This is a genomic window from Kosakonia sp. YIM B13571 (assembly GCF_042788095.1).
Taxonomy (GTDB): Bacteria; Pseudomonadota; Gammaproteobacteria; order Enterobacterales; family Enterobacteriaceae; genus Kosakonia; species Kosakonia quasisacchari.
On sequence record NZ_JBHZPL010000008.1, the window covers coordinates 57672 to 173014 of the forward strand.

The window sequence follows — 115343 nt, forward strand, 5'->3', positions numbered from 1 at the left end:
CGACCGCGCAGAAAGAAACTGGCGAGAAAGACGCGCTGGTGGTGATGAAAGGTACGCTGCACGGCATGCCGGTTGTGGCAGCGGCGTTTGAGTTTGCCTTTATGGGCGGCTCAATGGGTTCGGTTGTCGGCGCGCGTTTTGTGCGTGCGGTCGAGCAGGCGCTGGAAGACAACTGCCCGCTTATCTGCTTCTCCGCTTCCGGCGGCGCGCGTATGCAGGAAGCGCTGATGTCGCTGATGCAGATGGCGAAAACCTCTGCCGCGCTGGCGAAAATGCAGGAGCGCGGTCTGCCGTATATCTCCGTGCTGACCGACCCGACCATGGGCGGCGTCTCCGCAAGCTTCGCGATGCTGGGCGATCTGAACATCGCTGAACCGAAGGCGTTGATTGGTTTTGCCGGTCCGCGCGTTATCGAGCAGACCGTGCGTGAGAAACTTCCGGCAGGTTTCCAGCGCAGCGAATTCCTGATTGAAAAAGGTGCGATCGATATGATTATCCGCCGCCCGGAACTGCGCCTTAAACTGGCGCGTATTCTGGCGAAGCTGATGAATCTGCCGTCGCCGGAACCGGAAGATACGCTGACGGGCACGGTGATGCCGTCACCGACCGATCAGGAAGGCGAAGCCTGATAATACCGAAGGGCAGAGCCGACAGGCTCTGCCCTTTTGCTTTTCAAACCGTACATTATCAACGGGCACCATGGACACAAAACGCATTCCGCAAGCCACGTCGCCCCTGGCCGCGTGGCTTTCTTATCTGGAAAATCTGCACAGTAAAACCATCGATTTGGGCCTTGAGCGCGTAAGCCAGGTGGCGGCGCGTCTCGATGTGCTCCGTCCCGCGCCGTTTGTCTTTACCGTTGCCGGAACCAATGGCAAAGGTACGACCTGCCGCACACTGGAATCCATCTTGCTGGCTGCGGGTTACCGTGTCGGCGTTTACAGTTCGCCGCATCTGGTGCGTTACACCGAACGCGTACGTGTGCAGGGTGATGAGCTGGCCGAGAGCGCACATACCCACTCTTTTGCCGAAATCGAAGCTGTGCGTGGCGATATTTCGCTGAGTTACTTTGAATACGGCACTCTGTCGGCACTGTGGCTGTTTAAACAGGCGCAGCTCGATGTGGTGATTCTGGAAGTCGGCCTTGGTGGTCGCCTGGATGCGACCAATCTGGTTGATGCCGATGTCGCCGTTGTCACCAGCATTGCACTTGATCATACCGACTGGCTGGGGCCGGACCGTGAAAGTATTGGCCGCGAAAAAGCGGGCATCTTCCGCAGCGGTAAACCGGCGGTGGTTGGCGAACCAGACATGCCGCACACCATTGCCGACGTGGCGCATGAAAAAGATGCGCAACTGCTGCGCCGTGACGTGGACTGGCAGTATGAAGTGAGCGCAGATAGCTGGCGTTTTCGCGATGCGCAGGGCGAGCTGAACGGATTGCCGCTACCGCAGGTGCCGCAGCCAAATGCCGCCACCGCGTTGGCCGCGCTGCGCGCCAGCAAACTGGCGGTGAGCGAGCAGGCTATCCGCGATGGCATCGCCAGCGCGATTTTGCCCGGACGCTTCCAGATTGTGAGCGAGTCGCCGCGTCTTATCCTCGATGTCGCGCATAATCCTCATGCGGCAGGCTATCTTGCCGGGCGCCTTTCCGCGCTACCGAAAACCGGGCGCGTGCTGGCGGTGATTGGCATGTTGCATGATAAAGACATCGCCGGAACGCTTGCCTGTCTGGAGCCGGTGGTCGATAGCTGGTATTGTGCCCCTCTGGAAGGGCCGCGCGGTGCAACAGCGGAACAATTGCTGGCGCATCTGCAAAACAGCCGTGCATGGCCGGATGTCGCGCAGGCCTGGCAGGCGGCAATGGCGGACGCCGACGCCTGTGATACCGTGCTAGTGTGTGGCTCGTTCCACACGGTGGCACATGTCATGGAAGCGATGGAAAAAGCGGGGAGAACCGGTGGCAAGTAAGTTTCAGAACCGTTTGATGGGAACCATTGTGCTGGTCGCGCTCGGGGTGATTATTCTCCCTGGGCTACTCGACGGGCAGAAAAAGCATTATCAGGATGAGTTCGCGGCGATCCCGCTGGTGCCGAAACCCGGCGATCGCGATGAGCCCGATATGATGCCTGCGGCAACGCAAGCGTTACCGGCGCAGCCGCCGGAAGGTGCAGCGGAAGAGGTGCGCGCCGGGAACGCGGCAGCGCCATCGCTGGATTCGTCGCGCCTGGCGGGGAACGGCAGCCCGGATCCGGAAGTCACCAGTACGCCGGTAGAACAGCCAAAGCCAAAACCTGTCGAGAAGCCGCAGCCAAAACCGCAACCGCAGCAGCAGGCGCAACCGCCTGCCGCACGTGAGCAGCAGACGGCGACCAACGACGCGCCGGCAAAAGCGCAGGAGGATAAATCCGCGCCGACCGGTAAAGCGTATGTCGTGCAACTGGGCGCGCTGAAAAACGCCGATAAAGTGAATGAAGTGGTGGGCAAATTACGTGGCGCGGGGTATCGCGTTTACACGTCGCCGACGACGCCGGTTCAGGGTAAAATTACCCGCATTCTGGTGGGACCGGATGCATCACGGGACAAGCTAAAAGATTCACTCGGCGAGCTTAAACAGATCTCAGGTTTAAGCGGCGTTGTCATGAACTATAGCGCGAATTAATGGCTGATCCTTGCCTCGCTTTGCGACATAAGAGGGCGAGGGAAGCCAATAATTAACACGCCCGAAGAGGCCAAAGTTCCGATGGCGTTGAATATTTTTTCAGCGCCATTTTTATTTCCGCGCGGGAAGGAAATCCCTACGCAAACGTTTTCTTTTTCTGTTAGAATGCGCCCCGAACTGGACGACAGGGCGTAAAATCGTGGGACACATATGGTCTGGATTGATTACGCCATCATTGCGGTGATTGGTTTTTCTTGTCTGGTAAGCCTGATCCGCGGCTTTGTTCGTGAAGCGTTATCGCTGGTGACATGGGGCTGTGCTTTCTTTGTCGCCAGTCATTACTACACTTACCTGTCTGTCTGGTTCACGGGCTTTGAAGACGAACTGGTGCGCAATGGCATCGCCATTGCAGTCCTGTTTATCGCGACGCTGATTGTTGGCGCTATCGTTAACTATGTGATCGGTGCGTTGGTGGAGAAAACCGGCCTGTCGGGTACTGACAGGGTGTTGGGGATCTGTTTTGGCGCGCTACGCGGCGTGCTGATCGTCGCCGCCATTCTGTTCTTTCTGGATACCTTTACAGGCCTGTCGAAGAGTGAAGACTGGCAGAAGTCGCAGCTTATCCCGCAATTCAGCTTCATCATCAGATGGTTCTTTGACTATCTGCAAAGCTCGTCGAGTTTCTTGCCCAGGGCATAAACCCTGAGATGTGGCTTAGAGTTTGGTGTATTAGGCTATTTTACTCGCCATTTTGAACCTGGGCAGTGCTCACAATCCTCGCGTACTACGTGTACGCTCCGGTTGTTGCGCGCTGTCCGTGTTCAAACTGTCTTCGACAATTACGCCTACTAAACCAAACTCTTAACGAGGAAAAGACGTATGTGCGGTATTGTCGGTATCGCCGGTTTTATGCCGGTAAACCAGTCGATTTATGACGCGTTGACGGTGCTTCAGCACCGTGGGCAGGATGCTGCGGGCATCATCACGATTGATGCCAATAACTGTTTCCGTCTGCGTAAAGCGAACGGCATGGTGAGTGATGTATTTGAAGCCCGCCATATGCAGCGTATGCAGGGCAATATGGGTATTGGTCACGTACGTTATCCCACTGCGGGCAGCTCCAGTGCTTCAGAAGCGCAGCCTTTTTACGTTAACTCCCCGTACGGCATTACGCTTGCGCACAACGGCAATCTGACCAATGCGCACGAGCTGCGTAAAAAGCTGTTCGAAGAGAAGCGTCGCCACATTAACACCACCTCTGATTCTGAAATCCTGCTCAATATCTTTGCCAGTGAGCTGGATAACTTCCGCCATTATCCGCTGGAAGCCGACAACATTTTTGCCGCCATTGCCGCCACCAACCACCAGATCCGCGGTGCATACGCTTGTGTGGCAATGATTATCGGCCACGGTATGGTTGCGTTCCGCGATCCGAACGGTATTCGCCCGCTGGTGCTGGGCAAACGTGAGCTCGGCGATGGCCGCACCGAGTATATGGTCGCTTCTGAAAGCGTGGCGCTTGATACGCTGGGCTTTGACTTCCTGCGCGATGTCGCGCCGGGCGAAGCGGTGTATATCACTGAAAAAGGCCAGTTGTTCAGCCGCCAGTGCGCGGACAACCCGGTCAGCAACCCGTGCCTGTTTGAGTACGTTTACTTTGCGCGCCCGGACTCTTTTATCGACAAAATTTCCGTCTACAGCGCGCGTGTGAACATGGGCACTAAACTCGGCGAAAAGATTGCCCGCGAATGGGAAGATCTGGATATCGACGTGGTTATTCCGATTCCGGAAACCTCCTGCGATATCGCACTGGAAATCGCCCGTATTCTCGGTAAGCCGTACCGCCAGGGTTTTGTGAAAAACCGCTATGTCGGCCGTACCTTCATCATGCCGGGCCAACAGTTGCGCCGTAAATCTGTGCGCCGCAAACTGAACGCCAACCGCGCTGAGTTCCGCGATAAAAACGTGCTGCTGGTGGATGATTCCATCGTACGCGGCACCACTTCAGAGCAGATTATCGAGATGGCGCGCGAAGCTGGCGCGAAGAAAGTCTATCTCGCTTCTGCCGCCCCGGAAATTCGTTTCCCGAACGTCTACGGTATCGATATGCCAACGGCAAATGAGCTGATTGCGCACGGTCGTGAAGTGGATGAAATCCGCCAGATCATCGGCGCTGACGGGCTGATTTTCCAGGATCTTAACGATTTGATTGACGCGGTGCGCGCCGAGAACCCGGATATTCAGCAGTTTGAATGTTCGGTATTTAACGGTATCTACGTCACCAAAGATGTTGATCAGCAATACCTGGATTATCTCGACTCCTTGCGTAATGACGATGCCAAAGCGGTGCAACTTCAGAACGAAGTGGAAAGTTTAGAGATGCATAACGAAGGTTGATCCTCCTGCGCCCCCGCTCTGAGGGGCGCAAGCTGTTGCAACGCCCTCTATAATCAGGCAAAGTTCGTGCGTGTAAAAAGGGGCAACAATCATGAAACGACTCATAGTGGGTATCTCAGGTGCCAGCGGTGCGCTCTACGGCGTGCGTCTGTTGCAGGTGCTGCGTGACGTGGCGGAAGTCGAAACCCATCTGGTCATGAGTCAGGCCGCTCGCCAGACCCTCGCTCTGGAAACCGACTACTCGCTGCGTGATGTACAATCGCTGGCGAACGTGGTGCATGACGCGCGCGATATTGCTGCCAGTATCTCTTCTGGCTCGTTTAAAACCGCAGGCATGGTGATTTTGCCGTGCTCGATCAAAACCCTTTCCGGCATTGTTCACAGTTATACCGACAGCCTGCTGACCCGTGCGGCGGACGTGGTGCTCAAAGAGCGTAGACCGCTGGTGCTGTGCGTGCGTGAAACGCCGTTGCATCTCGGACACCTGCGATTGATGACACAAGCGGCGGAACTGGGCGCGGTGATTATGCCGCCGGTTCCGGCGTTTTATCATCGCCCGCAGAGTTTGCAAGAGGTGGTTGATCAGACGGTAAACCGCGTGCTGGATCAGTTCGATATTGAATTACCGCAAGACCTTTTTACTCGCTGGCAAGGGAGCGATGTCGCAAAATAGTGCGCGTCATACCGGCATGCGCTTTTTTGGGGCAATTCTGCAAGCGCGATCATATCCTCAACATTTAATCCTCTTTTCGCTGTGTTAGCACTGCGGTTCGTTCAGCAGAGCTGCTATCTTTCATCATTAAGTAAGTTTGCAACGTTTTATTAACAAATTTAACGCAGTGTTTTTTAACGCGCGGGAAAGTGGCATAAGACGTGCAAGGTAACTACCAGCAACACACAACACAACGTAATACAAAATAAAAACAGAACACTTGAGGGTAATGTATGAAGAAGACGGTTCTTGCTCTGTCTTTACTGCTGGGTCTGTCGGCGACAGCCAGCGTTTATGCAGCGCTTCCCCAGACGGTACGCATCGGTACGGATGCAACTTACGCACCGTTCTCATCGAAAGATGCGAAAGGGGACTTCGTGGGTTTTGATATCGATCTTGGCAATGAAATGTGCAAACGCATTCACGTGAAATGCACTTGGGTGGGTAGCGATTTCGACGCGCTGATCCCGTCGCTGAAAGCGAAGAAAATCGATGCCATCATCTCTTCTCTGTCGATTACCGAGAAACGTCAGCAAGAGATCGCCTTCTCTGACAAACTTTACGCCGCAGATTCCCGCCTGATCGCCGCTAAAGGCTCGCCGATTCAACCGACGCTGGAGTCGCTGAAAGGTAAGCATGTTGGCGTGTTGCAAGGCTCGACGCAGGAAGGCTACGCCAATGACAACTGGCGCAGTAAAGGCATCGATGTGGTGGCTTATCAGAACCAGGATTTGATCTATTCTGACCTCGCCGCAGGTCGTCTGGACGCCGCGTTCCAGGATGAAGTTGCCGCCAGCGAAGGCTTCCTGAAACAGCCTGCCGGGAAAGATTTTGCATTTGCTGGTCCGTCAGTAAAAGACAAAAAATACTTCGGTGATGGCACCGGTATCGGCTTGCGTAAAGATGATACCGAGCTGAAAGCCGCCTTCGACAAAGCGTTTGCCGAACTGCGCAAAGACGGCACCTACGACAAACTCGCCAAGAAATACTTCGACTTTAACGTCTACGGCGATTAAGACTGGCCGACCCGCTATGCCGGGTCAAAAGGGAAAACTGTGCCATGCCGGGAAATCGGCATGGTGCAGAGATACGGTGGATGTTCCAAAACGGTGCATTGAATGCTTCGTATTGGTGCATTGGTGCATAGTTAAGCATTCAGAATGCAAATAACAGCCATTATGCAGCCATAATTTTTTGCCTTAACGGGGCATAAAGTGGCACGATAGCGGCACCGTATTGTGATGAGAATTCCCTTAGGGAAGACAGTCTGTTGAGGATAATGATGAAAAAACTGGTGTTATCTCTTTCTCTGGTGCTCGCTTTCTCCAGTGTTTCCAACGTGTTCGCCGCCATTCCGCAAAAATTACGTATCGGTACCGATCCCACCTATGCGCCCTTCGAATCGAAGAATGCGCAGGGGGAATTAGTGGGTTTTGATATCGATCTGGCAAAAGAACTCTGTAAACGCATTAATACGCAATGTGTGTTTATCGAAAACCCACTCGACGCGCTGATCCCGTCTCTGAAAGCGAAAAAAATCGACGCCATTATGTCGTCGCTCTCCATTACGGAAAAACGCCAGCAGGAAATTGATTTTACCGACAAGCTCTACGCGGCGGATTCCCGCCTGGTGGTGGCGAAAGATTCTGATGTTCAGCCGGAGCTGGACAAACTGAAAGGCAAACGCATTGGTGTGTTGCAAGGCACCACGCAGGAAACTTACGGCAACGTGCATTGGGCACCGAAAGGGGTGGAAATTGTCTCCTATCAAGGGCAGGACAATATTTACTCCGACCTGACAGCAGGTCGTATCGACGCCGCGTTTCAGGATGAAGTGGCCGCCAGCGAAGGTTTCCTGAAAACCCCGCAAGGCAAAGCCTACAAATTTGGTGGCCCTTCCATTAAAGACGAAAAACTGTTTGGCGTCGGTACCGGTATGGGCGTGCGCAAAGGCGATACTGAACTGCGCGACGCGCTCAATAAAGCCTTTGCAGAGATGCGCGCTGACGGGACTTACGAAAAGCTGGCGAAGAAATACTTTGATTTCGATGTTTACGGTGGTTAATACCACGCGTGATTAACGTGCGGCCCCTCCCGCTGCGGGAGGGGAAGAGACACGGCGACACCACACACGACAGGACTGGCTGCATGTTGTACGGGTTTTCTCAAGTAATTTTACAAGGCACGCTGGTCACGCTGGAACTGGCACTCAGTTCCGTGGTGCTGGCGGTACTGATTGGCCTGGCGGGTGCGGGCGCGAAGCTCTCGAAAAACCGGCTACTCGCGCTGATCTTTGAAGGCTACACCACGCTTATCCGCGGTGTGCCGGATCTGGTGCTGATGCTGCTTATTTTTTACGGCCTGCAAATTGCGCTCAATGGCATTACCGATGCGCTGGGCATGGACCAATTGGATATTGACCCGATGGTGGCGGGTATTATCACCCTCGGCTTTATCTACGGCGCCTATTTCACTGAAACCTTCCGTGGCGCCTTTATGGCGGTGCCGAAGGGGCACATTGAAGCTGCAACTGCTTTCGGTTTTACTGGTCGCCAGATTTTCCGCCGCATTCTGTTTCCGGCGATGATGCGTTACGCGCTGCCGGGCATTGGCAATAACTGGCAGGTGATCCTCAAAGCTACCGCGCTGGTCTCGCTGCTGGGGCTGGAAGATGTGGTCAAAGCCACGCAGCTCGCCGGGAAAAGCACCTGGGAGCCCTTCTATTTCGCGATTGTCTGCGGTGTCATTTATCTCATTTTTACAACGGCTTCCAATGGCGTACTGCTTCTGCTCGAACGTCGCTACTCGGTGGGTGTGAAGAGGGCTGACCTGTGATCGAGATTATTCAGGAGTACTGGAAATCCCTTCTGTGGAGCGACGGCTATCGCCTGACTGGCGTGGCTATCACGCTGTGGTTGCTGATCTCCTCGGTGGTGATGGGCGGCGTGATGGCGGTATTTCTGGCTATCGGGCGCGTTTCCAGCAATAAATTTATCCGCTTCCCGATTTGGTTATTCACCTATGTGTTTCGCGGCACGCCGCTGTATGTGCAACTGCTGGTGTTCTACTCCGGCATGTACACGCTGGAAGTGGTGAAGGGCACCGAGCTGCTGAACGCCTTTTTCCGCAGTGGCCTTAACTGTACGGTGTTGGCGCTTACGCTCAACACCTGCGCCTACACGACAGAAATTTTCGCCGGTGCGATCCGCTCTGTGCCGCACGGTGAAATTGAAGCGGCGCGCGCATATGGTTTCTCCTCATTCAAAATGTATCGCAGCATTATCCTGCCGTCGGCGCTGCGCATCGCGCTGCCTGCCTACAGCAACGAGGTCATTTTGATGCTGCACTCCACGGCGCTGGCTTTTACTGCCACGGTGCCGGATCTGCTGAAAATTGCTCGCGATATTAACTCTGCGACCTACCAGCCGTTTACCGCGTTTGGTATTGCCGCAGTGCTGTATCTGATTATCTCTTATGTGCTGATCAGCCTTTTTCGCAAAGCGGAAAAGCGCTGGCTTCAGCATATGAAACCTTCTTCGACGCACTGAGAACACGATGTCTGAGAATAAATTAAACGTTATCGATCTACACAAGCGCTACGGCGAGCATGAAGTGTTGAAAGGGGTCTCGTTGCAGGCGAACGCAGGTGATGTGATTAGCATCATCGGTTCTTCCGGCTCCGGTAAAAGTACGTTTCTGCGCTGCATTAACTTTCTCGAAAAACCGAGCGAAGGCTCGATCGTGGTTAACGGGCAGAATATCAATCTGGTGCGCGACAAAGACGGCCAGTTAAAAGTCGCCGACAAAAATCAGCTGCGTCTGCTGCGTACGCGCCTGACGATGGTGTTTCAGCATTTCAATCTGTGGAGCCATATGACGGTATTAGAAAATGTCATGGAAGCGCCCATCCAGGTGCTGGGCTTGAGCAAGCAGGAAGCTCGCGAACGTGCGGTGAAATACCTGGCGAAAGTCGGCATCGATGCGATGCAGCAGCAGAAATACCCGGTGCATTTATCCGGTGGTCAGCAGCAGCGTGTTTCTATCGCGCGTGCGCTGGCGATGGAGCCGGAAGTGCTGCTGTTCGATGAACCCACCTCGGCGCTGGATCCGGAACTGGTGGGGGAAGTGCTGCGCATCATGCAAAAGCTAGCGGAAGAGGGGAAAACGATGGTGGTGGTGACCCACGAAATGGGGTTTGCGCGCCATGTTTCCACTCACGTTATCTTCCTGCATCAAGGCAAGATTGAAGAGGAAGGCACACCGGATGAGTTATTCGGCAATCCGAAAAGCCCGCGTTTGCAGCAGTTCCTAAAAGGTTCGCTTAAATAAAGCTCCTTAAAGGGAAGGTGGCGAGACAGGCCACCATCCCTGCGGGATGCCGTTCGCTGAGATAAAACGATAGTGGGTAAACACGGCACCTCTGGCGCTGACGCGTTTTTCCAGCTGTACTTTCTGTGCGCCAGGCACAACGATGGCATCGCGCGTGCATAGCTCAATCGGGCGCTGAAGCCACTCGTCATAGAAACGTAACCCGGCTTCGCAGTGCTTACTCTTACTGATTGGTGGGCCAGGGTGACCAATCGAGAAAGCCACTTCGCTGTGTACTCTCTCGTCTGCGCTGTAGCGTACCCAGGCTTCCGGTACATTCCACAACATCAACTCTGCGAACAAAAAAACGCCCATAAACGTCAGCAGCCGGGTTTTGTTGCGGGTGACTTTTTTCCTGCTGCACCAGGTTGCTAATAACGCCCCCAGCACGGCAATCGCCAGCATCACCAGCGTGTCTGGCGCGCCCGCTTGCAGGTAGACTTTATGGCTGAGCCTGCTGGCAAACAGTATCCAGATAATCCATATCGTGAACAGCACCAGATAAAGCCAAAACCGCGTTTTGCCGGATTTCATCCCTTCTGTTTTCCTCTCTTTTAACGTGCATGTCAGCGCAGTGTGTAAGCCTTATTTTTCCCGCCGGTAAATCCAGTCGTCATAATACTCACCGTGGAGCAGATACACTTTTTCCAGCACCTGCACGCGGGTAAAGCAGCTCTTTTCCAGCACCCGTATCGATCCTTGATTGTCTGCCAGTACCCACGCATTGAGAGCTTTCACTTTGCTCTGCGAAAAGGCGTGCTCGCAGAGCGCTTGCAGAGCTTCCGAGGCGACGCCACGCCCCTGGGCTGCTGGTGCAACCGAATAGCCGACATCGGCCTCCTGCGGGTTATGCTGGCTGATGCGCAGGCCGATATCGCCAACCGCGCTGTGTTGGTCGCGAATAATAAAGGCATTGCTGTCCCGCAGGCGATCGTCAAACAGGGTTCGGATTTGTGCTCTGGAGGCGATTTCGGCCATATAGCGCATCACGCTGTCACATGAGCGCAGGTGCAGAAAAAACGGCCAGTCGGATTCCTGAAATGAAGAGAGGGCAAAGCGGGGTGTGTGCAACGTCATGAAATCGCCTTTGCGGTGATAAGGCGCTTTAGCTTACCACCGCAAGCAAAGTTCGGATGCCACGAAAATTAGGAGGAAACCACATCTCCCATCGCTTCTTCAAGATCGTACCAGCGGAAGGCAAACCCGGCGGCTTCGAGGCGTTTTGGCAGCGCGCGTTGGCCGCCAAGCACCAGCACGGAGGATTCACCCATCATCAGGCGCACCGCAAATGCAGGCGCGCGCATAATGGCCGGACGGTGCAGCACATGGCCGAGCGTATGCGAGAACTGCTCATTACGAACCGGGTAGGGTGAAACCATATTGAACGGCCCGCGCAGGTCGTTATCCAGCAGCCAGAGAATGCCGTTGACCATATCATCAATATGGATCCACGCCAGATATTGGCGACCATCGCCAATGGGGCCACCAAGGCCAAGACGGAACAGCGGCAGCAGCTTACCGAGAATGCCGCCTTTCGGTGCGAGCACCACGCCGGTGCGCAGCAGACAAACCCGGGTGCGATCGCTTTGCGCTTCACAGGCGATTTGCTCCCAGCGGGCGCAAAGCTTATGCGTAAATTCGTTATGTGGCGGTTCTTCCTCAGTAACCACGACTTCACCGAGATCGCCGTAGTAACCGGCGGCTGAACCGGAGATCAGCACCTGTGGCGGCGTGTCGCTGGCATTGATCAAATCGGCAATCCGCTGGGTTATTTGCCAGCGGCTGTTGCACAAGCGCTGTTTTTGTTCCTCGCTCCAGCGTTTATCGGCAATGGGTTCACCAGCCAGATTGATCACCGCATCGACATCATTCAGGTTGGTCAGCTCGTTCAGCCCTTTTAACAGGCTTACGCGCGCATCAAGCAACTGCTGTGCTTTCGCGGGGTTGCGCGTTACCACGGTTATACTGTGTTTTAGCTCCAGCAGGCGGGGGATCAGATGACGACCAATCAGGCCAGTTCCGCCGGTAATCAGTATCTTCATGTTTCCCTCCAGGATGTGTGTGCCTTTCCTCAGCATATGTGACTCAGTAAAACCCGCATGCGATGGCGGGCACATTTTGCATCAAATTTTTCAGCAATGTGAAGAGGTTACCCGTAATGCTTATACTTGTTGAGCCTTCAGTAGCGCCCGTTCGGTCGCTGGACGTGTACGAATACGCTCAAACCAGTTAAATACCGCCGGGTAATCCTCCAGATCGACGCGCTGGCGCGAGTGGGCATTGATCCACGGCCAGGCGGCAATATCGGCAATGCTGTAATGCTCGCCTGCCAGCCACGGTACCCGCTCAAGGCGCTTATTCATCACCTGATATAAACGCTGGGTTTCAACCTGGTAGCGCTCAATGGCGTAGGGTACCGGTTGCGGCGCAAAGTGGTTAAAGTGGTGGTTCTGTCCGAGCATCGGCCCCAGCCCGCCAACCTGCCAGAACAACCATTGCAGCGTAAGATAGCGTTCGCGTAGTTCGCCGCTAAGTAATTTCCCCGTTTTCTCCGCCAGATAAAGCAGGATTGCTCCGGATTCGAATATGCTAAGCGGCGCACCGCCGTCGGCGGGGAGATTGTCGACAATGGCCGGAATTTTGTTGTTAGGGGAGATGCTCAAAAAGTCGGGGCGAAACTGATCGCCTTTGCTGATATCCACGCGAATCAGGCGATATTCCAGCTCCGCTTCTTCCAGGAAAAGCGTTATTTTATGACCGTTTGGTGTGGGCGCAAAATAGAGATCTATCATCAAAGCTCCCGTTATACGGAAAAAGAAACGTCTGAGTTTGAGTATAGGTGTTACCTCTGATGCGTGAACTTTCATCAAGTGACAGGGCGCACAGGACGTTATATTTTGAAGAAAAATCCCAACTATGGAACGAGGATGTTATGAGCGAACCGGCTATCACCTTATGGTCTGACGCAGAGTATTTTTCCCCGTATGTGCTGTCGGCGTATGTTGCGCTACATGAAAAAGGGCTGCCCTTTACCCTGAAAACCGTCGATCTCGAGAGCCACGAGCAACTCGCGCCAGGCTGGCCGGGTTTCACGCTGACGCAACGAGTGCCGGTGCTGGAGATTGAAGGTTTTGAACTCTGTGAATCCACAGCGATTGACGAATATCTGGAGGAGCGTTTCGCCCCGCCGGAGTGGGAGCGTATTTATCCCCACGATCTGCAAAAACGCGCACGCGCCCGGCAAATTCAGGCCTGGCTGCGTAGCGATTTAATGCCTATCCGCGAAGAGCGTTCTACAACAGTCGTGTTTGCCGGAGCCAAAAAAGCGCCGCTCAGCGCTGCCGGGCAGGCGAGCGCCGCGAAGCTGTTCGCTATTGCCGGTGAGTTGCTGGCGCATGATAAACCGAACCTGTTTGGCGAATGGTGTATCGCCGATGTTGACCTGGCATTGATGCTGAACCGGCTCGTGTTGAACGGTGACAAAGTACCGGAGCGGCTGGTGGATTACGCCACCTTCCAGTGGCAACGCTCATCGGTCCAGCGCTTTGTTGCACTTTCCGCTAAGCGCGCAGGCTGATAAGCCTGGCGACTTCCGTTATTATGGGGCGCTTTCTTCCACATGAGGTGCAGTGATGAAACTGATGTTTGCATCGGATATTCATGGGTCGTTGCCCGCGACGGAACGCGTGCTGGAATTGTTCGCGCAAAGCGGTGCCCGCTGGCTGGTGATCCTTGGCGATGTGCTGAATCACGGCCCGCGCAACGCGTTACCTGAAGGCTATGCGCCAGCGCAGGTTGCGGACCGTTTGAACGAACAGGCCGGTCGGATTATTGCCGTACGCGGCAACTGCGACAGCGAAGTGGATCAGATGCTGCTGAAATTCCCGATGACAGCGCCCTGGCAGCAGGTTTTACTGCCTGAACGTCGCCTGTTTTTGACACATGGTCACCTCTTTGGCCCGGATGACGAGCCGCTACTGGCACCGGGCGATGTGCTGGTCTATGGTCATACCCATATTCCCGTTGCCGAGAAACGTGGCGATATTTTCCACTTCAACCCCGGTTCGGTCAGTATCCCAAAAGGTGGGTTTGCGGCCAGCTACGGCATGCTGGAAGAGGACGTATTGCGCGTTATCACACTTAATGATCAGCGGGTTATTGCACAGGTCACGATTAATCCGTAAGTTACCTTTCAACCGAAACGCGCCAACAGAGCGCCCTAAAGAGAAGATTTCCCGATGGTGGAACAGAGTCATTTTGCAGGCATGGAGTGGGTGGATATTGTCAATGAAGACAATGAGGTGATAGCGCAGGCCAGCCGGCAGCAAATGCGGGCTCAATGTCTGCGTCACCGCGCAACCTACATTGTGGTGCATGATGGGATGGGCAAAGTGCTGGTGCAGCGTCGCACAGAGATCAAAGATTTTATGCCCGGTATGCTGGATGCCACCGCTGGTGGAGTGGTGCAGGCAGGGGAAAACCTGCTGGATTCCGCGCGCCGCGAAGCGGAAGAAGAGTTAGGCATTGCGGGAGTGCCGTTTGCTGAACATGGCCAGTTTTACTTTGAAGATGAACACTGTCGGGTCTGGGGCGGATTGTTTAGCTGCGTTTCCCACGGGCCGTTTGCATTGCAGGAAGAAGAAGTTAGCGAAGTATGCTGGATGACGCCGGAAGAGATCACCGCGCGCTGCGACGAGTTCACCAATGATTCATTAAAAGCGCTGGCGCTGTGGATGACGCGCAATGCCAGCAACGATGTGGAAACGATGCAGGAAGCGGAGTAACTCATTTCTCTATGACAGGCAAAACGCCGGCGTTAATGGCGTTTTGTTTTCTTCTCGCAGGCACTCTGCTGCGATACACGAAGCAAAAATGCACCTTCAAAGCATGCGGTATTGATTGCACCAGGAAGGGCGTACCGGCGTACTTAACAAGAAGCCTCTGCCAGTTCCGTGAGATTTGAATCCAAAGACAATCAGGCAGAGCCAGGCGAGTTGATGATAGTGCCCGCAGGACGTGGTTTTCTGTTTGTAGAATAAAAAAGGCGACCTGATGGTCGCCTTTTTGTTGCTGGTTAAAGCAGATTACTGCTGTGAAGCCTGGATCGCGGTCAGTGCGATGGTGTAGACGATGTCGTCTACCAGCGCGCCACGGGACAGGTCGTTAACCGGTTTGCGCATGCCTTGCAGCATCGGCCCGATGGAGATCAGGTCGGCAGAACGCTGTACCGCTTTGTAGGTGGTGTTACCGGTGTTCAGATCCGGGAAGATGAACACGGTAGCGCGACCTGCAACCGGAGAGTTCGGCGCTTTAGATTTCGCAACGTCAGCCATTACCGCAGCGTCATACTGCAGCGGACCGTCGATCACCAGGTCAGGACGTTTTTCCTGCGCCAGACGCGTTGCTTCACGCACTTTCTCTACATCGCTACCTGCGCCGGAGTTACCAGTGGAGTAGGAGAGCATTGCCACGCGTGGTTCGATACCGAACGCGATGGCGGAATCCGCAGACTGAATGGCGATTTCTGCCAGCTGTTCAGCGGTCGGATCCGGGTTGATTGCGCAGTCACCGTACACATAAACCTGTTCCGGCAGCAGCATAAAGAACACGGAGGAAACCAGTGAGCTGCCCGGTGCGGTTTTGATCAACTGCAACGGCGGACGGATGGTGTTCGCGGTGGTGTGCACAGCACCGGAAACCAGACCATCAACTTCGTCCTGTTCCAGCATCAGCGTGCCGAGAACCACGTTGTCTTCCAGCTGTTCGCGGGCGACGGCTTCGGTCATACCCTTGCTCTTACGCAGCTCAACCAGGCGAGCAACGTAACTTTCACGTACCACTTCTGGATCGACGATTTCAATTCCGGTGCCCAGCTCAACGCCTTGCGCAGCGGCAACACGGTTGATCTCGTCCGGGTTACCCAGCAGGATACAGGTCGCGATACCACGTTCAGCGCAGATAGCAGCAGCTTTCACGGTACGCGGTTCGTCGCCTTCCGGCAGAACAACACGTTTGCCCGCTTTGCGCGCCAGCTCAGTCAGCTGGTAACGGAAGGCCGGCGGAGAGAGACGACGGCTGCGTTCAGAGGTCGCGGTCAGAGAATCAATCCACTGGGTGTTGATATAGCTAGCCACGTATTCCTGAACGTTTTCGATACGCTCGTTATCGTCAACCGGAACTTCCAGGTTGAAGCTCTGCAGGCTCAGAGAGGTCTGCCAGGTGTTGGTGTTGACCATAAATACCGGCAGGCCGGTGGCGAATGCACGTTCACACAGTTTGCGAACGCTGGCGTCCATTTCGTAGCCGCCAGTCAGCAGCAGCGCACCGATTTCCACGCCGTTCATCGCTGCGAGGCAAGCGGCAACCAGCACGTCTGGACGGTCTGCGGAAGTCACCAGCAGTGAGCCTGGGCGGAAGTGTTCCAGCATGTGCGGAATGCTGCGTGCACAGAAGGTAACGGATTTCACGCGGCGGGTTTTGATATCGCCTTCGTTAACGATGGTTGCATTCAGGTGATGCGCCATGTCGATTGCGCGAGTAGCAATCAGATCAAAACTCCACGGCACAGCGCCCAGCACTGGCAGTGAGCTGGTTTCTTGCAGTTTCGCCGGATCGATATGAACCACTTTTGCTTTGGACGAGTCATCGAAAATTTCTGACAGGTCAGGGCGGGTACGACCTTGCTCATCAACCGGGGCGTTCAGTTTGTTAACAATCACGCCGGTGATGTTGGTATTTTTCGTGCCGCCAAAGCTGTTGCGGGTCAGTTCGATACGCTCTTTAAGCTGTTCTTGCGTGTCGGTGCCCTGAGACATGACAAACACGATTTCTGCGTTCAGCGTTTTCGCGATTTCAAAGTTCAGCGATTGTGCGAACTGATGTTTACGCGTCGGAACCAGGCCTTCAACCAGCACCACTTCAGCGTCTTTGCTGCTTTCGTGATAACGGGCGATGATTTCTTCCATCAGCACGTCTTTCTGGTTGCTGGAGAGCAGCGACTCAACGTGGCTCATTTTCAGCGGTTCTGCTGCGGTCAGGCCAGAGTTAGCACGCACAATAGTGGTGGTCTGGTCTGGCGCATCGCCACCGGCGCGCGGCTGGGCGATCGGTTTAAAGACGCTCAGACGAACGCCTTTGCGTTCCATAGCACGGATAACGCCAAGGCTGACGCTGGTCAGGCCGACGCTGGTTCCGGTAGGGATCAGCATAATAATACGGGACACGGTTAATCCTCTTTCGTTACCGTCTGGCAAGACGGGTTACAAAACAGCACCGCCAGCGTGGGCTGGCGGTGTGGAATCAGGCAGTCAGGCGGCTCGCGTCTTGCGCGATGACCAGCTCTTCGTTTGTCGGGATAACGACAGCCGGGCGGGTGCCTTCTTTGTTGATAAAGCCAGACTTACCAAAACGGGCAGCCAGGTTACGTTCGTGATCAACTTCAAAGCCGAGAACGCCCAGTTTGCCCAGAGACAGCTCACGCACCATGGCTGCGTTTTCACCGATACCGCCAGTGAAGACAACCGCATCCAGACGACCTTCCATCAGCGCAGTGTAAGAACCGATGTATTTCGCCAGACGGTGGCAGTAAACGTCCATTGCGCGTTTCGCGTCTTCTTTATCTTTGTAGTTGTCTTCTACATAACGGCAGTCGCTGGTGACTTCGGTCAGGCCCAGCAGGCCGGACTCTTTGGTCAGCATTTTGTTGATAGCTTCAACGCTCATGCCCAGGGTGTCATGCAGATGGAAAATGATTGCCGGATCGATATCACCAGAACGGGTACCCATTACCAGGCCTTCCAGCGGGGTCAGGCCCATGGAAGTGTCAACGCATTTGCCGTTACGGATAGCGGAAACAGAACCACCGTTGCCCAGGTGGCAGGTGATGATGTTCAGCTCTTCAACCGGTTTGTTCAGGACTTTGGCAGCTTCCTGAGTCACATAGAAATGGCTGGTGCCGTGTGCGCCGTAGCGACGAACGCCGTGCTCTTTGTACAGTTTGTACGGCAGCGCATACAGGTAGGACTCTTCCGGCATAGTGGTGTGGAACGCGGTGTCGAACACAGCCACGTTTTTGTCTTTCAGGTTCGGGAAGGATTTCAGCGCTTCGGCGATACCAATCAGATGAGCCGGGTTGTGCAACGGTGCGAAAGAGGCTGCATCTTTGATGCCCTGAATAACGGATTCATCAATAATTACAGAGCTGGTGTATTTTTCGCCACCGTGCACGATGCGGTGACCGATTGCGGTCAGCTGTGCAGACAGTTCTGGTTTTTGTGCCAGAATAGTGTTAACGATAAAGTTCAGCGCTTCGCTGTGAGCGGCACCCGCACCTAAAGCCGCTTCTTGTTTACCGCCATCAATTTTCCACTTGATGCGTGCTTCAGGAAGGTGGAAACATTCGGCTAAACCAGAAAGGTACTCGTCACCATTAACTGCATCGATGATTGCGAATTTCAGTGAGGAGCTACCGCAGTTCAGAACCAGTACTAACTTACTCGACATGGAAGTACCTATTTATGATACGTGGCTAAAAAAGGTCAGTGAGTCGCACAGCGTAGCGCAGGTGGAGACTGACATTTATGATTAACATCATGCCGGGTTTACTTTCTGGCATGATGGAAAGAATACATAAAATTTTAAGCTATTTTGCGCAAATTTCAGGCAGTGGCATAATGAGCTTAAATTTGACGATTTAAAGATATTCGTCTAATGAACCGGTCAAGGCCGCCACAGGATACCCGATACCAGGTGGGATTGACAAAAAATTTTAACGTTGTCATTCACAGTTGTTGTTTTGCACAAATTTTTTAATTTTTATATGTGAAGTTGAGGTAAACCATGTCCACTTCAGAGAAACGACCCGTCACTTTTTTTAGTTTGTTTCGTCGGGGTCAGCACTACGCGAAGACCTGGCCTATGGAAAAACGCCTCGCTCCGATGTTCGTTGAAAACCGGGTGATCCGTGCAATGCGCTATGCCACGCGCTTTATGCCGCCAGTGGCAGTGTTTACTCTCTGCTGGCAAATTGCGCTGGGTGGCCAGCTTGGGCCAGCGGTTGCTACTGCGCTGTTTGCGCTGAGCATGCCGATGCAAGGGCTGTGGTGGTTGGGTAAGCGCTCCGTGACGCCGCTACCGCCGTCGATTCTGCACTGGTTTTATGAAGTGCGCGGCAAGCTGCAAGAGGCCGGACAGGCGCTGGCGCCTGTTGAAGGCAAACCGGATTACCAGGCGCTGGCCGACACGCTTAAGCGTGCTTTTAAACAGCTCGATAAAACCTTTCTTGATGATTTGTGAGTTTGAGCAAGTTTCGCAATCTCTATAAAAGAAGGCATTTTTGCGATGTCTTCTTTTTTATTTTTCATTCTGTTCTACCCAAAACCCTCGGCAAATCAAAAAAGCCGTCTTTTTCAGCAGGTAAACTCAAGGCATCTTTTTTAATGCGCCGATGTGCCATAGGAGTCGAAAGATGGAAATGACCAATGCCCAACGTCTGATCTTATCCAACCAGTACAAAATGATGACCATGATGGATCCGGCTAATGCGGAGCGTTATCGCCGTTTGCAAACCATTATTGAGCGCGGATATGGTCTGCAAATGCGCGAATTGGATCGTGAATTCGGCGAACTGAAAGAAGAAACCTGTCGCACAGTTATCGATATCATGGAGATGTATCACGCACTGCATGTCTCCTGGGCCAACCTGAAAGACACCAGCGCCATTGATGAACGCCGCGTAACTTTCCTCGGTTTTGATGCCGCAACAGAAGCGCGTTATCTCGGCTATGTACGTTTTATGGTGAACATCGAAGGACGCTATACCCATTTCGATGCGGGTACCCACGGCTTTAACGCGCAAACCCCAATGTGGGAAAAATATCAGCGCATGCTGAGCGTGTGGCACTCCTGCCCGCGTCAGTACCACCTGAGCAGCAACGAAATTAATCAGATTATTAACGCCTGAGGAGGTGAGTGTGCAGTGTAAAGGATTTCTGTTTGACCTGGATGGCACCCTGGTGAATTCGCTGCCCGCCGTGGAGCGAGCATGGTGTAACTGGGCTGACCGATTCGGTATCGCGCATGATGAAGTACTGAATTTTATCCATGGCAAACAGGCGATTACCTCGCTGCGGCATTTCTTACCGGGCAAGTCTGAAGCGGAGATTGCGGCTGAATTTACCTGGCTCGAACAGGTTGAAGCGGCGGATACCGATGGCATTACCGCGCTGCCTGGTGCGATTGCGCTACTTGAGCATTTAGATGCGTCAGCCATTCCGTGGGCGATTGTCACTTCCGGGTCTGTGCCTGTCGCTCACGCGCGCCATCGTGCAACCGGGCTGCCGACGCCAAAAGTGTTCATTACCGCTGAGCAAGTAACTCGCGGCAAGCCTGAACCTGATGCTTATTTACTCGGCGCAAATTTGCTGGGGCTAGCGCCGCAAGAGTGCGTGGTGGTGGAAGATGCGCCGGCGGGTGTCCTTTCCGGCCTTGCCGCTGGTTGCCATGTGATTGCGGTAAATGTCCCTGCGGATGCGCCCCGGCTCGATGAAGTGGATTTCAGGCTTAGTACGCTTGAAGCGCTTGATGTCGCAAAACGGCCAGACGGCCTGGTGAATGTCACGCTAAAGGCCTGATCCCATGATTTAACCCCACTTTTGTGGGGTTTTTTTATGGCACTATTTCTCCACTATCAACTGACAAGGATACGTTGTGAACGGTGAACTTACCTGGGTACTGTGTCTGCTGGGCATCGCGGTGGTGCTTTTTGCAACGGGCAAAGTGCGTATGGATGCTGTTGCGCTGTTTGTCATTGTTGCCTTTGTTCTCAGTGGAACGCTGACGCTTTCCGAAGCGTTTTCTGGCTTTAGCGACCCGAACGTTGTGTTAATTGCCGCCCTTTTTATCATCGGTGATGGCCTGGTCCGCACCGGAGTAGCGACGAATATGGGGACGTGGCTGGTCAACATGGCCGGCAGTAGCGAAATCAAAATGCTGGTGCTGTTGATGGTTACCGTTGCTGGGCTGGGCGCATTTATGAGTTCGACCGGCGTGGTGGCGATCTTTATCCCGGTAGTGCTCAGTGTCTCAATGCGCATGCAGATTTCGCCGTCACGGCTGATGATGCCGCTCAGCTTCGCTGGCCTTATTAGCGGCATGATGACGCTGGTAGCGACGCCGCCGAATCTTGTCGTTAACAGCGAGTTGCTACGCGAAGGCTTTGACGGGTTCAGCTTTTTTAGCGTGACCCCTCTTGGGCTGGTGATCTTGCTGCTTGGTATTATTTATATGCTGTTAATGCGTTTCACGTTGAAAGGGGAGAGTGATGATACCGCGCGTGAGAGCTGGAAACGCCGCAGTTTTCGCGATCTTATTAAGGAATATCGTCTTGCCGGTCGGGCGCGTCGTCTGGCGATTCGCCCCGGTTCGCCAATGATTGGGCAACGGCTGGATGATTTACAACTGCGTGAACGCTATGGCGCAAATATCATCGGTGTTGAGCGCTGGCGGCGTTTTCGGCGCGTCATTGTTAACGTTAACGGGGTATCCGAATTTCGCGCCCGCGATGTGTTGCTGATTGATATGTCTGCCGCCGAAGTCGATCTGCGTGAGTTTTGCGCTGAACAACTGCTTGAGCCGATGATCCTGCGCGGCGAGTACTTCTCAGACCAGGCGCTTGATGTTGGGATGGCGGAAGTGTCGTTGATCCCGGATTCCGAACTGATAGGCAAGACCGTGCGCGAAATCGGTTTTCGCACCCGCTACGGCCTTAACGTTGTGGGGTTAAAACGCAATGGTGAGGTGCTCGAAGGTTCGGTGGCGAATGAAGCATTGCAACTGGGTGATGTTTTTCTGGTGGTCGGAAACTGGAAACTCATCAGCCAGCTTGGCTCGCATGGTCGCGACTTTGTGGTGCTTAACTTGCCGGTGGAAGAGAGCGCAGCATCCCCGGCGCACAGCCAGGCGCCACACGCTCTTTTCTGCCTGGTATTGATGGTTGCATTGATGCTAACCGATGAAATTCCCAATCCAGTCGCAGCGATCATAGCGTGCATGTTGATGGGCAAGTTTCGCTGTATCGATGCTGAAAGCGCTTATAAAGCGATTCACTGGCCGAGCATCATTTTGATTGTCGGCATGATGCCGTTTGCGCTGGCTTTGCAAAAAACTGGCGGTGTGGATCTGGTGGTAAAAGGGTTGATGGATTTGGGCGGTGGCTATGGCCCTCACCTGATGCTGATATGCCTGTTCGTGATGTGCGCCGTGATTGGTTTATTTATCTCTAACACCGCAACCGCGGTATTGATGGCTCCGATCGCGCTGGCGGCGGCGAAATCGATGGGCGTTTCGCCTTATCCGTTCGCAATGGTCGTGGCGATGGCGGCTTCGGCAGCGTTTATGACGCCTGTTTCCTCACCGGTGAATACCCTGGTTTTAGGGCCAGGTAACTACCAGTTCAGTGATTTCGTCAAAATCGGTGCGCCGTTCACGCTGCTGGTGATGGTGGTGTGTGCACTGCTGATCCCGGTGCTGTTCCCGTTTTGACATGGCCGGGCTTTTAACCCGGCATATTGCGTTACAGCGGCGAATCCTGGCTGATTTCATCCAACGACAGATGAAAGCTCGGCACAAACACCTGCATGAAGTAATCCATTTCCGGGCTGCGGCGCGCATCGAGCGTTTTTTCCAGTCGTGATTTGGCTAACAAGAATTCGTTGTTGCCGGCGGAGAGCTCTTCCAGACATTTCAGATAAGCGCATAGGGCATCAGCCTGTTTCACGATCGATTTTTCTTCCGCGGTGTAGTGATGTTCATCGATCAGCGGCGCAAAAATATCACGCAGTTCTTCCGGCACCATCTCGACCAACTTCTGCTGGGCGATCTTCTCGATAGCTTTATATTCCTGGGCTATTTGCGAGTTGAAATATTTCACCGGCGTTGGCAAATCACCCGTCAGCACTTCTGATGCATCGTGGTACATCGCCAGGAGAGCGATACGCTCAGCATTGATCTGGCCTGCGAATTTACGGTTTTTAATTGCCGCCAGCGCGTGGGCGACCATTGCGACTTGCAGGCTATGTTCGGAGACATTCTCCGTGCGTACATTACGCATCAGTGGCCAGCGATTGATGAGTTTAAGGCGGGAAAGGTGGGCGAAAAAGTGGCTCTGACTCATGGTTAACCTTGTCTGTGACTGCGACCTGAGCCATTGTGCGCAGAGAGTGGGGGAAGATGCAAATCCTCCCCCACATCCTTTACTGGTGGTAACCTGAGAGGAATCGACCAAAACGGGTAATCGCCATTTCCAGATCGTCTTCACGCGGCAGCGTCACAATACGTACGTGATCCGGCCATGGCCAGTTAAACGCAGAGCCTTGTACCAGCAGTACTTTTTCCTGCAACAGGAAGTCGAGTACCATTTTCTGGTCGTCGTGAATATTGAAGCGTTTGGCATCGATTTTCGGGAACATATACAGCGCACCGCTTGGTTTCACACAGGAAACGCCAGGGATCTCATTGATCAACTCCCATGCGCGATTACGCTGCTCATACAGACGCCCGCCAGGAACAATAAATTCGCTGATGCTCTGGTAGCCGCCGAGTGCAGTCTGGATCGCGTGTTGTGCCGGGACGTTGGCACACAGGCGCATCGATGCCAGCATCTCCAGCCCTTCAATATAGCCTTTCGCGTGTTTTTTCGGCCCGCTCAACACCATCCAGCCCTGACGGAAACCCGCGACCCGGTAGGTTTTCGACAGCCCATTAAAGGTGATAGTGAACAGATCCGGCGCGAGTGCGGCAATCGAGTGATGCTGCGCTTCGTCGTAAAGAATTTTGTCGTAGATTTCATCCGCAAAGATGATGAGGTTGTGCTGACGTGCGAGCTCAACGATTTCCAGCAGCAGCGCTTTTGAGTAAACCGCGCCGGTTGGGTTGTTTGGGTTGATAATGACAATCCCGCGCGTACGCGGCGTAATTTTGGCGCGAATATCGTCGAGATCGGGGAACCAGCCTGCCGACTCATCACATAAATAGTGCACCGCTTTTCCGCCGGAGAGCGAGACTGCAGCGGTCCACAGCGGGTAATCCGGTGCGGGCACCAGCATTTCGTCGCCGCTGTTAAGCAACGCCTGCATCGACTGCACGATCAACTCGGAAACACCGTTGCCAATATAGATGTCTTCCACAGTGATTTCGCGCATACCGCGTGCCTGGTAATGCTGCATGATAGCTTTACGCGCGGAGTAGAGCCCTTTGGAGTCGCAGTAACCTTGCGCACTGGGTAGGTTGCGGATCACATCCACCAGGATTTCATCCGGGGCCTCGAAGCCGAAAGGGGCTGGGTTGCCGATGTTGAGTTTGAGGACCTTGTTGCCTTCTTCTTCAAGACGTTTTGCTTCTTTCAGAACCGGGCCACGGATGTCGTAACAGACGTTATCTAATTTGCTGGATTTTTCGATGGAGGACATGAACCTTTGACCTTTTAGCTAGAATAGCCACTGCCTGCCGTGGAAGTGAGCACGGAACAATGTACTCCCCCGTCCGTCTATTTTGAAGGGTTAGCAGGAGAAGATTTTGTCTTAATGCTGCTGATGGTTAACGCTTTTTTAACTATTTATTGGCCTTTTTGTTTTTTATTTTTTCTGTGTTTGTTTTCTATTTTGGTTTTTAATGCTGTCTTTGTGTTTTCTGCTGATATTTTTTACCGTCTAAAAGCGTTCGTTTCGTCTCGGTTTGAGGCGGTTGTGCTATGGTAGAATTCGTTTTCTGTTTCAAGCCGCGCGATGGATTACCGCCTCATTCAGCCAGGTGAAGAGGTGAGTTGGCTGTAAAAGCAATGTTAAGCATTATTAATAGTTAGTTCTTCACTTAATTAATAGCTATTTAATATTGAGAATGGGAACGATGACTATCACTAATATTAATAAGATGGTGGGGAGGTAGAAGCCATTTGTTTGCTTAAGATTATTCGCAATAATGCTTATAAATATAAAGGTTTTAGGTTAAACTCGTGGGGCAAGAAATGGAACTGACACCAAAAGCCTTGCTTTAGTTAAGGTTTATTTCTTAATTTTAGTTGATTGTTATTACTCGCTTTTAATTCTGACCAGTTATATAGGCTGGTTCTATATGGCGCAGTGCTATGTATAGCCTATGAACGTTGCACAAACATGTTTTTCTTAAAAGGAATAACTCGCTTTGGCATCTTTTATATATCTAAAAGGAATGGCAGAAGGCGAAATAAAGCCATTGAGTTCAGCTTGCGTTAGACAGCGAACTATAAACACCTGAACGACTGCCAGCTTTACCTGGTCTGCTGGATGCACTTTTTAAATGGAATTACTTAATCTTACGAGCACAGCATAAACCCGGGTCACTCCGCGCGAACGACCCGTAAGTGAAAAATTATGATAAATGCAAATCGTCCGATATTGAATCTCGACCTCGATCTGCTGAGAACTTTCGTTGCGGTCGCCGATCTAAACACATTTGCTGCGGCCGCTGCTGCGGTTTGTCGCACTCAGTCCGCCGTAAGTCAGCAAATGCAGCGGCTAGAACAATTAGTGGGAAAAGAATTATTTGCTCGTCATGGCCGCAATAAACTCTTAACTGAACATGGTATTCAGTTACTGGGATATGCGCGAAAGATCTTACGTTTCAATGACGAAGCATGCACGTCGTTAATGTTTAGTAATCTTCAGGGCGTCTTAACTATTGGCGCTTCTGATGAGTCCGCAGACACGATTTTACCGTTTTTGCTTAATCGTATTAGCTCGGTATACCCGAAGCTGGCTCTCGATGTACGAGTGAAACGCAACCCGTTTTCTGACGAACGCGAACAAGCGCATGATGTTGATCTCGTGGTGACGACTCACCGTTCCGCGCAATTTGATTGCCTGACGTTGCGCACATCGCCAACGCACTGGTACTGCTCGGCTGAATACGTGTTACAGAAGAGTGAGGCGATACCACTGGTTTTATTGGATGAACCCAGCCCCTTTCGCGATATGGTCATCAATTCGCTGAATGATGCGGATATTCCCTGGCGTATGGCTTATGTCGCTTCTACGCTTTCGGCGGTGAAAGCAGCAGTAAAAGCAGGATTGGGTGTGACCGCGCGGCCAGTGGAAATGATGAGCCCCGATTTGCGCGTGCTGGGTAGAGCGGAAGGGCTACCGTTGTTGCCTGATACGGAGTATTTGCTTTGCTATAACCCGCAAAGCCGCAATGAGTTGGCACAGGTGATTTTCCAGGCCATGGAACATTATCAAAATCCCTGGCATTACGGCAGCGCTACTCCTGAGGGAGGAGGCGATCCGCTGATTATCGAAGGGGATTTTAGCTAACATCCTCTGCCAAATCTGGTAACAAAATGTAAGTGTAAAAATGAACCGCTGGCGGCAAAAAAGCGGTTATCGGTTCATTTTGCGCACAAATTATGAACCATAAAAACGCTCTTCCTGAAAATTATTCTTTCTTTCAATAATTTAATATCACTCACAGCACGATCTCCTTTTTTCAACTATAGTCTTTCATGCCTGCTGGTCATGTTAAAAATCAAGGCGGATTGTTGCTGTTTCACTGTATGAATTAACAAAAGCGTGTCGCAGATCAAGAAAATACTCCCGTTGAGGGGGAGGAATCCTGACAAAATCCTGTCAAAATAAGCGGGTAATAAGTATAAAACCTTGCTACGGACACGATTCAACACCTGGATATTTCTTGTGAATGTTTGAAGTCGTTCAAGAAAACGGCACTAAATGTTAATGAATTGCTGCCGATGTAAACTAATGTGAGGAAACCTTTGTTAAAGTTGACAAAAGGTTATAGAAAGGAGTAAAAACCCACATCGTTTAGCTGTTTTCGCCTTTTACACAGTTAATGTGTGGTTTTTCATTCCTCCCCGTGAATCGATGTGGCGTCATCTGCCAGCAAGAGCAGAGGTAATAACGCTACCTTTTGAGTTAAGCAATGCGTATGTCAACATCCACTGAAATCATCGCTCATCACTGGGCATTCGCTATCTTTCTTATTGTCGCCATTGGCCTGTGTTGCCTGATGCTGATCGGCGGTCGGTTTTTGGGCGGTCGCGCACGCGCGAGGCACAAAAACGTTCCTTTCGAATCGGGTATCGACTCCGTCGGTTCCGCTCGCTTACGTCTATCCGCCAAGTTTTACCTGGTGGCCATGTTCTTCGTCATCTTCGATGTGGAAGCGCTCTATTTATACGCATGGTCAACCTCCATTCGCGAGAGTGGTTGGGTCGGGTTTGTCGAAGCCGCTATTTTTATATTAGTGCTGCTGGCTGGTCTGGTTTATCTGGTGCGTATTGGCGCGCTGGATTGGACGCCCGTGCGTTCGCGCCGTGAGCAAATCAACCCAGAGACTAACAGCTACACTGACAGTCAACGCTAACCGCGAGGCAATAAGATGGATTATACGCTCACCCGCATAGATCCTAACGGTGAGAACGACCGTTACCCCCTGCAGAAACAGGAGATCGTAACCGACCCCCTGGAACAAGAAATTAACCGTAGCGTTTATATGGGCAAGCTCGAAAATGCCCTGCACGATATGGTGAACTGGGGACGTAAAAACTCAATTTGGCCATATAACTTTGGCCTGTCGTGCTGTTATGTAGAGATGGTGACATCCTTTACGGCAGTGCACGACGTTGCGCGTTTTGGTGCGGAAGTGTTGCGTGCTTCTCCTCGTCAGGCAGACCTGATGGTGGTCGCGGGCACGTGCTTTACCAAAATGGCGCCGGTCATTCAGCGCCTTTACGACCAGATGCTGGAACCTAAGTGGGTTATCTCCATGGGTGCCTGTGCGAACTCTGGCGGTATGTACGATATCTATTCTGTCGTACAAGGCGTCGATAAATTTATCCCGGTGGATGTTTACATCCCTGGCTGTCCGCCGCGTCCTGAAGCCTATATGCAGGCGCTGATGCTGCTGCAGGAGTCGATTGGCAAGGAGCGTCGTCCGCTCTCATGGGTGGTTGGCGATCAGGGCGTTTATCGCGCCAATATGCAGTCGGAACGCGACCGTAAACGTGGCGAGCGTATCGCCGTGACCAATCTGCGTACGCCGGACGAGATTTAATTTGCGCCTGTGGGTAATGGAAGAAACTTCGCATTTCAATAATCCAATAACGCGAAGCCATACCCAACAGTCACCACGGACCCTTTGCAATGGTGAACAATATGACCGATTTAACTGCGCAAGAAGCCGCATGGCAGACCCGAGATCATTTGGATGATCCGGTCATTGGCGAATTGCGCAACCGTTTTGGGCCGGATGCCTTTACCGTTCAGGCGACCCGCACCGGGGTACCCGTCGTTTGGGTTAAGCGTGAGCAGTTGCTGGAAGTGGTCGATTTCTTAAAGAAATTACCGAAACCATACGTCATGCTGTTTGATTTGCACGGCATGGACGAACGTCTTCGCACACACCGCGCCGGTTTGCCCGCCGCGGATTTTTCCGTTTTCTACCACTTCATTTCCATCGATCGCAACCGCGACATCATGTTGAAAGTGGCCCTTGCTGAAAACGATCTGAATGTGCCGACAATTACCAAACTTTTCCCGAACGCCAACTGGTATGAGCGTGAAACCTGGGAAATGTTTGGCGTTACGTTTAATGGTCACCCGCACCTGACGCGCATCATGATGCCGCAAACCTGGACGGGTCACCCGCTGCGTAAAGATTACCCGGCGCGCGCAACTGAATTCGATCCGTTTGAGCTGACCAAAGCCAAGCAGGATCTGGAAATGGAAGCGTTGACCTTCAAGCCGGAAGACTGGGGCATGAAACGCGGCACCGAAAACGAGGACTTTATGTTTCTCAACCTCGGCCCGAACCACCCCTCTGCGCACGGTGCGTTCCGTATCATCCTGCAGCTGGACGGCGAAGAGATCGTCGACTGCGTGCCGGATATCGGTTACCACCATCGTGGCGCGGAGAAAATGGGTGAGCGCCAGTCCTGGCACAGCTACATTCCTTACACCGACCGTATCGAGTATCTCGGCGGTTGCGTAAACGAAATGCCTTACGTGCTGGCGGTGGAAAAACTGGCCGGTATCACCGTGCCGGATCGCGTCAACGTGATCCGCGTGATGCTGTCTGAACTGTTCCGCATTAACAGCCACCTGCTTTATATCTCAACCTTTATTCAGGACGTAGGCGCAATGACGCCGGTGTTCTTCGCCTTTACTGATCGTCAGAAAATCTACGATCTGGTGGAAGCGATCACCGGTTTCCGTATGCACCCGGCCTGGTTCCGCATTGGCGGCGTGGCGCACGATCTGCCGCGTGGCTGGGATCGTCTGCTGCGCGAGTTCCTCGACTGGATGCCAAAACGCTTGGCCTCTTACGAGAAAGCGGCGCTGCGTAACACCATCCTGAAAGGCCGCTCTCAGGGCGTTGCCGCTTACAACGCAAAAGAAGCGCTGGAGTGGGGCACGACCGGTGCAGGCCTGCGTGCGACCGGCATCAATTTCGACGTGCGTAAAGCGCGTCCGTACTCCGGTTACGAGAACTTCGACTTTGAGATCCCGGTTGGCGGTGGCGTGAGTGACTGCTACACCCGCGTCATGCTGAAAGTTGAAGAGCTGCGCCAGAGCCTGCGCATTCTTGAGCAGTGCCTCAACAACATGCCGGAAGGCCCGTTCAAAGCGGATCACCCGCTGACAACGCCGCCGCCGAAAGAGCGCACGCTGCAACATATCGAAACCCTGATTACTCACTTCCTGCAAGTGTCGTGGGGCCCGGTAATGCCGGCCAACGAATCCTTCCAGATGATTGAAGCAACCAAGGGTATTAACAGTTACTACCTGACCAGCGACGGCAGCACCATGAGCTACCGTACCCGCGTTCGTACCCCGAGTTTTGCGCACCTGCAGCAAATCCCGTCGGCCATCCGCGGTAGCCTGGTATCAGACTTGATTGTCTATCTGGGTAGTATCGATTTTGTTATGTCAGATGTGGATCGCTAATTATGCACGAGAATCAACAACCACAAACCGAGGCTTTTGAGCTGAGTGCGGCAGAGCGTGAGGCAATTGAGCACGAGAAGCACCACTACGAAGACCCGCGTGCGGCGTCCATTGAAGCGCTGAAGATAGTTCAGAAACAGCGTGGTTGGGTGCCGGACGGCGCAATTTACGCCATCGCTGACGTGCTGGGCATTCCGGCGAGCGATGTCGAAGGCGTGGCAACATTCTACAGCCAGATCTTCCGCCAGCCGGTTGGTCGCCATGTTATTCGCTATTGCGACAGCGTGGTTTGCCATATCACTGGCTATCAGGGCATTCAATCGGCGATTGAAAGCCATCTGAAGATCAAACCGGGCCAGACAACGTTTGACGGTCGCTTTACGCTGCTGCCGACTTGCTGTCTGGGTAACTGCGATAAAGGCCCGAACATGATGATTGATGAGGACACTCACAGCCATCTGACGCCGGACGCGATCCCTGATTTGCTGGAGCGGTATAAATGAAAACAGTTATCCGTACTCCTGAAACGCACCCGCTGACCTGGCGTCTGCGCGATGACAAACAGCCGGTCTGGCTCGAAGAGTACCAGAGCAAAAACGGTTATGCCGGTGCGCGCAAAGCGCTGACCGGCATGGCACCGGATGAGATTGTCAATGCGGTGAAAGATTCGGGTCTGAAAGGTCGCGGCGGCGCGGGCTTCTCCACGGGTCTGAAGTGGAGCCTGATGCCGAAAGACGAATCCATGAACATCCGTTACCTGCTGTGTAACGCCGATGAAATGGAACCGGGCACCTACAAAGACCGCTTGCTGATGGAGCAACTGCCGCACCTGCTGGTAGAAGGGATGCTGATTTCGGCCTTCGCGCTGAAAGCCTACCGTGGCTACATCTTCCTGCGCGGCGAATATATTGAGGCGGCGGTGCATCTGCGCCGCGCGATTGCTGAAGCAACCGAAGCCGGTTTGATTGGCAAGAATATTCTTGGCAGCGGCTTCGACTTCGAACTGTTTGTGCATACCGGCGCGGGTCGTTATATCTGCGGCGAAGAAACGGCGCTGATTAACTCGCTGGAAGGCCGTCGTGCTAACCCGCGTTCCAAACCGCCATTCCCGGCAAGCTCCGGTGCATGGGGTAAACCGACGTGTGTCAACAACGTCGAAACCCTGTGTAACGTCCCGGCGATCCTGGCGAACGGTGTTGAGTGGTATCAGAACATTTCGACCAGCAAAGATGCGGGCACCAAACTGATGGGCTTCTCCGGACGCGTGAAGAATCCGGGTCTGTGGGAGCTGCCGTTTGGTACCACCGCGCGTGAAATCCTTGAGGATTACGCGGGTGGTATGCGCGATGGACTGAAATTTAAAGCCTGGCAGCCGGGCGGGGCAGGGACCGATTTCCTGACCGAAGCGCACCTCGATTTGCCGATGGAGTTTGAAAGCATCGGTAAAGCAGGTAGCCGTCTCGGTACGGCGCTGGCGATGGCCGTTGACCATGAAATTGGCATGGTGCCGCTGGTGCGCAACCTGGAAGAGTTCTTCGCCCGCGAGTCCTGCGGTTGGTGTACGCCATGTCGTGATGGTTTGCCGTGGAGCGTGAAAATCCTGCGTGCGCTGGAGCGTGGTGAAGGCCAGCCTGGAGATATCGAGACACTTGAGCAACTGTGTCGACAACTCGGGCCGGGTAAAACCTTCTGCGCGCATGCGCCAGGTGCGGTTGAACCGTTACAGAGCGCGATTAAATACTTCCGCGAAGAGTTCGAAGCGGGCATTAAACAGCAATTTAGCAATACCCATGCAATTGGCGGTATCCAGCCAAACTTGCTGAAAGCGCGCTGGTAATGGTTCTTCCTTCATCGCGCTGATGAGGGGATGCGAACAGAATTTTGATTAACTCTTAGTCGCTGACTGAGACAACTGGAAGCATGCTAATGGCTACTATTCATGTAGACGGCAAAGAATACGAGGTAAACGGAGCAGACAACCTTCTTGAGGCATGTCTCTCTTTAGGCCTTGATATTCCTTATTTTTGCTGGCATCCGGCGCTGGGGAGCGTGGGTGCGTGCCGCCAGTGTGCGGTGAAGCAATATCAAAACGCGGAAGACACGCGTGGCCGCCTGGTAATGTCCTGTATGACACCGGCATCCGACGGTACTTTTATCTCTATTGATGATGACGAAGCGAAGCAGTTCCGTGAAAGCGTGGTCGAGTGGCTGATGACCAACCACCCGCACGACTGCCCGGTCTGCGAAGAAGGGGGCAACTGCCACCTGCAGGATATGACCGTGATGACCGGTCACAGCTTCCGTCGCTATCGTTTCACCAAACGTACGCACCGTAATCAGGATCTCGGTCCGTTCATTTCCCACGAAATGAACCGCTGTATCGCGTGTTACCGTTGCGTGCGTTACTACAAAGACTACGCGGACGGCACGGATCTTGGCGTGTACGGCGCCCATGACAACGTCTACTTTGGTCGCCCGGAAGACGGCGTGCTTGAGAGCGAGTTCTCCGGCAACCTGGTAGAAATCTGCCCGACCGGCGTGTTCACCGATAAAACCCACTCCGAGCGTTATAACCGTAAGTGGGATATGCAGTTCGCGCCGAGCATCTGCCAGCAGTGTTCACTGGGTTGCAACACCAGCCCTGGCGAACGTTATGGTGAACTGCGCCGCATTGAAAACCGTTACAACGGCACCGTTAACCACTACTTCCTTTGCGACCGTGGTCGTTTCGGCTACGGCTACGTCAACCTGAAAGACAGACCGCGTCAGCCGGTTCAACGCCGTGGCGACGATCTGATCACTCTCAACGCCGAGCAGGCGATGCAGGGCGCAGCGGACATTCTGCGTCAGTCGAAGAAGGTGATTGGTATCGGTTCTCCGCGTGCAAGCGTCGAGAGTAACTTCGCGCTGCGTGCATTAGTTGGCGCGGAAAACTTCTATACCGGCATCGCCAAAGGTGAGCAGGAACGTCTTGAGCTGGCGCTAAAAGTGCTGCGCGAAGGCGGCATCCACACTCCGGCGCTGCGTGAAATTGAATCCTACGACGCGGTGCTGATCCTCGGGGAAGATATCACCCAGACCGGCGCGCGCGTCTCGCTGGCGGTTCGCCAGGCGGTGAAAGGCAAAGCGCGTGAAATGGCGGCGGCGCAGAAAGTTGCCGACTGGCAGATAGCAGCGATCATGAACATTGGTCAGCGTGCTAAACATCCGCTCTTCGTCACCAACATCGATAGCACCCGTCTGGACGATATCGCCGCGTGGACATACTGCGCACCGGTAGAAGACCAGGCTCGCTTAGGTTTCGCCATCGCGCATGCGCTGGACGACGCTTCCCCTGCGGTTGATGGTCTGAGCAACGATCTGAAAAGCAAAGTGGATGTGATTGTTCAGGCCTTGGCCGGGGCGAAAAAACCGCTGATTATCTCCGGGACTAACGCTGGCAGCAGTGCGGTGATTCAGGCGGCGGCAAACGTCGCGAAAGCGCTGAAAGGCCGCGGTTCCGATGTCGGCATCACCATGATTGCCCGTTCGGTGAACAGCATGGGGCTGGGGCTTATCGGCGGCGGTAGCCTCGATGATGCACTGGCTGAGCTGGAAAGCGGCAGTGCTGACGCCGTTGTCGTGCTGGAAAACGATCTGCATCGTCACGCTTCTGCTGCCCGCGTTGACGCGGCGCTGGCGAAAGCGCCGCTGGTGCTGGTGGTTGATCATCAGCGCACCGCCATTATGGACAGCGCTCATCTGGTGCTCTCCGCCGCCAGCTTTGCTGAAAGCGATGGTACGGTTATCAACAACGAAGGCCGCGCGCAGCGCTTCTTCCAGGTTTACGATCCGACCTACTACGACAGCAAAACCCTGATGCTGGAAAGCTGGCGCTGGCTGCACTCGCTGCACAGCACCGTGCAAAACCGCGAAGTGGACTGGACGCAGCTTGATCACGTGATCGATGCGGCCGTTGAAGCACTGCCGCAACTGGCCGGTATTAAAGATGCTGCGCCGGATGCCAGCTTCCGTATTCGTGGCCAGAAACTGGCGCGTGAACCGCACCGCTACAGTGGACGCACAGCAATGCGCGCCAATATCAGCGTGCACGAACCGCGTCAGCCGCAGGACAAAGACACCATGTTCGCCTTCTCAATGGAAGGGAACAACCAGCCGTCTGCGCCGCGTTCGCAAATTCCGTTTGCATGGGCGCCGGGCTGGAACTCCCCGCAGGCCTGGAACAAATTCCAGGACGAAGTGGGTGGTCACCTGCGTCACGGCGATCCGGGTGTACGTTTGATTGAAGCGTCTGAAAGCGGTCTTGATTACTTCACTACCGTACCGGGCGCGTTCGAAGCGCAGGACGGCAAATGGCGTATCGCGCCTTACTATCACCTGTTTGGCAGTGACGAATTGTCACAGCGTGCTCCGGTCTTCCAGAGCCGCATGCCGCAGCCATACATCAAACTGAATCCGACCGATGCCGCAAAGCTTGGCGTTAACGCAGGCGCGCATATCTCCTTCACTTACGAAGGGCAGACTATCAGCCTGCCGTTGCAGGTTTCTGAAGGTCTGGCGGCAGGGCAGGTTGGTCTGCCGATGGGGATGCCGGGCATTGCGCCGGTACTGGCTGGAGCACGTCTTGAAAATCTGCAGGAGGCGCAAGCATGAGCTGGTTAACACCGGATGTTATCGACATTCTGTTAAGCATTCTGAAAGCGGTCGTCATTCTGCTGGTGGTGGTCACCTGCGGTGCGTTCATGAGCTTTGGTGAGCGTCGTCTGCTCGGTCTGTTCCAGAACCGTTACGGGCCGAACCGCGTAGGCTGGGGTGGTTCACTCCAGCTCGTGGCGGACATGATCAAGATGTTCTTTAAAGAGGACTGGATCCCGCGCTTTTCTGACCGCGTGATTTTCACTCTTGCGCCAATGATTGCTTTTACCTCGCTGCTGTTAGCGTTTGCCATTGTGCCGGTCAGCCCTACCTGGGTGGTGGCCGACCTGAATATCGGGATCCTGTTCTTCCTAATGATGGCGGGTCTGGCGGTTTACGCGGTGTTGTTCGCAGGCTGGTCGAGTAACAACAAATACTCTTTGCTCGGTGCGATGCGTGCTTCTGCACAAACCCTGAGCTATGAAGTGTTCCTCGGGCTTTCCTTGATGGGCGTGGTTGCGCAGGCCGGTTCATTCAATATGACCGACATCGTCAACAACCAGGCCGGTTTATGGAACGTTATTCCGCAGTTCTTCGGTTTTGTGACTTTCGCTATCGCGGGCGTTGCGGTGTGTCACCGTCACCCGTTTGACCAGCCGGAAGCGGAACAGGAACTGGCGGATGGTTACCACATCGAATACTCCGGTATGAAGTTCGGCCTGTTCTTTGTCGGGGAATACATCGGTATCGTCACCATTTCCGCGCTGATGGTCACCCTGTTCTTCGGTGGCTGGCAAGGGCCGTTGTTACCGCCATTCATTTGGTTCGCGCTGAAAACGGCGTTCTTTATGATGATGTTCATTTTGATCCGCGCCGCGCTGCCGCGTCCGCGTTATGACCAGGTGATGTCTTTCGGCTGGAAAGTCTGCCTGCCATTGACGCTGATTAACTTGCTGGGAACGGCGGCTGTCATTCTCTGGCAAGCGCAATAAGGGGTGAAAAGACCATGACTTTAAAAGAATTACTCGTGGGCTTCGGCACCCAGGTCCGTAGCATCTGGATGATTGGCCTGCATGCGTTCGCCAAACGTGAAACACGTATGTACCCGGAAGAGCCGGTCTATCTGCCACCGCGCTACCGTGGGCGCATCGTGTTGACGCGCGATCCGGACGGTTCCGAGCGCTGCGTTGCCTGTAACCTGTGTGCGGTAGCCTGCCCTGTCGGCTGTATCTCGCTGCAAAAAGCGGAGATGCAGGATGGTCGCTGGTATCCGGAATTTTTCCGTATCAACTTCTCACGCTGCATTTTCTGTGGTCTGTGCGAAGAAGCGTGCCCGACAACGGCGATTCAGCTCACTCCGGATTTCGAGATGGGCGAATACAAACGTCAGGATCTGGTGTACGAAAAAGAGGATCTGCTGATCTCCGGTCCGGGCAAATACCCGGAATATAACTTCTACCGGATGGCAGGTATGGCAATCGACGGCAAAGATAAAGGCGAAGCGGAAAATGAAGCCAAGCCTATCGACGTCAAGGGCCTGTTACCGTAAGGAGAGGGGCAATGGAGTTCGCTTTTTATATCTGTGGCCTGGTCGCCATCCTGACGACGGTACGCGTGATTACGCATACTAATCCGGTACACGCGTTGCTGTATCTGATTGTGTCTCTGCTGGCCATTGCCGGTGTCTTCTTTTCGCTCGGCGCGTATTTCGCCGGGGCGCTGGAAATCATCGTCTACGCCGGTGCCATCATGGTGCTGTTTGTGTTCGTGGTGATGATGCTGAACCTCGGCAATACTGTCGTTGAGCAGGAACGCAATTGGTTGTCGCCGCAAATCTGGATTGGCCCGGCGCTGCTCTCCGCAGTGCTACTGGTGGTAATGATTTACGCCATCCTTGGGGTTAACGACCAGGGCATTGAAGGTACGGCGATTGGCGCGAAAGCGGTTGGCATTACGCTGTTTGGTCCTTACGTCTTGGCGGTGGAACTGGCTTCCATGCTGCTGTTGGCTGGGCTGGTTGTGGCCTTCCATCTGGGTCGTGAAGACCGAGCTGGCGAAGTGCTGAGCAATCGCACGGAAGACCGCGCGAAAAGAAAAACGGAGGAGCACGCATGATCCCGTTGCAACATGGATTGATCCTCGCTGCGATTTTGTTTGTTTTGGGGCTGACCGGTCTGGTTATCCGCCGCAACCTGCTGTTTATGCTGATTGGGCTGGAAATCATGATTAACGCCGCCGCGCTGGCCTTTGTGGTCGCGGGTAGCTATTGGGGTCAGACCGACGGACAGGTGATGTACATTCTCGCCATTAGCCTCGCGGCTGCCGAAGCGAGCATTGGCCTGGCGTTGCTGCTGCAACTCCATCGTCGCCGCCAGAATCTGAATATCGATTCAGTAAGTGAGATGCGTGGATGAACATGCTCGCCTTAACCATTATTTTTCCTTTTATTGGCTTTGTGCTGCTGGCGTTTTCCCGTGGCCGCTGGTCGGAAAACGTTTCCGCAACCGTAGGTATGGGCTCGATTGGTCTGGCGGCGCTGGTCAGTGCGTATGCAGGCGTTGATTTCTTCAATAACGGCCAGCAACCTTTCGTGCAACCGCTGTGGACGTGGATGGCGGTCGGTGATTTCAACATCGGCTTCAATCTGGTGCTGGACGGCCTTTCATTGACCATGCTTTCGGTGGTTACGGGTGTCGGTTTCCTGATCCATATGTTTGCCTCCTGGTATATGCGCGGTGAAGAGGGTTACTCCCGCTTCTTCGCCTACACCAACCTGTTTATTGCCAGCATGGTGGTTCTGGTGCTGGGAGATAACCTGCTGCTGATGTACCTCGGCTGGGAAGGCGTGGGTCTGTGCTCCTATCTGCTGATTGGTTTCTACTATACCGATCCGAAGAATGGCGCAGCGGCGATGAAAGCGTTCGTCGTAACCCGCGTGGGTGACGTGTTCCTCGCTTTCGCGCTGTTCATTCTTTACAACGAGCTGGGCACGCTGAACTTCCGCGAAATGGTTGAACTGGCACCGCAGCACTTCGCCAACGGCAATAACATGCTGATGTGGGCGACGCTGATGCTGCTGGGTGGTGCGGTCGGTAAATCCGCGCAACTGCCGTTGCAGACCTGGCTTGCCGATGCGATGGCTGGTCCGACCCCGGTTTCTGCACTGATCCACGCTGCAACGATGGTCACCGCCGGTGTCTACCTGATTGCACGTACGCACGGCTTGTTCCTGCTGACGCCAGAAGTGCTGCATCTGGTCGGGATTGTCGGTGCGGTAACGCTGCTGATGGCTGGTTTCGCCGCGCTGGTGCAAACCGATATCAAACGTGTGCTGGCTTACTCCACCATGAGCCAGATTGGTTACATGTTCCTGGCGCTGGGTGTACAGGCGTGGGATGCGGCGATTTTCCACCTGATGACGCACGCATTCTTTAAAGCGCTGCTGTTCCTGTCATCCGGTTCAGTGATCCTCGCGTGTCATCACGAGCAGAACATTTTCAAAATGGGCGGCCTGCGTAAGTCGATTCCGCTGGTGTACGCTTGCTTCCTGGTAGGCGGCGCGGCGCTGTCAGCGTTGCCGATGATCACAGCGGGCTTCTTCAGTAAGGACGAAATCCTTGCCGGTGCGGTAGCGAATGGTCATATCAATCTGATGATTGCCGGCCTGGTCGGTGCCTTTATGACATCGCTCTACACCTTCCGTCTGATTTTCATTGTCTTCCACGGAAAAGAACAAATCCACGCGCACGCAGGGAAGGGGATTACCCATCATCTGCCGCTGATCGTGCTACTGGTGCTGTCTACTTTTGTTGGCGCGATGATCGTGCCGCCGCTGAAAGGCGTGCTGCCGGAAACCACCGAGCTTGCGCACAGTAGCGTGGTGATGCTGGAAGTGGCATCCGGCGCGGTAGCGATTATCGGTATCCTGCTGGCAGCATGGCTGTGGCTGGGTAAACGCACGCTGGTGCATTCAATTGCCAACAGCGCAACGGGGCGTTTCTTCGGTACCTGGTGGTTCAATGCCTGGGGCTTCGACTGGCTGTATGATCGCGTCTTTGTGAAGCCATACCTCGGTGTTGCATGGCTGCTGAAGAGCGACCCGCTGAATGCGCTGATGAACATCCCGGCGATCCTTTCCCGCTTCGCAGGCAAAGGTCTGCTGTTTAGCGAGAACGGTTACCTGCGCTGGTATGTGGCATCCATGAGCATTGGCGCGGTTGTCGTGCTGGCACTGTTGATGGTATTGCGCTGAGTTTGTCGGCGGGCTAAGTGCGCTGCGCTTATCCGGCCTGCAAACGGAAAGAGAATTTTTAGAAATTCGTTGAAAATCTGGTCCGAATGGACAGGCGTTATCGGCGAAGTCAGAGTGGACACCGCCTGCGCAGAGCAACCGGAGCGTACAGATGTACGTGAGGATTGCGAGCACAGCCGGGGTTCACTGTGACGAGCAAGATAGCCTGAGGCGGACTTAAACAAGGAACAAAAATCGCCATGTTACTACCCTGGCTAATTCTGATTCCCTTTATCGGCGGCTTCCTCTGCTGGCAGACCGAGCGCTTCGGCGTGAAAGTGCCGCGTTGGATCGCGTTGATCACCATGGGACTGACGCTGGCGCTTTCTCTGCAACTCTGGTTGCAGGGCGGCTATTCTCTGACGCAAGCCTCCGGCCTTCCGCAGTGGCAGGAAACGTTCAAGCATGACTGGATCCCGCGCTTTGGCATTAGCATTCATCTGGCGATGGATGGTTTGTCGCTGTTGATGGTCGTGCTGACTGGTTTCCTCGGCGTGCTGGCGGTGCTCTGCTCCTGGCGTGAAATCGAGAAATATCAGGGCTTCTTCCACCTGAACCTGATGTGGATCCTCGGCGGCGTTATCGGCGTGTTCCTTGCCATCGACATGTTCCTGTTCTTCTTCTTCTGGGAAATGATGCTGGTGCCGATGTACTTCCTGATCGCGCTATGGGGCCACAAAGCCTCCGACGGGAAGACGCGTATTACCGCGGCGACCAAGTTCTTCATTTATACCCAGGCGAGCGGTCTGGTCATGCTGATTGCCATCCTGGCGCTGGTGCTGGTGCACTACAACGCGACAGGCGTATGGACTTTCGCTTACGAAGATCTGTTGAAGACGCCGATGTCCGGCAATGTCGAATATCTGTTGATGCTCGGTTTCTTCATCGCCTTTGCGGTAAAAATGCCGGTGGTGCCGCTGCACGGTTGGTTACCGGACGCTCACTCACAGGCTCCGACCGCCGGTTCTGTTGACCTCGCGGGGATCTTGTTGAAAACCGCTGCTTACGGTCTGCTGCGCTTCTCGCTGCCGCTGTTTCCGAATGCGTCGGCAGAGTTTGCGCCTATCGCCATGTGGCTTGGCGTGATTGGTATCTTCTACGGCGCGTGGATGGCATTCACTCAGACCGATATCAAACGTCTGATCGCGTACACCTCTGTGTCTCACATGGGCTTTGTACTGATTGCTATCTACACCGGCAGCCAGCTTGCTTACCAGGGTGCAGTGATTCAGATGATTGCCCACGGTCTTTCTGCTGCGGGGCTGTTTATTCTGTGCGGTCAGCTTTACGAACGTCTGCATACGCGCGATATGCGTATGATGGGCGGTTTGTGGAGCAAAATTAAGTGGCTGCCAGCGCTGTCGATGTTCTTTGCCGTCGCAACGCTTGGGATGCCGGGTACCGGTAACTTCGTGGGTGAATTCATGATCCTCTTCGGCAGCTATCAGGTTGTGCCGACGATCACGGTGATTTCCACCTTCGGCCTGGTATTTGCGTCGGTGTACTCGCTGGCGATGCTGCATCGTGCTTACTTCGGCAAGGCGAAAAGCGAACTCGCCAACCAGGAACTGCGGGGTCTGTCGCTGCGCGAGCTGTTTATGATTCTGATCCTGGTTGTGCTTCTGGTACTGCTTGGCTTCTATCCGCAGCCGATTCTGGATACATCGCACGCCGCGATGGGCAATATCCAGCAGTGGTTTGTTAATTCTGTTACTACTACAAGGCCGTAAATCGCCATGACGATAACTCCACAACACCTGATTGCGCTGCTGCCGCTGCTAATCGTCGGATTGACGGTGGTGGTTGTGATGCTCTCCATTGCGTGGCGACGCAACCATTTTCTCAATGCCACGCTGTCGGTCATTGGCCTGAACGTCGCGCTGCTCTCTTTGTGGTTCGTCGGCCAGGCTGGGGCGATGGATGTCACCCCGCTGATGCGTGTCGACGGCTACGCCATGCTTTACACCGGGCTGGTGCTGTTGGCGAGCCTCGCCACCTGCACGTTTGCCTATCCGTGGCTGGAAGGGTACAGCGATAACAAAGAAGAGTTTTATCTGCTGGTACTGATTGCCGCGCTCGGCGGCATTCTGCTGGCGAACGCTAATCACATGGCGGCGCTGTTCCTCGGTATTGAACTGATTTCTCTGCCGCTGTTCGGGCTGGTAGGCTACGCCTTCCGCCAGAAACGCTCGCTGGAAGCCAGTATCAAATACACCATTTTGTCCGCTGCCGCCTCCTCGTTCCTGCTGTTCGGTATTGCGCTGGTTTATGCGCAAACCGGCAACCTGGCGTTTGTGGCGATCGGTAAAAGCCTGGGCGAAGGCATGTTGCATGAACCGCTGCTGTTGGCGGGTCTGGGCATGATGATTGTCGGTCTTGGCTTTAAACTCTCGCTGGTGCCGTTCCATCTGTGGACGCCAGACGTTTACCAGGGTGCACCGGCGCCGGTTTCCACTTTCCTGGCCACCGCCAGTAAAATCGCCATCTTTGGCGTGCTGATGCGTCTGTTCCTGTACGCACCGGTAGGTGAAAGCGAAGCAGTTCGTGTGGTTCTGGGTATCATCGCCTTCGCCTCCATCATCTTCGGTAACCTGATGGCGCTGAGCCAGACCAACATTAAACGTCTGCTGGGCTTCTCGTCTATTTCGCACCTGGGTTATCTGCTGGTGGCGCTGATTGCGCTACAAGGTGGCCAGATGTCGATGGAATCCGTCGGGGTTTACCTGGCCGGTTATCTGTTCAGCAGCCTTGGCGCGTTTGGTGTGGTCAGCCTGATGTCCAGCCCGTATCGTGGCCCGGATGCAGAGTCGCTCTACTCCTACCGTGGTTTGTTCTGGCACCGTCCGATCCTGTCTGCGGTAATGACCGTGATGATGCTGTCGCTGGCGGGTATTCCGATGACGCTGGGCTTTATCGGTAAGTTCTACATTCTGGCGGTCGGTGTTGAAGCGCACTTGTGGTGGCTGACTGCCGCCGTGGTTCTTGGCTCGGCAATTGGTTTGTACTACTACCTGCGCGTGGCGGTGAGTCTCTACCTGAACGCACCGCAGCAGTTGAACCGCGATGCACCGTCTAACTGGGCTTATAGCGCAGGCGGGATCGTGGTGCTTATCTCCGCCCTGCTGGTGCTGCTGTTAGGTATCTATCCGCAGCCGCTGATCAGCATCGTTCAACTGGCGATGCCGATGATGTAAGCCTGGAAACAGGTAAAGAAAAACCGCCGATATCGGCGGTTTTTTTATGGACTAACGAGATAAACAGCGAATGATTATTTCGCCAGCAGCGGGGTGGAATTCACCTGGTGGTGGCTAATCAGCGGGCCGCGAATATTATTCGCAGCGCGATCCAGCACTTCCTGAATCACGGAAGAGAGTTCGTTAATCTCGAATTTCGCCACATAACCGTCTGCTTGCACTTTACGTACGTGATCTTCGTTAGCGCTACCGGAGAGCGACGAGTGGATCACCACCGGGATGTTTTTCAAACGCGGATCGGTTTTGATAAGACGCGTTAAGGTAAAACCATCCATCTCTGGCATCTCCAGGTCGGTTAGCACCATAGAGATCTTATCACTCACTGGAACGCCTTCAGAATCGGCCTGTTGCGCCAGCAACTGGATTTTTTCCCATGCGTCTTTGCCGGTGATATGCATCGCATTCGGGATCTGCATCGCGTTGAGGCCTTTTTCCAGCATGGCGCGCGCCACTTTGGAGTCTTCCGCCACTATGGCAACAGAACCCGGCTTCAGGTTGAATTTCTTGTCCGGCACATGCTCGCCGTGGACGTCATGATCCGCAGGCACGATGTCATACAGGATCTGCTCAACATCCAGCACCATCGCCAGGTTGTTGGTATCCTTGTCGTCATCCAGGCAGGCAATACTGGTGATGTAGCGACCATTAATCGCTTTTTCGGCCGTGTGCACCTGTTTCCAGTCCAGGCGGGTAATATTTTCCACGGACTCAACGGCAAATGCCTGCACGCTACGGGCATATTCCGTAATCAGTAAGATATTCAGGCCGCTTGCAGGTTTACAGCCCGCCACCGCAGCGAGGTCAATTACCGGGATAACTTGATCGCGGATATTGACCATCCCCATTAGTGGCGCTTTCATCCCTGCGGGACGGGTAAAGGTGGGCATCGGTACGATTTCGCGTAGCTTAAACACGTTGATGCCAAATAACTCGGATTTGGTGGCATCTAACGATGTGCCAAGGCGAAACAGCAACAGCTCAAACCGGTTCGACAGAGTAAGATTCGCCCTGTCATCGATGTCTTTCTGGAAATTGTCCATCATGCCCTCAAATAGGAAATGCCTGCGTATATCTATTATCGGCATGGTGGAGAAAAAATAGAGTGCCTAAATTAAAATCAAATGTGAACTACCGCAAAATCCTCAGCCAATGTCGTTTGCGAAAAGTACGTTTTACACTCGGCGAGCATCGACAGGCCGCCCTGTTCGTCATAGCGTGAACTGAGATGCGTAATCACCAACTTTTTTGCACCGGCGTCGGCGGCAAGCTGTGCAGCCTGGCGGGTTGAACTGTGCCCCCGGCTGTTCGCTTTTTCCTCCATTGCCTGCTCAAGCGTGGCTTCATGCACCAGTAAATCAACGTTTTGCGCCAGCTCCAGAGACGCCGGGCAGGGCGCGGTGTCGCCAAAAATCGCCAGTTTTTTTCCGCTTTCCGCCGGGGCAAGATAATCCGCGCCATTCACGATGCGCCCGTCAGGCAATGTAACGGTTTTGCCCTCTTTTAATTGCTGGAACAGCGGCCCAGCCGGGATACCTTGCGCTTTTAACGCCGCCGCATTCAGCGCGCCGGGTTTATCATGCTCTTCAATACGATAACCGTAGCACTCCACCGGGTGCGACAGCGGATAAGCAGTCACTTTGCGCAAACCATCATCCACCACCAGCCCCGGCGTAATTTCCTCAATAGTCAGCGGATAATCAGTCCATGAACCGCTAAGCCGCAGCGTGGTTTCCACAAACTCGCGAATACCTTTCGGACCATAAATCTGCAGTGGCTGAACATTGCCAGCCATCGAGCGGCTACACAGCAACCCAGGCAGACCGAAAAGATGATCGCCGTGCAGGTGAGTAATAAAAATTTTATCCAGTTTGCCAGGATGAAATGCGGTGCGCAGCATTTGGTGCTGTGTTCCTTCGCCACAATCAAACAGCCAAAGCCCGGCGCGGGTTGGATGTTGTAAATTGAGCAGCATCGCCGTGACATTACGCGTCCGTGTAGGTACGCCCGCAGAGGTGCCTAAGAAAATCAGTTCCACAATCTTTGCCCGAATGAAAAAGAATCTAGTATAACGAGGACACAACGAATAAGGAGAACAACATGATCCGCTGGCAGGATGTGCACCATTCCGAACTGACCGTTTCTGAGTTGTATGCGTTACTGAAATTACGCTGTGCCGTGTTTGTTGTTGAGCAGGCTTGCGCTTATCTGGATGTGGATGGTGATGACCTGGTGGGCGAGAACCGCCATATTCTCGGCTGGAAAGGTGACGAACTGGTGGCGTATGCGAGGATTCTGAAAAGTGATGATGATGTATCACCGGTTGCTATTGGTCGGGTGATTGTCAGTGCGCAGGTTCGCGGTGAAAAACTGGGCTACCAGCTGATGGAACGCGCGGTGCTTTCCTGCGAGCAACACTGGCCGCAACACGCGCTATATCTGGGCGCGCAGGCGCATCTCCAATCCTTCTATGCGCATTTTGGTTTCCAGGCGGTGACGGAGGTGTATGACGAAGATGGTATTGCACATATCGGGATGGCGCGCGAGATCCGCCAGGCGTAACCGGCAGCCTTTGTCTATAGTTAGCGGACAGGTGCATAACATGGAGACAACAGATGGCATATCATTCTTATGAATCACATATTGATGACGACCTGACCCTGCTGAGCGAAACGCTGGAAGAAATTCTCCGCTCATCGGGCGACCCCGCAGATCAAAAGTACATTGAGTTGAAGGCCCGTGCCGAACAGGCGCTGCATGAAGTGAAAAATCGCGTCAGCAGTGCATCGGATACGTACTACTACCGTGCGAAAAAAGCCGTCTATCGTGCAGACGACTATGTGCATGAAAAACCGTGGCAGGGCATTGGTGCCGGTGCCGCAGTTGGCCTGGTGCTCGGTCTGCTGTTAGCCCGCCGCTAACGTTTCACTTCCCCTCCCTGGAAGGGGGTACTGTTATTACGCTAAGTACCCCGTATACTATGTGGTTTTTAACAGGGAGGGGCTCGCGTGTACTCCATTTCCTCGGCGCTTTCACACATACACCGCTGCCTGATCGACGATATTCCCCGGTCGTCAGGATTTTGCTTTTTTGATGCGCCTTTCCCGTTAAACGACGCTTTTGACCCCCTGGCCTGGCTCGCCAGTCAGCGCGTCTGGCCGCAATTTTACTGGCAGCAACGTAACGGCGATGACGAAGCTGCCGCGCTGGGTGCATTGTGCCGTTTCTCTTCTTTACCCCTGGCTCAACAGTTCCTTCAGCATTGCGCCGAAGATGTGCGCATCTGGGGGCTTAATGCGTTTGATCCCACGCAGGGTGAACTGTTTTTACCGCGCCTGGAGTGGCGGCGGGAAGGTGGTCATGCCTTTCTGCGCGTGTATATTTTCAGCGAGACTTCCCTGCATGACGACGCGCAGCGCGCGCTCGCGTTTCTTTCAGCGCTGGTGGAACCGACACCGCTGGAAAACGTACAGCAAACGTGCCTTGAGCAACATCACATCCCCGGGCGCGATGGCTGGCGAACGCTCATCGCGCAGGCGTTACAAACGCTGGAAAGCGGTGAGCTGGATAAAGTCGTGCTCGCCCGCGCAACGGATTACCATTTTGCCAACGCGGTGGACGCCGCCGCGCTGATGGCCGCCAGCCGTCGCCTCAATCACCACTGTTTTCATTTCATGATGGCGTTTAATGCGCAAACGGCCTTTTTAGGCTCAACGCCGGAACGGCTGTGGCGTCGCCGTGGCAGCGCCTTGCGTACTGAAGCGCTGGCCGGAACGGTCGCTAATCATGAAGATGACCAGCAGGCGCAACAGCTTGCCGACTGGCTAATGGCTGATGACAAAAACCAGCGTGAAAATATGCTGGTAGTGGAAGATATCTGCCAGCGTTTGCAGCAGCAAACCGGTGCGCTGGAGGTGCTGCCACCGAAAGTGGTTCGGTTGCGTAAAGTCCAGCATCTTCGCCGCTGTATCTGGACGGTTCTGCAAACGCCGGATGACGCGCTCTGCCTGCAGATGCTCCAGCCGACAGCGGCAGTTGCAGGATTGCCACGCCGTGAGGCGCGGGCATTTATTGCGCGTCATGAGCCTTTTCAGCGCGAGTGGTATGCCGGTTCGGCGGGTTATCTTTCGCGGCAACAGAGTGAGTTCTGCGTTGCATTGCGTTCGGCAAAAATTGACGGCAATACCGTACGTCTTTACGCCGGTGCGGGCATTGTTTCCGGTTCAGACGCGGAGCAAGAGTGGCAGGAAATTGAGAACAAAGCGGCGGGATTGCGATCATTATTACAACTTAGTCGCGCATAACCGACTCATATCAAAAATACATAGTTTCTGATTACTTATACTAAGCCGTAATATTGATACCGGACAAATTCATGTCGATAAGCTCATTTAACCGACGCTGGGCGGCGGTGATCCTCGAAGCCCTTACCCGTCACGGCGTCAGGCATGTGTGTATTGCCCCCGGATCCCGTTCCACCCCATTAACGCTGGCCGCAGCGGAAAATCACGCCTTTATTCACCACACCCATTTTGATGAGCGTGGTTTAGGCCACCTTGCGCTGGGGCTGGCAAAGGCCAGCAATGAGCCGGTGGCGGTGATCGTGACATCCGGCACGGCGGTGGCGAATCTTTACCCTGCGCTAATTGAAGCCGGGCTGACGGGCGAAAAATTGGTGCTACTGACGGCGGACCGACCGCCAGAGCTGATTGATTGCGGCGCCAATCAGGCGATTCGCCAGCCGGGCATGTTTGCCACGCATCCCACTAAATCTCTTGCGCTCCCGCGTCCGTCGCAGGACATTCCTGCGCGCTGGTTGGTTTCCACCCTTGATAACCTGTTGGGTTCGTTACAGGGCGGCGCGGTACACATTAACTGCCCGTTTGCCGAGCCGCTGTATGGCGAAATGGATGATACCGGTCTTGCCTGGCAACTGGCGCTGGGTGACTGGTGGCAGGCTGACACGCCATGGCTGTGCGCACCGAATAGGGTGAACAGCGAAACGCAGCGGGACTGGTTTTTCTGGCGACAAAAACGCGGTGTGATCGTGGCTGGCCGCATGAGCGCGGCTGAAGGTCGCCAACTGGCTGAATGGGCGAAAACCCTCGGCTGGCCGCTGATTGGCGATGCACTTTCGCAGACTGGACAACCGCTGCCGTGTGCCGATCTCTGGCTCGGCAATGGCCAGGCAGTAGCCGAGCTGAACCAGGCGCAGATTGTGTTGCAATTTGGCAGCAGCCTGACCGGTAAACGTCTGTTGCAGTGGCAGGCGACCTGCGAACCGGAAGAGTACTGGCTGATCGATCGCCTGCAAGGGCGGCTCGATCCAGCCCATCATCGCGGGCGTCGGTTAGTTTCCAGCGTGGCCGACTGGCTGGAGCAGCATCCGGCTGAGCCGCGTGCACCGTGGTGCGAGGCAATCCCACACCTTTCAGCGCAGGCCTGGGAAACCGTTTGTGCGAAGCGTGATATTTTTGGCGAGGCACAGCTGGCACACCGCATTGCGGATTATTTGCCAGAGCAAGGTCAACTTTTTCTCGGCAACAGTCTGGTCGTACGGCTGGTCGATGCGCTGGGGCAGCTCCCGGCGGGATACCCGGTTTACAGTAATCGTGGCGCAAGCGGTATCGATGGTTTGCTTTCAACGGCGGCGGGCGTTCAGCGCGCCACCGCGCGACCTACGCTTGCGATTGTTGGCGATCTCTCCGCACTTTACGATCTCAATGCGCTGGCACTGTTGCGGCAGGCTTCTGCGCCGTTCGTCCTGCTGGTGGTGAATAACAATGGCGGGCAAATTTTCTCGTTACTGCCAACGCCGCCCGCCGAGCGCGAGCAGTTTTATTTGATGCCGCAAAATGTCCACTTTTCGCATGCGGCGGCAATGTTTAGCCTTGCTTACCATCAGCCGGAGAATTGGGCTGAGCTTGAGCTGGCACTGGAAGGCGCCTGGCGTAAACCCGGTGCGACGGTGATTGAACTGGTGGTGAACGAGACAGACGGCGCGCGGACATTACAAACGCTGCTGGCACAGGTGAGCCAGCTGTGATCCTGCACGGTCAAACCTTGGGTGGGCACCAACCGCAACCGTGGCTGGTGTTTCTGCATGGTTTTTCCGGCGATAACCGTGAGTGGCAGCCGGTCGGCGCAGCACTGAGTGATTTCCCGCGCGTGTACCTCGATCTGCCCGGACATGGCGGTTCAGCCAATATTGGCGTTGCTTCTTTTGATGAGATGGATGCACTGCTGCGCATCACCCTTGCGCACTACAACGTACGCAACTACTGGCTGGTGGGGTATTCGCTCGGTGGGCGCGTGGCGATGTATCACGCCTGCCAACATCCTGCCGGGCTGTGCGGCCTGGTGGTTGAAGGTGGTCATCCAGGGCTGACATCCGCTGACGAGCGCGCGCAGCGACTGCGTAATGATCAGCAATGGGCTGCGCGTTTTCGCCAGCCGCCGCTGAGTGACGTGTTTGACGCCTGGTACCGGCAACCCGTTTTTGCCACGCTGAGCGAATCGCAACGGGCGGCGCTGGTCGCAAAACGCGGCGAGAACAACGGTGCAACGCTCGCGGCGATGCTGGAGGCGACCTCGTTGTCCTGCCAGCCCGATTTGCGCGCCCCACTTCAGACACTTTCTGTGCCGATTCATTATTTATACGGTGAACATGACAGCAAATTTCAGGCGCTGGCGACGCAAGTCTCCCGCCACTGTCACGCCATTCCTGCCGCCGGGCACAACGCGCACCGGGAAAATCCCGCTGCCGTTATTGCTGCTCTGGCGCGTATTCTGCGTCTTGAGACAAAGGACACACTATGATCCACCCAGATGAAAACATGCTTTATGCGCCGGTTGAATGGCGTGACTGTTCTGAAGGTTACACCGATATCCGTTATCAGAAATCGGCCGATGGTATTGCCAAAATCACCATTAACCGCCCGCAGGTGCGCAACGCGTTCCGTCCGCTGACGGTAAAAGAGATGATTCAGGCCATGGCTGACGCGCGTTATGACGACAACGTCGGGGTCATTATTTTGACCGGTGAAGGGGATAAAGCGTTCTGTTCCGGTGGCGATCAAAAAGTGCGTGGCGATTACGGCGGTTACCAGGATGACTCTGGTGTACACCATCTCAACGTGCTGGACTTCCAGCGCCAAATTCGCACCTGCCCGAAACCGGTGGTGGCGATGGTGGCAGGTTACTCCATCGGCGGCGGTCACGTGCTGCACATGATGTGCGATTTGACTATTGCGGCGGAAAACGCCATTTTCGGCCAGACCGGCCCGAAAGTCGGCTCCTTCGATGGTGGCTGGGGCGCGTCTTACATGGCGCGCATCGTTGGGCAGAAAAAAGCCCGTGAAATCTGGTTCCTCTGTCGCCAGTACGACGCCAAACAGGCGCTGGATATGGGGCTGGTCAACACCGTTGTGCCGGTTGCCGATCTTGAAAAAGAGACTGTGCGCTGGTGCCGCGAAATGCTGCAAAACAGCCCAATGGCACTGCGCTGCCTGAAAGCTGCGCTGAACGCCGACTGCGATGGTCAGGCGGGTCTGCAGGAGCTGGCGGGTAACGCCACCATGCTGTTCTACATGACTGAAGAAGGGCAGGAAGGCCGCAATGCGTTTAACGAAAAACGCCAGCCTGATTTCAGCAAATTCAAACGGAACCCATAATGCGACAGGCGCAGGTTTACCGCTGGCAAATCCCGCTTGATGCGGGGGTGGTGCTGCGTGAGCGCCGCCTGAAAACACGTGATGGGTTGTTCGTTCATCTCAAAGAGGGTGAGCGCGAAGGCTGGGGGGAAATTTCTCCTCTGCCGGGCTTTAGCCAGGAAACACTGGATGACGTTCAACCCGTTGTGATGGCGTGGGCGAATAACTGGCGCGACGGTGCGCAGCCCCCGTTGCCGGACGAGCCTTCGGCAGCATTTGGTTTGAGCTGCGCGCTGGCTGAGCTTAGCGATGCGTTGCCGCAAGCGGCGGATTACCGCGCCGCGATGCTGTGTAGCGGTGACCCGGATGAGCTGTTCGCCGCGCTTGCTGCTCTTCCGGGTGAAAAGCTGGCGAAAGTGAAAGTGGGGCTGTATGAAGCGGTGCGTGACGGCATGGTGGTCAACTTGCTGCTGGAGTCGATTCCCGATCTCTATTTGCGCCTCGATGCTAACCGTGCCTGGACGCCGCTGAAAGCGCAGCAGTTTGCGAAGTATGTCAATCCGGCTTATCGCTCGCGCATTGCGTTTCTTGAAGAACCCTGCAAGACGCGCGAAGAATCACTGGCGTTTGCCCGCGAGACCGGCATTACCCTCGCCTGGGATGAAAGCCTGCGTGACGCGGACTTTCGTTTTGAGCCGCAAGCAGGTGTTGGCGCCGTGGTGATTAAACCGATGCTGACCGGCAGTTTGCAGAAAGTGCAACAGCAAGTCGCAACGGCTAAAGCGCTGGGGCTGACGACCGTTATCAGTTCGTCAATCGAATCGAGCCTTGGGTTGACGCAACTGGCGCGTATCGCCGCCTGGCTGACGCCGGGAACGGTGCCCGGCCTCGATACGCTGCAATTAATGCAAACGCAGCTGCTCCGTTGCTGGCCGGACAGTGATTTACCCTGCTTGCAGGTTGATGCGCTGGAACCATTACTATGATTTTTCCCGACTGGCCCTGGCGTTACTGGCGCAAGGTATGTGGCGAACAGGCCGCAATTCGCCTTGAGCAGCAAAGCCTTAACTGGCGTGAGCTTTGTGCGCGCATTGATAGGCTGGCCAGTGGGTTTGCCCGCCAGGGTGTGCAGTCGGGCGACGGCGTCATGCTACGCGCGCGCAACCAGCCAGAGACGCTGCTGGCGTGGCTGGCGCTGTTGCAATGCGGTGCGCGGGTTTTACCGCTGAACCCGCAGTTACCCGCCACGCAACTGGAGGCGCTGTTGCCACAGTTGACGCTGCGTTTCGCGCTCGATCTGGAGTCTGATGTGACGTATGCCAGCTTAACATCACTGGTGGTAAGCGAGTCTGGCGATGATTACGCCGTTGACTGGCAGCCACAGCGGCTGGCGTCGATGACCCTGACTTCCGGCTCGACCGGGCTGCCGAAGGCCGCAGTGCATACTTGTGCTGCGCATCTTGCCAGCGCGCAGGGTGTGCTGGCGTTAATCCCGTTTACTGCGAAAGACGACTGGCTACTCTCGTTGCCGCTGTTTCATGTTTCCGGGCAGGGGATTTTGTGGCGCTGGCTGCTGGCCGGCGCGCGGATCACCGTGCGGCAAAAAACACCGCTGGAGCAGGCGCTGGCCGGGTGCAGCCACGCCTCGCTGGTTCCGACTCAACTCTGGCGCTTGTTGAATGACAACGTACCGGTCTCGCTGAAGGCGGTGTTATTGGGCGGTGCGGCGATCCCCGTCGAACTCACACAGCAGGCACGCGAGCGCGGGATCCGCAACTGGTGCGGTTATGGTTTAACCGAGTTTGCCTCGACGGTGTGTGCGAAAGAAGCAGACGGCAAGCCTGATGTCGGTTACGCCCTGCCAGGGCGTGAAGTGAAAATCGTCGGTGAAGAAGTTTGGCTGCGCGCCGCCAGCATGGCTTCCGGCTACTGGTACAACGGAGAATTGCTCCCGCTGGTGAACAGCGAAGGCTGGTTTGCCACGCGCGATCGCGGCGAGCTGAATGATGGCTGCCTGACTATTCACGGCCGTCTGGATAATCTTTTTTTCAGCGGCGGGGAAAGTATCCAGCCAGAAGACGTTGAGCGTATTATTGCCCGCCACCCTCAGGTGCAGCAGGTGCTGGTGGTGCCGGTGGACGACGCCGAATTTGGGCAGCGTCCAGTGGCGGTGGTGGAGTGCACAGGCGATATTAATGCCGATGACCTGAGTCAATGGGTTGCCGATAAACTGGCCCGATTCCAGCAGCCAGTGCGTTGGCTGATGTTGCCCTCAGCGCTTAAAAATGGCGGTATTAAAATCTCCCGCCGCGCTGTTCAGCAGTGGGTTAGCACCCTTCACAGCAACACGTAAAAACAGCAGCAGGGCTATTTTTGCGAGCCTTCACGACAAACTGACTGAGCGATAAAACCTCTTCCGACAAGTGTGTTAGTTTGCGCCCTGGCTTCTGAAACGCAGGGATAGCGATGCCGCATTCATCTTCTTCTACACCGCATGATGCGGTGTTTCGTAAATTATTATCGCACGCGCAAACCGCCCGTGATTTTTTCGACATTCATCTGCCAGAGCACTTGATTGCACTCTGTGATCTCTCCACGCTTCAACTGGAATCTGGCAGTTTTGTTGAGGAAGACCTGCGATATTGCTACTCCGATATTCTTTACTCGCTGAAAACGCGCGCGGGCGACGGGTACCTTTATGCTTTGATTGAACACCAAAGCTCGCCGGATAAAAATATGGCCTTCTGATGCGCTATGCCATTGCTGCGATGCAGCGTCATCTTGATAAAGGGCATGGTGAATTGCCAATGGTTATCCCGATGCTTTTTTATCATGGACGTGTCACACCGTATCCGTGGTCGCTACGCTGGCTGGATGCCTTTCAGCTGCCACTGCAGGCGGAAAAGCTCTACACCAACGCGTTTCCACTGGTGGATATCACCCAACTTCCCGATGCTGAAATTGTGCAGCATCGACGTATTGCCATGCTTGAACTGTTACAAAAACATGTTCGGCAACGCGATATGCTGGAGTTTCAGGAGCAACTGGTCAGCCTGCTGGCGCTGGGCTACACTGGCGGCGAACAGTTGAAGACGTTGCTGCATTATTTGTTGAAAGCGGGGCATACCGCCGATCCGGCAGCGTTTCTCACCGCCATTGCCAGCAGAACCACGGATCACCAGCAAAAGGAGGCGTTAATGAACATTGCACAATTTCTTCGCGAAGAAGGCATGACGTTTGGCCTGGAAAAGGGGCGTGCCGAAGGAGTTCAACAAGAAGCGCTACGCATTGCTAAAGTGATGCTGGAAAAGGGAATGGCGCCCGATGTCGTGGCAACATTAACCGGGCTACCTGCGGAAGTGGTGGAAAAGGTCAGCCACTGAGCGCACTTTCAGAGCACCCCTTTCATCCTTAGCGTATTGCGGGTCGCATCGTTCAGATCGTAGCGGTGCAGATCCGCTGGCATCACCCACGCGTAATCCTGAAATTCGTCATTGATGCTGACTTCGCGATTGACGCTGATGCAATCAAAAATCAAGTAAATCATATAGATTTGCTCTTTGCTGCCATCGGCGTAAGTTTTCACCCGGATATCATCGCGAAACGTCCACGGCGTGATTTCGCTCAGTTCCAGCTTGTCACCCAGTTCCTCGCGGATCTCCCGGCGCAGTGCCTCTTCAATCCGCTCGCCCGGCTCCACACCGCCGCCGGATAATGCCCATTGGCCGGGGAAAACGCCGCGATCGTCGGCCATTTTACACAGCAAATAGGCGCCGTCGTTTTGAATCAGTGGGCACACAATCGTCCGTTGTCGCATGGTTAATTCCTTTAGAGGGATAAACAGAACGCGCAATGTTAACGCAAGCGCTGATATCGAAAAATTGACCCCGTCTATATTTCCTGACCTTTTTATTCATTCTTCTGACAGAAAAATAGGCGTACAATCAGAGGCTTTTGGGCATCAGGCCCGTTATGTGCGGAAATCAAAAATGAAGAAAGTTGCTTTATTAGGTTTAGCCAGCGTATTGCTGGCCTCTGCTGGGGCGCAGGCCGTGAGTCTGAACGGCCAGATTGGGAAAGATTACACCAACTTTGGTTTCGGTTTGGGTACCGAAACCAGCGGGATCGCCGTGAGCGGTAACTGGGCGCACAGTGAAGATGATGGTGATATCGCTGGCCTGGGGCTCGGTTACAACATCCCCCTTGGTCCGTTCCTTGCGACCGTCGGCGGGAAAGGTATTTATCTGAATCCGGACGTAGGCAGCGAAGGTTATGCTGTTGCCGTTGGTGGCGGGTTGCAGTGGAAAATTGCCAGCAGCTTTAGCATTTTCGGCGAGTACTACTACTCACCGGATTCCCTCTCCAGCGGCGTGAAAGAGTACCAGGAAGCGAACGCCGGTGCGCGTTACACCATTATGCGCCCGCTGACGGTTGAGGCCGGTTATCGCTACATCGACATGATCGGTAAAGAAGGACGTCGCGACAACGCCGTGGCTGACGGCCCGTATGTCGGCGTCAGCGCCAGCTTCTAATCCTCTGGCGCGGCATCTGTCCGCGCCCGTTTGTCTCCGTTTTTCCTCTGCGCATGCGCTATAGTGTTTCAACCTCGATTGCAGGAGCTAACGATGTTAAATGTGGAGATGTTATCGACCGGCGATGAAGTGCTGCATGGCCAGATTGTGGATACCAATGCGGCCTGGCTGGCTGACTTTTTCTTTAACCAGGGATTGCCCCTCATGCGCCGTAACACCGTGGGCGATAACCTTGATGATCTGGTCGCTATCCTGCGTGAACGTAGCGAGCACGCGGATGTGCTGATTGTGAATGGTGGGCTGGGGCCGACCAGTGACGATCTCAGCGCGCTGGCGGCGGCGACCGCCAAAGGTGAAGCGCTGGTGCTACATGAAGCATGGCTGGCACAGATGGAACGTTTCTTTACCGAACGTGGCCGCGTGATGGCACCAAGTAACCGCAAACAGGCCGAGATCCCGGCCAGCGCCGAACTGGTGGATAACCCGGTCGGTACCGCCTGTGGTTTTGCCCTGCAACTTAACCGTTGTCTGATGTTCTTCACGCCGGGTGTCCCGTCGGAATTTAAAGTGATGGTGGAACAAGAAATTCTGCCGCGCCTACGCGCACGCTTTACCTTACCTGAGCCGCCGGTTTGCCTGCGTTTAACCACTTTCGGGCGCTCAGAGAGCGATCTGGCGCAAAGCCTGCAACACCTTGAACTGCCGCCAGGCGTGGTGATGGGTTACCGCTCATCCATGCCGATTATCGAATTGAAACTGACCGGGTCGGCAGAGCATCGTGCCGCGATGGAAGCGCTGTGGCCTGAAGTGAAACGTGTTGCCGGTGAAAGTTTGATTTTTGAAGGCACCGACGGTTTACCGGCGGCGCTTGCCGCGAGCCTGCGGGAACGCCAACTGAGCCTGACGTTGAGCGAACAGTTCACCGGCGGTTTGGTTGCGTTGCAGCTTTCCCGCGCCGGAGCGCCACTGCTGGCCAGTGAAGTATTGCCGTCGCAAGCGGAAGCGCTGGCGCAAAGCGCCCGCTGGACCACCGAGTTGCGCAATCGCCATCTCGCCGGGCTGGCGCTGACGGTGACCGGTCTTGAAGAGGATCATCTCAACTTCGCGCTGGCGACGCCGGAAGGCACCCGCGCGCTGCGGGTGAAATTCAACACCAACCGCCACGGGCTGGTGGTGCGCCAGGAAGTGTGCGCCATGATGGCGCTGAATATTCTGCGCCGCTGGCTGGCGGGCAAAGACATTGCCAGCGATCACGGTTGGATCAATGTGGTGGAAACGCTGTCGGTAGAGTAATCGCTGAGGGTAACGGCGTGCCGTTACCCTAATGCGTTTGCCAGTAGCGTAATGGGATGTTCACAGCGTTTGCTGGTGGACATCTCAATTTGCCACTTGCAGGTTTCGCAATCCGTCACCACCAGATCTGCGCCACTGGCTTCAATTTGCTCAAATAACGGCGCGCCAATCGCCTGCGATGTTGGGTAGTTTTCGCTTTTAAACCCATAGGTTCCGGCAATCCCACAGCAGCGTGAATCCAGCACCGTTAGCTCAAGCCCCGGAATGCGTCGCAGCAATTCCAGCGTGTAGTGCGTCCAGCCCATTTTTTCCATATGACACGGCGTATGGTAGACCACCTTCAGCGGGGTTTCTCTCAGTTGCAGCGAGCGACCTTCGTCAAGCATGCGCCAGATCCAGCGCGTGGCTAAATCAATATGCGCGCGCAGATGGCTGTTATCCACATCCAGCAGGTGAGGATATTCGTCGCGCAGCGTAAAAGCGCAGGTGGAAGAGGTGGCAATAACCGGCAGCCCATCTGAGCCGATAGCCTGCTCCAGTGAGCGCACATTAAACTGCGCCTGTTTTTTCGCTTTATCGAAAAAACCATTCGCAATCAGCGGCACGCCGCAGCACTTTTCCCGTTGCAACAACTGTACGCCAATCCCCATATGGTTCAGCACGCGGATCAGGTCTTTACCCAACTGTGGATGGTTGTAATTCACGTAGCAACCGTGGAAAAACGCCACCTGTTGAGCAAATGTCTGTTGCTGTGCGGCAATGCTGCGATACCAGCGGCGAAATGTGCCGCTGGAATATTTTGGCAACGTGCGGTGGTGGTCGATTTTTAATGCGGTATCCAGCAACTGGCGCACGGGTTTGAGTGATGTTGCCGCATTGACCAACGGTGCCATCGGTGTCGACAGCGTACCCATCAAGTCGGTGTGACTGAGAATGGCATTGCGTATCGAGAGTTTTTTCGGCGCGTACTGGGCACGGGCGCGCTGAATAATATCGCCAATTTTCACCCCGGACGGACAGGCGGTTTCGCAGCGTTTACAGTTGGTGCAGTACTTCAGCGCATCATCATACAGCGCAGCGTCTTTTAGCCGTAGACGCTCGCCATCAGGGCCTGCTTGTTTCGGGCCGGGGTAAGCGGGATTTACGCGGCTGACCGGGCAGGCGGTGGTGCAAACGGTACATTTAATGCAGCTTTCAAAGTGCGTATTGTTCATTGTTCGCCTCCCTGTGCGCTAATTTGCTGTGCGGCATGCAGCGCGGTAACGACGCAAACGCCGCCGCCGCATCCCTGGGCAATGGCATCAAAACCGCCCAGCACGGAACCAATCACATAGAGATTGTTCACGGCGTTGCCCTGGCGCAAGCCGTGTAGTTGCGCGTCGGTCTGCACACCAAACTGCTGCCACGGCTGGCTGTCGAATACATCGTCGCGATACCAGTCCTGACGCTGTGCGCTTTGCAGTACGTCGAGATCAAACACGGTTTCCCGCACGCGATCGCGCCCGGCAATCAGCCCGTTACTGAAAAAGCTGCCGCTGGCGAGCACTACATTGCGCGCGCGCAGCGGGATATCTTCATGTTTCCGCGTCCACACATGTGTTACACGCTGGTCGGCGAGATCGGCACGCAGCACGTCGTCTCCCGGCATCCAGCTACCGCCGCTGCGTATAAAGGCTTGTTGCAGCAACAATTGCATACGCATTCCCGGTACGGAAGGCGGCAGCGTGGGCAGCAGACGCAGCGGGCAGGCCAGTTGCTGATTAAGGCGCGTAAAGACGCTGTTGTCCGTCAAGCCAAAACAGGCGGGCAGATAGAGCATCGTGTACTGCTGGCTTAGCGGCAGCAGCGCTTCGTACAGCGCGTTGTAGTGCTCTGGTTCGTCCAGCAGGCGGGCGATATTCACTGCGCGAAATTCGCTGGGGTTGTCGCGTAGTCGATCAAGCAGCGGCAACTCAATCTCTTCCGCCTGCGCGTTAACACCGCGTTTACGCAGCGCACCTGCCGCAAGCTGCGGCTGGAAATCGAGAAAACCGCTGATACCGACGACGCCCGTATTCTGGTTGGTTTCTGATTTTACCGGTACTTCCAGAGGGCTAAGCCAGGCGGTGCGGAATGTGCCAAGCGGCGTCACGCGCTGGTGCGGCGTATCAACATCGCCCTGTAACGCCAGCCCGCAATCTGCCAGCAGCGTCTGCGCCTGGTTTGCATAGTGGCGAACCTGTTCTGCGCCGAGCCGGGCGTACGGGTGATTAGCATGGTGCTGTTGGAGGTGCGCGATGGCGCTATCAAGCGTGTCGATGGGCTGACCATCGGGTAAATGCGAAAGCAAATCCAGCGAGCCGGAAGAGAAGCTCAAGGCACTCTGACCACGGCTGACAATGGCACAGCGCTGGCCGCTTTGCGCAAGGCGAATCCCGCACACTAAACCGGCCAGCCCGCCACCGACAATGACCGTATCAAATCTCATTTTCCGCCTCCTTTTCCAGACCGCACAATCCCTGATAAACCCAGCGTGTGAATTCGCTTTCACGCAGCGCATCGCCCCAGGCGACAGGTTTAACGCCTTTCCAGCGCTCATTAAGAAAACCGGCCAGTTGCTGCAGCGATTCACTTTCGGTAGTGACATGCATGCGGTTAAGCAATCCGGCAGCGCGGCAGGCGCACAGCTCGCCCTGGCAGGTGCCCATCCCGACGCGCGTGCGGCGGCGCAGATCGAGCAGCGAGTGGACATTCAGGTTTTCGACCGCATACTGCACTTCCCCGGCGGTAACCGCCTCACACTCGCAAACCAGGCTGCGGTTATGTCTGTCGCTGCCAAGCCAGGCTGGTGTGCGGTCGCCGTGGCGATAGACCGCCGATCCACGCAGCGGCGTCGGCAGAGAAATGATTTTCTTTAGCGCCAGTTCGGTCGGCTCGCGGGAACCGGGAAGCGGCGCGGTGGCGGTGGTGCAAGGAGTATGATGATTCAGCTTGCGGCAGACGGCATCCGTCGCCCATTCGGCCATCAGCCGGTAAGTCATCAGCTTGCCACCGGTGATAGTGATAAAACCTTCCAGCCCGTCGCGCTGTGCATGGTCCAGCAACACAATTCCCCGGCTGACATTGCGCCCGCTCGGGTCATCATCGCTGGCGACCAGCGGCCTCACACCGGCGTAAGCACGCAGGATGCGCGTTTTTGCCATTACCGGTGCCAGTTTTTCCCCTTCACGCAGCAGAATATCCACTTCGTCAGGCGTTACACGCAGGTCATCGATATCAGCGTAATCAATATGTGTTGAGGTGGTGCCAATCAGTGAGATGGTGTCGCCAGGCACCAGAATATCGGCATCGGCGGGTTTGCGGCAGCGGTTGATGACGTGCTGGTTAATGCGGTGATCAAGGATAAGCAGCGCACCTTTCGCCGGGAACATGCGGATCGTCAGGTCGGCATATTCGGCAATCCGCTGCCCCCAGATCCCGGCGGCATTCACCACCACAGGCGCATGCAATTCTTGAGTTTCTCCACTGGCGGGATGATAAAGGCGCACGCCGCTTACGGTGTCGCCGTGGCGGATAAGCCCGCAGACTTCGTGGCCAGTGAGGATTTTTGCGCCGTGTTCACGCGCGTCCAGCATATTGCTGGCGGTGAGGCGAAAAGGATCCACTGTGCCGTCCGGCACGCGCACTGCGCCAATCAGCGCTGGATTGACGCTTGGCTCCATGCGCAGCGCCTCCTGCGGTGACATGGCATGCGCCGGGATCCCCGCTTGCAGACAGGCGTCAATAAACTGGCGTTGATACACCAGGTCATCTTCCGGCAGGGTAATAAACAGGCCGTCTGTCGGTTCGATACAGTGGCGGGCGATGCGTTTGAGGATCTGGTTTTCGGCAATACATTCACGCGCTGATTCGTTATCAGTCACCGCGTAACGCGCACCGCTGTGCAGCAAGCCGTGGTTACGGCCGGTCGCGCCGGTGGCGATATCGTGGCGTTCAAGCAGCACCACGCGCAAGCCGCGCAGGGCGCAGTCGCGGGCGATGCCTGCGCCGGTCGCGCCGCCGCCGATAATAATCACATCGTAGTCACTGGAGTTGCGCATGTTCGCGTCCTTCTGGTCGACGTTCCTTAGCAATCATTTAGCCATACTATGATTGTGGTTTGTTTGATATCGCGCATATTCGAGCAAAAAACGAAAGTGAAACGCGCTTTCCTGCGTGAAGTTAGATGTTTGTCATATTTCTGTAACAATATCTGCGACAACTCATTCTCTCTTGTTAAAACTTTCACTACAATCCGCCGCGAATAACTCTGGTTATGTTCGTTTTCACTCATTAATGAAAGATATGAGTCTTACCGCGCCACGGAGGCCGCTATGTTAAGTATTTTTAGACCTGCTCCCCATCAATCGCGTCTACCTGATGCGCAAGTCGATCCGCTGTATCGTCGGTTGCGTTGGCAGATTTTCCTCGGGATCTTCTTCGGTTATGCCGCCTACTATCTGGTGCGTAAAAACTTTGCGCTGGCAATGCCTTATCTGGTTGAGCAGGGTTTTTCCCGTGGTGATCTGGGGTTTGCACTGTCCGGTATCTCGATTGCCTACGGCTTTTCGAAATTTATAATGGGTTCGGTATCGGATCGCTCGAATCCGCGCGTTTTTCTGCCTGCCGGGTTAATTCTGGCGGCGGCGGTGATGCTGTTTATGGGCTTCGTACCTTGGGCAACATCAAGCATCATGGTCATGTTTGTGCTGTTGTTCCTGTGTGGCTGGTTCCAGGGCATGGGCTGGCCGCCGTGTGGGCGCACTATGGTGCACTGGTGGTCACAAAAAGAGCGCGGCGGCATTGTGTCGGTGTGGAACTGTGCGCATAACGTGGGCGGTGGCATTCCTCCGCTGCTGTTCCTGCTGGGGATGGCATGGTTTAACGACTGGCATGCAGCGCTGTATATGCCCGCGTTTGGCGCGATTGTGGTGGCGATTTTTGCCTTTGCGTTGATGCGTGACACTCCGCAATCTTGTGGTTTACCGCCGATTGAAGAGTACAAAAACGACTACCCGGATGATTACAGCGACAAGCATGAAGAAGAGTTGTCCGCAAAGCAGATTTTCATGCAGTACATTCTGCCGAACAAACTGCTGTGGTATATCGCAGTCGCGAACGTGTTTGTTTACCTGCTGCGCTACGGCATTCTCGACTGGTCACCGACCTACCTGAAAGAGGTGAAACACTTCGCGCTGGATAAATCCTCGTGGGCCTATTTCTTCTATGAGTATGCGGGCATTCCCGGCACGCTGCTGTGTGGCTGGATGTCGGATAAAGTCTTCCGCGGCAATCGCGGCGCAACGGGCGTGTTCTTTATGACGCTGGTGACCATTGCGACTATCGTTTATTGGTTGAACCCGCCGGGTAACCCGAGCGTGGATATGGCCTGCATGATTGTTATCGGCTTCCTGATTTATGGCCCGGTAATGTTGATTGGTCTGCATGCGCTGGAGCTGGCACCGAAAAAAGCAGCGGGCACGGCGGCGGGCTTTACCGGCTTGTTTGGCTATCTTGGAGGGTCTGTCGCCGCCAGCGCCATTGTTGGTTACACCGTTGATTTCTTCGGCTGGGATGGCGGCTTTATGGTGATGATTGGCGGCAGCATTCTGGCGGTTTTACTGCTGATTATCGTGATGATTGGCGAGAAACGTCACCATGCCGACGTGCTGGCGCGTCGCAGCTAAAATGGAGCTTGGATGAAAACCACTTTCAGCCGTATGACCTTAAGCCTGCTCTTGGCTGGTGTGTTAACCAGCCAGGCGCTGGCCGCCGATAAAATCGTTATCGCTCATCGTGGTGCCAGCGGTTATTTGCCGGAACATACCTTGCCGGCGAAAGCGATGGCCTATGCGCAGGGCGCGGATTTCCTTGAACAAGATCTGGTGATGACCAAAGACGACCAGTTGGTCGTTCTGCATGATCACTATCTCGACCGTGTGACGGATGTCGCGGAACGTTTCCCGCAGCGCGCGCGTAAAGACGGGCGTTTCTACGCCATCGACTTTACGCTCGACGAGATCCGCTCGCTGAGATTTACCGAAGGGTTCGAGCTGGAAAAGGGCAAGAAAGTGCAGGTTTATCCGGGCCGTTTCCCGATGGGGAAATCCGATTTCCGTATTCACACGTTTGAAGAGGAGATCGAGTTTGTGCAGGGTTTGAACCACTCCACGGGCAAGAACATCGGTATTTATCCGGAGATCAAAGCGCCCTGGTTCCACCATCAGGAAGGGAAAGACATTGCCGCAAAAACGCTGGAAGTGCTGAAAAAGTACGGCTACACCAGCAAGCAGGACAAGGTGTACCTGCAATGTTTTGACGTCAATGAGCTCAAGCGTATTAAGAATGAGCTGGAACCGAAGATGGGGATGGATCTCAAACTGGTGCAGCTGATTGCGTATACCAAATGGCATGAAACGCAGGAGCAGCAGCCGGACGGTAAATGGGTGAATTACCGTTACGACTGGATGTTCAAACCCGGTGCGATGAAGCAAATTGCGCAGTATGCCGACGGCATCGGCCCGGACTACCACATGCTGGTGGCAGACGGTTCAAAACCGGGGAACGTTAAGCTAACGGCAATGGTTAAAGAGGCGCATGCCAGCCATTTGCAGGTGCATCCGTTTACCGTCCGTGCGGATCAGCTTCCGCCGTATGCGAGCAACGTCGATCAGTTATATGACGTGTTGTATCAGCAGGCAGATGTGGAGGGGCTGTTCACAGACTTCCCGGATAAAGCGGTGCAGTTTTTAAAAGATAATCCGCAGTAGGTAGGATGAGGTAGGCCGGGTAAGCACTGAGCTGCCCGGTACTTTTGCCTATTAACGCTTATCAAGCTTACGAACAGGTGATTATGATGACGGACAGAATAGGCACCATAAAGAATGTTTGAAAAAATACAAATTAACTCAAAGAGTTAATGACTGAATTGGCCTTGTTTATCTTTTTTGCGTAAATCTATTTCTATAAGTCTCCAGAATACTTGGTTGAGTGTAGAGAAGGCTGAGTTAAACTAACCCAATGAGTTTTGAAATGGATTAGTAGATGGAAGCTAAAATTTTAAAAGTTCTGGTGGCATTAGGTATTCCTGGTGTTGCATTAGGAATATTTTATCTCTTATTCAATAAATTTGAGTTTAAATTTTCCGAAGTGGGTGCTACATGGACTGCAGCGATTGTTGTACTATTTATAGTTGCGATAACAGGTGTGACTTTTTTTTCACTATATAAATGGTCTCCCTCAAAGGTTCGTACTCCGGGAAATGATGCACAAGAATTAGTTTTTCAAGTTAAAGAAGAAAGGATTACATATGACGTCATGGTAAAGAGCCTAAGATATGATGTTGTGAAAATACATGCACATACCCATTATTTAGGAATAGCAGCAGAGTCTTATTGGATAAAACATAAGTACCCAGAGGCAAAAATACTTAGCCAAAGTCTAACTACATTGGACAGGATAACTAAAGACGAAAAAAATAGTGAGATTTATTTTGATATTATCAAAATGAAATTTCCTGATGGAAGGGAAAAAGATATTTACTTTGATATAAGTGAATTTTTCGATGACGCTACATCAATTTTGCTTAACCACTATAATGCAAATATGGCAAGTAAGTTAGCAAAACTATATCGATAAAAAAGTAAATACAACCCCGTATGTAAAAAAGGGCCATATGGCCCTTTTTTACATCTCGATTTCGATATCGCCTTTCGCCCGACAGCAGCAGGGCAAAATTTCCCCTTCGTTGATAAAAGCCAGCGGCTCGGCAATCCAGTCAACCTGGCCCGCCACCAGACGGCAGCGGCAGGAACCGCAATAGCCTTCGCGACACTGGTATTCAACTTCCACCTGGTGCGATTCAAGCGCCTCCAGCAGGGAAGGGTGCTCATCCCGACACAGCACCTGTGTGCCGGAAAGGCTAAGCGTTACGCGGCTCATCAGAGCTGGAAGCTGCTCAGATCGTCAGTGTCGACTTCAGAGTCGATCTGGCCGACCAGATAGGAGCTGACTTCCACTTCCTGCGGTGCGACCTGCACGTTATCGGAAACCAGCCAGGTGTTGATCCACGGAATCGGGTTTGAGCGCGTCTGGAATGGCAGATCGAGGCCCACCGCCTGCATGCGGATGTTGGTAATGTACTCAACATACTGGCAGAGAATGTCTTTGTTCAGACCGATCATTGAACCGCCCTGGAACAGGTATTCCGCCCACTCTTTTTCCTGCAATGCCGCCTGTACGAACAGGTCATAACACGCTTGTTTGCACTCTTCGGCAATCTCGGCCATTTCCGGGTCATCGACGCCGGAACGCAGCAGGTTCAGCATATGCTGAGTGCCGGTCAGGTGCAGGGCTTCGTCACGGGCAATCAGACGAATGATTTTGGCGTTGCCCTCCATCAGCTCACGCTCGGCAAAAGCGAAGGAGCAAGCAAAGCTGACGTAGAAGCGAACCGCTTCCAGCGCGTTCACGCTCATCAGACACAGGTAGAGTTTCTTTTTCAACTCACGCAGGCTGATGGTCACGGTTTTGCCGTTGACGTTGTGTGTGCCTTCACCGAGCAGGTGCCAGTAGCTGGTCATTTCAATCAGCTCGTCGTAGAAGTGCGAGATGCCTTCCGCGCGCTTGAGGATCTGCTCGTTGGTGACGATATCGTCAAACACCACCGCCGGATCGTTAACGATATTGCGGATAATATGGGTGTATGAGCGTGAGTGGATCGTTTCTGAAAACGCCCAGGTTTCCACCCAGGTTTCGAGTTCCGGGATGGAGATCAGCGGCAGCAACGCGACGTTTGGGCTGCGACCCTGAATGGAGTCCAGCAGCGTCTGGTATTTTAGGTTGCTGATAAAAATGTGCTTTTCGTGTTCGGGCAGTGCCTGGAAATCGATACGGTCGCGGGAAACGTCAACTTCTTCCGGACGCCAGAAGAAGGAGAGTTGTTTCTCAATCAGCTTTTCAAAGATGTCATATTTCTGCTGATCGTAGCGCGCCACGTTAACCGGCTGGCCAAAGAACATTGGCTCCAGCAACTGATTGTTTTTCGTCTGTGAAAAAGTGGTGTATGCCATGGAATGTGAGTCCTGTCTTGCGAAAAAAAAGGGCGGGTTTCCCCGCCCCTTAGTTAGATCTTACATGCGCCGCTTTCGCAGCCATCGTCCTGGATGGAAGGCGCCATGTCATCCTGCGCATCTTCCGCACCATCGCGGGTGTTTTGATAGTACAGCGTTTTCACACCAAATTTGTAGGCCGTCAGCAAGTCTTTCAACAATTGTTGCATCGGCACTTTGCCCGACGGGAAGCGTGACGGGTCATAGTTGGTATTCGCCGAAATCGACTGATCGATAAATTTCTGCATGATGCCGACCAGTTGCAGGTAGCCGTCGTTATTTGGCATTTCCCACAGCAGTTCATAGGCGTTTTTCAACTGCTCGTAATCCGGCACGACCTGACGCAAAATGCCATCTTTCGACGCTTTGATGCTCACATGGCCGCGCGGTGGTTCAATGCCGTTGGTGGCATTGGAGATCTGCGACGAGGTTTCAGACGGCATCAGCGCGGAGAGCGTGGAGTTACGCAGGCCGTGCGTTTTGATCGATTCACGCAACGCTTCCCAGTCGTAATGCAGCGGTTCGTTGGTAATACCGTCGAGATCTTTCTTGTAGGTGTCGATTGGCAAAACACCCTGCGAGTAGGTGGTTTCGTTGAACCACGGGCACGCGCCTTGCTCTTTCGCCAGTTCGTTAGAGGCTTTCAACAACCAGTATTGAATGGCTTCGAAAGTCTGATGCGTCAGGTTGTTAGCGCTGCCGTCAGAGTAACGTTTGCCGTTCTTCGCCAGCCAGTAAGCAAAGTTGATGACGCCAATACCCAGCGTACGGCGGCCCATCGCGCCACGTTTAGCGGCCAGAATCGGATAATCCTGGTAATCCAGCAGGGCATCAAGCGCACGCACCGCAAGCGTTGCCAGCTCTTCCAGTTCGTCGAGGTTTTTAATCGCGCCAAGGTTAAACGCAGAGAGCGTACAGAGCGCGATTTCACCGTTTTCGTCGTTTACATCATCCAGCGGCTTGGTCGGCAGGGCGATTTCCAGGCACAGGTTGGACTGACGTACCGGCGCAACAGCCGGGTCAAACGGGCTATGGGTGTTGCAGTGATCGACGTTCTGAATGTAGATACGGCCAGTAGAAGCACGTTCCTGCATCATCAGTGAGAACAGTTCCACAGCTTTAATACGCTGTTTGCGGATGCTGTCGTCTTTTTCATATTGGGTGTACAGGCGTTCGAACTCGTCCTGATCGGCGAAGAACGCATCGTACAGACCCGGCACGTCGGACGGGCTGAACAGGGTGATCTCTTCACCTTTCAGCAGACGGGTGTACATCAGTTTGTTGATCTGTACGCCGTAGTCCATGTGACGCACGCGGTTGCCTTCCACGCCACGGTTGTTTTTCAGTACCAGCAGGCTTTCGACTTCCAGGTGCCACATCGGGTAGAACAGGGTTGCTGCACCGCCGCGCACACCGCCCTGCGAGCAGGATTTCACTGCTGTCTGGAAGTGTTTGTAGAACGGGATACAACCGGTGTGGAACGCTTCACCACCGCGGATCGGGCTACCCAGTGCACGAATGCGCCCGGCGTTGATGCCGATACCGGCGCGCTGGGAAACGTATTTCACAATCGCACTGGAGGTAGCGTTAATGGAGTCCAGGCTGTCGCCGCACTCGATCAGTACGCAGGAGCTGAACTGACGGGTAGGCGTACGCACGCCGGACATGATCGGCGTCGGCAGCGAAATTTTGAACGTGGAAACGGCATCGTAGAAACGCTTCACGTAGTCCAGACGGGTTTCACGCGGATAGTTGGAGAACAGACACGCGGCAACCAGGATATAGAGGAACTGCGCGCTCTCGTAGATCTCGCCGGTCACGCGGTTCTGCACCAGGTATTTGCCTTCCAACTGCTTCACCGCAGCGTAAGAGAAGTTCATATCGCGCCAGTGGTCGATAAAACCGTCCATCTGCTTGAACTCTTCTTCCGTGTAGTCTTCCAGCAGATGATGATCGTATTTGCCAAGCTCGATCATTTTCTTCACATGGTCAAACAGCGCTGGTGGTTCAAACTGGCCGTAGGCTTTTTTACGCAGGTGGAAAATCGCCAGGCGTGCGGCCAGGTACTGGTAGTCAGGCGCATCGCGGGAGATCAGATCCGCAGCGGCCTTAATGATGGTCTCGTGGATATCGGACGTTTTGATACCGTCGTAGAACTGAATGTGCGAGCGCAATTCGACCTGAGAGATGGATACGTTACTTAGCCCCTCTGCCGCCCAATCCAGTACTCGATGAATTTTGTCGAGATTGATGCGCTCAGTGCCACCATCACGCTTTGTCACCAGCAGACTCTGATTCATGTGATTACCTGTCCGTGAAATAGAAAATATCCCCCATTTATCCACATTTCGTTGCTGTGATTAACTCTGTGGATAAATACTACATATAGGGGGTTTGCGATAAGAGAAACGCTATATGGTGAGTATTCTAGTAAGGATTCTTTTCAGTACAAGAGTTGATTTTGAGGTTAAATTGAGGTTGTGAAAGGGTGATAATCGCTAAGTCCTCGTATCGTAAGGCCTGGCGGCGATGTCAACATTTTGCAAAAAAAAATGAATTTTTGATCGAGTGCTGATTTCTTCGTCGAGAAATGCAATTGCGCAGTTTGATGCTGCGCAATCTTCTATCACTTTATCTGATGACCTTAGTCATTTTTTGCCGTTGTATGTAACATATAATTCACATCTACACCCAGCCCTAACGTAAACTGGTTCAACAGCGGATTGTAATGTAACCCGGTAATGTGACGTTCCTGTAACACGGTGTCGTCAACCCACGTTAAGAGCTCAGCTGGCTTAATAAATTTCTTCACGTCGTGCGTACCTTTCGGCACCATGCGCAGCACATATTCCGCGCCAACTACCGCCATCAACCAGGCTTTGCCGTTGCGGTTAATGGTAGAGAAGAAAACATGGCCGCCGGGTTTGACCAAGTGCGCACAGGCTTTCACCACCGATTGCGGATCCGGAACATGCTCGAGCATCTCCATGCAGGTCACAACGTCATACTGCTGTGCGTGTTTTGCCGCGTGTTCTTCCACGGTTTCCTGCACATAATTGACCTGAATACCTGACTCCAGCGCATGCAAACGCGCCACCTGGAGCGGTTCAAAGCCCATATCAAGCCCGGTAACATCAGCGCCTTCTTGCGCCATGCTTTCTGCCAGAATTCCGCCGCCGCAACCGACATCGAGCACTTTCTTACCGAACAGACCGCTAGCATGTTCGCTAATATAGTCCAGACGCAGCGGGTTAATGCGGTGCAGGGGTTTAAACTCACCTTCTTTATCCCACCAGCGCGAGGCAACTGCCTCAAATTTGGCGATTTCAGCATGATCAACGTTTTGAGCGACCGGCGTTTTTTCGGCATTCATGGGCGCAATAACTCCTCTATCAATAAGACCCGTGAGTATATCAGGCCAACGGGATGAATAAACCTTTGCACGGGTGTTATAGGTTTACCTGTATCAGAGCGGTTGTGTTATAATTTGCGACCTTTGAATCCGGGATACAGTAGAGGGATAGCGGTTAGATGAGCGACCTTGCGAGAGAAATTACACCGGTTAACATCGAGGAAGAGCTGAAGAACTCTTATCTGGACTATGCGATGTCGGTCATTGTTGGCCGTGCGCTTCCGGATGTCCGAGATGGCCTGAAACCGGTTCACCGTCGCGTACTTTACGCCATGAACGTATTGGGCAATGACTGGAATAAAGCCTACAAAAAATCTGCCCGTGTCGTTGGTGACGTAATCGGTAAGTACCATCCGCATGGTGATTCCGCGGTGTACGATACCATTGTCCGTATGGCGCAGCCGTTTTCACTGCGTTACATGCTGGTCGATGGCCAGGGGAACTTCGGTTCCATCGATGGCGACTCTGCGGCGGCAATGCGTTATACGGAAATCCGCCTGGCGAAGATTGCCCACGAATTGATGGCCGATCTGGAAAAAGAGACGGTTGATTACGTCGATAACTACGACGGCACCGAAAGAATCCCCGATGTGATGCCAACCAAGATCCCGAACCTGCTGGTGAACGGTTCTTCCGGTATTGCAGTCGGTATGGCAACTAACATTCCGCCACACAACCTGACGGAAGTGATCAACGGCTGCCTGGCCTATATCGATAATGAAGACATCAGCGTTGAAGAGCTGATGGTGCATATTCCAGGGCCAGATTTCCCGACTGCGGCGATCATCAACGGTCGCCGTGGCATTGAAGAAGCCTATCGCACCGGTCGCGGCAAGATCTACATTCGTGCTCGTGCGGAAGTGGAAACCGACGCGAAAAGCGGTCGCGAAACCATTATCGTGCACGAAATTCCGTATCAGGTGAACAAAGCGCGCCTGATCGAGAAGATTGCCGAGCTGGTGAAAGAGAAACGCGTTGAAGGCATCAGCGCGCTGCGCGACGAGTCTGATAAAGACGGTATGCGCATTGTTATTGAAATCAAACGCGACGCAGTGGGTGAAGTGGTTCTGAATAACCTCTACTCCCAGACGCAATTGCAGGTTTCCTTCGGTATCAACATGGTCGCTCTGCACCATGGTCAACCGAAGATCATGGCGCTGAAAGAAATTCTGGCCGCGTTTGTGCGCCACCGCCGTGAAGTGGTGACGCGTCGTACGATTTTCGAACTGCGTAAAGCCCGCGACCGCGCGCATATCCTCGAAGCGCTGGCTGTGGCGCTGGCGAACATCGATCCGATTATTGAACTGATCCGTCGTGCGCCGACGCCTGCCGAAGCGAAAGCAGGCTTGATCGCACAGCCGTGGGATCTGGGCAATGTCTCGTCGATGCTGGAACGTGCGGGCGATGATGCGGCGCGTCCGGAATGGCTGGAGCCGGAGTTCGGTATTCGTGATGGTAAATACTATCTGACCGAACAACAGGCACAGGCGATTCTGGATCTGCGCTTGCAGAAACTGACCGGCCTTGAGCATGAAAAACTGCTCGATGAGTACAAAGAACTGCTGGCGCAGATTGCCGAGCTGTTGTACATCCTTGGCAACGCTGACCGCCTGATGGAAGTGATTCGCGAAGAGCTTGAGCTGGTTCGTGAACAGTTTGGCGACGAGCGTCGCACCGAAATTACCGCGAACACTGCCGATATCAACATCGAAGACCTGATCAATCAGGAAGATGTTGTGGTGACGTTGTCGCATCAGGGCTATGTGAAGTATCAGCCGCTGACCGACTACGAAGCCCAGCGCCGTGGCGGTAAAGGTAAATCGGCTGCGCGTATTAAAGAAGAAGACTTTATTGACCGCCTGCTGGTGGCCAACACCCATGACACCATCCTCTGCTTCTCCAGCCGTGGACGTCTGTACTGGATGAAGGTTTATCAGTTGCCGGAAGCGAGCCGCGGCGCACGTGGTCGCCCGATCGTCAACCTGCTGCCGCTGGAGCCGAACGAACGTATCACCGCGATCCTGCCGGTGCGGGAATATGAAGAGGGCGTGAACGTCTTTATGGCGACCGCCAGCGGTACCGTGAAGAAAACCGCACTTACCGAATTCAGCCGTCCGCGCTCTGCCGGTATTATTGCTGTCAACCTGAACGAAGGCGATGAGCTGATTGGCGTCGATCTGACTTCAGGCAGCGACGAAGTGATGCTCTTCTCTGCGGCGGGCAAAGTGGTGCGCTTTAAAGAAGGTGCCGTGCGTGCAATGGGTCGTACCGCGACCGGTGTTCGTGGCATCAAGCTTGCGGAAAAAGACAGCGTCGTATCGCTGATTGTTCCGCGTGGCGAAGGCGCAATCCTGACGGTGACGCAGAACGGTTACGGTAAACGGACTGCAGAAACCGAGTACCCGACCAAGTCGCGCGGTACACAGGGCGTTATCTCCATCAAAGTTACCGAGCGTAACGGCGCAGTAGTCGGCGCAGTGCAGGTTGATGATTGCGACCAGATCATGATGATCACCGATGCCGGTACGCTGGTGCGTACACGTGTCTCGGAAATCAGCGTGGTAGGGCGTAATACCCAGGGCGTTATTCTGATCCGCACAGCGGAAGATGAAAGCGTAGTGGGTCTGCAGCGCGTTGCTGAGCCGGTAGATGATGAAGAGCTAGACTCCATCGATGGTAGCGTGGCGGAAGGCGATGATGATATCGCGCCGGAAGTGGACACCGATACCGATGACGACGCGGCGGAAGACGACGCCGAGTAATGCGTTATAAGGGCCGGCTTCCGGCCCTTTTTCATTGCCGTTGCGGCCTTTGCGATTTATCGCTACCTTAATCACACTCTTTTTTAACTTCCTTGTGGCGGAGTTTCCCCAGGTTGAAATACCTCGTCTCTTTTCGCAGCACCCTGAAAGTCTCCCGCTATCTGTTCAGGGCCCTGGCGCTATTGCTTTGGCTGTTGATTGCCTTTTTTTCTGTCTTTTACATTGTTAACGCCTTGCATGACAAAGAGTCGGAAATTCGCCAGGAATTTAACCTCAGTTCCGATCAGGCGCAGCGCTACATTCAGCGCACTTCTGACGTGATGAAAGAGCTGAAGTACATCGCCGAAAACCGCCTGACGGCGGAAAACGGTATTCTGACCTCGCGCAATCGCGACGACAAAACCGAAGTTCCGACATTTTTACCGCTATTCCCGGATTCTGACTGCTCCGCCATGGGCAGCTCATGGCGCGGCTCGCTGGAGTCACTGGCGTGGTTTATGCGCTACTGGCGTGATAATTTCTCCGCCGCTTACGATCTTAACCGCGTGTTTTTGATCGGCAGCGACAATCTCTGCATGGCCGACTTCGGTCTGCGCGATCTCCCCGTTGAACGCGATGACACACTGAAAAGCCTGCATGAACGCATCGTTAAATACCGTAACGCGCCGCAGGATGAGCGCAGTAACAACGTGTACTGGATGAGCCAGGGGCCGCGTCCGGGCATCGGTTATTTCTACGCGCTAACGCCGGTTTACCTCGGCAACCGCCTGCAAGCTTTGCTGGGTACTGAACAGTCCATTCGCATGGAAAACTTTTTCACGCCGGGTAGCCTGCCAATGGGCGTGACCATTCTGGACGACAATGGGCACGCGTTGATTTCCCTTACCGGCCAGGATAGCGGCATCGTCGTCGATCCACGCTGGATGCAGGAACGTTCGTGGTTTGGTTACACCTCGGGTTTCCGCGAACTGATCCTGAAGAAGAGCCTGCCGCCTTCATCGCTGAGCGTGGTTTACTCCGTACCGGTAGATATGGTGCTGGAACGTATTCGCATGCTGATCCTGAATGCTGTGTTGCTGAATGTACTGGTCGGGGTGGCGCTATTTACCCTTGCGCGCATGTACGAGCGGCGGATTTTTATTCCGGCGGAAAATGATGCCCAGCGGCTGGAAGAGCATGAGCAATTCAACCGTAAAATCGTCGCCTCCGCGCCGGTGGGGATCTGCATTTTGCGTACTCAGGATGGCACTAACATCCTCAGTAACGAGCTGGCGCACAACTATCTGAACATGCTGACACATGAAGATCGGCAGCGGTTAACGCAGATTATTTGTGGGCAGCAGGTCAATTTCGTCGATGTGCTGACCAGCAATAACACCAATTTGCAAATTAGCTTTGTTCATTCACGCTACCGCAATGAAAACGTGGCGATTTGCGTGCTGGTGGATGTTTCCGCCCGCGTGAAAATGGAAGAGTCGTTGCAGGAGATGGCGCAAGCGGCGGAGCAGGCGAGCCAGTCGAAATCGATGTTCCTTGCAACAGTCAGCCATGAGTTGCGTACGCCGCTGTACGGTATTATCGGTAACCTCGATCTGTTGCAAACGAAAGAGTTGCCGAAAGGGGTCGACAGGCTGGTCACCGCGATGAACAACTCGTCGAGCCTGTTGCTGAAAATTATCAGCGATATCCTCGACTTCTCGAAAATTGAATCTGAGCAGTTGAAAATTGAGCCGCGAGAATTTTCCCCGCGCGAAGTGATGAGCCATATCACTGCCAACTATTTACCGTTGGTGGTGCGTAAACAACTGGGGCTGTACTGCTTTATTGAACCGGATGTGCCTATGGCACTCAACGGTGACCCGATGCGTTTACAGCAGGTGATTTCCAACCTGTTAAGCAACGCGATTAAGTTCACCGATATGGGCTGTATTGTGCTGCATGTGCATCGCGATGCGGATTATCTCAGCATTCGCGTACGTGATACTGGTGTGGGTATTCCCGGTAAAGAAGTGGTGCGTCTGTTCGACCCCTTCTTCCAGGTGGGGACAGGCGTGCAGCGTAACTTCCAGGGAACCGGGCTGGGGCTGGCGATTTGTGAAAAATTGATCAGCATGATGGATGGCGATATTTCCGTTGATACCGAGCCGGGCATGGGAAGCCAGTTCACTATCCGTATTCCGCTTTATGGCGCTGTGGCACCGGTTCGCGCTGATGTTGATGGCCTGGCGGATACGTGCTGCTGGCTGGCGGTGCGCAATGCCTGGCTATCAGGTTATTTACAGACGTTACTGCAATGGCACGGTATTCAGGTTAAGCAGTACGATGGGCGCGCGCTGGGCAATCAGGATACGTTGATAACCGATGATGAACTCACCCCGCCGTGGACCGGACGCGCGGCTATTATTTTCTGCCGTCGTCATATCGGTATTCCTGTCGAACGTGCGCCGGGCGAATGGTTGCACAGCGTCGCTTCGCCACACGATCTGCTGGCGCTGCTGGGGCGCATTTACCGGGTGCAGGTTAGTGAGCCGCAGGCGAGCAACGCGCTTCCGGCCGACAACCGGGAAGCAGCACGCAACGATGACATGATGATTCTGGTGGTGGACGATCATCCAATCAACCGCCGCCTGCTGGCCGATCAGTTGGGATCGTTGGGATATCAATGTAAAACCGCCAATGACGGCGTGGATGCGTTGAATGTTCTGAGTAAAAACCGTATCGATATTGTACTCAGTGATGTCAACATGCCGAATATGGACGGTTACCGCCTGACACAACGTATTCGTCAGTTGGGGTTAACGCTGCCGGTCATTGGTGTGACGGCTAACGCGCTGGCGGAAGAGAAGCAGCGCTGTCTGGAATCGGGCATGGATAGTTGCCTGTCGAAGCCGGTGACTCTGGATATTCTCAAGCAAACGCTGGCGGCCTATGCCGCGCGGGTAAGAAACAGCCGGGAATAAAAAAGAACCCCGGCGGGCACCGGGGTTGGAGGATTACTCTTTTTCCGTCTGCGTCAGGGTGACGGAGGAGAGATAGTTCAGCAGCGCGATATCGTTATCGACACCCAGTTTCATCATTGCGGACTTCTTCTGGCTACTGATGGTTTTGATGCTGCGGTTCAGCTTCTTGGCGATTTCCGTTACCAGGAAACCCTCGGCAAACAGTCGCAGCACTTCGCTCTCTTTCGGTGACAGACGTTTGTCACCGTAACCGCCAGCGCTGATTTTTTCCAGCAGGCGGGAGACGCTTTCCGGTGTGAATTTCTTGCCTTTTTGCAGCGCCGCCAGCGCTTTTGGCAGGTCTGTCGGCGCGCCCTGTTTCAGCACGATACCTTCAATATCAAGATCCAGTACCGCGCTCAGAATGGCCGGGTTATTGTTCATGGTAAGCACAATAATCGACAGCGTCGGGAAGTGACGTTTGATGTATTTGATCAGCGTGATGCCATCGCCGTATTTATCGCCCGGCATTGACAGATCGGTTATCAATACGTTTGCCTCAAGTTTCGGCAAGTTGTTAATCAGCGCTGTAGAGTCTTCAAATTCACCGACTACGTTTACCCATTCGATTTGTTCGAGTGACTTGCGAATACCGAACAGTACAATCGGATGGTCATCGGCAATAATTACGTTCATATTGTTCATGTATTAGGCTACCTTGCTACAGCAAGCTCTTGACGTAAGCGTCAATGTCGCTGATGTAATTTTCTATGCCTGGAGCATCGCTCTCGCGAATTAATTGCTCCAGCGTTTCACACAACTGCTTCCCAGGTACCAGATTAAGCATGGCAAACACCCCTTTCAGGCGGTGTGCCGTCTGCGCCAGCGCCGCGAAATCGCGCAACGCCGACTCAGTATACAACCTCTTAACATCATCGGGTACTGTGTCAACAAACAGCGCGTAATAGCCGCTGGCGTGGAGCTCGGCGTTTTCATCGCCCCCCAAAGGCGACTCCGGTACATCCTCCTGCGCCAGTTGCTCTTCAATGAGTTGCAATATTGCTCCCTGCATTGCATTACTCATATTAAAGTTCACGCGCAATTGGCCTGGGCCAATTTTCCGCACGCCTGCCTCATCATCGCTTAAAAGCAAGCCTGAGGCAGTAAGATTAGACGGATTATCTGTCAAAAAGAGATCATATTCTTGACTTGATAACCGCTCATCCGGGGAAATACAGCTTGCTCCCCAGTTTTCCAACTGGCGAACCACAATATTACGGATTTCGTTAGAGGTAATATCAATCATCGCCACCACGTCATCGAGTAATTTTTCTTCGCTTTCTGTCTGTTGCGGACGGGCCGCCATTTTCACATGCAGTGAGTAGCGGGTGCCCAGATCCTCACGTGCTTTAATATTCAAATGCCCGCCAAGCTTACGCGCCAGCTGATCGCACAGCCAGAAGGTGAGGGCGTTCGCTTTTCCGTACTGATCACCTTGCGTATCGTTAAGGAACGGGAAATGCAGGTTATCAATTTCGCTGGCGTTCACACCCACACCGGTATCGAGAATACGGAAGGTCAGGCGGTCTTCCGCCGATTCGTCCACATTCACTTCAAGCGTAATTTTGCCCATCTGCGTAGTCGTGACCGCGTACTGGATTAGCAGCAACAGGATCCGACGCAGTGCGTCGCGGTCGCCGTGACGCTCCTCATTCGCCGGAAGCGGGTTATTGATCAAGAGTTGCAGACCTTTACGTTTAATAACCGGCAGGACTTCCGGCACGACTTCGTCAATCAAATCTTGAATAGAGAATAGTGTAGACGAGCCTTTCCAGCTGTCGCTCTCCAGCATATGCGCCAGCTGGATTTCATCGACCAACTGGACCAGCCTGTCGGCGTGATCGGCGACAAGATTGCCCTCCTGGCTCTGCAACGCGGCGGCTTCGCTGGCCAGTGATTTCACCGGCTGTTTGAGCGACTCGGCAAGGTTACTCATAAAGCTGGCGCGGCCCTGCTGGTTTTTCTCATAAAGCCGTTGCGCCTGCTTCAGCTTTTTATTGACCAGCACTTCTCTGTCCTGGTCGCGGATAATAAAGATCTGCGTACGCGAGGCGACCTGGCTGCGGAACTGGCGGATTTCGTACAGCTCATTATTGATGGTGGCCTGAATCACGCCCTGATGCTGGTCGGCCATAGCTGTAATATTCTGCAAATTCAGGTGCGGCAGTAGATGATCGGCGATTTTATTGCTCAGAACGGTGCGGTTCGCTTCCTGATCGTGCACCAGCAGCCCCAGTGGCAGCAGTGATACGATCTCTTCATTAAAGGCGCGCAGCACGCGCAGTTCGTTACTCGCACCAGGCGCTGCCAGACCGTCGGTTTTACGTCCTGGCATCTGGCGAAAGGTTGTGTAACCGAACAACGCCAGCGCCAGCAGGCCGATATTCAGCAGTAACGGCAGCAGAATATTTTGCAGCGTATCCAGCAGCAGTGTCCCGAATGGCACCTGCCAGACCAGACGCAGGCCGGTGCCGTTCAACGCTGAGGAGATCTCTATGCGAGAACTATTAAAGTTGACGGTAACGCTGTCGGTTGTTTCCTTATCCTGCCCGCGCGTGTTGGTCTGCGTGGTATCGGGATCGAGACGGAAGCTATCCAGCGTCATGCCGGGAGGGATCAGATCATTAATCGGCAAATCGAATGCGACCACCGTGGCCAGATGGCCCGGCTGGTTGAATGTCGTACGCAGTGTGAAGTAATGGCCGTTTTGCCATGCCAGATGGCGCAGAGATGAAAAACTTTCGCGTTCATCAAGGGCATTCGCCTGCTGCAGCATTTCCGCACGGCGGGAATCGACAATATTACTGATCGTGGTGTCTTTGAAACCGGACGAAAGATCTTTTAGCGGCAACGTCGACACCAGGATCATGCTGTTATCCTGGCCGTTGAGGTAGTACATCGACCAGGGCACGGTTTCCGCGCCCCAAAGCGTATCGAGGTAAGTGGAGATGCGCTGCGTCATCTCCAGCGTCGAGCTGTCATGGGAACCAAAAATCAACGCTTCTGTTTTACGCCGCGGTTTTTCCAGGTAGTAAACATCTTGCTTTAAGCGCGTTTCTTGCAGACCTTCGCCAGACGTAGCGGCAGGTGCCGCTGCAATGTTGTCGTAGATTTGCCAGGTAGCGTAGCGCCAGGTGTCGATACGCTTATGAATAGCGTGGGTGATATCGACAATCTGATAGCTTTTATCTTTTAACCAGGCGTTGACCGCACTTTGGATCATCACCCCCATTGTCACCAACAGGACGATAATCAACAAAAGAAAGTAACGGGTGATGTTGCCCGGTATGAGGGAAAATTTGCCAGGGATCATTGTGTCCGATCGACTCATTCTTGTGTGGAACCCGTTATGACAACACTGCTGTAAACACTCAGCCTCGCTGAGACAATGTTGCTGCCATGCCGTAATAGCCGCCTATAACACGCGGCGAACGTATAGATGTTGTGTTGCAGAGCAGTGTACAGCAGGCAGTATATCGGTTAATGAGTGAATTTCCAGACTCTCTTTCCCGTTTCAACCTCGAAAACATAGGGATAGACATATTGACTAAATGTAGTAGCAAATATGTACAGCCTGGAAAAATTGTACATATATTTACCGGTTGGTTGTAAAAAGAACGCAATAAATAACAAACGATTAATTTGGTGAATGTGTCAATGAGAAATGTCTGGCATGGTAATTGATTAATTAATAGTCGTTACAAATCGTTATTATATCTAAGTAATTATTCAACTTGCGTAAAGAAAGGTAAAAAAAAACCGAATGCGAAGCATCCGGTTATAAGAGGGGTAAACAGACATTCAGATTCGAATGACGGTAATAAATAAAGTTAATGATGATAGCGTTAGGTATTTTAGTTGCGATTGAAGATTATGGTTTTGCATTCAGTGCTATGATTTTTATTTGTCTTATTATATTGTTTTTAAATGATTTTTTATTGGTTTTTGATTATTTGTGCGTATTTGTTTAGCTATTTGTGCGAAAAAAAGTTCCCTCAAATTTACAAAATGAAACATCTATCATTATGTATGAAACATCTTCAAAGTTTTCGTATCATATTCCAGTTGGATTATTTTTATTTTTTAAGCAAAATGATTTTGCCAGCTGATTAGAGGGTTAATCGGCAAGCAGTGGCAATAAAAATGCATATAACAGAGGGTTAATAAAATGAAACTTAAAGTTCTGTCCCTCCTGGTACCGGCTCTGCTGGTAGCAGGCGCAGCAAATGCGGCTGAAGTTTATAACAAAGATGGCAACAAATTAGATCTGTACGGTAAAGTAGACGGTCTGCACTATTTCTCTGACGACAGCAGCGCGGATGGCGATCAGACTTACGTCCGCTTTGGTTTCAAAGGCGAAACGCAGGTTAACGATCAGGTTACTGGCTACGGTCAGTGGGAATACAACGTTCAGGCCAATAACACTGAAACGTCCAGCGACCAGGCATGGACTCGTCTGGCCTTCGCCGGTATTCGCGTTGCTGATGTTGGTTCTTTCGACTACGGTCGTAACTACGGCGTTATCTATGATGTCACTTCCTGGACCGACGTTCTGCCGGAATTCGGCGGTGATACCTACGGTGCAGATAACTTCCTGCAATCCCGTGCTAACGGTGTGGCAACCTACCGTAATACCGACTTCTTCGGCCTGGTTGATGGTCTGAACTTTGCTCTGCAATATCAGGGTAAAAACAGCAGCGCTGAGAACAACTCTGCTGGCCGCAGCATGACGAGAGAGAATGGAGACGGTTATGGCGCGTCTCTGACCTACGATCTGGGCGCAGGCTTCAGCGTCGGCGGTGCGATGTCCTCTTCCAAACGTACTGACAGACAAAACCAGGTTGCTACAAACATCTATGGCGAAGGCGATCACGCTGAAGTTTATAGCGGCGGCCTGAAATACGACGCTAACAATATCTACCTGGCAGCGCAGTACTCCCAGACCTATAACGCAACCCGCTTCGGTTCTGCTAGTGATGCAGCGTATGGTTATGCCAACAAAGCGCAGAACTTTGAAGTGGTTGCGCAGTATCAGTTCGACTTCGGTCTGCGTCCGTCCATCGCTTACCTGCAGTCTAAAGGTAAAGATATTTCCGGCACGGGTGTTAAAGACTTCGGTGACCAGGATATCCTGAAATACATCGATGTTGGCGCGACCTACTACTTCAACAAAAACATGTCCACCTATGTTGATTACAAAATCAACCTGCTGGACGACAACGACTTCACGAAAGCCGCTGGCATTGCTACCGACAACGTTGTTGCACTGGGCCTGGTTTACCAGTTCTAAGTTAACAACCGTGATTATTAAGGGGCCGAAAGGCCCCTTTTTTATGGCCCGCGTCGGCCAAAGCTTTAGTTTTCGTGTAGGCTTGCCGCGAGTTAACAAATAACGAGAGACAGAGATGATTTTTCTTCGTGCCGGGGTAGTCGCGGCGTTGTTGTTATTGACCGGTTGCGACACCGGTAGCAAGGCACAGCCCACCGTGCTGGAAGGCAAAACCATGGGCACTTTCTGGCGCGTGAGCGTGGTGGATATCAACCCGCAACAGGCGCAGAACCTGCAACAAAAAATTCAGACGCAGCTGGATGCCGACGATCATCTGATGTCGACCTGGAAGGACGACTCCGCGCTGATGCGCTTTAACCACTCGACCAGCACCGCGCCGTGGCCGGTTAGCGCCGCGATGGCAGACATTGTGACCACCGCGTTGCGTGTCGGCGAGAAAACCGAAGGCGCGATGGATATTACCGTCGGGCCGCTGGTTAATTTGTGGGGTTTTGGTCCGGATAAACAGCCGGTAAAAACACCGGGCCAGACACAAATCGATGTGGCGAAGGCACGTACCGGTTTAGCGCATTTAACCGTGATTAATCGCGCCGGGGAGCAGTTTCTGCAAAAGGATCTGCCGGATCTGTTTGTTGACCTTTCGACGGTAGGCGAGGGGTACGCGGCGGATCACCTGGCAAGGCTAATGGAGCAGGAAGGGATCGCACGTTATTTGGTTTCTGTCGGCGGCGCGTTAGCCAGTCGGGGAATGAACGCACAAGGGCAGCCGTGGCGCGTGGCAATCCAGAAACCAACCGATCGCGAGAATACCGCCCAGGCGATGGTGGATATCAACGGTCATGGTATTAGCACCTCCGGCAGCTACCGTAATTATTACGAACTGGACGGCAAACGCATTTCACACATCATTGATCCGCGTAGCGGGCGTCCTATCCAGCATGCGCTGGTATCGGTCACTGTTATCGCGCCTACAGCACTGGAAGCAGATGCCTGGGACACTGGCCTCATGGTGCTCGGCACTGAGCAGGCAAAAGAAGTGGTGACGCGGGAAGGGCTGGCGGTATTTATGATTATCAAAGACGGCGATGGTTTCCGCACCTGGATGTCGCCGCAGTTTTCTGCGTTCCTGCTAAGCGAAAAAAATTAAACCGCAAGATTGCGGGTGTCTGGATCTGCGCATACGGGCACAGTGAGGCTAAGCTTACATGAGGAGCCTGACATGAATGACACCACATTATTAGATGAACAGCGCTGGCAAGCGGTGCTAGCGCGTAACGCGCAGGTCGATGGTCAGTTTGTTTTTGCCGTGCTGACAACCGGCATTTTTTGCCGACCTTCCTGCACGGCGCGCCACGCTTTGCGCCAGAATGTCCGTTTTTATCCTGACGCGCAGAGCGCCCTGGTCGCTGGGTTTCGCCCCTGTAAGCGCTGCCAGCCGGATAAATCCCACCCGCAGCAACAGCGGCTGGATAAAGTGGCCAAAGCCTGCCGTTTACTGGAGCAGGATACGCCCATTACGCTGGAGCAACTGGCTGCCGAAGTGGCGCTGAGCCCTTACCATTTTCACCGTTTATTTAAATCCGTTACCGGGATGACGCCAAAGGCCTGGCAACTGGCTTTTCGCGCTCGCCGCTTGCGTAATACGCTGGCAGAGTGTGAAACCGTAACCGACGCCGTGCTGGCAGCGGGCTTCCCGGATAGCAGCAGTTATTACCGCCAGGCCGATGCATCCCTGGGGATGACGGCACAGCAGTTTCGCCGCGGTGGCGATGCTGCCGACGTCTGGTATACGTTCAGTGACTGTGCGCTGGGGCGCTGTCTGGTGGCGGAGAGTGAGCGTGGAATTTGCGCCATTTTACTGGCTGACAGTGACGAGCAGCTTCTTGCCCAGTTGCAGGCGATCTTCCCGCGCGCTCAGCGTGCCCAGGCGAGTGAGGCATTCAGCGAACGTGTTGCGCAGGTGATTCAGCGTCTCGACAATGCCGATGCCCCCTTTACGCTGCCGCTGGATCTGCGCGGCACCGCTTTCCAGTTACAGGTGTGGCAAGCACTGCGCGAAATCCCCGCAGGCGAGACGGTAAGTTATCAGGCACTGGCGCAAAAGCTGGGTAAACCGCAAGCGGTGCGGGCGGTTGCCAGCGCCTGCGGTGCGAACAAATTGGCGATTGTGATCCCTTGTCATCGCGTGGTGCGCAGCGATGGCGCACTTGCCGGATATCGCTGGGGAATGACGCGCAAGGCACAATTGCTCCAGCGAGAAAGCACTAAAGAGGAGATGTAATGCTCGATCTGTTTGCCGGTGAACACCCCTGGCAGGAGCCGCTTGCGCCAGGTGCGGTCGTGCTGCGGCGCCTTGCGTTAGCACCAGCCGACCAACTTTTGCACGGCATTGCGCAAGTGGTTAATCAGTCGCCGCTGCGCCATATGGTCACGCCTGGTGGTTATACCATGTCGGTGGCGATGACCAACTGTGGCAAACTCGGCTGGACCACCGATCAGCGCGGTTACCTTTATTCGCCTGTCGATCCCCTGACTCAACAGCCGTGGCCGCCAATGCCTGCGGCTTTTTCCGCGTTGTGCCAGCAGGCGAGCGAGGCGGCGGGTTATCCGGATTTCCGTCCGGATGCCTGTCTTATCAACCGTTATGTGCCGGGTGCGAAATTGTCTCTGCATCAGGATAAAGATGAACCCGATCTGCGTGCGCCGATTGTGTCTGTGTCGCTCGGTTTACCGGCTGTTTTTCAGTTTGGCGGCCTGAAACGTAGCGATCCGCTGCAACGGTTGATGCTTGAACACGGCGATGTTGTGGTATGGGGAGGCGAGTCGCGGCTCTTTTACCACGGGATTGCGCCGCTGAAAGGTGGACATCACCCGGCCACCGGGGAGTGCCGTTACAACCTGACATTTCGTCAGACAGGCAATAGCGAACAAAAATAAGAATTATTCTTGATGTAACGTATTAGCCGTTTAAACTGCGGGCTGTTTTTGTCGACCGGGTGTTGTTATGGAACTTCTCCTTCTTGTCTGGCGTCAGTATCGCTGGCCTTTTGTCGGTGTGCTCGCGCTTACCCTCGTCAGTGCCGCGTTTGGTATCGGCCTGATTGCTTTTATTAACCAGCGGCTGATTGAAACTGTCGATATGTCGCTGACCGTCTTACCGGAGTTTCTCGGCCTGCTGTTGCTATTGATGGCAGTGACGCTGGGTTCGCAACTGGCGCTCACTTCACTCGGCCACCATTTTGTCTTCCGCCTGCGCAGTGAATTTATCAAGCGCATTCTCGACACACCGGTCGAACGCATCGAGCAACTGGGTAGCGCCTCGCTGCTGGCCGGTCTGACCAGCGACGTGCGTAATATCACCATTGCGTTTGTGCGCCTGCCGGAGCTGGTGCAGGGTATTATCCTGACCGTCGGTTCCTGTATTTACCTTGCGACGCTCTCTGGCAAGATGCTGGTGATCACTGCGCTGTGGATGGCGCTGACCATCTGGGGCGGGTTCGTGCTGGTGTCCCGTGTTTATAAACATATGGCGATGCTGCGTGAAACAGAAGACAAGTTGTACAACGATTTCCAGACCGTGCTGGAAGGGCGCAAAGAGCTGAATCTCAACCGCGAACGTGCAGAACATATTTTCGAGCAGATGTACCTGCCGGACGCGCGTGAATACCGTCATCATATTATTCGCGCCGATACGTTCCATCTAAGTGCGGTGAACTGGTCGAATATTATGATGCTTGGCGCAATTGGCCTGGTGTTCTGGATGGCAAACAGCCTTGGCTGGGCGGATACGAATGTCGCCGCAACATATTCCCTGACGCTGCTGTTTTTGCGTACGCCGTTGTTATCAGCGGTTGGTGCACTGCCCACGCTGCTCAGTGCGCAGGTCGCTTTTAAAAAGCTAAAGCAGTTTGCGCTGGCACCCTATAAAGCCGAGTTTCCTCGCCCGCAGGCTTTCCCGAACTGGCAAACGCTGGAACTACGCGATGTTACCTTTAAATATCAGGACAACGATTTCGCGATTGGCCCCGTCAATATGACGCTGAATCGTGGCGAACTGGTGTTTTTGATTGGGGGTAACGGCAGCGGCAAGTCAACGTTGGCGATGTTGTTGACCGGGCTGTATCAGCCGGTTTCCGGCGAGATCCTGCTGGATGGCAAACCGATGGCGCAGGATAAACCGGAAGATTACCGTAAGTTATTTTCAGCGGTCTTTACCGACGTCTGGCTGTTTGACGACCTCCTGGGGCCGGAAGGCAAGCAGGCGGATCCGGTGCTGGTAGGAAAGTGGCTTGAGCAACTGAAAATGTCGCACAAGCTGGAACTGGACAACGGTAAGATCCTCAACCTGAAGCTGTCGAAAGGGCAGAAAAAACGCGTCGCATTGCTGCTGGCGCTGGCGGAAGAGCGCGATATTCTGCTGCTGGACGAATGGGCGGCGGATCAGGATCCTCACTTCCGCCGCGATTTTTACCAGGTACTACTGCCGTTAATGCAGCAGATGGGCAAAACCATTTTTGCCATCAGCCATGACGACCACTACTTCGTACATGCCGATCGCTTGCTAGAGATGCGCAACGGCCAGCTCACCGAGCTGGTGGGTGAAGAGCGTGCGCACGCTTCCCGCGACGCAGTAGCACGTACCGCCTGACCGCTCTCCCCCTCGGCTCGGGGGAGAGTGCCGCTTTTTTATCCAAACGTCTGCGCTGTTTATTATTTTTTACAAAACCTACCGCTATGCTTAAGGCTCCTCCGCTCTGGCTTCAGAGCGCTTTGCCACACTCAGGGATTGGCCAATGTCAGTTATCAAAAAAAACAGCGTCAAACTGCGCGACGAAGAGCGCGCGCGGCTGATTTGGCTGCTGACCACCCATAAACCGCTCACCGCCGCGTTGCTTGGCGAATTAACGCTCGTCGAGCAGGTCGATAGTGCCGAGCTTGAGCGCGATCTCGCCGAAGTGAATGTGCTGGTTTCGCACCTGCCGCCACCGGATTTGGCTGATACCCTCGAAGCGCTACCGGTAGTTGAACGCCACGCGTTATGGCGGCTAATCGATGATGATAAGCGCGGCAAAGTGCTGCTTGAAGCGTCCGAAAACGTCTGGGATGACCTGATCGATGAGATGAGCGACCGTGCGCTGCTGGATGCGCTCGAGACGCTGGATATCGATGAGCAAATCTGGCTGGTGCAGCATCTGCCGCGTAACCTCACCGGGCGGCTGATGGCGACGTTGCCGCCGTCAGAGCGCGCCCGTATGCGGCAAGTCATGCGCTATGGCAAAAATTGCGTCGGCGCAATTATGGCGTTTGAAGTCATCACCGTCCGCTCAGAGGTCACGCTGGCGGCCGTCCAGCGCTATCTGCGCCGTCTCGGTAAGATGCCAGAGAACACCGATAAACTGTTTGTGATCGGACGTGATAACCGGCTGATGGGCGAGTTGACGCTGCAAACTATTCTGCTTAACGCCGCCGGGCGGCGTGTGAGCGACGTGATGGATGCCGATCCGGTAACCTTTTCACCCGAAGACGATGCGGAAAAAGTGGCGCGCACCTTCGAGCGTGACAACTTGCTCAGCGCGGCGGTGGTGGATGAAAACGGCATGCTGATGGGGCGTTTGACCATCGATGAAATCGTTGACGTTGTGTACGAAGAGACCGACAACGACATGCGCCAGATGGGGGGCTTAAGTACCGAGGAAGATGTTTTCGCACCGGTAAGTAAAGCGGTGAAAACCCGTTGGGTGTGGCTGGCAACCAACCTGTGTACCGCGTTTATTGCCTCGCGGGTGATCGATGGTTTCGAACACACCATTTCGCAACTGGTGGCGCTGGCGTCGCTGATGCCGATTGTCGCTGGTATCGGCGGCAATACCGGTAATCAAACCATTACCATGATCGTTCGTGCACTGGCATTACAGAACATTCAGCCGGGGAATTTTACCTTTCTTATTCTGCGTGAAATGGGCGTGGCGCTGATTAACGGCCTGGTGTGGGGCGGGATTATGGGCGGTGTCACCTGGTGGCTGTACGACGATGCGGCGCTGGGCGGCGTGATGACGCTGGCAATGGTGCTGAACCTGCTGATGGCGGCGCTAATGGGGGTATTAATCCCGATGGTGATGACGCGGCTGGGGCGCGACCCGGCGGTCGGCTCCAGTGTCATGATCACCGCCATTACCGATACCGGCGGTTTCTTTATTTTTCTTGGGCTGGCGACGATTTTTTTGCTGTAAACAGGCTCTTTTCACGCAGTGCCGCTGGCGTAATCGCCAGCGTAACCAGCCCGGCAACAACGCCGATAGCCAGATTACCGGTGCTGACGGTGGCAACCACGGTGACTTGCATCACCAGCGTTTCGACAACCGGCGCCCGTGCAAGCGTTGTGGGTTGCAAACTGCTCCAGTTGAAGGTCTTGAAAGCGACAATCGCCATAATCCCGGCCAGCACCACCATCGGGATTTTCGCCATCACTTCGCTTAATGCCGTTACCAGCAGCAACAGCACCAGTGCAGCGGCAAGGGTCGAGATCCGTGTGCGGCCTTTGCCCATCTCCACGTTGACAATGGTCTGGCCGATCATGGCACATCCGGCAATCCCGCCGTAAAAACCTGCCAGAATGTTCGCAATCCCAAGCCCGGTGCTTTCCCGGCTTTTATTCGATGGGGTATGGGTTAGATCGTCAACCAATTTGGCGGTGAGCAGAGACTCCATCAAGCCGACAAAAGCGATGCTCAGCGCACACGGCCAGACAATGCTCAGCGTATGCAGATTCAATGGCACCAGCCATTGCGTTAGCCCAGGCAAACCGCCCTGCATTGAACCTTCATCTCCCACGGTGGGCAGCGACTGACCGGTAAAAACGGTGAACGCCGTGAGCAGCACAATCGCCACCAGCGGCGCGGGAATGCTTTTTACCCAGCGCGGCAGCCACAGCACAATCAGAATGGTCAGGGCGAACAGCGCCAGAATCAGGGCATCTTTACGCCAGAAATGCGGCACCTGAGCGAAGAAAATTAAAATCCCCAGCGCATTAACAAAACCAGCCATAACAGCGTGTGGGATAACGCGCATTAACCGGGACATTCCGCTTAAACCGAAAATAATCTGGATAACGCCAGCCAGTAACACGGCGGGTAAGATGTATTCCGCACCGTTCTGATGAACCATTGGACCGATAACCAATGCGACTGACCCCGCCGCCGCCGTAACCATTGCCGGACGCCCGCCGAGCAAAGACATGCTAAAACAAAGCACTACTGAGGCTATCAGGCTAACTTTCGGGTCTACACCTGCGATAACTGAAAATGAGATAACTTCCGGGATCAGTGCCAGTGCGGTGATAACGCCTGCCAGAACTTCTCGGGTAAAAAGCTGTTGTGAGCGCAGGAGAGGGATCCGCTGGTTTGCAGAATGGGTTGATTTTTCGGTCATAAAAATTCGCAGATGAGAAACCAGGACAACAGCGATAAAGGACATCCCTGCGTTTGGCAAAGCGGGGGATAATAGCAGATTTCCAGCCGATGAGACCAGCAATAAGTGTTAAATATAATGCAAAAAATCAACTTATTAGTAACATTAATACAATGAATATTTAATGTTTAAACATTATTTAAATCTCACTTTTTAAGTGCTACGGTAGGGATGCTAACTACTTTACCCTCAATAAATGCGAATAAAGCAGCACTAAAAGTAAGGCAATATCATCATGAAAAAAATGACTGCCAGGCTGTTTTCGATGGCTGTCGGGCTTAATGCTGTCTCAAAAGCAGCAAAAACGTCCGCATCGAAAGAGCAGGAAACAGATGTGCTTTTAATCGGTGGTGGGATCATGAGCGCCACGTTGGGAACCTGGTTGCAGGATCTCGAACCCACCTGGTCGATTACCATGGTGGAACGGCTGGATGCCCTGGCGGAGGAGAGCTCGAACGGCTGGAACAATGCCGGTACCGGGCATGCCGCCTTAATGGAATTGAATTACACCCCACGCAGCGCAGACGGCTCTGTCAGTATTAAAAAAGCGATTGAAATTAACGAAGCATTTCGTATTTCTCGCCAGTTCTGGGCGCACCAGGTGAAAACCGGCGTCTTGCGTGAACCTCGTTCATTTATCAATACCGTGCCGCATATGAGCCTCGTCTGGGGCGACGATAACGTGAACTTCCTGCGTGCGCGCTACAAAGCGTTGCAGCAGTGTTCCCTGTTCCGCGGTATGCGCTATTCCGAGGATGCGGAGCAGATCAAACAGTGGGCGCCGCTGGTAATGGAAGGGCGCGATGCCGGGCAAAAAATTGCCGCCACGCGTACCGAAATCGGCACCGATGTGAACTTTGGCGAACTGACGCGCCAGATGATTGGTTCGTTGCAGAAAAAAGAGAACTTTGCTTTGCAACTGGGCACTGAAGTGCGCGGCCTCAAACGCAATGCCGACAATAGCTGGAATGTGACGCTGCATAACCTGAAAAGCGGCGCCGAACAGATTATCAAGGCGAAATTTATCTTTATTGGTGCTGGCGGCGCAGCGCTGAAATTATTACAGGAATCCGGTATTCCGGAAGCGGCAGACTATGCGGGGTTCCCGGTTGGTGGGCAATTCCTCGTGGCGGAAAACCCGGCGGTGGTCAACCACCATCTCGCGAAAGTCTACGGCCAGGCGACCGTGGGCGCGCCGCCCATGTCGGTACCGCATATTGATACGCGCATTATTGATGGCAAACGCGTACTGCTGTTTGGACCATTCGCCACGTTTTCGACACGTTTTCTGAAAAACGGTTCTCTGTGGGATCTGCTGCGTTCGACTAACTCGTCGAATATTCTGCCGATGCTGACTGTTGGGATGACCAATTTTAGTCTGGTGAAATATCTGGTTAACCAGGTGCTGCAAAATGAGGACGACCGCTTCGACGCGCTGCGTGAGTACTATCCGCTGGCGCAGAAAGAGGACTGGCGTTTGTGGCAGGCGGGTCAGCGCGTGCAGATTATCAAGCGTGAAACGGGCGAGGGCGGTGTTTTGCGCTTGGGAACTGAAGTCGTGAGCGATAAAGAGGGCACTATTGCCGCGCTGCTTGGCGCGTCACCGGGTGCCTCGACCGCAGCGCCAATCATGCTGGAGTTGATGGAGAAAGTGTTCGCTGAGCGTTTCGCTTCTGATGCCTGGCAGGCAAAACTGAAAGAGATCATTCCCTCTTTTGATACTGAGCTGAATGGCAACATTGAAGCCGCCGACCAGGAGCTGCGCTACACCAGCGAGATCCTCAGACTGAAATGCGACGAGTCGCTGGTGGCAGATATCACGCCGCCGGTGCAAAAACCTACAACGCAGCCGCACAGCGACGGCGAGCAGGTTGCGGATATTGCGCTGTAACCGTTTTTTACTGCAACATAAAAACCGTGACGAATGCGTTACGGTTTTTATAACACTCCCCCGCTGATGGATTATTGAATTTTTCGTTGGCCGCAGTATTACCAACGATGGAGGAGGGCATTTATCTGGGGCCGCTTGTTCTCTTTCGCATAGCGCAGACATAAAAAATCAACCGCAATGGATTGGTTTGTTTGGGATTTTTGGGGCCGCGCGAGAGGATTAAATAGGTGAATATGACATTATGATTTATATAATTTTATTAAAGCTGTGAGCCTCTACATTGACAGACTCTTTACTGGAAATCCGTTTAATAGAACAGTTTTCATCTTGTATACCGCATCCGGTAAGTCATTTACGTAGACATAATCTTGTTTGAATGTCTTCACGAACGATTCTGCTTTCCCGTTACTTCCCGAGCTGCGTACTGGTGTTGTTCACACTATGAACCCCCAGTGAACTGGCGAACGAGCGTGTTGTATCGGCTATGTAGCAACTGCCCTTAACGGTCAGTCATTCAACATGATGCGGAGTCTTCAGTACGTTACCGAACCTCTTCTCCAGACTTTCTGTATTGATGAAATGCCCGATTTAAATGGCGACTTCGGCAAAACCTCTATTATCATCTTCTGCACGATTGCACCTCATTATCAGCTGCTTCACATATTTGCTACATTTAAAATGACGTGCAAATAGATGTTTAAAAAACACACCATTTATACATTCCAAAAACGCTTTAAAATTTTCAAAAGCGCTTTAAAAACTTCAAATAAACACATTAAAACTTCAAAAAACACCTTAAAAACTTCACAAAAAATTTAAAAGTTTCAAAAAAACGCTTTAAATTTTTAAAGATGCTTTTAATTTTTTATTGATTAAATATTTTTTTGGTAATGCGATATATTTCATTCCGTTCTGAAAGGAACGATTGGCAATTAATTGAAGTACTATTACACAAGGGAATTAAAATGTTTAAAGCTACAGTATTAGAATCCAAAGAAAGTAAAGCAGTTGTAGGCGGAATGATTGGTCCATACGGCGAATGTTATTTTGTTGATAACCGTGCTAATGGCGTATATGGCTGGTACCGTGATGAATCAGATAAAAACGGTTTAGCAAAACGTTGTGACGAGAAGTAATTCACAACATTAATTAAGCAGTAAAATTAAAACAAAGGCCAGTTTCTGGCCTTTTATAATGGTCATGAGTGTGAACATAAAACCTTTTTTTCTGACTTTATTAGTAGCTATGGTTCCTGCTGTATATGCAGTTAATAGCGTATTTCTTTCGGAAAGTGACGTTATTGAAAAAACGAAGAAAGAAAGTTCTCATGTCACCTACTCTGATATCGACCGGCTGATTACCACTACCGGCGTTCTAAAACCCAACGAGCAAGTTAGTGTCGGGGCTCAGGTTAATGGACGGCTTAATAAGCTGCATGTGAAGGAAGGTGATGCAGTCAAAAAGGGCCAGTTGCTGGCTGAGATCGATCCTACGCTTGCACAAAACGATGTCGATAGTGCTAAATCTGAGCTGAATAAGGCATTAGTGCAAAAAAAGATCACGTCACTGTCGCTTAAACAGTCGAAGAGTGATTATAACCGACAAAAGAAAATGTCGGTGGATGACGCCACAACGCTGAGCGACCTCGAGGCGGCGAAAACAAAATATGAAAGTGACAAAGAACAGCTAGATATAAATAAAATTCAAATAGCACAGGCCAGAGTGAAATTAAACACTGCCCTGGCAAACTTAGAATACACGCGCATCACATCACCCATAGATGGCGTCGTCTTGGGTATATTAACCCAGGAAGGGCAGACAATTGTTTCATCACAGAGTGCACCGACAATTCTGGTTGTGGCTAATCTGGATATCATGACTGTAAATATCAAAATATCAGAAATGGATATTTTGAAAACCAGGGCAGGCATGCCTTTATGGTTTACTGTCACTGCTTCTCCTGAAACGCGTTATAAAGGGATGCTAAAAAGGATACAACAAATACCAGAAGAAATGCTTTACGATATGAAAAGCAGTTCAGGTGACTCTGCCGGGAGTAAGAAAACGGCTACATATTACAATGGAAGTTTTGACGTAATAAATGATAAGCATGTTTTAAAGCCTGCTATGTCGGTGCAAGTTTATTTAGTTGTTGAAGAGAAAAAAAACGTTAAAGCCATTCCGACAAACTACCTGGGCGAAATGGTTAGCAAAGACCATTATATCGTCAATTTACTTCACAATAATAAAATAGAAAAAAGACGGGTACAAACAGGGATTAAAAACGCAAAAATCACTGAGATTGTTAAAGGATTAGAAATAGGCGATGTTATAACCAAGGGTAGCGACTAAATGAGCCGCACCGATGAATACATTACATTATCAGATGTTTCTAAACGGTATGAGAGTGGCGGCGAAATCGTTTCTGCACTGAAAGGTGTATCGCTAACCATAAAAAAAGGCGAGTTTATCGCAATCGTCGGGCCATCAGGCTCTGGTAAAACCACGCTGATGAATACCATTGGTTGCTTAGATGATATCAGCTCTGGGCAGATGTCATTCTACGGCATTGACGTATCGATGTTAAATGAAGACGACGTTGCTGAGTTACGAAACAAATATATTGGTTTTGTTTTCCAGAAGTACAATCTTTTGCCTTACTTAACCGCGAAAGAGAATGTCGCTTTACCCGCGCAATACACCTCAAAAAACTATAAAAATAGAAATGAACGTGCGGAAAAAATACTTGAGTCGGTCGGCTTAAGCGATCGTGTTGATTTTAACCCAAACCAACTTTCTGGCGGACAGCAGCAGCGTGTCAGCATTGCCAGAGCGCTAATGAATGATGCCGACATTATTTTGGCAGATGAACCCACGGGGGCTCTGGATAGTGTTACGGGTTGCCAGGTTATGGACATATTCAAGACGCTTAATCGAAAGGGCAAAACTATTATCCTTGTCACGCATGATAACAGTATTGCGTCACAGGCCGACCGAATCATATCCATGAATGATGGTCGGATCGCTAAAGACGAAAGCAGCGTATCAACCAGTGACCTCCAGGCAGCACGCACCAGGGCATTTGAAAAGGATCCGCTTGGTATGATGTTTGGGATCGTCGAAGCATTCAGAACTGCGTTTAGAGCACTGAACGGCCACAGGATACGAGCGTTTCTGTCAATGCTGGGTGTCATTATTGGGGTTTTTGCAGTTCTTATGTCTATTGCCATAAGCGAAGGCGCACACCATCGTATTATGAAAGAAATGAATTTATTAGACACCAACACCATTGAAATCAGGCCAGGTACCAGCTGGAAGTCAATGCCAGATCCCAGTAATAAGCTTCTTGAGAAAGATGATGTTGATATGCTTACCGAGCTATTACCTGAAAGTAAAATTTCACCGGTCATGACATCAACGGCGACGGTAAATAGCGGTGATGGTGATATTGACGCTGCACTTACAGGTATCAGTAAGGAGTACTTCGATACTGATAAAGTGTTAGCAGGCCATTTGTTTGAAACTGACAATATAACCGCCAGTGATGCCGTTGCCGTTATTGACTCAAGGCTTGCAGAAACCGCATTCGGTTCATCGAATGAAGCGGTAGGAAAATATTTGCAGATTTCCGGCTACCCATTTGAGGTGGTCGGGGTGATCAAAGATATCTCGACGGCATCTGAAAAGACGACATTAAAAGCCTGGATACCATGGACCTCGTACATAAACAGGATTACGGGTCTGATACCCTTCGAAGTCATCCAGGTGCGGGCCAAAGATCAGGCTCACGTTGAGCTTATAAGAGAGAAAATAGAGCAAGCGCTCACGTTTTCACACGGTAAAAAGGACTTCTTTACGGTCACGAATGAGTCAGTGGCAGAAATGATCGTGAATGTCTCTACATCAATGAAACTGCTCACGGTAGCCATTTCTACAATCTCGCTGTTGGTTGGTGGGGTGGGCGTTATGAACATTATGTTTGTTTCAGTGACAGAACGCATTCATGAAATTGGCATTCGTCTTTCTGTAGGGGCGAGTCCTGTTGATATTAAAAGGCAGTTTTTAATCGAGTCTGTATTTATCTGTTTTTTAGGGGGAGCCGTCGGCGTAGCTTTAACAAGTTTAGCCAGCATTATATTCCCTCTTGTGACAAACCAATTTGACATGATTTTGACAATAACACCGGTTGTTATTGCCTGTGCGTTTTCATGCTTCATTGGCATCGTATTCGGTTATGTTCCGGCGAAGAAAGCATCATCTTATACGCCCGCTAAAGCATTAGGTTACAAATGAAGTTCAGACAACCATCATTATTATTGCTGTGCTTATTATGCACCGGTTGCGGCAGCATGTTGAAAACTGAATATCATGCGCCAGAGATAAAATTCCCAACGTCGGGGCAAAGCGATAAAACGGGTTATAAAAATGCTATCACGAATGAAGCATGGTGGAGTGTATTCAATGACCCTCTGTTATCATCGATCATCAATGACACGCTGAAGAATAACAACGATTTGCATGCAGCCGCGTTGAATCTGCTAAAAAGCAAGCTGGATTCTGGTGAAATAAATACGAATCTTTTCCCTGATTTTAATATGTCATGGAGTGCAAGTAATAACCGCACTATATTGCATGGTACACCTTCGACGGAGAGTTACAGCTCTTCTTTGTCAATGGGCTATGAACTTGATTTATGGGGTAAGTTAGCGAGGACGAGAGATCAGGGTAAATGGAACATTGATGCCAGTGAACAAGATTTGCAAAACACTGTGTTGGTTATCATTGATTCAATTACAAAAAGTTTCTGGAACATTGCTAAATTCAATGAACAAATTGAGTGTTATAAACAACGACTTGAGATCGCCAAGTCTACATATCTGGTCGTTAACGCTAAATATGAAAGTGGAGCAGGCACGAGATCTGATGTCTTATTAGCAAAGCAAGCTATTTATTCAAGTGAGTTACAACTGCGGAATGTTATTAGCCAAAGGGAAAATGAGCGTAACGCCATGGCCATTGTTTATAACAAAGACAGTATTGACCGTCCGAGAGAAAAAAAAGGACTTGGTGAATACCAGGATATCAAACTGCCTTTGTTTAAATCTGTGGACATAATATCGCTGCGCCCGGATATACGAGCCGCAGAATCCAGAATAAAAATAGCGATTACGGGCTATGATCTGGCCAAGATTAACTTCTTTCCCTCTATCTCACTGGGCGCGACGATCGGGGCGGGGAGCACTATTTTCACACAATGGTTTAGCGAGCAAACCTTATTACAATCTATCTCGACCACTTTCCCACCGCTTCAATGGAGAAAGTTGAGTTTTGAATTACAAAAAGAAAAGATTGCTGTCGCGTTATCAGTTAATGACTTCAGAAAAGTCGTGCTCAATGCGTTATCTGAAGTGGATAACGCTTTAGATGCCAGAAATAAATCTGAATATAGTCTTGAGATGCAAAAAAAGACACTATCAATTTCTCAGAATCTGATGCGAATAAACACAGTTAAGTACAGATCTGGTTATATATCGTTTCAGACCTTATTGGACTCTCAGGACAATGTTCTTAATCAGAAGATTTCATACGCCGATTGTCAGTACGATTATCTAACTTCTACGATGAAATTTTTATTATCAATCGGTGGTGGTGAATTTAACAGCAAGGTAAAAAGTTAAAATGGAACATAGACGCGTTGTTATCACCGGCTACGGTGCTATTACGCCGTTGGGAAGCTCAGCGGAAGAAAGCTGGGAATCTATTATGGATTACCAAATAGGTTATCAGTACGTTGATAAAACGGATGCGAGTATTAACTCGAAATTTTATGGCTTGATTGCGAATGAACCTAAGTTAAAGGGGGTTCCTGCTTCTATTCGACGAAAATTACCTCGTTTTGCACGTCTTGGTCTTGCGGCTGCGCAGGAAGCTGTTGCAATGGCATTTAACCAGTCTCAGCCTGCCGATATCTACGACCCTCTGAAATGCGGCACGATTGTCGGCACCGGCTGGGGGGGACTTGATGATGCCTACCATAATTATGATGATTATAAACTCGTTGGTGTTGGCTCGCCGTTTAGCTGCTTTCATATCATGCCAAGTATCGCAACGGCCGCTTGCAGCATCATGTGGGGATTGAGGGGTTATCAAAATACCCCAATAGCAGCATGTGCCACGGGTAGCATGGCTATTGGTGAGGCTTATGAATTAATTAAAAATGGGCAAATGACCATGATGCTTGCCGGTGGAAGTGAATCACTGACATCAAATGCATCGGTGTGGATGATTGATGTGCTTCAGGCGTTAACGCATGAACAACATGATGTCCAAAAAGCCTCTTGCCCATTCAGTCTTGACCGCTCGGGGTTCGTTTTATCTGAAGGCGCGGCTATCCTGTGTCTGGAGGAGCGGGAATCCGCCCTGGCAAGAGGGGCGACCATACTCGGTGAAATTAAAGGATACGGGAATTTCTCCGATGGATTTGATTTTACCGCTCCTGCACAGGATAAGCTTTCACGCGTTTCTGCTATCAAGAAAGCGTTAGCTGATTCGGGGTTAAGCGTTAATGAAATTGGTTATATAAATGCGCATGGAACATCAACCATGCTCAACGATCTCAATGAAACACAGTCTATTAAAGATGTTTTTGGGCGGTATGCATATGAGATCCCCGTTTCGAGCACAAAATCATACAGCGGACATCTGATTGCTGCAGCAGGCAGCTTCGAAAGTATTATCTGTCTGAAGGTGTTGGAAAACAATATCCTCCCGGCAACACGTAATCTGAACCGCCCCGATCCAGAATGTAACCTTGATTTCATTCCAAACCAGCATCGTCAGACTGTTGTAGATAATGTACTGAATCTCAGTTTTGGGTTCGGGGGGACAAATGCTGCTCTGGTAATAGGTCGCTCGTTATGACAGACATTACCTATGATGGCTTTCACGGAAAGCGTTGGGCCAATTTCTCAGGTGATTACAACCCGATACACTTTGATCTACTTGCTGTCGCTAAACTGAATCAAACAGCATTGATTGCGCATGGCATGCGTGTACTGGCGGATATACAAAACGAGCTGATTTATCATGCCGGTATTTTTAGCGAAACATATTCTGCCCCGATAAAATTTTCAGCAAAATTTGAAAAACCGGTATCGTGTGGCACGAAGTACTCTTTAAGCCATAATGGTGGAGAAATAAAAACAACCTTCAAATTGATTGATTCTTCTACAGGCATCACGCATATTCGCGGCGCTATTTCTCAGGCAAATTACCCAGCGTTCAACGATGTTATTGCTGAAAGGATTTTGTCAAAGGAATATCAGGATGAGGCTGTTGCACTGTGGCCAGCTGACATTGAACAAAATTATGCCGTTTTTTTGTCCTCAGTAATGTTCAGAGAACTATTCAGGGCTAAGGATTGGTTTCCTGCCGATTTTTTAAATGAATGTACTCCCGTGCATTCGCTATCAGCATTGTTGTCGCAGGAAAAAGTATTACAAACGCATTACGATTTCTATTGCCATTCTTCCTTGTTTTACAGGGATGGACAAAAAATTGAAGGTTTGTGTCTCTCTATTGAAAAACCATTGATAACTGGTAATGCAAGTTATGGCTGGTTAATTCAAGTTCAGGTGACGGCAAAAGAAAAAGAAAACACACTCATGCAAATTTCGGCGACACTGAAAGTTGCCATTAACTAACAGGTGAAATGAATATGTACACAGAACTTTATAACGCTATTGCAACCACTATTGCTGATGCAAAAGATCTTCCTTTAGAAGAGATAAACGAGCAAACGACTATCTCCGAATTAGAATTAGATAGCCTTGACTATGTAGAGCTAATGGTATTGGTTAAAAAGGAATTTAATATAACTATAAATTTCGAAGCCACAATGAAATCAACTGACATTACTCTCAAAGAGTTTTGTGTATCCGTTTTATCAGCTTAGCATTTTAGGTACTTAATAATGAGTGACTCATGGATCCTTGTTACAGGTGGAAATCGCGGGATTGGTTCAGCCATTGTAAATGAATTGCGTTGTGACAATAATATTATATTCACTTCTCGGTCGACAAAATCCAGCCTGGATGAAAATAAACAATCCGGTAAGACCTTCATTAAACATGTGGTTTGCGATAACTGTGATGTTGTTCAGGTGGAAATGATCGCGAAGGATTTGTTAAATCGATATGGGCCGCCTAAAGCCGTCATACATAATGCCGGGGTCACTCAGGATGAACTTCATATTCGTCAATCGATTGATCAATGGCGGAATGTGATTGATACAAACCTAAACGCCATTTTTTATTGGAATAAGTATCTACTTTCTGAAATGATGGCGAATGGCGATGGTGCTATTTTGCTTGTGAGTTCGGTAACGGGAATAAAAGGCAATATTGGTCAAACGGCTTATGGTGCAAGCAAAGCGGCTCATTTTGGGCTGGCCCGGTCATTGGCTCTTGAAGTTGCTCGATTCGGTGTTCGCGTTAATTGCCTGGTTCCGGGGGTCATAGACAGCGATATGACGCAAAACTTATCGGTAGATGCCTTGAAAAAATTACGTTCGCAAATCCCGTTGCGCCGATTTGGCTCTGTGGAAGAGGTGGCAAAGGTTGCACGATTTATGATTAGTGAACCTTGTCAATATATGACAGGCCAAACAATTGTGCTTGATGGCGGAATGACCGCTTAACATTTTGGTATAATTCACAAATACAGACCAGTAGAGAGCGTGATGCCAGGCTTTGAATTTCTTAGTTTGTTATTGTCAGGTTATGTTCGTGTTTATTATAAGAAAATAACCATTTTTAGAATAATAAAAAGCAAGCTAGTAGCTTTACTTTTTAAATATATAGATTATAGGTTTTTACTCTATATTTCGAGAAGATATTGTTTCCTATTTGGCAAGGATTATGGCCTGAATAGTAGTTTCAGGCAAACTCATTACAACATTCTTGGTTTCCAAAGTACCACAACACATTTTTTTTGTGTTATGCGACAAAAAATATTAAAGAATGCCCTGGCTCATGAGAATAAACAACTGCTAGAACAGTTGGAAGCCTGTGCGGAAAAAATAAGGAGCTATATTGATGAAAATAAAATCTCTTCTCATCTGATATTTGCGCCATTGCACACCGTCTCGGATATTCTACAAACGGTGATTGCTGCGCGGGTTACGAGAAAGCCGGTGGTCGTTGTCTCTGTGCACAATTCAATGCAAAGTCTCCATGAAAAGCAAAACAATAACTCGCAGGGTATCTCTATTGAACAATTCAACCCTGAAGCTATGAAGGGTAACGAAGGAAATAGTTTCCAGGATATTATTTTTTCCCTGGTAGAGAATCAAAAGAACCTTGTTATCTTTCCTGATGCAATTCCAGAATGTACAACCAGGCTTACAAAGAAAAAAATGAAAACGTATCCAGTCCGGTTGCTGGAGCGAAGCTGTGAGTTGCACTCTGGTATTCCTGTTTTCAGCCGCCTGCTAAAACAGTCGACGTTATTTTACTGTATCCAACTGGATGATAAAAACAATTTAAAGGTAGATATTTTAGATTGCGTTGGCCATCGTAAGGTCGAAAAGAAAATGCCAGAGTTAGTTGAGTTGGGTATCGGCAGATATAACAATGAATGGACTTTGTGGCACTACACATCTTTCTTTAGTTATAATTTTTAGGTTTTATTTAATATTATGAAAAAGAAATATCATTCTTCTCCTGAAATGGTTTATCAAGGAGAAATATCCGAGTGTGGGCTTTCATGTGTTTGCATGATGCTCAATACCTTAGGTGAAAATACTACATTAGCTGACTTACGTGATAAATGGGGTGGAGGTAATGGTGCGTCCATCGATTTATTAGTCAGAATACTAAAATCATACGGGTATGAGGCCTTGCCGGTTAAATTTGATGTTAGCAGCATTCAATATTTACCTGTTCCATGTATATTGCATTATGGCGGAAATCATTATGTTTATGTATATAGCCATCACGGGGCCTTCTTTCAGGTTTTAAACCCTGCTACTGGCAGGCTAATGATCTCGGCTGAAGAACTTGAACTATCGGCAACGGGGTTTGGCTTGATCCTTGATGAATCATTATATAATGATAAAAAAAGCTCGGGTAAAATTAGAAGTGAAAGCGGGTGGCTAGAAAAACTCTCTTTCCCGGGAATCATGAAAAGATGTTTTCTGGCAATATTTTTGTCGCTCTTTTCTTTGATTACGCCAATGCTATTCTCATTTATATCTAAAGACCAAAATTTCTTTGTAGATGAACAGATTAATATTATGTTTATGGGAATGATTGTGCTTTTTTGTCTTATATCATTCCTGCAATACATTAGCAACAAATATGGTCTGGATGCTGCGATAAATGCAGCAACAAAATATAAGCCTTCATTATTTAAAAGGTTGCTAAAGAAAGATATTTCTTACTTTGAAAGACGATCTTCTGCTGATATTAATCAGCGGATAAATTCCATTGGAATGGCTGTTCTGAACAGGGAGAAAATACTTAATGATAAATATAAGGCACTGACTATAACTGTTGTTACTCTATGTATAATGTTATGGCTAAACGTTGTTCTGTCGATCCTCTCAATCGGAACCATGGCAATCTTTGGTTGCATTAGTTATTACTTTGCAGGTATCAAAAAGTCATTTTCAAAAAGCCTTGAGGAAAGTGTTTCGGATGTTGAAACATTTAATCTTGAAACAATAAATGGAATCCAGGCGATTAGGTCTGGTGAGCTAAGCACTGGCATCCTTGGAAGGTATAATGCTCTACTTGAAGTGTTGTTTCATCGATACAAAAAGGTAAGCTCTACCGATATTAGACAGAGTGCAATATTTTCATTTCTGAGTAATATTGATTCAATATTGTTTTTATGGATCTCATTTTATAGCATAAGTGAATTACATATATCTTACGGAAATGTGATTGCTTTTTGGTTTTTCAGAAAGATTGCGATGGATAGCATCAATCAATTTTATCAATGTTGTGTTGCGCAGAAGCTGCAAAATGTCTCTGATGAGCGATTAAAAGATATGTTATCTTACAAAGAAATCGACATTACTCGTCAGCATTCTACAATTAAAGAATCAGTTTGTGTCCAGAATCTACAATTTGGTTATGGACCTGATAGTTCAATTATTAAAAATTTAACTATTGAAATACCGTTGCATTCCAGGACGGCTGTAATAGGAACTTCTGGTGCTGGGAAAAGTACATTATTGAAGTTATTGGCTGGATTATATAAGCCAGGAAACGGTAATTTTATTATAGATGGTCGTGAAATTAATAAAGATGACCTGCATCTGTTTTATTCCAATATGTATTATCTTCCACAAGGCTCTATCGTCTTTAACGGCACGATTTATGATAATATCGTCTGGTATAGTGGTGGAGAGGCTAACGAACGTGATTGCCGTGCAATGTTGACAAAATTTGGATTGTTGGAGGTGATTACATCTTTGCCTGCAGGGTTGTACACTAAAATATCGCCAAGTAATCCCGTTCTTTCTTCCGGTCAATTACAGCGATTAATGCTTTGCAGGGCATTACTTTCATCTAAATCTATTATTTTGCTCGATGAACCGACCGCTAACCTTGATGAAAAAAGTGCTATGCTGGCATTAGACTCTTTAATGACCAGTGATAAAACGATTATATTATCTACACATGATGTTAAAACGTTATCCCTGTTTGATAATGTTATTGACCTGGATGATTATTGACCGTTATGCATGCGGTAACAGTGGGAAAGGAAGCTGATTTATGGCCAGCTTCTTTTTAACTTTTAGGTATTTCAAAAACGGTAATACGTTTCAAGATGTACTATTGGTAAGGAAGTAGACCATAGGCCTGAGTCAATTACGGGAATAAAAAAACGCAGGGTTTGTGCTATGCGGGCTCTTAGTGTAAGTACGCGGCATAATCGACCCGTTCACTTTCAGAGCTCTTCCTGCATACTCATTCTGCCAACGAAGGGGCTCGCTATGCGTAAAGCCCATTTTACTGAGCATCTGATCAACACTGTGATCAAGTCGGTTGAAGCCGGACGAACAGTGAAAGACGTCTGCCGTGAGGCCGGTATCTTTGAAACTACGTACTACAACTCATTGCTATATCGTGGGTGTATAACAAAACGGATAACAAAAATACCTGGCTGTAAATGTATCAGACTGAACTGCTATGAATGAAAAAAAACCGCAAACACAGTGTGAATGCGGTTTTTATCGAGGTCTATGGTCTGAAATGAACCACACCATACTGTAATTTGGTCGGCACGAGAGGATTTGAACCTCCGACCCCTGACACCCCATGACAACGACTCAACACCCGGTAAAACCTTGTCGTATCTGCTTTTGTGAGTTGTTTGTATGTATATGCAAACAGTGCATTTTTAGCACAATCCGCGCTATATACTTCAATGACTTAACCCCCAGTTTTACCTTCACTACGACGCCGTTTTTATTTCACCGTGCGGCACGCAAACCCAGTCGATATGGTTCTCGGTATATATCTTCGTTGACTTCGCATCGCTGTGCGCCATCCGCGCCTGCGGATCAATACCCTGCTTGTTGAAAAGGAAAGCGGAAAGCGCCCTGATCTCGTGGAATGTTGGTCGCTGTTCTTCCGGGAGATTTGCGGCGACTCCAACCTGATCCCTCAGCGCAGAGAATGCCCGGCTTAGGTAGTCCGGAGCGACCTGTGTCGGATGGCGTACCTCTTTGCTGGTGGGATTACTGCGCTTCAATGGCAGCCGGTGGACGACGTAAGGGCTGGCCACATTATCCCGACTATGTTCGATAATGTCCTTCAATACGGGCCCGATGGGAATCGCAACGTGAGAAGCCTCTTTATGCTGTACTTTCTGGCGATGGATGTAGAGCGTGCCGAAGATATCGCCCTGAGGTTCATTAAGCCAGACGCAGCCGCACACACCTTCACTGGGCTGTTTAATGGAATAACGGATCCGGGAAACCTCCAGGCGCGCATGCGTTGTTTGAAGTGCGAGATCCATCGCGGTCTGTAACCAGCGTTCGGCCGCCTGGTGAATTTTGAGGTAATCCTTAAGCGACAGACGACGGCGCACCTTTGATTCAACCCTGCGCATTTTTTTACGCTCAGCAGGGTTATCCATCATTAACGATTCATCGACTGCATAGCTGAATAATTTTTTTAAGAAGCTGACTTTTCTGTTTTGAACATTTGCCGATGCCTCAGAATGATATTTCCTGATATATCCATTAACATGCTCAAGCTCTATATCGCAGGCATAAATATCGCTGAAATATTCTTTCACTCGCTCAATATCATTAAGCCAAACAGAATGGGTTTCGCGGCCCGGCTTTTCATCGTTTATAGCGCGATCCAGTAACTGCTGCGCATACTCAGCGAAAGGACGCGCCTCTCCATTTATTCCGCCGGATTCTCTGACAAGGCTTTCAATTGATGGCACTGACTCCGGGCGGAGTCGGTTGTTATATTCTCTGGCGATCGCTATAGCCATTACGCGATCAGTTCCAAGGTGCTTTCTCTTCCCGGTAATCAGGGTAAAACGATATTGACCTGATGATTTTTCAAAATACAGGTGATCCGGAAGGTTCCGGTGTTCCCTTTTGCGAGGTCTTGCGGCCATGTTAATCCTCTTGCATTAACGTGCGAACGCGCTCACTGATCATCGAATCTACGCCCCATTGTTCGGAAGAACATACCCAGACCATTCCGTCCACGACACGTCCTTTCAACAGGCCATCTTCAACCCAGCGCTTAATCGTTCTGTTATCTGGTACCGAGCCATGTTCAAACTCTCGCTTTCCCCACTGGCTCGCTTTCATCAACTTGGCCATGGTCATATCTCCACACCGGCTGCAACCGGTTATTTCAGTCTGTACGCACATGACGAGCAGCCAAGCCTGGCGCCGTCGTTACATTTCAAACAAATCTCGGGTTCGCTGGTGGCCGGAGCCATCTGTTTAATTATCCGGGCGGTAACCAGCACCGGCATTGGAACTCGCTGGCGCTTGGTTTCTTCCAGTAATTTTGCCAGTTCCAGCAGCCGCGCCTTGCAATCCATAGCTTCAGCGCGCCACCAGATCCCGTCTTCGCGCAAGCGCCGTTGTCGCCGCAATTTCAGTTTGCTGGGCATCAGGAACTACCTCCCAATACCCATTGATTACCGGCATGAAGCTGAAAGCGATGACCGGTATCAGGAAGCACAAGCGAATCAACCACCTCGCCACTGTCGACAAAGTAATAGTCACTGTCTGTGACATTGTTTATTAACAACGCTTCGACCTGATGCGCACTCATCCCTTTGAGGATTTTCATTAGCTTCTTCGAGACCGGTCGAAAATCAGGATCGACGCCAGCTAATTTAGCCGCCGCAAAGTTGTGATGCCCATCCATGAGAATGGTGTATTGGGTGTCGCGCAAAACAACAGGGAATACGTTGACGATGAACCGCTTAAACTTCACAGCCCTTTCCGCGACAATAGCCTGATTGAGATAGCGCTGGCTGCTGATGAGTCTGCCTTTAATCACATCACACCTCCTGCTCAGGCGCAGCCGGGTCAAAACCAAACCAGAATTTAGTCGGGTCAGCACATACCGGTTGTTCGCCATTGCGAAATATCACAAAGCTAATCCCATGCAGTTCTGCCAACTTTTTAGCCTCGGCAATCCACGCCGCCGTTACAGGTTCGGCTTTGAGCATAGCGGTGCGGCTGGCGTTCCAGCCGACTTTGCGCTGAACATTTCCGAACTGCCTCAACATCTCAGTAACCGCCATGAACGAGCCAAATTCGTAGTAACAGGCTGGGTCATTGTTCTGGTGGCGACCTCCGAGGTGATTAGCCCAATTCTCGTAGCTCCAGTCAAAGCGCTCGCTGTGTTGTTCATCAGGCACAGCCACCGGCGCTGGCGGTGCGGCGTACAACGGCATATCACTAGGGTGGCGCGAAGGGATGTCTACAACCGCGTACATACCCTTATCAATGTTTGCTTTCTCAATAGCGCTTATGCGGCAAAACGGCTCGCTGCTCATTACCGCCAGCAGCATGCGGATCATCGTTTCCTCTTCGGAATCCCCACCGTGTTTGATGTGCTCAAGCAGTTTCTCTTCCAGCCGCTCCCGGCTTAATTGTGTTTTCATGGCTTCAACCCCTCGAATGAAACAGTGGCATTAAACATGTCACTCGGATCGCGGTAGAACTTAATAGAGTGAACCCGGAGAACGCCGATACGGTTGTTGGTAAATGAAATCGTGAAGGTGTCACCTTTCTTAGGCATAGGTTCGTAAATCAGACCAGCGCCAAAGTAATGGCCGGTGATCTCCATTTTTCCCTTCTGTTTGAAGCCGTGAACGAAGTGCAGGGCGTGGCCCCAGGTTTGCGTGGTGTAATCGAACTCTGTGCTTTCAGCCCTGTTACCTTTCAGTAGTGCGAGTAATTTAGCGAGCATGGTCGGCCCCCAATTCAATCAGCTGCTGGCAATCCACACAGGTTTTGCAGCCGGGAACGGCAGAGCGCCGTGCTTCCGGTATAGCATCGCCGCACTCTTCGCAATGCTCGGCTGACGTAGCATTACGGTCGATGCGAATGCGTTGTAAGGCGTGCGCCATGTTGAGCTCTACCAGCTCGTTAGCCTGGTCTATGATTTCCGCTGCCATCATGCACCACCTTCAATGTGCTTGAATTCGATCACCCATACCCACGGATTTGCCTGCCAGCTTTCTTCACCGTAGATGGACTCCCACAGCCAGGAAAATACTTTGCGTGCATCATGGCTTGCACCGCCGAAATACTGATCCCCCTGATTTAAGCAATACCGGCCAGTGGCAGGTAGCTTAAACAACCCTTCACGCGTGGCATCGTTCGGACTGATTGACTGGAGGCGCTGCACTCCAACGCCGGTAATCTCCAGCGTGATGCGGCTGGCCCAGCGCGGCATGTGTATTGATGGCGTCCAGGATCCTTCAAAATCGAAGCCATCCTGAGAAGTCCAAAGGCCGTAGTTATTGGGTTTATGAATAGCGCTGGCTCGATAAATACGCTGCGCGTCTTCTCTGCTGCACAAGTTGCCATGTGCATCCACTGGATGACCATCTTCATTACCGATGCATGAGAACGTCTCGCGCACCCAGATACGATCGCCTACATCACCGTACGGGCAAGAGAACAACTTAGAGCGGGCGTGAGTGCCAGTGGCATTCGATTCAGCCCAGTGGTATTTGCCGATATCGTTACGTTTGGTTGAATCAGAGATGCGTAAAAGGCCGAACCGGTTTGATTTAGGCTGCACCTTCATGATCCTGCGTGTCTGCGTCTTCCTGCCATCGAGAATGGCGCGAACCATCTCGTCGCTAAAAAACATAGGGCGCTCTTTCACGGTTGCACCCCTTTCATCTGCTCAAACTGGCGGGCGATAGCTGCGGTTTCTGGGGATGGTTCGGATTTATTGCGAAGCCAGATGCACACAGTGCCTTCTTCTGTGTCATGGATAGACCCGACAAACCAGCCATCACCTTTTATTCCTGATGGCTGCCAGGATGAAATGTCATAACCATCACCGTGCTGCTCAATTTCATCCTCATCGCGCCACTCCTCCCTCAGTTCGAGGCCTTTTTCTTCCAGCCACGCATCAAATTCACCAGCCAATCCGTATTCTCTGCCATTAGCAGGCTTGAAATAATCGGGGTGTGTCCAGTAGCCGTATTGATCACGTTCTACTGGCAGCGGTGCGATTGCTGGTGATGATTGCGTCTTCTCAACTTCGGCTGATGTTGCTGTCTGAGTACGAACCTGGGCGATGTATGCGAGGTTCAACGCCTCAAGGCGAGAAGACAGCTCTTTAATCAGATCCGAATAAATACCGGTCTGCTTGATGCTGGTGGCGTAATTGTTGGCGGTTCTTACCAGCTCGATAATGGTCATTGATGCCAGTTCTTGTCTCATTGCGTTGTATCTCCTGTGCGCGCTGCAACGCGCGATTTTTGGATGCACGAATCCCTCGCCGGGTAGCGATAATTAAATTGATTTCGCTTCCAGAAATGCCCCGCCGCGGGGCATTTGCAGCAGAGAAATTAAGCGCTGAAGGTACCGATAAATGTTTCCACGCTACTGCCTTTGAATTTTTCTACGAGCAGATCGCGGAATTCGGCGGCCATCTCTTCTTCGTAGCTTTCCAGTTGCGTGATACGCAGAACCAGCACCGGACTGTCGCTGGCGAGAATACTCATGCGAAGCTTGATGCGGTATTCACCGAGCCCTTCATAAGGGATGCACTTAAATTCGAACGCCACCGGCATAATGTCTTTGCTCTTTGCTTCTACACTTTCCATCACAGAGCGTTTGCCGCTGAAGTCCTGATCTTCGAATTCCGCGCTGCGGATCGCGTCGATTGTAATTTTGCGAACAGCTGCCGCCGCGCGCTTGGCTTCGATAACCTGCCCGTCCGCATCGAACCCGATGACATATTCAGACCAGTCTTCCAGCCACTCAGCCAGTTGCTTCTGGTTGTTGCGATCGCCGTTAATATTCAGCAGCGCGGTATACGGTGAGGTGCGTTTCAGCGCCAGAACAGCTTTGTTATCTGCATGACCGGGATTTTCCAGCGTGCCCAGGTTGAATACCGATACCGCTGCCATGTTGTCGGCATTGATAAAACAGCGGGTGCCGTCAGCAGCATAGTCGCTGGAGTAGCGGACAAAATCTTCGATACTCTGGGTTTCCATCTTTCCGCGGAACCGAAAACGGGTGGTATAAAGCTTTTCCAGACTTTCCACGCTTACATCTTTCGGCAGCGCGACAGCCGGGCAGTCAGCGCCAGCGAGCTTTTCTTCAACCAACTGACTGAAAACCAGATCGCGGATCTGACTGATGGCGGTTGAGTCGACTTGTTGAGACATGGTTTTTCCTTACGTGAATGATTAATAAACCGGGCAGGTTAGCGCTGTGCCTGGTTCGGCTGGCCCTGAAGGGTGAACAGTTGCCCCTGGTCTTCCTGCAAAACAGTGAGCTTCCCGCCGCGGTTGACATACATCGGGGTTTCGGTGGTGTCTTCTTCTGACGACTTGCCGCGAGGTGTAGGTTTCACGAAAGCCAGCTTATGCACGATGCCCACGCGCTTTTCTTCCATCGAATTGCTAAGGCGGGAAATGTCGAAAGTGAGTGTCACCTTGCCTTTGTTGCCGTTGTTAAGCACACCCAGGGCAACTTCATTCAGTGCTGCAGCCACTTTGGTTTCGAACACGCCGCCGTCGAGTTCCCCGAAGAAGTCGGGGATATTGGTCAAACGTTCTTTGTCCATCGGTCTTACCCTCAGAATGGCGGCAGACACCGCCGGTTAGTATCTCCACACAACACAAAAGAGCATCTGCGACTGCAATCGCCCGGGTGGATTGAGTTATGAGCCCGTCGCCCGGTGATGCTCTTGTGTGTTGCGTAAAAAATTGCGGCGCCCTCACGGGAAAGATCCGACGCCGCCAAAAACTACCAGTTGGCATTTATACTGTTGTGTGGTGCCAGATGCTTATCTTCTGGTTGCCGTCAAAGCGGCTGCAATTCACCACAACTGGAAGCGCACTCCCGCTTAATCACACCTGCCACCCATAACTGAAGAGAGAAGGAGTGCGCTTTCATGTTGTGTGCCTGGCTTTTAACCACATCAGGTTCGGTGGTTTCCTTGTGTTCTCACCCAATCAGAAGGACTCGAATATGGACACGGTGCTGCAGCAACAAATCAACCAACTGACTCTCGAAATTGCTCGCCTGAAAGAGGCTCAGGCAGCAGCCGAGAAAAACGTTGTAAACCTCGTCGCACGGTCTGAATTTACCGTTGCGCTAATCTCGGCTCTGATTTCCGACGGCACCATCAGCACCGATGAAGCTGTGGATTTCATCATGGAGGCTCCCGTCGAAATTCCCGGTTACACTGAGAGCGTCGAGCAGGCCCGCCACACCGTTATCGAAATCCTTAGCTATCCGAGAGCACACTTTTAGCCGCCGCGTTTTACCGGACTCTTCCCGGCGGTCACACCGAATCGCCACGATGGTGAATCGCTCAGGCCGAAGTACGGGGCTGGCTTGCACATTCCGGCTACCCGCTTGGGTTAGGGATACAGTCAAGGGAACCCACCGGACCGCTGCGACGCATGTGCCATACGCCGTGATTTGAAGTTTAATTATTCAAACAAAAATGTCAACGGTGTTGTTCGTAAAATTAAACAAATTTTGTTCAGACATAAAAAAACCAGCCGTAGCTGGTTGTTTTTAAAATTTTTTTATCAAGGGAGATTCATCTCAAGCCGAACACATACGCCTACTATCTCGCATGAAGCGTCTATGGGGATTGGTCTATACGCCGGATTTAGTGGCATCAGATACATATTAGGGCCATCAACAACCAATTTTTTTATTGTTGACTCACTTGAACCATTTAGGCGGGCAACAACAATTTTACCGCTTACGGGTTCGATATCTGGATCCACAATGACCAATGACCCGTCAGGCAGGGACACGCCGGAGCCTGGAGGGCTAGACATTGAGTCGCCTGTTACACGTAATGAGAATGCATAAGGCGAGACTTTTGCTGTTGTTTCAATCCATTCAGTCACTTCGTCTAAATTTCCCTCGACCATTTCCTTCCAGTTGCCTGCTTGGACTGATGATAAAAGCGGCACACGCCGACGAATATCTGGGCCAGGATGCGAGTTACCACTGGATTCCTCAACAAGTCCACCTTCAGTCAACCAGCGCTCAGTCACGCCAAGAACGTCTGCAAGCTTACTTAAGTATTTGGCAGACGGTTCTGTTCCACCGTTAACCCATTGGCTAACAGTGCCTCTAGAGGCTCCAGTGGCCTTAATCAAGTTGCTACTTCGTAGGTTCAACGCCTTTAAGCGCTGACAGATACGGTCGCTCATATTTTCTTTTTTCATGTTTAAAAATTTAAACATTCTCTTGTTTAATTTCTTGACTATTTTTTGTTTGAAACATTAAACTTCACTGGTGAAATTAAAACCCGGAGGAGAAATGTTTAAACAAAAACTAATTGATCATTTCGGTACTGCAACTGCCGCCGCAAAGGCACTTGGAGTGTCGAAATCGACTGTCAGCCTATGGAAAGAAAGTGTTCCCTGGAAATATGCATTGCTGGCTGAAAAGTTGACCAACGGAGCTATCAAATATGATCCGGTGGCATATCAGAAGCCTAACGAAACGGCAGCTTAACCGTAACTACCAAAGGAAAAACAACATGGTAGAGCACAGTTTGAAAGAAGTGGTTAAGGCGATGTGTAAAGCCTATCCCGGTGGTCGCGAAGCGATGGCCGGTGCGCTTGGCATGACCGCCACGCAGTTCAATAACAACCTTTACGAGAAAAACGGTTGCCGGTTTTTCGAAGTAACAGAGTTGGAAGCGATGGAGGACTTATCGAATACCTCATTCCTGGCTGATTACTTTGCGAAGCGCCGCGGCTGTCTGCTGGTGGAAGTTCCAACCTTTGAAGATCTCGATCGCGTCGACCTTTTCAGCAGGGCTATGCGCACCGCCGCAGCTCGCGGGCAGGTTGATCAGATTATCCAACAGGCACTGGAAGACGGGGTGATTGAACAGCATGAAGCAGAACTTATCCACGAATATCACCGCCGTCATATGGCTGCGCGTGAAGAAGAAGTCGCGGCAATCATCGAATTATTCAGCCGCAAAAAGAAGTGACGCCAGCAGGTTGCAGCCTCTGGCGTCGTGGCGTGTCGATCATTGTGGAGATACCTACGCATGAACAGTTTAAACCGATATCGGCCAGCTAAGCAATTCCGCTGCCCACCGCTGGTGGGGAGTAATGCACCGTTCGGCTATGTGGAAAGAGTACGCGGTAGCGCAGATGCCAACAACTACCAGCGCGCCGCCGGAATGGTAGAGGCGTTTGCCACTATGAACGAGCAGGGGCGCGAAGAATGGCTGAAATTAACCGGCGGTTCAGAGACCACTACGGAATCCCGGTACGGGTCATCCGATGGGAGCCAGAAAAGCAGCGCGTTATCTATCTTCGTGAAGCGCAAGGCTACGGGCATGAATGCTTCAGCCCACTTGAGCAGTTCCAGCGTAAATTCAGAGAAATAGAGGGCGATCATGAGCAGTAAATTACATGGGCTGGTATGGGAATGTGACATCCAGCCAATATCACGGAAGGCAGTGATCGCCCGTCTGGCTGATTTCAGCAGTGATGAGGGATACAGTTGGCCATCTGTTGACACAATTCGCCGGCAGGTTGGGGCAAAGAGCAAAAATACCGTTGCCGCAGCAATCAAGGAGCTTGAGAAAGATGGCTGGCTTACGGTAGTACCGCGCAAATCTGGTGGTCGGGATATTTCCAACGGCTACCAACTCAACGTTGAAAAAATCGAGGTTGCGGCTGATGAGTCTCGCCAGTCAGTCAAACAGGCCCGCGCGAAAATTAATTCAAAATTTAACCCCTCAAATATTGACCCCTCAGATTCTGACCACTCAAAAAATGAGGGGTCAAAAAAAGTTAAATCAAGGGGTCAAAATTTGGAGGGGGAGGGGTCAACGGTTGACCCCGATCCGTTATTAGATCCAACTACTGATCCGTCAAATAAAAACACTTCTTGTCCGGTTGCTGCGCAACCCGACGTTGCGGTGGTTATCACCGATCAGGCTAAACAGGTGTTGACTTACCTGAACCAGAAGACCGGATCACGGTATCAGGTCAGTAAGTCCTCGCTGGATAACATCCGCGCCCGCCTTGGTGACGGTTTCACCGTTGCTGAATTGGAACTTGTTGTGGACTACACCACAGCGAAGTGGGGGCAGGATCTGCGTATGGCTGAATACCTGCGGCCGACAACGCTTTTCCTGCCATCAAAATTCCCTGGCTACCTTCAGGCCGCGAACAAGTGGGTTGAGGCAGGACGCCCGGAGCGCCGTAACGGCGAATGGGTAAGTAGCACAGCAGCGCGCGCCAGTTTCCAGAATGTGGATTATTCGCTGCCGGAAAACGCGGGGTTCCGGTCATGAGATACGGATCAGTTTGCAGTGGCATTGAAGCCGCCACCGTCGCGTGGGAACCATTGGGCTGGAAAGCGGCGTGGTTTGCCGAGATAGAAAAATTCCCGGCTGCGGTGCTGGCGGCGCGCTGGCCTGATGTAGACAACCTGGGCGACATGACCAAAATCGCCGCGGCAGTTCGCGCCGGAACAGTTGAAGCACCAGAGATTCTTGTTGGCGGTACACCATGCCAGGCCTTCAGTATCGCTGGTTTACGCAACGGGCTCGACGACGCGCGCGGGCAATTAACCCTTTCATATGTGGAATTAGCAGATGCCATCGACGACAAGCGCCGCGACTGCGGTGAAGAAGAAGCCATTATCGTCTGGGAAAACGTCCCGGGTGTCCTCAGCAGCAAAGACAACGCCTTCGGCTGCTTTATTGGCGCGCTTGCCGGAGAAGATAGCGAATTGCAGCCAGCAGGGGGTAAATGGTCGAACGCTGGTTGTGTGTATGGACCATCGCGCATTGTCGCCTGGCGATTGCTCGACGCTCAATTTTTCGGAGTGGCCCAACGACGCCGCCGTGTGTTCGTTGTCGCAAGTGCTCGAAGTGGATTCGATCCCGCAAAAGTACTTTTTGAGCTCGACAGCCTGCGCCGGGATACTCCGCCGAGCCGAGAACCGCAAGCGGCAGTTACCGCAGATGCTGGAAAGCGCGCTGAAATCGGTAGTCACTGGGACAACCCAGTAAATCCGCACCCTACGTTAAACCAGTCTAACAATGAAGGCGGCATTGGGCAGAGCAATCAGGAGATTTTCTCGCAGCGCGGTTGTGGTCTGGTTGGTGATATGAAACTTCCGGACGTGGTTGGTTCAATTGCAGCTCACTCATTCACTGGTGGCGCAGGTGGAAGACCGGAAGGTGCAGCTGCCTCACATTTTATCCCTGTCGCTTTTGGTGGAGGAAACACAAGTGGAAGTATCGAAGTGGCATCTGCATGTACCGCGCATGGTGTGCGTATGGACTTCGACACCGAAACCTTCGCTGTTTCGTTTGCCGAAAATAGCCGTGGTGAAGTGCGAACGCAAAACGGTGATGGCCAGATTACAGGGCCGTTATCCACAGGTGGCGGTAAACCAGGGCAGGGTTATCCAGCGATTGCGCTCTCAGTGGCATTAAGAGGGCGCGATGGCGGGGCAACAGCAGAACTGGGTGGCGAAATAGCCGGGACGCTTCGCTCAAGTGGCGGAGGTGGTGATAAAGCTCATGTGCTTGCGCCAGCCATCGCTATCGCAGGAAATACCATTGGTAGATCACCGGACAATGGTGGAAACGGTACAGGTTATTCGGAAGAAATTGGCTACACGCTAACGAAAACCGATCAGCATGGCGTTGCGATTGGCATGCAGGTGCGCCGGCTAACACCGCGCGAATGTGAACGCCTTCAGGGATTCCCTGACGATCACACTCTGATTGCGTGGCGCGGCAAAGATGCTGCCGATTGCCCGGATGGCCCTCGTTATAAAGCAATCGGGAACAGCATGGCGGTACCGGTAATGCGATGGATTGGCGAACGCATTGCTGCAGATTTGCCGGTTGCTGAACAAGACCCGCGCATTTACCAGCGCCCGTTCCTCAAATGGGCTGGTGGCAAGTATTCACTGCTGCCAGAACTTGATCGCCTCATCCCGGCTGGTAAGCGCCTCATCGAACCATTTGTGGGCGGCGGTTCGGTGTTTATCAATTCCAATAAGCATGAAAGCTTCCTGCTGGCGGACGTAAACGCTGATCTGATCAACCTGTACCAGATGCTGACTGTGGTTCCCGAGCTGGTAACCGAGTGGGCTAAGGGATTATTTGAAAAGCTGAATGATCTGGACGGCTTTATAGCGTGCCGTGAAGAGTTCAACGAGCAGAAAATGTCCGGGCCTGAGCGGGCCGCAGCCTTTCTATATCTCAATCGCCACTGTTTCAATGGTCTGATCCGCTACAACAGTAACGGCGATTTTAATGTCGGCTGGGGGAAGAAACCCAATCCGTATTTCCCCGAGAAAGAGCTGCTTGCCTTTTCCGCTATCTCTAAAAAATGCGTATTCATGAACGCCGGGTACCGCCGCACGCTGGCGCTGGCAGGCGAGGGTGATGTTGTTTACTGCGATCCGCCATACGAACCGATGCCCGGTACCGCCGGTTTTACCAACTATGCCGCCGGGGGTTTTACGTGGGACGACCAGCAGGAGTTAGCGCGCTGCTGTGTTGCTGCGCATCAGCGTGGCGCCAGAGTGGTGATCAGCAATTCCACCGCGCCGCGCGTCATCGAGCTTTACAAGGGGCATGGCTTCGACCTGCACCACGTCAGCGCCCGCCGCGCCATATCGAGCAAAGGTAGCACGCGCGAAACCGCCACCGACATCGTGGCCATTCTCTGAGGGGGACCAAGTGAATACACCAAAATCACTGACTGATCGCCAACGGCAAGTATTCGCTGCGCTGGTGGATTTTCACAACATGCACGGCTACCCGCCGACCTACACCGAGCTTGCGGCGCTGATTGGCGTCGCCTCGGGCAATGCTGCCTTTGAACACCTGCGCGCCCTGGTGAAAAAAGGCTACATCACGATCGCCAGCGGCACCGCGCGCGGCATCAAAGTGATCGGCGTAAATGACACGCTGGCGCTCGATGAAGCTGAACAAGTGATCCGGGCGCTCCTTGCTGGTGAAGACAGCTCAGCTGATCTGGCTCAGGAATGGTTGAAACGCAGAGGGTCCGCGGCATGAAGCTAATTTTACCTTTCCCGCCAAGCGTCAATTCTTACTGGCGCGCCCCGAATAAAGGACCGCTGAAAGGCCGCCATCTTATCAGCGAAGCCGGGCGAAAATTCCGAAGTGAAGCCTGTGCGGCCATCCTCGATCAGTTACGCCGTCTGCCTAAACCATCAACTGAGCTGGCTGCGGTGGAAATTCTTCTTTACCCGCCGGACTCCCGAAACCGGGACATCGATAACTACAACAAGGCGCTGCTGGATTCTCTAACGCATGCCGGAGTATGGGAGGACGACAGCCAGGTTAAACGCCTGCTGGTGGAATGGGGGCCAGTAGTGAAGGGCGGTAGGGTGGAAATTTCGATCACCAGATATGTACCAACAGCGGTTGCAGCCGCTTAACGGAGATACGCATGCAACAGATGAACGCAACGCCAGCTTTCACCCCTGCGCCATTTATGCCGGGGCAGGAACTGACAATGAGCAGCCAGGAGATTGCCGATCTGGTTCAGTCACGGCATGACAAAGTGAAGCAGTCGATTGAAAGGCTTGCCACAAAGGGCGCAATCCAACTCCCCCCAATGGGGGAAGTTAGAAACCACCTCGGGCAGGCGGTCGCAGTGTATCTGGTAGGTAAGCGCGATAGCTATGTGGTGGTGGCGCAGTTGTCACCGGCGTTTACCGCGCGACTGGTGGATCGCTGGCAGGAACTGGAAAGCCAGCAGGCAATGCAGGTACCGAAGTCTTTACCTGAAGCGCTGCGCCTCGCTGCTGATCTGGCTGAACAGCAGCAACAGCTTAAACATGAACTGGCCATCGCCGCGCCGAAAGTGGAATTTGTCGATCGCTATTGCTCCGCGAAAGGCTCAATGTCATTCCGGCAGGTGGCGAAGCTGCTTAACGCCAAAGAGCCCGAGTTTCGATGCTTCCTGCTTGATAACGACATCCTGTACCGCCTGGGCGGCACGCTAACACCGCGTCACCGTCATATCGCTCTTGGCCGGTTCGAAGTGAAAACAGGTACCAGCACCGAAAACAATCATGCATTCAGCCAGGCACGATTTACGGCGAAAGGTGTGCAGTGGATTGGCGGTCTGTGGGCGGCTCATATCGCGAAGGAGGGCACAGAGTGAGGGCGCTGTTAAACCCCGTCGTGGTAACTGAGCTTGGACTCGTTATGTTCCGTCCCGGCGTCAGCCTCCTGCCGCATTTTCGCCGCGGGCGAATGTTGCTTGAGAACGAACCCGAGCGCCTGGCGGGTATGCCGAACGGTGAACTACCACCAGCAGAGCAGCCGCTGGCGGAAGCTCCCGCACTGGCTGGCGTATTCGAAAATGAAGCGGTGTTGCGCCGCGCTGGCGGCATTAACGGTCTGGAAAGTTGGCTTGAATCCGGTACCGGTTGCCAGTGGCCACACGAAAGCTGGCACGATGAGAACATGACAACCATGCGCCACGCGCCTGGCGCGATCCGGCTGTGCTGGCATTGCGACAACATCCTGCGTGAGCACAGCACAGAGCAACTGGCAGCCATAGCCAGGGAGAACTGCGCCGCCTACATCCTCACGACCGCACGCCGTGAGCTTGGCTTCGACGACTCCCATTCACTGACGCTGCCGGAATTCTGCTGGTGGCTGGCGCGTTACGGCCTCGCCGACGTGCTGCCGGAGGAAGCCGCCAGGCAGGTTCTTCTTATGCCTAAGCCGGTCATTAAGTCGGTAACGCGTGAGCTTGATCTGGTGCCCGGTATGCAGCAGGCGCGGGAAATCGTTGAGGAAGTAGCTAAGAAGGTGCTGGCGCTGCGCATCGATCCAGAGACGCCAG

At 52.4% G+C, this 115343-nt stretch carries 107 protein-coding genes and 3 pseudogenes (2 of these 110 cut by a window edge); 76 read left to right on the plus strand and 34 right to left on the minus strand.

Annotated features, from left to right (window positions below):
- The 11 genes from accD to hisP all read left to right on the plus strand — a co-directional run.
- Nucleotides 1-629, plus strand: the 3' portion of a protein-coding gene (gene accD, locus ACFX4O_RS17630; protein ID WP_131406798.1) for an acetyl-CoA carboxylase, carboxyltransferase subunit beta. The gene continues 286 nt to the left of window position 1, outside the view; only the last 629 of its 915 coding nucleotides appear in the window; its start codon lies beyond the left edge, outside the window; it ends in the stop codon at nt 627-629.
- Nucleotides 630-699: 70 nt separating this feature from the next.
- The gene (folC, locus tag ACFX4O_RS17635; protein WP_380210536.1) at nt 700-1971 is read left to right on the plus strand and encodes a bifunctional tetrahydrofolate synthase/dihydrofolate synthase; all 1272 of its coding nucleotides are present in this window, start codon (nt 700-702) and stop codon (nt 1969-1971) included.
- On the plus strand, nt 1961-2662 hold the full coding sequence (dedD, locus tag ACFX4O_RS17640) for a cell division protein DedD (RefSeq protein WP_131406802.1): 702 nt from the start codon (nt 1961-1963) through the stop codon (nt 2660-2662). The genes folC and dedD overlap by 11 nt, the downstream gene beginning before the upstream one ends.
- A gap of 210 nt (nt 2663-2872) precedes the next feature.
- Entirely contained in the window at nt 2873-3361 is a 489-nt protein-coding gene (cvpA, locus tag ACFX4O_RS17645; protein WP_007371056.1) for a colicin V production protein, read from the plus strand.
- Between the two features lie 180 nt (nt 3362-3541).
- Nucleotides 3542-5059 (plus strand): amidophosphoribosyltransferase, encoded by a 1518-nt coding sequence (gene purF / locus ACFX4O_RS17650; RefSeq protein WP_380210538.1) that lies wholly within the window; start codon nt 3542-3544, stop codon nt 5057-5059.
- A gap of 91 nt (nt 5060-5150) precedes the next feature.
- Nucleotides 5151-5732 (plus strand): UbiX family flavin prenyltransferase, encoded by a 582-nt coding sequence (locus ACFX4O_RS17655; RefSeq protein WP_380210540.1) that lies wholly within the window; start codon nt 5151-5153, stop codon nt 5730-5732.
- 272 nt (nt 5733-6004) lie between these two features.
- Nucleotides 6005-6787, plus strand: a complete 783-nt coding sequence (gene argT / locus ACFX4O_RS17660; RefSeq protein ID WP_131406809.1) for a lysine/arginine/ornithine ABC transporter substrate-binding protein ArgT — start codon at nt 6005-6007, stop codon at nt 6785-6787.
- A 266-nt stretch (nt 6788-7053) separates the two neighbouring features.
- Nucleotides 7054-7836, plus strand: coding sequence for a histidine ABC transporter substrate-binding protein HisJ (gene hisJ / locus ACFX4O_RS17665; RefSeq protein ID WP_017458619.1), 783 nt, complete (start codon nt 7054-7056; stop codon nt 7834-7836).
- An 83-nt stretch (nt 7837-7919) separates the two neighbouring features.
- Nucleotides 7920-8606 carry a histidine ABC transporter permease HisQ gene (locus tag ACFX4O_RS17670; RefSeq protein WP_380210542.1) on the plus strand — a complete coding sequence of 229 codons (687 nt, stop codon included), beginning with the start codon at nt 7920-7922 and terminating at the stop codon, nt 8604-8606.
- Nucleotides 8603-9319: an ABC transporter permease gene (locus tag ACFX4O_RS17675; RefSeq protein ID WP_131406813.1), complete on the plus strand. Its 717-nt coding sequence runs from the start codon at nt 8603-8605 to the stop codon at nt 9317-9319. Before ACFX4O_RS17670 ends, ACFX4O_RS17675 begins: the two co-directional genes overlap by 4 nt.
- A gap of 7 nt (nt 9320-9326) precedes the next feature.
- On the plus strand, nt 9327-10100 hold the full coding sequence (gene hisP, locus ACFX4O_RS17680; protein WP_131406815.1) for a histidine ABC transporter ATP-binding protein HisP: 774 nt from the start codon (nt 9327-9329) through the stop codon (nt 10098-10100).
- A 6-nt stretch (nt 10101-10106) separates the two neighbouring features.
- Here the strand turns inward: hisP and ACFX4O_RS17685 are convergent, their stop codons facing one another.
- The 4 genes from ACFX4O_RS17685 to yfcG all read right to left on the minus strand — a co-directional run bounded on the left by ACFX4O_RS17685 (nt 10107) and on the right by yfcG (nt 12931).
- Nucleotides 10107-10673 carry a hypothetical protein gene (locus ACFX4O_RS17685; RefSeq protein ID WP_380210545.1) on the minus strand — a complete coding sequence of 189 codons (567 nt, stop codon included), beginning with the start codon at nt 10671-10673 and terminating at the stop codon, nt 10107-10109.
- Between the two features lie 51 nt (nt 10674-10724).
- Nucleotides 10725-11216: a GNAT family N-acetyltransferase gene (locus ACFX4O_RS17690; RefSeq protein ID WP_380210547.1), complete on the minus strand. Its 492-nt coding sequence runs from the start codon at nt 11214-11216 to the stop codon at nt 10725-10727.
- 68 nt (nt 11217-11284) lie between these two features.
- Nucleotides 11285-12181, minus strand: coding sequence for a TIGR01777 family oxidoreductase (locus ACFX4O_RS17695; RefSeq protein ID WP_131406821.1), 897 nt, complete (start codon nt 12179-12181; stop codon nt 11285-11287).
- 120 nt (nt 12182-12301) lie between these two features.
- Nucleotides 12302-12931 (minus strand): GSH-dependent disulfide bond oxidoreductase, encoded by a 630-nt coding sequence (yfcG, locus tag ACFX4O_RS17700; protein ID WP_380210549.1) that lies wholly within the window; start codon nt 12929-12931, stop codon nt 12302-12304.
- Nucleotides 12932-13071: 140 nt separating this feature from the next.
- Between yfcG and yfcF the strand changes: the two genes are divergently transcribed.
- From yfcF to yfcD, 3 genes are read left to right on the plus strand one after another with little or no spacing between them, the layout of a single operon-like run.
- Nucleotides 13072-13716 (plus strand): glutathione transferase, encoded by a 645-nt coding sequence (gene yfcF / locus ACFX4O_RS17705; RefSeq protein ID WP_131406825.1) that lies wholly within the window; start codon nt 13072-13074, stop codon nt 13714-13716.
- Nucleotides 13717-13771: 55 nt separating this feature from the next.
- A complete protein-coding gene (gene yfcE / locus ACFX4O_RS17710) occupies nt 13772-14323 on the plus strand; it encodes a phosphodiesterase (protein WP_131406827.1) in 552 nt (183 codons plus the stop codon).
- Between the two features lie 54 nt (nt 14324-14377).
- Nucleotides 14378-14923 (plus strand): NUDIX hydrolase YfcD, encoded by a 546-nt coding sequence (gene yfcD / locus ACFX4O_RS17715; protein ID WP_380210551.1) that lies wholly within the window; start codon nt 14378-14380, stop codon nt 14921-14923.
- A 300-nt stretch (nt 14924-15223) separates the two neighbouring features.
- On the opposite strand, the gene pta is transcribed toward yfcD, so the two are convergent.
- Nucleotides 15224-17362: a phosphate acetyltransferase gene (pta, locus tag ACFX4O_RS17720; protein WP_131406831.1), complete on the minus strand. Its 2139-nt coding sequence runs from the start codon at nt 17360-17362 to the stop codon at nt 15224-15226.
- Between the two features lie 76 nt (nt 17363-17438).
- Nucleotides 17439-18641: an acetate kinase gene (gene ackA / locus ACFX4O_RS17725; RefSeq protein WP_131406833.1), complete on the minus strand. Its 1203-nt coding sequence runs from the start codon at nt 18639-18641 to the stop codon at nt 17439-17441.
- A gap of 336 nt (nt 18642-18977) precedes the next feature.
- Here ackA and yfbV point away from each other — a divergent pair, with 336 nt between their 5' ends.
- From yfbV to ACFX4O_RS17745, 4 genes are all read left to right on the plus strand, one after another.
- Nucleotides 18978-19433, plus strand: coding sequence for a terminus macrodomain insulation protein YfbV (gene yfbV, locus ACFX4O_RS17730; protein WP_131406835.1), 456 nt, complete (start codon nt 18978-18980; stop codon nt 19431-19433).
- 172 nt (nt 19434-19605) lie between these two features.
- A complete protein-coding gene (locus tag ACFX4O_RS17735) occupies nt 19606-20100 on the plus strand; it encodes a YfbU family protein (protein WP_017458605.1) in 495 nt (164 codons plus the stop codon).
- A gap of 10 nt (nt 20101-20110) precedes the next feature.
- The gene (locus tag ACFX4O_RS17740; RefSeq protein ID WP_380210553.1) at nt 20111-20770 is read left to right on the plus strand and encodes a sugar phosphatase; all 660 of its coding nucleotides are present in this window, start codon (nt 20111-20113) and stop codon (nt 20768-20770) included.
- A 76-nt stretch (nt 20771-20846) separates the two neighbouring features.
- Nucleotides 20847-22679 carry an SLC13 family permease gene (locus ACFX4O_RS17745; RefSeq protein ID WP_380210555.1) on the plus strand — a complete coding sequence of 611 codons (1833 nt, stop codon included), beginning with the start codon at nt 20847-20849 and terminating at the stop codon, nt 22677-22679.
- 31 nt (nt 22680-22710) lie between these two features.
- On the opposite strand, the gene yfbR is transcribed toward ACFX4O_RS17745, so the two are convergent.
- Nucleotides 22711-23310 carry a 5'-deoxynucleotidase gene (yfbR, locus tag ACFX4O_RS17750; protein ID WP_131406841.1) on the minus strand — a complete coding sequence of 200 codons (600 nt, stop codon included), beginning with the start codon at nt 23308-23310 and terminating at the stop codon, nt 22711-22713.
- Nucleotides 23311-23389: 79 nt separating this feature from the next.
- Nucleotides 23390-24604, minus strand: a complete 1215-nt coding sequence (locus tag ACFX4O_RS17755) for a pyridoxal phosphate-dependent aminotransferase (RefSeq protein WP_131406843.1) — start codon at nt 24602-24604, stop codon at nt 23390-23392.
- A gap of 939 nt (nt 24605-25543) precedes the next feature.
- Between ACFX4O_RS17755 and lrhA the strand changes: the two genes are divergently transcribed.
- The 14 genes from lrhA to nuoN all read left to right on the plus strand — a co-directional run bounded on the left by lrhA (nt 25544) and on the right by nuoN (nt 42253).
- Entirely contained in the window at nt 25544-26482 is a 939-nt protein-coding gene (lrhA, locus tag ACFX4O_RS17760; RefSeq protein ID WP_380210557.1) for a transcriptional regulator LrhA, read from the plus strand.
- A gap of 625 nt (nt 26483-27107) precedes the next feature.
- On the plus strand, nt 27108-27551 hold the full coding sequence (nuoA, locus tag ACFX4O_RS17765; protein ID WP_017458599.1) for an NADH-quinone oxidoreductase subunit NuoA: 444 nt from the start codon (nt 27108-27110) through the stop codon (nt 27549-27551).
- 15 nt (nt 27552-27566) lie between these two features.
- Nucleotides 27567-28241: an NADH-quinone oxidoreductase subunit NuoB gene (gene nuoB, locus ACFX4O_RS17770; protein ID WP_007371088.1), complete on the plus strand. Its 675-nt coding sequence runs from the start codon at nt 27567-27569 to the stop codon at nt 28239-28241.
- Nucleotides 28242-28330: 89 nt separating this feature from the next.
- Nucleotides 28331-30133, plus strand: coding sequence for an NADH-quinone oxidoreductase subunit C/D (gene nuoC / locus ACFX4O_RS17775; RefSeq protein WP_017458598.1), 1803 nt, complete (start codon nt 28331-28333; stop codon nt 30131-30133).
- 2 nt (nt 30134-30135) lie between these two features.
- Nucleotides 30136-30636 carry an NADH-quinone oxidoreductase subunit NuoE gene (gene nuoE, locus ACFX4O_RS17780; protein WP_017458597.1) on the plus strand — a complete coding sequence of 167 codons (501 nt, stop codon included), beginning with the start codon at nt 30136-30138 and terminating at the stop codon, nt 30634-30636.
- Nucleotides 30633-31970, plus strand: coding sequence for an NADH-quinone oxidoreductase subunit NuoF (gene nuoF / locus ACFX4O_RS17785; protein ID WP_380210560.1), 1338 nt, complete (start codon nt 30633-30635; stop codon nt 31968-31970). The genes nuoE and nuoF overlap by 4 nt, the downstream gene beginning before the upstream one ends.
- A gap of 89 nt (nt 31971-32059) precedes the next feature.
- On the plus strand, nt 32060-34786 hold the full coding sequence (gene nuoG / locus ACFX4O_RS17790) for an NADH-quinone oxidoreductase subunit NuoG (RefSeq protein WP_380210562.1): 2727 nt from the start codon (nt 32060-32062) through the stop codon (nt 34784-34786).
- Nucleotides 34783-35760, plus strand: coding sequence for an NADH-quinone oxidoreductase subunit NuoH (gene nuoH, locus ACFX4O_RS17795; protein ID WP_017458594.1), 978 nt, complete (start codon nt 34783-34785; stop codon nt 35758-35760). The genes nuoG and nuoH overlap by 4 nt, the downstream gene beginning before the upstream one ends.
- Nucleotides 35761-35774: 14 nt before the next feature.
- The gene (gene nuoI, locus ACFX4O_RS17800; RefSeq protein ID WP_017458593.1) at nt 35775-36317 is read left to right on the plus strand and encodes an NADH-quinone oxidoreductase subunit NuoI; all 543 of its coding nucleotides are present in this window, start codon (nt 35775-35777) and stop codon (nt 36315-36317) included.
- Nucleotides 36318-36328: 11 nt separating this feature from the next.
- A complete protein-coding gene (nuoJ, locus tag ACFX4O_RS17805) occupies nt 36329-36883 on the plus strand; it encodes an NADH-quinone oxidoreductase subunit J (protein ID WP_131406857.1) in 555 nt (184 codons plus the stop codon).
- Nucleotides 36880-37182 (plus strand): NADH-quinone oxidoreductase subunit NuoK, encoded by a 303-nt coding sequence (nuoK, locus tag ACFX4O_RS17810; RefSeq protein WP_002463445.1) that lies wholly within the window; start codon nt 36880-36882, stop codon nt 37180-37182. Before nuoJ ends, nuoK begins: the two co-directional genes overlap by 4 nt.
- A complete protein-coding gene (nuoL, locus tag ACFX4O_RS17815; RefSeq protein ID WP_380210565.1) occupies nt 37179-39020 on the plus strand; it encodes an NADH-quinone oxidoreductase subunit L in 1842 nt (613 codons plus the stop codon). The genes nuoK and nuoL overlap by 4 nt, the downstream gene beginning before the upstream one ends.
- A gap of 239 nt (nt 39021-39259) precedes the next feature.
- On the plus strand, nt 39260-40789 hold the full coding sequence (gene nuoM / locus ACFX4O_RS17820) for an NADH-quinone oxidoreductase subunit M (RefSeq protein WP_380210567.1): 1530 nt from the start codon (nt 39260-39262) through the stop codon (nt 40787-40789).
- A gap of 6 nt (nt 40790-40795) precedes the next feature.
- Nucleotides 40796-42253, plus strand: a complete 1458-nt coding sequence (gene nuoN / locus ACFX4O_RS17825; protein WP_131406863.1) for an NADH-quinone oxidoreductase subunit NuoN — start codon at nt 40796-40798, stop codon at nt 42251-42253.
- Between the two features lie 74 nt (nt 42254-42327).
- On the opposite strand, the gene ACFX4O_RS17830 is transcribed toward nuoN, so the two are convergent.
- Nucleotides 42328-43353: a chemotaxis protein gene (locus ACFX4O_RS17830; RefSeq protein ID WP_131406945.1), complete on the minus strand. Its 1026-nt coding sequence runs from the start codon at nt 43351-43353 to the stop codon at nt 42328-42330.
- 77 nt (nt 43354-43430) lie between these two features.
- Entirely contained in the window at nt 43431-44348 is a 918-nt protein-coding gene (rnz, locus tag ACFX4O_RS17835; RefSeq protein WP_380210569.1) for a ribonuclease Z, read from the minus strand.
- A gap of 62 nt (nt 44349-44410) precedes the next feature.
- Here rnz and ACFX4O_RS17840 point away from each other — a divergent pair, with 62 nt between their 5' ends.
- From ACFX4O_RS17840 to ACFX4O_RS17880, 9 genes and pseudogenes are all read left to right on the plus strand, one after another.
- Complete coding sequence (locus tag ACFX4O_RS17840; protein ID WP_380210571.1) at nt 44411-44872, plus strand: GNAT family N-acetyltransferase; 462 nt, start codon at nt 44411-44413, stop codon at nt 44870-44872.
- Nucleotides 44873-44925: 53 nt separating this feature from the next.
- Nucleotides 44926-45231, plus strand: a complete 306-nt coding sequence (gene elaB, locus ACFX4O_RS17845) for a stress response protein ElaB (protein ID WP_017458585.1) — start codon at nt 44926-44928, stop codon at nt 45229-45231.
- An 87-nt stretch (nt 45232-45318) separates the two neighbouring features.
- On the plus strand, nt 45319-46614 hold the full coding sequence (gene menF / locus ACFX4O_RS17850; RefSeq protein WP_380210573.1) for an isochorismate synthase MenF: 1296 nt from the start codon (nt 45319-45321) through the stop codon (nt 46612-46614).
- Between the two features lie 71 nt (nt 46615-46685).
- Nucleotides 46686-48356, plus strand: a complete 1671-nt coding sequence (gene menD / locus ACFX4O_RS17855; protein WP_380210575.1) for a 2-succinyl-5-enolpyruvyl-6-hydroxy-3-cyclohexene-1-carboxylic-acid synthase — start codon at nt 46686-46688, stop codon at nt 48354-48356.
- Complete coding sequence (menH, locus tag ACFX4O_RS17860) at nt 48353-49129, plus strand: 2-succinyl-6-hydroxy-2,4-cyclohexadiene-1-carboxylate synthase (protein ID WP_380210577.1); 777 nt, start codon at nt 48353-48355, stop codon at nt 49127-49129. Before menD ends, menH begins: the two co-directional genes overlap by 4 nt.
- Complete coding sequence (gene menB / locus ACFX4O_RS17865) at nt 49126-49983, plus strand: 1,4-dihydroxy-2-naphthoyl-CoA synthase (protein WP_131406875.1); 858 nt, start codon at nt 49126-49128, stop codon at nt 49981-49983. Before menH ends, menB begins: the two co-directional genes overlap by 4 nt.
- Complete coding sequence (gene menC / locus ACFX4O_RS17870) at nt 49983-50948, plus strand: o-succinylbenzoate synthase (protein WP_380210579.1); 966 nt, start codon at nt 49983-49985, stop codon at nt 50946-50948. The genes menB and menC overlap by 1 nt, the downstream gene beginning before the upstream one ends.
- The gene (gene menE / locus ACFX4O_RS17875) at nt 50945-52315 is read left to right on the plus strand and encodes an o-succinylbenzoate--CoA ligase (protein ID WP_380210581.1); all 1371 of its coding nucleotides are present in this window, start codon (nt 50945-50947) and stop codon (nt 52313-52315) included. The genes menC and menE overlap by 4 nt, the downstream gene beginning before the upstream one ends.
- Nucleotides 52316-52428: 113 nt before the next feature.
- Nucleotides 52429-53345: pseudogene (locus ACFX4O_RS17880) on the plus strand (Rpn family recombination-promoting nuclease/putative transposase).
- 8 nt (nt 53346-53353) lie between these two features.
- Here ACFX4O_RS17880 and nudI read toward each other — a convergent pair.
- On the minus strand, nt 53354-53779 hold the full coding sequence (gene nudI / locus ACFX4O_RS17885; protein ID WP_380210583.1) for a nucleoside triphosphatase NudI: 426 nt from the start codon (nt 53777-53779) through the stop codon (nt 53354-53356).
- 172 nt (nt 53780-53951) lie between these two features.
- Between nudI and ACFX4O_RS17890 the strand changes: the two genes are divergently transcribed.
- On the plus strand, nt 53952-54494 hold the full coding sequence (locus ACFX4O_RS17890; RefSeq protein WP_380210586.1) for a YfaZ family outer membrane protein: 543 nt from the start codon (nt 53952-53954) through the stop codon (nt 54492-54494).
- Between the two features lie 93 nt (nt 54495-54587).
- Nucleotides 54588-55787, plus strand: a complete 1200-nt coding sequence (locus ACFX4O_RS17895) for a nicotinamide mononucleotide deamidase-related protein YfaY (RefSeq protein WP_380210587.1) — start codon at nt 54588-54590, stop codon at nt 55785-55787.
- Between the two features lie 23 nt (nt 55788-55810).
- Here the strand turns inward: ACFX4O_RS17895 and glpC are convergent, their stop codons facing one another.
- From glpC to glpA, 3 genes are read right to left on the minus strand one after another with little or no spacing between them, the layout of a single operon-like run.
- Complete coding sequence (gene glpC, locus ACFX4O_RS17900; protein ID WP_380210589.1) at nt 55811-57001, minus strand: anaerobic glycerol-3-phosphate dehydrogenase subunit GlpC; 1191 nt, start codon at nt 56999-57001, stop codon at nt 55811-55813.
- Nucleotides 56998-58254 (minus strand): glycerol-3-phosphate dehydrogenase subunit GlpB, encoded by a 1257-nt coding sequence (gene glpB, locus ACFX4O_RS17905; RefSeq protein ID WP_380210591.1) that lies wholly within the window; start codon nt 58252-58254, stop codon nt 56998-57000. The genes glpC and glpB overlap by 4 nt, the downstream gene beginning before the upstream one ends.
- Nucleotides 58244-59866: an anaerobic glycerol-3-phosphate dehydrogenase subunit A gene (gene glpA / locus ACFX4O_RS17910; protein WP_380210593.1), complete on the minus strand. Its 1623-nt coding sequence runs from the start codon at nt 59864-59866 to the stop codon at nt 58244-58246. Before glpA ends, glpB begins: the two co-directional genes overlap by 11 nt.
- Before the next feature lie 273 nt (nt 59867-60139).
- Here glpA and glpT point away from each other — a divergent pair, with 273 nt between their 5' ends.
- The 3 genes from glpT to ACFX4O_RS17925 all read left to right on the plus strand — a co-directional run bounded on the left by glpT (nt 60140) and on the right by ACFX4O_RS17925 (nt 63443).
- Nucleotides 60140-61492 carry a glycerol-3-phosphate transporter gene (gene glpT, locus ACFX4O_RS17915; RefSeq protein ID WP_131406895.1) on the plus strand — a complete coding sequence of 451 codons (1353 nt, stop codon included), beginning with the start codon at nt 60140-60142 and terminating at the stop codon, nt 61490-61492.
- 12 nt (nt 61493-61504) lie between these two features.
- Nucleotides 61505-62575: a glycerophosphodiester phosphodiesterase gene (gene glpQ, locus ACFX4O_RS17920; protein WP_380210595.1), complete on the plus strand. Its 1071-nt coding sequence runs from the start codon at nt 61505-61507 to the stop codon at nt 62573-62575.
- Between the two features lie 274 nt (nt 62576-62849).
- Nucleotides 62850-63443: a hypothetical protein gene (locus ACFX4O_RS17925; protein WP_380210596.1), complete on the plus strand. Its 594-nt coding sequence runs from the start codon at nt 62850-62852 to the stop codon at nt 63441-63443.
- A 48-nt stretch (nt 63444-63491) separates the two neighbouring features.
- On the opposite strand, the gene yfaE is transcribed toward ACFX4O_RS17925, so the two are convergent.
- From yfaE to ubiG, 4 genes are all read right to left on the minus strand, one after another.
- Nucleotides 63492-63746 carry a class I ribonucleotide reductase maintenance protein YfaE gene (yfaE, locus tag ACFX4O_RS17930; protein ID WP_131406899.1) on the minus strand — a complete coding sequence of 85 codons (255 nt, stop codon included), beginning with the start codon at nt 63744-63746 and terminating at the stop codon, nt 63492-63494.
- Nucleotides 63746-64876, minus strand: coding sequence for a class Ia ribonucleoside-diphosphate reductase subunit beta (nrdB, locus tag ACFX4O_RS17935; RefSeq protein WP_131406901.1), 1131 nt, complete (start codon nt 64874-64876; stop codon nt 63746-63748). The genes yfaE and nrdB overlap by 1 nt, the downstream gene beginning before the upstream one ends.
- Before the next feature lie 53 nt (nt 64877-64929).
- Nucleotides 64930-67215 carry a class 1a ribonucleoside-diphosphate reductase subunit alpha gene (nrdA, locus tag ACFX4O_RS17940; protein WP_131406903.1) on the minus strand — a complete coding sequence of 762 codons (2286 nt, stop codon included), beginning with the start codon at nt 67213-67215 and terminating at the stop codon, nt 64930-64932.
- A 344-nt stretch (nt 67216-67559) separates the two neighbouring features.
- Nucleotides 67560-68288 carry a bifunctional 2-polyprenyl-6-hydroxyphenol methylase/3-demethylubiquinol 3-O-methyltransferase UbiG gene (ubiG, locus tag ACFX4O_RS17945; protein ID WP_380210599.1) on the minus strand — a complete coding sequence of 243 codons (729 nt, stop codon included), beginning with the start codon at nt 68286-68288 and terminating at the stop codon, nt 67560-67562.
- 158 nt (nt 68289-68446) lie between these two features.
- Here ubiG and gyrA point away from each other — a divergent pair, with 158 nt between their 5' ends.
- Both gyrA and rcsC read left to right on the plus strand, forming a co-directional pair.
- The gene (gene gyrA / locus ACFX4O_RS17950; RefSeq protein ID WP_380210600.1) at nt 68447-71089 is read left to right on the plus strand and encodes a DNA topoisomerase (ATP-hydrolyzing) subunit A; all 2643 of its coding nucleotides are present in this window, start codon (nt 68447-68449) and stop codon (nt 71087-71089) included.
- A 113-nt stretch (nt 71090-71202) separates the two neighbouring features.
- Nucleotides 71203-74049 carry a two-component system sensor histidine kinase RcsC gene (rcsC, locus tag ACFX4O_RS17955; RefSeq protein ID WP_380210602.1) on the plus strand — a complete coding sequence of 949 codons (2847 nt, stop codon included), beginning with the start codon at nt 71203-71205 and terminating at the stop codon, nt 74047-74049.
- Nucleotides 74050-74082: 33 nt separating this feature from the next.
- Here rcsC and rcsB read toward each other — a convergent pair whose 3' ends face one another.
- Together rcsB and rcsD are read right to left on the minus strand one after the other, a co-directional pair.
- Nucleotides 74083-74733, minus strand: a complete 651-nt coding sequence (rcsB, locus tag ACFX4O_RS17960; protein ID WP_017458563.1) for a response regulator transcription factor RcsB — start codon at nt 74731-74733, stop codon at nt 74083-74085.
- 16 nt (nt 74734-74749) lie between these two features.
- Nucleotides 74750-77419, minus strand: coding sequence for a phosphotransferase RcsD (gene rcsD / locus ACFX4O_RS17965; protein ID WP_380210604.1), 2670 nt, complete (start codon nt 77417-77419; stop codon nt 74750-74752).
- Nucleotides 77420-78256: 837 nt separating this feature from the next.
- Between rcsD and ACFX4O_RS17970 the strand changes: the two genes are divergently transcribed.
- From ACFX4O_RS17970 to mgtE, 6 genes are all read left to right on the plus strand, one after another.
- A complete protein-coding gene (locus ACFX4O_RS17970) occupies nt 78257-79378 on the plus strand; it encodes a porin OmpC (RefSeq protein ID WP_380210606.1) in 1122 nt (373 codons plus the stop codon).
- A gap of 115 nt (nt 79379-79493) precedes the next feature.
- On the plus strand, nt 79494-80525 hold the full coding sequence (apbE, locus tag ACFX4O_RS17975; protein ID WP_380210607.1) for an FAD:protein FMN transferase ApbE: 1032 nt from the start codon (nt 79494-79496) through the stop codon (nt 80523-80525).
- 72 nt (nt 80526-80597) lie between these two features.
- Nucleotides 80598-81659 (plus strand): bifunctional DNA-binding transcriptional regulator/O6-methylguanine-DNA methyltransferase Ada, encoded by a 1062-nt coding sequence (gene ada, locus ACFX4O_RS17980; RefSeq protein WP_380210609.1) that lies wholly within the window; start codon nt 80598-80600, stop codon nt 81657-81659.
- Nucleotides 81659-82315, plus strand: a complete 657-nt coding sequence (gene alkB, locus ACFX4O_RS17985; protein ID WP_380210610.1) for a DNA oxidative demethylase AlkB — start codon at nt 81659-81661, stop codon at nt 82313-82315. Before ada ends, alkB begins: the two co-directional genes overlap by 1 nt.
- A 67-nt stretch (nt 82316-82382) precedes the next feature.
- Nucleotides 82383-84026 carry a multidrug ABC transporter permease/ATP-binding protein gene (locus tag ACFX4O_RS17990; RefSeq protein ID WP_380210612.1) on the plus strand — a complete coding sequence of 548 codons (1644 nt, stop codon included), beginning with the start codon at nt 82383-82385 and terminating at the stop codon, nt 84024-84026.
- A gap of 145 nt (nt 84027-84171) precedes the next feature.
- The gene (mgtE, locus tag ACFX4O_RS17995; protein ID WP_131406921.1) at nt 84172-85608 is read left to right on the plus strand and encodes a magnesium transporter; all 1437 of its coding nucleotides are present in this window, start codon (nt 84172-84174) and stop codon (nt 85606-85608) included.
- Here the strand turns inward: mgtE and ACFX4O_RS18000 are convergent.
- Nucleotides 85571-86806: a SulP family inorganic anion transporter gene (locus tag ACFX4O_RS18000; RefSeq protein ID WP_380210614.1), complete on the minus strand. Its 1236-nt coding sequence runs from the start codon at nt 86804-86806 to the stop codon at nt 85571-85573. The genes mgtE and ACFX4O_RS18000 overlap by 38 nt on opposite strands.
- A 274-nt stretch (nt 86807-87080) precedes the next feature.
- Here ACFX4O_RS18000 and mqo point away from each other — a divergent pair, with 274 nt between their 5' ends.
- Nucleotides 87081-88736 carry a malate dehydrogenase (quinone) gene (gene mqo / locus ACFX4O_RS18005; RefSeq protein WP_380210615.1) on the plus strand — a complete coding sequence of 552 codons (1656 nt, stop codon included), beginning with the start codon at nt 87081-87083 and terminating at the stop codon, nt 88734-88736.
- A 323-nt stretch (nt 88737-89059) separates the two neighbouring features.
- Here the strand turns inward: mqo and ACFX4O_RS18010 are convergent.
- Nucleotides 89060-89303, minus strand: a pseudogene (locus ACFX4O_RS18010) (IS3 family transposase); the annotation flags it as partial.
- Between the two features lie 398 nt (nt 89304-89701).
- On the opposite strand from ACFX4O_RS18010, the gene ACFX4O_RS18015 reads away from it, so the two are divergent.
- The 11 genes and pseudogenes from ACFX4O_RS18015 to ACFX4O_RS18065 all read left to right on the plus strand — a co-directional run.
- Nucleotides 89702-89872, plus strand: coding sequence for a hypothetical protein (locus ACFX4O_RS18015; RefSeq protein WP_165501919.1), 171 nt, complete (start codon nt 89702-89704; stop codon nt 89870-89872).
- Nucleotides 89873-89942: 70 nt separating this feature from the next.
- A complete protein-coding gene (locus ACFX4O_RS18020) occupies nt 89943-91088 on the plus strand; it encodes an efflux RND transporter periplasmic adaptor subunit (RefSeq protein ID WP_380210617.1) in 1146 nt (381 codons plus the stop codon).
- Nucleotides 91089-93029: an ATP-binding cassette domain-containing protein gene (locus ACFX4O_RS18025; RefSeq protein ID WP_380210618.1), complete on the plus strand. Its 1941-nt coding sequence runs from the start codon at nt 91089-91091 to the stop codon at nt 93027-93029.
- On the plus strand, nt 93026-94414 hold the full coding sequence (locus ACFX4O_RS18030) for a TolC family protein (protein ID WP_380210620.1): 1389 nt from the start codon (nt 93026-93028) through the stop codon (nt 94412-94414). Before ACFX4O_RS18025 ends, ACFX4O_RS18030 begins: the two co-directional genes overlap by 4 nt.
- Nucleotide 94415: 1 nt before the next feature.
- The gene (locus ACFX4O_RS18035; RefSeq protein WP_380210622.1) at nt 94416-95657 is read left to right on the plus strand and encodes a beta-ketoacyl-[acyl-carrier-protein] synthase family protein; all 1242 of its coding nucleotides are present in this window, start codon (nt 94416-94418) and stop codon (nt 95655-95657) included.
- The gene (locus tag ACFX4O_RS18040; protein WP_380210624.1) at nt 95654-96439 is read left to right on the plus strand and encodes a MaoC/PaaZ C-terminal domain-containing protein; all 786 of its coding nucleotides are present in this window, start codon (nt 95654-95656) and stop codon (nt 96437-96439) included. The genes ACFX4O_RS18035 and ACFX4O_RS18040 overlap by 4 nt, the downstream gene beginning before the upstream one ends.
- Nucleotides 96440-96453: 14 nt before the next feature.
- Nucleotides 96454-96690: an acyl carrier protein gene (locus ACFX4O_RS18045; RefSeq protein WP_380210626.1), complete on the plus strand. Its 237-nt coding sequence runs from the start codon at nt 96454-96456 to the stop codon at nt 96688-96690.
- A gap of 18 nt (nt 96691-96708) precedes the next feature.
- The gene (locus tag ACFX4O_RS18050; RefSeq protein WP_380210628.1) at nt 96709-97434 is read left to right on the plus strand and encodes an SDR family oxidoreductase; all 726 of its coding nucleotides are present in this window, start codon (nt 96709-96711) and stop codon (nt 97432-97434) included.
- A 42-nt stretch (nt 97435-97476) separates the two neighbouring features.
- The gene (locus ACFX4O_RS18055; protein ID WP_380210630.1) at nt 97477-98418 is read left to right on the plus strand and encodes a hypothetical protein; all 942 of its coding nucleotides are present in this window, start codon (nt 97477-97479) and stop codon (nt 98416-98418) included.
- Between the two features lie 15 nt (nt 98419-98433).
- Nucleotides 98434-100479 (plus strand): peptidase domain-containing ABC transporter, encoded by a 2046-nt coding sequence (locus ACFX4O_RS18060; protein WP_380210632.1) that lies wholly within the window; start codon nt 98434-98436, stop codon nt 100477-100479.
- A gap of 261 nt (nt 100480-100740) precedes the next feature.
- Nucleotides 100741-100860: pseudogene (locus tag ACFX4O_RS18065) on the plus strand (transposase); the annotation flags it as partial.
- 341 nt (nt 100861-101201) lie between these two features.
- On the opposite strand, the gene ACFX4O_RS18070 reads toward ACFX4O_RS18065, so the two are convergent.
- The 11 genes from ACFX4O_RS18070 to ACFX4O_RS18120 form a co-directional block, all read right to left on the minus strand.
- Nucleotides 101202-102386: a phage integrase Arm DNA-binding domain-containing protein gene (locus ACFX4O_RS18070; protein ID WP_380211750.1), complete on the minus strand. Its 1185-nt coding sequence runs from the start codon at nt 102384-102386 to the stop codon at nt 101202-101204.
- Between the two features lies 1 nt (nt 102387).
- Nucleotides 102388-102597 carry a hypothetical protein gene (locus ACFX4O_RS18075; RefSeq protein ID WP_380211796.1) on the minus strand — a complete coding sequence of 70 codons (210 nt, stop codon included), beginning with the start codon at nt 102595-102597 and terminating at the stop codon, nt 102388-102390.
- A gap of 29 nt (nt 102598-102626) precedes the next feature.
- Complete coding sequence (locus ACFX4O_RS18080; protein ID WP_160270690.1) at nt 102627-102896, minus strand: hypothetical protein; 270 nt, start codon at nt 102894-102896, stop codon at nt 102627-102629.
- Nucleotides 102896-103291 (minus strand): chromosome partitioning protein ParB, encoded by a 396-nt coding sequence (locus ACFX4O_RS18085; protein ID WP_380211752.1) that lies wholly within the window; start codon nt 103289-103291, stop codon nt 102896-102898. Before ACFX4O_RS18085 ends, ACFX4O_RS18080 begins: the two co-directional genes overlap by 1 nt.
- 1 nt (nt 103292) lies before the next feature.
- A complete protein-coding gene (locus ACFX4O_RS18090) occupies nt 103293-103901 on the minus strand; it encodes a hypothetical protein (RefSeq protein WP_380211754.1) in 609 nt (202 codons plus the stop codon).
- Nucleotides 103898-104209, minus strand: a complete 312-nt coding sequence (locus ACFX4O_RS18095) for a hypothetical protein (protein ID WP_380211756.1) — start codon at nt 104207-104209, stop codon at nt 103898-103900. The genes ACFX4O_RS18090 and ACFX4O_RS18095 overlap by 4 nt, the downstream gene beginning before the upstream one ends.
- Nucleotides 104199-104417 (minus strand): TraR/DksA family transcriptional regulator, encoded by a 219-nt coding sequence (locus ACFX4O_RS18100; RefSeq protein WP_175274313.1) that lies wholly within the window; start codon nt 104415-104417, stop codon nt 104199-104201. Before ACFX4O_RS18100 ends, ACFX4O_RS18095 begins: the two co-directional genes overlap by 11 nt.
- A complete protein-coding gene (locus ACFX4O_RS18105; RefSeq protein WP_380211758.1) occupies nt 104417-105121 on the minus strand; it encodes a hypothetical protein in 705 nt (234 codons plus the stop codon). Before ACFX4O_RS18105 ends, ACFX4O_RS18100 begins: the two co-directional genes overlap by 1 nt.
- Before the next feature lie 11 nt (nt 105122-105132).
- Nucleotides 105133-105483 carry a hypothetical protein gene (locus tag ACFX4O_RS18110; RefSeq protein WP_380211798.1) on the minus strand — a complete coding sequence of 117 codons (351 nt, stop codon included), beginning with the start codon at nt 105481-105483 and terminating at the stop codon, nt 105133-105135.
- A 347-nt stretch (nt 105484-105830) separates the two neighbouring features.
- A complete protein-coding gene (locus tag ACFX4O_RS18115) occupies nt 105831-106655 on the minus strand; it encodes a YfdQ family protein (RefSeq protein WP_380211759.1) in 825 nt (274 codons plus the stop codon).
- Between the two features lie 38 nt (nt 106656-106693).
- On the minus strand, nt 106694-107056 hold the full coding sequence (locus ACFX4O_RS18120; protein ID WP_131412208.1) for a hypothetical protein: 363 nt from the start codon (nt 107054-107056) through the stop codon (nt 106694-106696).
- 407 nt (nt 107057-107463) lie between these two features.
- On the opposite strand from ACFX4O_RS18120, the gene ACFX4O_RS18125 reads away from it, so the two are divergent.
- On the plus strand, nt 107464-107748 hold the full coding sequence (locus tag ACFX4O_RS18125) for a hypothetical protein (protein WP_380211761.1): 285 nt from the start codon (nt 107464-107466) through the stop codon (nt 107746-107748).
- 284 nt (nt 107749-108032) lie between these two features.
- Here ACFX4O_RS18125 and ACFX4O_RS18130 read toward each other — a convergent pair whose 3' ends face one another.
- Nucleotides 108033-108704, minus strand: a complete 672-nt coding sequence (locus ACFX4O_RS18130; protein WP_380211763.1) for a LexA family protein — start codon at nt 108702-108704, stop codon at nt 108033-108035.
- A gap of 76 nt (nt 108705-108780) precedes the next feature.
- On the opposite strand from ACFX4O_RS18130, the gene ACFX4O_RS18135 reads away from it, so the two are divergent.
- From ACFX4O_RS18135 to ACFX4O_RS18175, 9 genes are all read left to right on the plus strand, one after another.
- The gene (locus tag ACFX4O_RS18135) at nt 108781-108978 is read left to right on the plus strand and encodes a Cro/CI family transcriptional regulator (RefSeq protein WP_313509157.1); all 198 of its coding nucleotides are present in this window, start codon (nt 108781-108783) and stop codon (nt 108976-108978) included.
- Between the two features lie 25 nt (nt 108979-109003).
- Nucleotides 109004-109465, plus strand: a complete 462-nt coding sequence (locus ACFX4O_RS18140; protein ID WP_269231963.1) for a YmfL family putative regulatory protein — start codon at nt 109004-109006, stop codon at nt 109463-109465.
- Between the two features lie 239 nt (nt 109466-109704).
- Entirely contained in the window at nt 109705-109890 is a 186-nt protein-coding gene (locus ACFX4O_RS18145) for a DUF4222 domain-containing protein (RefSeq protein WP_380211765.1), read from the plus strand.
- Nucleotides 109880-110785, plus strand: coding sequence for a conserved phage C-terminal domain-containing protein (locus ACFX4O_RS18150; RefSeq protein ID WP_380211767.1), 906 nt, complete (start codon nt 109880-109882; stop codon nt 110783-110785). Before ACFX4O_RS18145 ends, ACFX4O_RS18150 begins: the two co-directional genes overlap by 11 nt.
- On the plus strand, nt 110782-113187 hold the full coding sequence (locus ACFX4O_RS18155) for a Dam family site-specific DNA-(adenine-N6)-methyltransferase (RefSeq protein WP_380211769.1): 2406 nt from the start codon (nt 110782-110784) through the stop codon (nt 113185-113187). Before ACFX4O_RS18150 ends, ACFX4O_RS18155 begins: the two co-directional genes overlap by 4 nt.
- 10 nt (nt 113188-113197) lie before the next feature.
- Complete coding sequence (locus tag ACFX4O_RS18160) at nt 113198-113536, plus strand: LexA family transcriptional regulator (protein ID WP_380211771.1); 339 nt, start codon at nt 113198-113200, stop codon at nt 113534-113536.
- A complete protein-coding gene (locus ACFX4O_RS18165) occupies nt 113533-113922 on the plus strand; it encodes a RusA family crossover junction endodeoxyribonuclease (protein ID WP_380211773.1) in 390 nt (129 codons plus the stop codon). The genes ACFX4O_RS18160 and ACFX4O_RS18165 overlap by 4 nt, the downstream gene beginning before the upstream one ends.
- 11 nt (nt 113923-113933) lie before the next feature.
- Nucleotides 113934-114653 (plus strand): phage antirepressor KilAC domain-containing protein, encoded by a 720-nt coding sequence (locus ACFX4O_RS18170; RefSeq protein ID WP_380211775.1) that lies wholly within the window; start codon nt 113934-113936, stop codon nt 114651-114653.
- Nucleotides 114650-115343, plus strand: partial view of a DUF968 domain-containing protein gene (locus ACFX4O_RS18175; RefSeq protein ID WP_380211777.1) — the 5' portion only. Its footprint extends 299 nt past the window's final position; the window shows 694 of its 993 coding nt (coding positions 1-694); it begins with the start codon at nt 114650-114652; its stop codon lies beyond the right edge, outside the window. Before ACFX4O_RS18170 ends, ACFX4O_RS18175 begins: the two co-directional genes overlap by 4 nt.

What these genes read in the sequence shown, in the direction of transcription:
- folC (WP_380210536.1), top strand. Translation starts at nt 700, where the DNA reads ATGGACACAAAACGCATTCCGCAAGCCACGTCGCCCCTGGCCGCGTGG.
- cvpA (WP_007371056.1), top strand. Translation starts at nt 2,873, where the DNA reads ATGGTCTGGATTGATTACGCCATCATTGCGGTGATTGGTTTTTCTTGT.
- purF (WP_380210538.1), top strand. Translation starts at nt 3,542, where the DNA reads ATGTGCGGTATTGTCGGTATCGCCGGTTTTATGCCGGTAAACCAGTCG.
- ACFX4O_RS17655 (WP_380210540.1), top strand. Translation starts at nt 5,151, where the DNA reads ATGAAACGACTCATAGTGGGTATCTCAGGTGCCAGCGGTGCGCTCTAC.
- argT (WP_131406809.1), top strand. Translation starts at nt 6,005, where the DNA reads ATGAAGAAGACGGTTCTTGCTCTGTCTTTACTGCTGGGTCTGTCGGCG.
- hisJ (WP_017458619.1), top strand. Translation starts at nt 7,054, where the DNA reads ATGAAAAAACTGGTGTTATCTCTTTCTCTGGTGCTCGCTTTCTCCAGT.
- ACFX4O_RS17670 (WP_380210542.1), top strand. Translation starts at nt 7,920, where the DNA reads ATGTTGTACGGGTTTTCTCAAGTAATTTTACAAGGCACGCTGGTCACG.
- hisP (WP_131406815.1), top strand. Translation starts at nt 9,327, where the DNA reads ATGTCTGAGAATAAATTAAACGTTATCGATCTACACAAGCGCTACGGC.
- ACFX4O_RS17685 (WP_380210545.1), bottom strand. Translation starts at nt 10,673, where the DNA reads ATGAAATCCGGCAAAACGCGGTTTTGGCTTTATCTGGTGCTGTTCACG.
- ACFX4O_RS17690 (WP_380210547.1), bottom strand. Translation starts at nt 11,216, where the DNA reads ATGACGTTGCACACACCCCGCTTTGCCCTCTCTTCATTTCAGGAATCC.
- ACFX4O_RS17695 (WP_131406821.1), bottom strand. Translation starts at nt 12,181, where the DNA reads ATGAAGATACTGATTACCGGCGGAACTGGCCTGATTGGTCGTCATCTG.
- yfcG (WP_380210549.1), bottom strand. Translation starts at nt 12,931, where the DNA reads ATGATAGATCTCTATTTTGCGCCCACACCAAACGGTCATAAAATAACG.
- yfcF (WP_131406825.1), top strand. Translation starts at nt 13,072, where the DNA reads ATGAGCGAACCGGCTATCACCTTATGGTCTGACGCAGAGTATTTTTCC.
- yfcE (WP_131406827.1), top strand. Translation starts at nt 13,772, where the DNA reads ATGAAACTGATGTTTGCATCGGATATTCATGGGTCGTTGCCCGCGACG.
- yfcD (WP_380210551.1), top strand. Translation starts at nt 14,378, where the DNA reads ATGGTGGAACAGAGTCATTTTGCAGGCATGGAGTGGGTGGATATTGTC.
- ackA (WP_131406833.1), bottom strand. Translation starts at nt 18,641, where the DNA reads ATGTCGAGTAAGTTAGTACTGGTTCTGAACTGCGGTAGCTCCTCACTG.
- yfbV (WP_131406835.1), top strand. Translation starts at nt 18,978, where the DNA reads ATGTCCACTTCAGAGAAACGACCCGTCACTTTTTTTAGTTTGTTTCGT.
- ACFX4O_RS17735 (WP_017458605.1), top strand. Translation starts at nt 19,606, where the DNA reads ATGGAAATGACCAATGCCCAACGTCTGATCTTATCCAACCAGTACAAA.
- yfbR (WP_131406841.1), bottom strand. Translation starts at nt 23,310, where the DNA reads ATGAGTCAGAGCCACTTTTTCGCCCACCTTTCCCGCCTTAAACTCATC.
- ACFX4O_RS17755 (WP_131406843.1), bottom strand. Translation starts at nt 24,604, where the DNA reads ATGTCCTCCATCGAAAAATCCAGCAAATTAGATAACGTCTGTTACGAC.
- lrhA (WP_380210557.1), top strand. Translation starts at nt 25,544, where the DNA reads ATGATAAATGCAAATCGTCCGATATTGAATCTCGACCTCGATCTGCTG.
- nuoA (WP_017458599.1), top strand. Translation starts at nt 27,108, where the DNA reads ATGCGTATGTCAACATCCACTGAAATCATCGCTCATCACTGGGCATTC.
- nuoB (WP_007371088.1), top strand. Translation starts at nt 27,567, where the DNA reads ATGGATTATACGCTCACCCGCATAGATCCTAACGGTGAGAACGACCGT.
- nuoC (WP_017458598.1), top strand. Translation starts at nt 28,331, where the DNA reads ATGGTGAACAATATGACCGATTTAACTGCGCAAGAAGCCGCATGGCAG.
- nuoE (WP_017458597.1), top strand. Translation starts at nt 30,136, where the DNA reads ATGCACGAGAATCAACAACCACAAACCGAGGCTTTTGAGCTGAGTGCG.
- nuoF (WP_380210560.1), top strand. Translation starts at nt 30,633, where the DNA reads ATGAAAACAGTTATCCGTACTCCTGAAACGCACCCGCTGACCTGGCGT.
- nuoG (WP_380210562.1), top strand. Translation starts at nt 32,060, where the DNA reads ATGGCTACTATTCATGTAGACGGCAAAGAATACGAGGTAAACGGAGCA.
- nuoH (WP_017458594.1), top strand. Translation starts at nt 34,783, where the DNA reads ATGAGCTGGTTAACACCGGATGTTATCGACATTCTGTTAAGCATTCTG.
- nuoI (WP_017458593.1), top strand. Translation starts at nt 35,775, where the DNA reads ATGACTTTAAAAGAATTACTCGTGGGCTTCGGCACCCAGGTCCGTAGC.
- nuoJ (WP_131406857.1), top strand. Translation starts at nt 36,329, where the DNA reads ATGGAGTTCGCTTTTTATATCTGTGGCCTGGTCGCCATCCTGACGACG.
- nuoK (WP_002463445.1), top strand. Translation starts at nt 36,880, where the DNA reads ATGATCCCGTTGCAACATGGATTGATCCTCGCTGCGATTTTGTTTGTT.
- nuoL (WP_380210565.1), top strand. Translation starts at nt 37,179, where the DNA reads ATGAACATGCTCGCCTTAACCATTATTTTTCCTTTTATTGGCTTTGTG.
- nuoM (WP_380210567.1), top strand. Translation starts at nt 39,260, where the DNA reads ATGTTACTACCCTGGCTAATTCTGATTCCCTTTATCGGCGGCTTCCTC.
- nuoN (WP_131406863.1), top strand. Translation starts at nt 40,796, where the DNA reads ATGACGATAACTCCACAACACCTGATTGCGCTGCTGCCGCTGCTAATC.
- ACFX4O_RS17830 (WP_131406945.1), bottom strand. Translation starts at nt 43,353, where the DNA reads ATGGACAATTTCCAGAAAGACATCGATGACAGGGCGAATCTTACTCTG.
- ACFX4O_RS17840 (WP_380210571.1), top strand. Translation starts at nt 44,411, where the DNA reads ATGATCCGCTGGCAGGATGTGCACCATTCCGAACTGACCGTTTCTGAG.
- elaB (WP_017458585.1), top strand. Translation starts at nt 44,926, where the DNA reads ATGGCATATCATTCTTATGAATCACATATTGATGACGACCTGACCCTG.
- menD (WP_380210575.1), top strand. Translation starts at nt 46,686, where the DNA reads ATGTCGATAAGCTCATTTAACCGACGCTGGGCGGCGGTGATCCTCGAA.
- menB (WP_131406875.1), top strand. Translation starts at nt 49,126, where the DNA reads ATGATCCACCCAGATGAAAACATGCTTTATGCGCCGGTTGAATGGCGT.
- menC (WP_380210579.1), top strand. Translation starts at nt 49,983, where the DNA reads ATGCGACAGGCGCAGGTTTACCGCTGGCAAATCCCGCTTGATGCGGGG.
- menE (WP_380210581.1), top strand. Translation starts at nt 50,945, where the DNA reads ATGATTTTTCCCGACTGGCCCTGGCGTTACTGGCGCAAGGTATGTGGC.
- nudI (WP_380210583.1), bottom strand. Translation starts at nt 53,779, where the DNA reads ATGCGACAACGGACGATTGTGTGCCCACTGATTCAAAACGACGGCGCC.
- ACFX4O_RS17890 (WP_380210586.1), top strand. Translation starts at nt 53,952, where the DNA reads ATGAAGAAAGTTGCTTTATTAGGTTTAGCCAGCGTATTGCTGGCCTCT.
- ACFX4O_RS17895 (WP_380210587.1), top strand. Translation starts at nt 54,588, where the DNA reads ATGTTAAATGTGGAGATGTTATCGACCGGCGATGAAGTGCTGCATGGC.
- glpC (WP_380210589.1), bottom strand. Translation starts at nt 57,001, where the DNA reads ATGAACAATACGCACTTTGAAAGCTGCATTAAATGTACCGTTTGCACC.
- glpB (WP_380210591.1), bottom strand. Translation starts at nt 58,254, where the DNA reads ATGAGATTTGATACGGTCATTGTCGGTGGCGGGCTGGCCGGTTTAGTG.
- glpA (WP_380210593.1), bottom strand. Translation starts at nt 59,866, where the DNA reads ATGCGCAACTCCAGTGACTACGATGTGATTATTATCGGCGGCGGCGCG.
- glpT (WP_131406895.1), top strand. Translation starts at nt 60,140, where the DNA reads ATGTTAAGTATTTTTAGACCTGCTCCCCATCAATCGCGTCTACCTGAT.
- glpQ (WP_380210595.1), top strand. Translation starts at nt 61,505, where the DNA reads ATGAAAACCACTTTCAGCCGTATGACCTTAAGCCTGCTCTTGGCTGGT.
- ACFX4O_RS17925 (WP_380210596.1), top strand. Translation starts at nt 62,850, where the DNA reads ATGGAAGCTAAAATTTTAAAAGTTCTGGTGGCATTAGGTATTCCTGGT.
- yfaE (WP_131406899.1), bottom strand. Translation starts at nt 63,746, where the DNA reads ATGAGCCGCGTAACGCTTAGCCTTTCCGGCACACAGGTGCTGTGTCGG.
- nrdB (WP_131406901.1), bottom strand. Translation starts at nt 64,876, where the DNA reads ATGGCATACACCACTTTTTCACAGACGAAAAACAATCAGTTGCTGGAG.
- nrdA (WP_131406903.1), bottom strand. Translation starts at nt 67,215, where the DNA reads ATGAATCAGAGTCTGCTGGTGACAAAGCGTGATGGTGGCACTGAGCGC.
- ubiG (WP_380210599.1), bottom strand. Translation starts at nt 68,288, where the DNA reads ATGAATGCCGAAAAAACGCCGGTCGCTCAAAACGTTGATCATGCTGAA.
- gyrA (WP_380210600.1), top strand. Translation starts at nt 68,447, where the DNA reads ATGAGCGACCTTGCGAGAGAAATTACACCGGTTAACATCGAGGAAGAG.
- rcsB (WP_017458563.1), bottom strand. Translation starts at nt 74,733, where the DNA reads ATGAACAATATGAACGTAATTATTGCCGATGACCATCCGATTGTACTG.
- rcsD (WP_380210604.1), bottom strand. Translation starts at nt 77,419, where the DNA reads ATGAGTCGATCGGACACAATGATCCCTGGCAAATTTTCCCTCATACCG.
- ACFX4O_RS17970 (WP_380210606.1), top strand. Translation starts at nt 78,257, where the DNA reads ATGAAACTTAAAGTTCTGTCCCTCCTGGTACCGGCTCTGCTGGTAGCA.
- apbE (WP_380210607.1), top strand. Translation starts at nt 79,494, where the DNA reads ATGATTTTTCTTCGTGCCGGGGTAGTCGCGGCGTTGTTGTTATTGACC.
- ada (WP_380210609.1), top strand. Translation starts at nt 80,598, where the DNA reads ATGAATGACACCACATTATTAGATGAACAGCGCTGGCAAGCGGTGCTA.
- alkB (WP_380210610.1), top strand. Translation starts at nt 81,659, where the DNA reads ATGCTCGATCTGTTTGCCGGTGAACACCCCTGGCAGGAGCCGCTTGCG.
- ACFX4O_RS17990 (WP_380210612.1), top strand. Translation starts at nt 82,383, where the DNA reads ATGGAACTTCTCCTTCTTGTCTGGCGTCAGTATCGCTGGCCTTTTGTC.
- mgtE (WP_131406921.1), top strand. Translation starts at nt 84,172, where the DNA reads ATGTCAGTTATCAAAAAAAACAGCGTCAAACTGCGCGACGAAGAGCGC.
- ACFX4O_RS18000 (WP_380210614.1), bottom strand. Translation starts at nt 86,806, where the DNA reads ATGACCGAAAAATCAACCCATTCTGCAAACCAGCGGATCCCTCTCCTG.
- mqo (WP_380210615.1), top strand. Translation starts at nt 87,081, where the DNA reads ATGAAAAAAATGACTGCCAGGCTGTTTTCGATGGCTGTCGGGCTTAAT.
- ACFX4O_RS18015 (WP_165501919.1), top strand. Translation starts at nt 89,702, where the DNA reads ATGTTTAAAGCTACAGTATTAGAATCCAAAGAAAGTAAAGCAGTTGTA.
- ACFX4O_RS18025 (WP_380210618.1), top strand. Translation starts at nt 91,089, where the DNA reads ATGAGCCGCACCGATGAATACATTACATTATCAGATGTTTCTAAACGG.
- ACFX4O_RS18030 (WP_380210620.1), top strand. Translation starts at nt 93,026, where the DNA reads ATGAAGTTCAGACAACCATCATTATTATTGCTGTGCTTATTATGCACC.
- ACFX4O_RS18035 (WP_380210622.1), top strand. Translation starts at nt 94,416, where the DNA reads ATGGAACATAGACGCGTTGTTATCACCGGCTACGGTGCTATTACGCCG.
- ACFX4O_RS18040 (WP_380210624.1), top strand. Translation starts at nt 95,654, where the DNA reads ATGACAGACATTACCTATGATGGCTTTCACGGAAAGCGTTGGGCCAAT.
- ACFX4O_RS18045 (WP_380210626.1), top strand. Translation starts at nt 96,454, where the DNA reads ATGTACACAGAACTTTATAACGCTATTGCAACCACTATTGCTGATGCA.
- ACFX4O_RS18050 (WP_380210628.1), top strand. Translation starts at nt 96,709, where the DNA reads ATGAGTGACTCATGGATCCTTGTTACAGGTGGAAATCGCGGGATTGGT.
- ACFX4O_RS18055 (WP_380210630.1), top strand. Translation starts at nt 97,477, where the DNA reads ATGCCAGGCTTTGAATTTCTTAGTTTGTTATTGTCAGGTTATGTTCGT.
- ACFX4O_RS18060 (WP_380210632.1), top strand. Translation starts at nt 98,434, where the DNA reads ATGAAAAAGAAATATCATTCTTCTCCTGAAATGGTTTATCAAGGAGAA.
- ACFX4O_RS18070 (WP_380211750.1), bottom strand. Translation starts at nt 102,386, where the DNA reads ATGGCCGCAAGACCTCGCAAAAGGGAACACCGGAACCTTCCGGATCAC.
- ACFX4O_RS18075 (WP_380211796.1), bottom strand. Translation starts at nt 102,597, where the DNA reads ATGGCCAAGTTGATGAAAGCGAGCCAGTGGGGAAAGCGAGAGTTTGAA.
- ACFX4O_RS18080 (WP_160270690.1), bottom strand. Translation starts at nt 102,896, where the DNA reads ATGCCCAGCAAACTGAAATTGCGGCGACAACGGCGCTTGCGCGAAGAC.
- ACFX4O_RS18090 (WP_380211754.1), bottom strand. Translation starts at nt 103,901, where the DNA reads ATGAAAACACAATTAAGCCGGGAGCGGCTGGAAGAGAAACTGCTTGAG.
- ACFX4O_RS18095 (WP_380211756.1), bottom strand. Translation starts at nt 104,209, where the DNA reads ATGCTCGCTAAATTACTCGCACTACTGAAAGGTAACAGGGCTGAAAGC.
- ACFX4O_RS18100 (WP_175274313.1), bottom strand. Translation starts at nt 104,417, where the DNA reads ATGGCAGCGGAAATCATAGACCAGGCTAACGAGCTGGTAGAGCTCAAC.
- ACFX4O_RS18105 (WP_380211758.1), bottom strand. Translation starts at nt 105,121, where the DNA reads ATGTTTTTTAGCGACGAGATGGTTCGCGCCATTCTCGATGGCAGGAAG.
- ACFX4O_RS18115 (WP_380211759.1), bottom strand. Translation starts at nt 106,655, where the DNA reads ATGTCTCAACAAGTCGACTCAACCGCCATCAGTCAGATCCGCGATCTG.
- ACFX4O_RS18120 (WP_131412208.1), bottom strand. Translation starts at nt 107,056, where the DNA reads ATGGACAAAGAACGTTTGACCAATATCCCCGACTTCTTCGGGGAACTC.
- ACFX4O_RS18125 (WP_380211761.1), top strand. Translation starts at nt 107,464, where the DNA reads ATGGACACGGTGCTGCAGCAACAAATCAACCAACTGACTCTCGAAATT.
- ACFX4O_RS18130 (WP_380211763.1), bottom strand. Translation starts at nt 108,704, where the DNA reads ATGTTTAAATTTTTAAACATGAAAAAAGAAAATATGAGCGACCGTATC.
- ACFX4O_RS18135 (WP_313509157.1), top strand. Translation starts at nt 108,781, where the DNA reads ATGTTTAAACAAAAACTAATTGATCATTTCGGTACTGCAACTGCCGCC.
- ACFX4O_RS18140 (WP_269231963.1), top strand. Translation starts at nt 109,004, where the DNA reads ATGGTAGAGCACAGTTTGAAAGAAGTGGTTAAGGCGATGTGTAAAGCC.
- ACFX4O_RS18145 (WP_380211765.1), top strand. Translation starts at nt 109,705, where the DNA reads ATGGCTGAAATTAACCGGCGGTTCAGAGACCACTACGGAATCCCGGTA.
- ACFX4O_RS18150 (WP_380211767.1), top strand. Translation starts at nt 109,880, where the DNA reads ATGAGCAGTAAATTACATGGGCTGGTATGGGAATGTGACATCCAGCCA.
- ACFX4O_RS18155 (WP_380211769.1), top strand. Translation starts at nt 110,782, where the DNA reads ATGAGATACGGATCAGTTTGCAGTGGCATTGAAGCCGCCACCGTCGCG.
- ACFX4O_RS18165 (WP_380211773.1), top strand. Translation starts at nt 113,533, where the DNA reads ATGAAGCTAATTTTACCTTTCCCGCCAAGCGTCAATTCTTACTGGCGC.
- ACFX4O_RS18170 (WP_380211775.1), top strand. Translation starts at nt 113,934, where the DNA reads ATGCAACAGATGAACGCAACGCCAGCTTTCACCCCTGCGCCATTTATG.